The organism is Nocardioides rubriscoriae (assembly GCF_008087085.1).
Lineage (GTDB): Bacteria > Actinomycetota > Actinomycetes > Propionibacteriales > Nocardioidaceae > Nocardioides > Nocardioides rubriscoriae.
Map to the genome: position 1 here is coordinate 1 of NZ_VIYJ01000005.1, position 115,343 is coordinate 115,343.

A 115,343-nucleotide genomic window follows, 5' to 3' on the forward strand; every position below is an offset into this window, starting at 1 on the left:
CCCGCAGGGCCAGACCGGCGGCAGCGCTACCAGGCGGTGCGGGGCGGCGGCGCGAGGCCACCGGCCTCGGTCCGACCGCCGGGCGCCCGGGCCACCGACCGAGTCGACCCGACGGCGCACGTCGAGGGCGGTGGCCCACCGCGCCGGCCCGACCCCGCAGGGCCAGACCGGCGGCAGCGCTACCAGGCGGTGCGGGGCGGCGGCGCGAGGCCACCGGCCTCGGTCCGACCGCCGGGCGCCCGGGCCACCGACCGAGTCGACCCGACGGCGCACGTCGAGGGCGGTGGCCCGCCGCGCCGGCCCGACCCCGCAGGGCCAGACCGGCGGCAGCGCTACCAGGCGGTGCGGGGCGGCGGCGCGAGGCCACCGGCCTCGACCCGACGACTCAGTACGACGGCTGGGACGGGTCGACCTGGTTGACCCAGGCCACCACGCCACCGCCGACGTGGACGGCGTCGTCGTAGCCGGCACCCTTGACGATGGCCAGGGTCTCGGCGGAGCGGACGCCGGACTTGCAGTGCATGACGACCTGCGTGCCGGAGTCGACCGGCGGGAGCTTCTCGAGGGCGGAGCCGTTGAGGAAGTCGCCCTTGGGGATCAGCACCGAGCCGGGGATCCGGTTGATCTCGAACTCGTTGGGCTCGCGCACGTCGACCAGGACGAAGTCGCGGCTGCCCTCCTCGCGCTCCTTGAGCATGTGCTCGAGGGTCGTGACCGAGATCGTCGAGCCGGCGGCGGCGTCGGCGGCCTCCTCGGAGATCGCACCGCAGAAGGCGTCGTAGTCGATGAGCCCGGTGACGGTGGGGTGGTCGCCGCACAGCGCGCAGCCGGGGTCCTTGCGGACCTTGAGCTTGCGCCACTCCAGCTCGAGGGCGTCGTAGATGACGAGCTTGCCGACGGCGGGATCACCGATGCCGGTGAGGACCTTGATGGCCTCGTTGACCTGGATGGAGCCGATGCTGGCGCACAGCACGCCGAGCACGCCGCCCTCGGCGCAGCTGGGGACCATGCCCGGCGGCGGGGGCTCGGGGTACAGGCAGCGGTAGCACGGGGCCTCGGGTCCGGAGTGCGGCCAGAAGACCGACGCCTGGCCGTCGAAGCGGTAGATCGAGCCCCACACGTAGGGGATCTTCAGGAAGTACGCCGCGTCGTTGACCATGTAGCGGGTCGCGAAGTTGTCGGTGCCGTCGACGATGAGGTCGTAGCCCTCGAAGACCTGCATCACGTTGTCGTTGTCGAGGCGCTCCTCGTGCAGCACGACGGTGACGTAGGGGTTGGCCTCGAGGATGGACTCCTTGGCCGAGACCGCCTTGGACTTCCCGATGTCGGACTGCGTGTGGATGATCTGGCGCTGCAGGTTGGACTCGTCGACCTCGTCGAACTCGGCGATGCCGAGGGTGCCGACGCCGGCCGCCGCGAGGTAGAGCAGGGCGGGGCTGCCGAGGCCCCCGGCCCCGATCACCAGCACCTTGGCGTTCTTGAGCCGCTTCTGCCCGATCATCCCGACGTCGGGGATGATCAGGTGGCGGCTGTAGCGGCGTACCTCGTCGATGGTCAGCTCGGCGGCCGGCTCGACCAGCGCGGGAAGGCTCACGGGTGTACTCCTCTGATGGTGGTGCGGTCCTGACGGGTCAGCTGCTGGAACGCTCCTCGTGACCCTCATTGTTCCCACGTGGGCCCGGTGGGTGGCGTGGCACGTCCCGTCATCCGGACCCGCGGGTAAGGTTCCGACGTGGCCACGACACCCCCCGACCTCGACACCGCGCGTCCGCGCGGCGGTCGCCTCCCCCGCCGGGAGCGGCGGGCGCAGCTCCTGGAGTCGGCGCTCGAGGTGTTCGTCCACAACGGCTACCACGCCGCCGCCATGGACGACATCGCCGAGCGGGCCGGTGTCTCCAAGCCCGTGCTCTACCAGCACTTCCCCGGCAAGCTCGAGCTCTACCTCGCCCTGCTCGACAGCTCGTGCGACGCGGTCATCGAGAACTGCCGCATCGCCTTGAGCTCGACCCACGACAACAAGCAGCGCGTGGGCGCGGCCATGGAGGCGTTCTTCGACTACGTCGGCAGCGAGACCGGGGCGTTCCGGCTGGTCTTCGAGTCCGACCTGACCAACGAGCCCGCGGTCCGTGCTCACGTCGAGCGGGTCACGAGCGAGTGCGCCGCGATGATCGCCGACGTCATCCACGACGACACCGGCCTGCCCGCCCCGGCCTCGCGCCTGCTGGCGGTCTCCCTCGTGGGGATGTCCCAGGTCAGTGCGCGGTTCTGGTTGTCCGAGGCCGGCGGTCTCGACCGCGACCAGGCCGTGGCGCTCGTCTCGGGCCTGGCCTGGCGCGGCATCCGCGGCTACCCCCTCACCGACTAGCACCCTCCCCCACCCGCACCGCTCGAGCAGCACACCTGAAGGAGACCGGCCGTGGAGGTCAAGATCGGCATCCAGCACAGCCCCCGCGAGCTGGTCGTGGAGACCGGCGAGAGCGCCGAGTCGGTCGAGAAGCTCCTGGCCGACGCCGTCGCCGCCGGCGGGGTGCTCTCCCTCAGCGACACCAAGGGTCGGCGGGTCGTCGTCCCCGCCGCCAAGATCGCCTACCTCGAGATCGGCACCAACACCGTCGGGACCGTCGGCTTCCGCAGCTGAGCGTCGACCCGGCTGGTCCCGGGCCCCGGCGCGGGCCCGGCTCCGGACCCGGGCCACCGCGTGCGTCGCCGAGTACTGCTCGACTCCGGGCTCGGCAGCACCTGTCGCGTGTCCTGCCCCGCGCGCCCGGGTGACGCCGAGCCGTCGTCGGTCCGTCCCACCGTGCCGGCGGCCACCCCCTCACCACCCGGTGACCACCGCTGTGCCAACCTGCACAGACACCCCCCGCACACACGACCGCACGACAGAAGGAGTCCTCCCATGGAGGTCAAGATCGGTGTCCAGCACTCACCCCGTGAGCTCGTCGTCGACACCGACGACACGCCGGAGGCAGTCGAGAAGCTCGTCGCCGAGGCCGTCGCGGGCGAGGGCGTCGTCACGCTGACCGACACCAAGGGCCGCAAGGTCATCGTGCCGGCCGCCAAGATCGCCTACGTCGAGATCGGCGGCGGCGTCGTCGGCACGGTCGGCTTCCGCAGCTGATCCCGCGCGGCTCGAGCGGATGAGGCGCCCCGACCCCGCCTGGCCTGCCGCGGCCCTGAGGGACGCGACCGCGCCGCTGGCCGGGCGGGTGACGGCCCCGGTCACCTTCCACCGGGCGTGGGTCCACCGTGGACGGGTCGTGGTCCTCGACTACCTGGTCCACGGCGCCCCGGTGGCCTTCGACCTCGGCCCCGACGACGAACCCACCCGCTGGCGGGTCGAGCTCCTCAGCCGCTGCCAGGTCGACACCCCCGTCCTGGCCCGCCTGGGACTGGAACGGGTCGGTCCACGGCGCTTCCTGGTGGACTCCGTCGGCTCGGGCAGCTCCGATGAGCTCCCCCGAGCCCTCGTCGACACCTGCGTCGCGGTGCTCGACCGGCTGGCCGCGCTCGGACCGGTCGAGCAGACACGACGCCTGCTCGAATCACTCGCGCCGACCGAGCGGGCCGTGGTCGTCGACGTCGGCGCCAACCCCTTGGAGCTGCCCGCCTACACGCGCCTGCTCGGCCTCGACCAGTGCCGGGTGATCGGGTTCGAGCCGCAGCCCGAGGCGTACGCCGCCCTGCAGGGGCGTGACCCGGCCCGCGAGGTCTACCTCCCGCACGCCCTCGGCCGCCCCGGACCACGCGGGCTCCACGTGTTCCGCAGCAGCGGCTTCACGTCGACCTTCGCCATCGACGAGACGACGATCGACCTCGTCGGCGACCCGCAGTGGCGCGTGGGGACCGAGCTGCGCGAGACCCTCACCGTCGACCTCACTGCGCTCGACGACGTACCGGACCTGCCGGCGTTCGACCTGCTCAAGATCGACGTGCAGGGCGGTGAGCTCGACGTCTTCCGCCACGGCCGTCGCCGCCTCGCCACGGCGCTGTGCGTCGTCCCCGAGGTCAGCTTCTTCCCGCTCTACCGCGACGCACCCACCTTCGCCGACGTGCACCAGGAGCTGCTGGCGCAGGGCTTCCACCTGCACAAGTTCCTGTTCCAGAAGTCCGTGCACCTGCACGGCTCGCAGTCGACCACCACCGGGGTCCGCGCCCACCACAGCCAGCTCGTCGACGGCGATGCCGTCTACCTGCGCGACCTGCGCACGATGCCGTCGTGGCCGCTGGAGCAGGTCAAGACCCTGGTCCTGCTGGCGACCTACGTCTTCGACAGCCCCGACCTCGCGGTCCGGGCACTCGACGAGCTCGTGGCCCGCGGCGCCGTCGCCGACGACCTGCCCGCGTCGTACGCCGCGTCGAGCTACGTCTAGCGCTCGGCGACTAGCTGTCGAGTCCGAGCTCGGCCATCCGGGCCGCGTGCCGCTCGGTGAGCCGGGTGAACATCCGCCCCAGGGCCGCCAGGTCGAGTCCGGGACGGTCGACGCCACCGGTGAGCAGCGCGGTCAGCGAGTCGCGGTCGGCCGCGACCCGTTGGGCCTGGGTGAGGGCCTCGCCCATCAGCCGGCGACCCCACAGCGCCAGGCGCCCCCCGACCTTGGGGTCGGCAGCGATGACCGCGCGGACCCGGTCGACGACGAACACGGCGTGCCCGCCGTCCTCGTCCATCGACGTGACGACCAGGTCGCGGGTGACGGGGTCGAGGAAGGCTGCGATCTCGCGGTAGAAGTCGTCGGCGAGACCGTCGCCGACGAACGCCTTGACCAGGCCCTCGGGCCAGTCCGCGGGCGCGGTGTGACGGTGGAACTCGTCGATCGCGCGGCCGAACGGCGCCATGGCCTCGTAGGGGTCTCCGCCCAGCTCGACGATCCGCTGGTGCAGCGGCGCGACCTTGCCGAGCTCGGTGGCAGCCATCGTCGCCAGCGCCATCTTGTCCTGCATGGTGGGGGCGAGCTTGGCGTCCTCGGCGAGCCGCTCGAAGGCGGTGACCTCGCCGTACGAGATGACCCCGAGCAGGTCGATCACGGCCGCCAGGTAGCCGGGGTCCTCACCGGCGACACCCGGGTCGATCTCGCCAGATTCAGCCATGGTCGAACCCTACCGATAGACTCGGGCCACGAGCAGGGCGACGCACGCCGTCACCCGCTCCCGTATGTGCGCGGTTGACGCACCCTCTGCTCTCGTGAGTCGGCCGCACGATGCGCCTGCCTGCGCCGTCGCGCCGGGCTCCGACTCCCCGACCTCATCGAAAGCAGAACCCTGTGACCAGCGATACCAGCGAGACCAGCGAGACACCCCAGGCCCCCGAGCTCGACGACGAGACCGGTGCCAACGAGACCCGCGAGGCCCGCGAGGTCGTCAGCTTCCGCGACCTCGGCGTGCACGCCGAGATCTGCGACGCCCTCGAGCGTCACGGCATCGTCCACCCCTTCGCCATCCAGGAGATGACCCTGTCGGTCGCCCTGATGGGCACCGACCTCATCGGCCAGGCCCGCACCGGCACCGGCAAGACCCTCGCGTTCGGCATCCCCGTCCTGCAGCGCAGCGTGTCACCCAAGGACCCCGACTACGCCGACCTGCCCCAGGGCAAGCCGCAGGCCCTCATCGTCGCCCCGACCCGTGAGCTCGCGCTGCAGGTCTCCAGCGACCTCACCATCGCCAGTGCCGACCGCGGCCTGCGCGTGCTGACCGTCTACGGCGGCGTCGGCTACGACGGCCAGCTCGACGCGCTCGTCGAGGGCGTCGACATCGTCGTCGGCACGCCCGGTCGGCTCATCGACCTGGCCAACCGCAAGGCCCTCGACCTGTCGCACGTGCACGCCCTCGTGCTCGACGAGGCCGACGAGATGCTCGACCTGGGCTTCCTGCCCGACGTGGAGCGGATCCTGCGCATGACCCCCGAGACCCGGCAGACGATGCTGTTCTCGGCCACCATGCCGGCCGCCATCGTCGCGCTCGCACGCACCCACATGCGCCACCCGATGAACATCCGCGCCGAGTCGTCGTACGACACCACGATGGTGCCCGCGACCGCGCAGTTCATCTACCTGGCCCACGACCTCGACAAGCCCGAGATCATCGGTCGGGTCCTGCAGGCCGAGGACGCCGACAAGATCATCGTCTTCACCCGCACCAAGCGGCAGTCGCAGCGCATCGCCGACGACCTCGCCGAGCGTGGCTTCAGCGCCTCGCCGCTGCACGGTGACATGGCTCAGGTCGCGCGCGAGAAGGCGCTCACCAAGTTCCGCGAGAACAAGATCCGCGTGCTGGTCGCCACCGACGTCGCCGCCCGCGGCATCGACGTCGCCGGTGTCTCCCACGTCATCAACTACACCTGCCCCGAGGACGACAAGACCTACGTCCACCGCATCGGGCGCACCGGTCGCGCCGGGGCCACCGGCACCGCGATCACCTTCGTCGACTGGGCCGACGTGCACCGCTGGAAGATGATCAACAAGGCGCTCGACCTGCCGTTCGACGAGCCCCAGGAGACCTACTCGACCTCCGAGCACCTCTACCACGACCAAGGCATCGCCCCGGGCACCAAGGGCCGCATCGTCGACGCCGCGCCGGTCGAGCGCAAGCCGCGTGAGGACCGCGACGGCGGGCGTGGGGGCCGGGGCGGTCGTGACGGCGACCGCGACCGCAAGCCGCGCGAGCGTGGCGAGCGCAGCCGCACCCGGACGCGTGCCGGGTCGGGCGCGGGCTCGGGTGACGGCGAGGCCGTCGCCGCGGCCGCGACCACCGAGCCGGGCACCGCCGAGAAGCCGGCCGGCTCGGGCAACCGCAACCGCCGGCGTCGTCGCCGTTCGGGTGCTGGCGCCTCCGGTGGGGACGCCGCCGCCACGGCCCCGTCCCACGACGCCTGACCCCACCACTCTTCCGCAGGGACCGCGCCACGGCGCGGTCCCTGTGCTCGTACGCCGGCGCCGCGCTACTCGACGGTCAGGGCGGTGCACGCCGACGTCGCGCCGCACACGAGGTACTCGCCGGGTACCACGCCGTTCGGTACCTGCAGACGGATCGTCGGCGCCACGCCAGGCGGTCCGTACATCGGCTTCGGGTGCGGGGCGGGAAGGCCGTCGGTCACGTCTTCCCACCCTGCGGGATCGCCGCCGGCGTCGGTGTTGAGGTAGAGGACCCGACACTGCGCCGGGTCGGTGGAGACCAGGAAGCCGTCCAGCGGTCCCGTCGTCGAGTCACGGACGCTGAGGACGAAGGTGTCACCAGGACCCACGTCGGAGGGGTCGACCCTCAGAGACTCACTGCTGGATGTCGGGTAGCTGAACTCGTCGCAGGCCGTTGTCGCCTCGTCCTGACTGTCGCACCCCGTGACGAACGACGTCACGACGAGCAGCAGGGCGACCGTGTGGAGGGGGTGGTGCACGCGCGGTCACACCACGACGACGGTGGCGCCGAGCGGGGCGAAGGCCCACAGCGCCTTGGCGTCGGCCGTGGCCTGACGGATGCAGCCGTGGGACTGCGGGGTGCCGAGGTCGCTCTTGGACTGCACGCGCTCGCCGTCGTCGACGGGGATGGTGTGGAAGCCGATCGCGGCACCGGAGGGTCCCTGAGTGAAGCGGACGAACCACTTCATCGTCCCGGAGTCGTCGATGCCGATGGCGTCCTCGGACCGGGAGTAGACCTGGTAGGTGCCGGGGTCGAGGTTGTCGGTGAGGCTGCCCGAGACGAGGTAGGTGCGCTTGATCTTGCCGGCCTCGCCCACCAGCCAGACCCGTTGCAGGCTCTCGCTGAAGACGACGCGCTTGCCCTCACCCGAGTCGGCGGGAAGCGCCACGTCGGCCTGGTAGGCCTGCTCGGCCTCGTCGGCCGGCTCGACGCCCGTGTCGTCGGTGGGCGTCCGGGTGGGCTGCTCGGTGGGCGCCTCGGCGAGCGGGTCGCTCGACGCGCTCGACTCGCTCGACACAGAGGCGTCGGCACGGTCGACGACCTGGGAGAGGTCGGCAGCGACCACGGCGTCGGGGTCGTCGCGCACCTCGTCGGCGGCCGACGGCAGCACCCCGACACCACCGAGCAACGCCACGGCGGTGGTCACCAGGGAGACCCCGAGCACGGCCACCCGCCCGTAGCGGGTCTGGTAGGTGGGCGGCGGGGTCGCGCGGTGCCGGCTCATCGCAGGCTCACCGCGCCGCTCGGGTGACGAGGTTCTGGGCGACCTCGCGGTAGGCCGCGGCGCCCTTGCTGGCGCGGCTGGTGGCCAGGATCGAGCGTCCGGCCGCGGGGGCCTCGGCGAACTTGATCGTCTTGGGGATCGGCGGCTCGACGACCTCGAGGTCGTAGGTCTCCGAGATCGTCTCCAGCACCGTGCGGGCGTGGGTGGTGCGTCCGTCGTAGAGGGTCGGCAGCACGCCCCACACGGCGAGGTCGCGGTTGGTGAAGCGGCGTACGTCGTGGACGGTGTCGAGCAGCTGGCCGACACCACGGTGGGACAGCGTCTCGCACTGCAGCGGGATCAGGACGCCGTCGGCGGCGGTCAGCGCCGCCACGGTGAGCACGCCGAGCGAGGGCGGACAGTCGAGCAGGACCCAGTCGTAGTGGACGTCCTTGGCCGCGAGGTCCTCGAGCACCGAGCGCAGGACGTGCTCGCGCCCGGTGCGCGTCAGCAGGTCGGCCTCGGCGCGGGCCAGCTCGATCGTGGCGGGCAGCAGCGAGACACCGTCGTCGGTCTCGACGATGACCTCGGTCGGGTCGAGGCCCTTGGTGAGCACGTGGTGGACCGAGAGCTCGAGGTCCTCGGGGTCGATGCCGAGCGAGAAGGTGAGGCACGCCTGGGGGTCGAGGTCGACCAGGAGCACGGAGTGACCGAGCTCGGCCAGCGCCGCACCGATCGAGGCGACGCTGGTCGTCTTGGCCACGCCACCCTTCTGGTTGGCGATCGCGAGGGTCGTGCTCTTGGGGCTCATCGAGGGCCATTGTGCCCGACCGGCGTACGACGACCTCGTAGGGACACGGCAGGCGGGGCGGCGTGCTGCGGGATCGGGTGCTTGGATCGCTGCATGCCCACGTCCCTGGTCACCGGCGCCACCGCCGGCATCGGTCACTCCTTCGCCGTCCACCTGGCCCGCCGCGGCCACGACCTGGTGCTGGTCGCGCGCGACGGCGCCCGCCTCGAGGAGGTCGCCGCCACCCTGCGCGCCGACCACGGGGTCCAGGTCGAGACCCTGGTGGCCGACCTCGTCGAGAAGGACCAGGTCGCCCTGGTCGAGCAGCGGCTGCGCGACGCCGACCGGCCGATCGACCTGCTGGTCAACAACGCCGGGTTCGGCCTGAAAAAGCGGTTCCTCGACAACCCGGTCGAGGACGAGGTCGCGATGCTCGACGTCCTGGTCACCGCCGTGCTGCGGCTCAGCCACGCCGCCCTCGGCCCGATGACCGAGCGCGGCAGCGGCGGCGTCATCAACGTCTCCAGCGTCGCGGCCTTCCTCCCCCGCGGCACCTACGCCGCCGCCAAGGCCTGGGTCAACAGCTTCAGCGAGTGGGCGGCCAACGAGTACCGCGGGCAGGGCGTCACCGTCATGTCGTTGTGCCCGGGGTTCACCAAGACCGAGTTCCACGAGCGCATGGAGGTCACGCGCGGCGACAGCTTCATGTGGCTCGACGTCGACTTCCTCGTCGACAAGGCGCTCAAGGACTTCGACAAGGGGCGGGTCTTCTCGATCCCCGGCGCGCAGTACAAGGCGGTCGTCGGGCTGACCCGGCTCGTGCCGTCGCGGGCGCTGCAGAGGCTGCAGTCGCTCGGCCCCATTCACCCGCCCACCGATAGTCGTGGACGTTCTGCACGCGTGCAGAACGTCCACGACTATCGGGGTGGGGGATCTAGGTCAGCCCTCGCCGGCGATGAACGCACGGACGGCGTCGGCGACCAGCTGGACGGCGATCGCCGAGAGCAGCAGGCCGGCGATGCGGGTGACCAGCAGGACGCCGCTCTCGCGGATGACCTTGAGGATCGGCAGCGAGAAGCGCATGGCGGCCCACAGGCTGAGGTGCACCCCGACGATGCCGAGCGCCACGGCGACGAACGTGGCGGCGCTGTCGACGTCCTGGACGAACAGCATGGTCGCGACGATCGCACCGGGACCGGCCAGCAACGGGGTGCCGAGGGGCACGAGGGCGACGTTGGTGCCGGCGGCGGCGGTCGGCTCCTTCTCGTTGCCGGTCAGCAGCTCGAGGGCGACGAGCAGCAGCAGCAGGCCGCCCGCGCACTGCAGCGCGGGCAGCGAGATGTGCAGGTAGGACAGGATCTGCTGGCCGAAGAACGCGAAGACCGTGATCACCAGGAACGAGACCGCGACGGCCTGCCAGGCCGCGCGCCGGGCCGCGGCCGGCGAGCGTCCGCTGGTCAGCGACAAGAAGATCGGCACGGTGCCGACCGGGTCCATGATCACGAAGAGGGTCACGAACACCTCGACGAGCAGGACGGTGTCGAGCACCGAGCTCATGGCGCGACGACCTCGGGCGTGGTGCGGCCGGAGGCGGCCGCCGCCGCAGCGGCGCGGTCCAGGAGGCGCTCGTACTGGTCGACCGCGGTGGTGTTGACCCCCAGGCCGTGGTCGACCTTGCCGAGGCCGTGGTGGTCGCTGGAGCCGGTGGCGACCAGGTCGAGGTCGCGGGCGATGCCCCGCAGCTCGGACCGTGCGGCGTCGTCGTGGTCCTGGTGGTCGACCTCGATGCCGGCCAGGCCGAGCCGGGCCAGCCGCTCGAGCTCGGTGGCCGGCAGCGAGTCACGACGGCCGCGACCCCACGGGTGGGCGATGACCGCCACGCCGCCGGCCTGGCCGACCAGGGTGATCGCGGTGGCCAGCGGGGCGGCGTACCGGTCGACGTAGGCCGGGCGGCCGGGGTTGAGGTAGCGCGCGAAGGCCTCGTCGCGCGAGGCGACCACGCCCTTGCGCACGAGCGCGTCGGCGACGTGGGGGCGGCCGGGCACCTCGGCCGCGATGTCGTCGGGCGTGAGGTCGATGCCGAGGCGCTGCAGCGCGGCGATGATGGCGGGCGCGCGCGAGCCGCGGCCGTCGAGCACCTGCGCCAGCTCGGCGGCGAGCCCGGGGTGGGTCGGGTCGGGCAGGTAGGCCAGCAGGTGCACGCCGCGACCGCGCAGGCTGGTGCTGATCTCCATGCCCCGCACCAGCGTGACGCCGACCTCCTGCGCGGCGAGCGCGGCCTCGTCCCAGCCGCCGGCGGTGTCGTGGTCGGTCAGGGCGAGGACGTCGAGACCGGCCGCCCGTGCCGCGTGGACCAGCTCGGTCGGGGTCTGCGTGCCGTCGCTGACGACCGAGTGGGTGTGGAGGTCGATGCGCACCGACCAACTCTAGTGAGACCCCCGCCGCCCTTCCGATTCCGTGCTCCCGTGAGTGAGCGCACACTCACCCGTCGCGTCCACGCGACGGCTCGCTGAGATTTTTGGTCGACCCGTCGCGTCTACGCGACGGGTCACCAGGCGGGGGCCGGACCTCCGAAGGGGAGCTCGACGAGGTGGGGGCCGGACTGGGAGGCGTCGCGCAGGATCCAGTCGTCGCGCAGCAGCAGCATCGCCGAGGCCGGTCGCAGGACCAGCCACAGCCACCGGCCGGCCGCCTCGCCCACGACCACGGAGCGGTCCCACTCGTCGCAGGCCGCGCTGGTCGAGATCGGCCACAGGGGCACGACCTGGCGCTCGATGCGGACCCGCACGCTCGGTGGGCCGTCGCCGATGTCGGGCCCGGGGTCGCCGTGGACGGTGCCGGCCACCCGGGCCCCGAGACCGGTCCCGGCCTCCTCGGCGATCGCGATCACGTCGACCGGGCCGTCGAGCGCGCTCGGACCCGAGGTGCAGGTCATCGTGGCGCGGGCCCGCTCGGGGTCGGCGCCGACCGCCGCGAAGTCGCTGACGCTCCAGCCCGGGCTCAACGGCCACGGCAGGTAGGTCGGCATCGAGGCCGAGCGGCGCAGGTGGTCGGCGAAGGCCTCGTAGGTCACCTCCGCGGGTCGCCACAGGGGCTCGATCACCCCGTGCTCGACGCAGACCCAGCCGGCCTCGGTCTCGGCGACCGGCGCGGCGCAGCGGGGACATCCGACCCTGAGCGACATGACTCCTACCGTCGCGGTGGCACCGGGGTCCGTCAAGAGTTCCAGCGCAGGACGACCGGCCGCTCGCGCTCCGAGCCCAGCACCGACACGGTCGCGGTGTCGAGGCGGAACAGCCGCCCTTCCGAGACCGGGAGCCCGAGCCAGCGCGCGGCGAGCACGCGCAGGGAGTGACCGTGGGCGAAGGCGAGGACGGGGCCGTCGGCGCGGCGCGCCCGGTCGACCACGCGGTCCAGACGCTCCCCCACCTGCGCGGCGGTCTCACCGCCGGGGCACGGGTCGGTCCAGATGCTCCACCCGGGCACGCTCTCGCGGATCTCGTCGGTCGTGATGCCCTCGTAGTCGCCGTAGCCCCACTCGGTGAGGTCGTCGTCGACGATCGCGTCGGCAAACCCCGCCAGCTCCGCCGTACGACGGGCGCGCAGCCGCGGGCTGGTCAGCACCAGCACCGGGTCGAGGTCGGCGAGCCGGCCGGCGAGGGCGCGGGCGTCGTCCTCGCCCTCGGGCAGCAGCGGCAGGTCGGTGGCCGAGGTGTGGCGCCCGGAACGACTCCACTCCGTCGGGCCGTGGCGGACGATCCAGAGCTCGGCGGGTTGCTCAGACACCCTCAGCAGTCTGCCAGCACGACCACGCGGTCCCCCGCCCCCACGTCGAGCACGGTCGACTTGTCGGGGTTGACGACGACGTCCTGGCCGGTCTTGAAGCCGATCGCGGTCTCGCCGCGGCGGCTGGCCCCGGCGACGACCGTGGCCCAGACGACCTGGCCCGGGCGAACGTAGAGGTCGGCCGGTCGCAGGTAGACCTCGGCGCCCTCGTCGCCGAGGAGCTGGTCGAAGACCGCCTCGAGCCGCTGGTCCTCCGACAGCTGGGTGACGAGCAGGCTGATGATCTCGCCGCTGACGACGACGTCGTCGACGTGGGCGACCTGGGCGAGCACCCGGTTGCGGTCGTCGAGCATCTCGCTGACGACCGGGGTCGCGACGCCGAGCCGGCCGAGGATGTCGCGCACGTGCAGCAGGGTGACGAGGGTCTTGGCGTCGGCGGCCTGCTGCCCGAGGTGCTCGGAGTAGCACAGCACCATCACCTGGTCGAGGTCGGCCGTCACGTGGCGGTCGAGGGTGGCGCGGTCGGTGGTGGGCCCGGCCTCGACGGTGACGGCCAGGCGCTCGAGCCGCGGCAGCTCGGCGGCGACGTGGTCGTCGTAGGCCGTGAGCACGGTGAGCGTCGAGCCCGCCGGCGCGTACTTGTCGAGCTCGCGCAGCACGATCGGCGCCCGCTCGTTCCAGCCGATCAACAGGGCCTGGGTGGGCTCGGGCTCGACCTCGACCGCCGTGCCGAGCGCGCCGAGGTCGGGGCGGGCCGACGAGCGCGCGGCGCCGAGGCCCTCGTCGTCCTCGGCGACCAGCACCAGCGTGCGCGCTCCGACGAGCGTGTCGGGCGGCGGGTTGAGCACCGGACCGCCCGCACCGTCGGGGTCGACGAAGCCGATGACCGTCGCCTCCTCGAAGGCCAGCTGGGCCTGGGCGTAGGTCTGGTCGGCCAGGTCGTGCTCGTCGAGGAAGTAGATCTCGTCGCCGTCGTAGTCGAACAGCTCGATGTAGACCGCGGCGGCCCCCGACTGCCGCGACGTCTGCACGAGCAGCTTGGCCACGGTCTCGCGGATGTCGAGCAGAACCGTGCGGTCGGTGCCGACCAGGCGGGCGGCCTCGAGGTTGGAGGGATTGCGGATCTCGGCCACGATGCGCGGCCCCGCCCCCGCGTCGCCCTCGCCCTCGGTGTGGGTCAGGGCAAGCAGCGACTTGATGACCTCGCTGTCGGGGTCCTCGGAGTCGGGGGCCAGCAGGATGACCGAGCGGGCGGTGGTGTGGCTGCTCAGGCGCAGGTCGTCGATGTCCATCGGCGACCCGGAGCGGCAGATGACGCGGGTGCCGCGCAGGTCGGGCACCTTGGCGCGGATCTCGTCCTCCATCTCCACCTTGTCGCGCGGCGCGAGCACCACGACGACCGGCTTGCGCCGGCTCTCGTTGGCGATCGTCAGCTCGCTGATGATGGTGAAGATCGAGTCCGACCAGCCGAGGATGACGGTGTGGTCGGCCTCGATCACCACCGAGCGGCCGCGGCGCAGCTCGGCGAGCTTCTCGTCGATGCCGGCGGCGATCACACCGATCAGGGCGCTGACGATGAACAGGCCCGCCAGGGTGAGGACCAGCATCGTGAGCAGGAACTGCCAGGATCCCGTGTCGCCGCCGACGAAGCCGGCGTCGAGGGCGTGGTTGAGGCTGTAGAACAGTTCCTTCCAGAACCCCTGGTCGGCCCCCTTGCCGCGCAGCCCGGTGACGGTGGTGATCACCGCGAACACCACGATCAGCACGAGGGTGATCGCGCCCAGCCAGGCGACCAGCGCGGGCGTGCCGCGCGACATCGAGTTGTCGAAGCCGTAGCGCAGGCGGTCGCGCAGCCGGGACGACGGCCGGCTGGCCTGCTGACCCGGCTTGGCCTGGGCCGCGGCCCGGGTGGCGACTGCCTTGGTCGTGCGTTTCCTCAGCTCCTGCGCGGTTCGGGCCATGCGCGCATCGTCGCGGACTCGGACCGACCCCCGCCGGAGAACCCGGAAACTACGTCGCGGCCGGTCCAGGCCAGTTCTTGTCCGGCTGCGGCACCGGACGCCCGGGCTGCTCGCCACCACGCTGCTCGAGGTAGCTGTTCTTGGGCACCATCACCTTGCGGCGGAAGATGCACACGACCTTGCCGTCCTGGTTGTAGCCGATGGTCTCGACGTGGACGACGCCGCGGTCGTCCTTGCTCTTGCTCTCGGTCTTGTCGAGCACGGTCGTCTCGCCGTAGAGCGTGTCGCCGTGGAAGGTCGGCGCGACGTGGCGCAGCGACTCGACCTCGAGGTTGGCGATGGCCTTGCCCGAGATGTCGGCGACCGACATGCCCAGCAGGATCGAGTAGACGTAGTTGCCGACCACGACGTTCTTGCCGAACTGCGTGGTCTCCCCCGCGTAGTTGACGTCGAGGTGGAGCGGGTGGTGGTTCATCGTCAGCAGGCAGAAGAGGTGGTCGTCGTACTCGGTGACCGTCTTGCCGGGCCAGTGCTTGTAGGTCGCACCGACCTCGAACTCCTCGTAGCTACGACCGAACTGCACGACTGTCTCCTTCGTCTGGGGTACGACGCAGCAGTCTGGCAGGGGGGATCGACACCCGGCGCGGAGGTCCGGGGTCCGGTCGCGCTCCTCGTCAGGCCCCGCCGCCGCCCGCCTTGCGGCGGTGCACCTTGGGTCCGCCGGCGGCGACCTCGGAGCCGTGGGCCTTCTCGTGGACAGGACCGTCCTGGTGGACGCCCCTCTCCTTGCGGTTCTTGCGATCGAGCGCCTCGCGCATCTTGGCCTTCAGGTCCTCGTTCGAGTCGGTCATGTCGTCCACCATCGCAGCCGCAGGGCCCCACGTCGACCGGGTTGCGCTCCGGGTCGGGCTGCGGGTCGCGCTCCGGGTCAGGGAGCAGGCAGGGGTCAGGACGGCCCCGACCGCTTGCGCCTGCGCGGGCGCAGGACGCCCGGGCGCGACGTGCCGGGCGCCGCCTCGGCGCCCGCCCGGGCCCGGTCGCTGTCGCTGCTGCCGGTGACGGCGACCTTGGCCGCGACCTCCTCGAGCACGGTGGCCGCCCGACCGGCCGGGACCCCGGTCACCGACAGGGCGGCACGCAGGACGTCGTAGCCGCCCTCCGGGTGGTCGAGGTCGAGCGAGGTGCGCGGCTGGGTCGCGGCCGCCTCGAGCAGCGCGGAGAAGGCCGTGAGGTCGGCGGCGGGCGGGGTCTCGGGGACGTGACCACCGGCGTCCGGCCGGACCTCCCGCAACAGACCCAGGTCGTCGAGGGTGTCGAAGTCCTCCATGGTCGTCAGCTCGTAGACGCGGCGGAGGTAGCGGGCACGCACGGCGTCGTCGAGGTCCATCGCGGCCAGGGTCCGCAACGCGTTGACCACCGGGATCCGGCTCGTGCGGTAGACGGCGCGGGACCCCGAGCCCGCCAGGGTCATGAACTTGCGGACGAACTCCTCGGCCGTCGCCGAGTCGTAGTGCAGCACCGCGAGCCCGGGGGTGCGGACGGTCTTGGTGAAGGTGCCGTCGCCGCGCTTGACCGTGTGCAGGCCGATGCGGTGGTCGGTGCCGACGCGGACCCCGACCTTGCCCCGGACGTGACCGTGGAAGTAGGCCTTGTTGCTGGGCGACTCGACCAGCCCGAGCACCGAGAGCAGCACGAGCTCACGGCGCTCGAGGAGTCGCTTGAAGTGGGTGACCTCGCCCTCGGGCCAGGTCACGCGCGACACGGCCTCCAGCGGCTCCATCCGGAACGACGGCTGGTCGGCGGGCAGGGCGGAGACGATCGCGCGGTCGACGAGCGCGACCTCGTCACCGTCGACGTGCACCAGCCACTCGGCCCAGTCGAAGGGGGCCAGCAGGACCCGGGCCAGGTTGGCGTTGGCGCGCTGGCGGATGTTGAGGTCGCCGGGCCGCTCGGGCCACCACGTGCCACCGGTGCGCACGTGGGTCACGGCCGGGTGCTGGTCGAGCACGCCCTCGGCCTCGGGTCCGGTCTCCTCGGTGAACACCACCAGGTGGTCGATGCCGTTGGCCAGGTTGCGGGAGACGAAACGGCGGACGTTGTCCGCTGTGTCCTTGACGGTGCTGACCGCGACGATCATGGCCCTGACCCTACGCACCACCCGCGCGCCGGCGCGCCCGGCGTACCGCGTCCAGCGCGGCGTCGGCGGCCGCCAGGGCGTCGGGCACCACGACGTCGGGGTCGGCCCAGGCGGCGGGGTCGAGCGGGACCGTCGCGAGCTCGGCGAGGTCGCCGACGACGTCGATGCCGGACGCGCGCACCCAGGCGGTCCACCGCTCGGTCAGCGCACCGACCCACGGCTCGTGGCGGGGGTCCAGGCGCACCTTCGCCGAGGTCGTGGCGCTGCGCGGCGAGAGCCCGCGGCTGACGACGACGTCGCGGACCGCGGCGTGCAGCGGCCCACCGCGCCGCGCGGCCCCGCCCAGCCGCTCGTTGAGGGCGCGCAGGAACTGCGCCTCCGCCAAGCCGACCGAGTCGTTGGTCCGCACCGCCTCGAGCGGCGCCCACGCCGCGTCGACCCGCGCCACCGCGAGGAAGCGGGTCCACAGCAGCGTCCGGTCCCCGCCCTCGGGCGGCAGCGTGACGAGGTGGACCCTCGCCGGGTCGCCGACCGCGCCCGCCCAGCGCCCGAGCACCGTGTCGAGCGCGAAGCCGCGCAGGACCTTGAGCCCACCCGTGCGCGCCCGCTCGAGGAATTTGGCGAAGGGCTCGGACCCACCGTGCTTGAGGTTCTCGAGCCAGGCCGACACCAGCGCACGACCGAGGTCGCGTGCGGTGTAGACGACGTGCACCTCGGCCGCGCCGTCGCCGCCGAGCTCACGCACCGCGCGCGCGGCGGCGGCGTCGTCGGCGCGCACGAAGGCCTCGTCGCTGATCCAGGTCGTCCCCGGGTGGGCCCGGGTCGCCTCGACCAGGCGGTCCCACCGGCCGTCGGTGTAGGCACGACCGCGGTGCAGCCGGATGCCGGTGAGGTCGAGCGCCGCGCGGAACATCAAGGTGGCCGGGCCGTCCTCGCTGCTCCCCTGCGGCACCAGGACGCCGTGCGCGAGCAGGGTGTCGTGGTTGCGCTGCATCCGGCTCTGCACGTAGGTCGTGCCGGACTTGGGTGCGCCGACGTGCAGGACGACCCGCGGCAGCGCTGTCACCCGGCCGTCCCGTCGACCCAGTCGACCGGCACCCCGTGCCCGCGCGAGCGCGCCAGGAAGCGGGTCTCGCCGCCGGGCCACGTGCGCAGGACGAGCCAGAACGCGTGGTCGTCGTCGCGCCGGCGCCGGCGCGGCTCGAGGGACAGGTGGGCCAGGGGCGCCCCGGGCGTGGCCTGCGCGCCGACGTCGTCGAGGCGCGCGAGCACGCGCTCCTGCTCGTCGCGGTCGAGGTACTGCCACATCACGCTGTGCCACAGGACCGTGACGGTCCCCTCGACCGGCGCGAGGCCGTCGACCAGGTCGCCGGCGCCCTGGGTGCGCACGGTCACCGGGGTCTCGGCCGCGAGGCGCAGCGCACCGCGCAGGCGTTCGTGTCGCGCGGTCATGTCGGGCCAGACGTACGCCGTCAGCGCGAGCCGGCCCGCGGTCGTGGTGACGTCGACCGGCCTGACGTCGCTGCCGGTGCGCTCGACCACGGTCGGCCAGACGGCGGGCCGGCCGTCGGTGCCGTCGGTCCAGGGCCCGGGGCCGGTCCACGCACCGTCAAGACGCACCGGCGACGCCTCGTCACCGTGGACGCGGCCGTGCTCGTCGACGTAGCAGAAGCGGTCGGCGAGCAGGTTGAGCCCGCCCGACGAGCCGATCTCGACCAGGCGCACCGGCAGCCCGGTAGCGCGCGTGACCTCGAGGAGGCCCGCGGTCAGCGCCGCGGACCGGCCGACCTCGTTGGTCTGCGGTGGCCGGTCCAGCCACTCGCGCACAGCGTCGGGCTCGTCGGCCACGAGGCCGACGAACGCCGCCCAGCAGCCCTCGGGCTCCCAGGTGCCGCCCACGCTCGGGTAGTAGGCCGCCAGTGCCCCCGCCCGACGCTCCAGCACCAGCCGGTGCACCGAGCCCGCCAGCCGCAGCGCGAGCCCCGAGGGCCCCGACGCGTCCTCGTACCCGGCCAGCACCCGTGTGAACGGCGCTGCGGCCCTGCCACCGGCCGCGACGGCGTCGGCCACGCGACCCAGCAGGTCGGCGTACATCGGCGAGCCGAGGGCGGCGCAGGCCTGCGCCTGGGCACGCAAGGCTGCCTCCAGGTCCATGGGCCACACCCTGCCAGCAGGACCCTGCCGACCACACGTCGGTCGAGGAGGTTCTGCTGGCGCGAGCTCCTCGACCGACGTGTGGTGGCGTCAGGCGTCAGCCCTTGAGCTTGTAGTCCTTCAGGAGCGAGCGACCGATGATCATCTTCTGGATGTCGGCGGTGCCCTCACCGATGAGCATGAAGGCGGCCTCGCGGTAGAGGCGCTCGATCTCGTACTCCTTGGAGTAGCCGTAGCCACCGTGGATCCGGAAGGAGTCCTGGACGACCTCGTTGCAGTACTCGGCGGCGAGGAACTTGGCCATGCCGGCCTCGACGTCGTTGCGCTCGCCCTTGTCCTTGATGCGCGCGGACTTGACCATCATCGCGTGGGCGGCCTCGACCTTGGTGGCCATCTCGGCCAGGCGGAACAAGATGGCCTGGTGCTCGGCGATCGGCTTGCCGAAGGTCTCGCGGGTCTGGGCGTAGGCGATGGCGAGCTCGAAGGCGCGGTTGGCGATGCCGCAGGCGCGGGCCGCGACGTTGACGCGGCCGACCTCGACGCCGTCCATCATCTGGTAGAAGCCCTTGCCGGGCACCCCGCCCAGGACCTGGTCGGCCGAGACCCGGTGGCCCTCGAGGACCATCTCGGTGGTGTCGACGCCCTTGTAGCCCATCTTGTCGATCTTGCCCGGGATGGTCAGGCCGGGAGCGGTCTCGCCGAAGCCGGCCTCCTTCTCGAGCAGGAAGGTCGTCATGTTCTTGTAGACGCTGTCGGAGCCCTCGTCGGACTTGACCAGGCAGGCGACCAGAGTGGAGGAGCCACCGTTGGTCAGCCACATCTTCTGGCCGTCGATGACGTAGTCGTCGCCGTCCTTGACGGCCTTGGTCCTGATCGCCGCAACGTCGGAGCCCAGGCCGGGCTCGGACATCGAGAACGCGCCACGGACCTCGCCGGTGGCCATCCGGGGCAGGTATCTCTTCTTCTGCTCCTCGGTGCCGTGCTGCATGAGCATGTAGGCCACGATGAAGTGGGTGTTGATGACGCCCGAGACGCTCATCCAGCCGCGGGCGATCTCCTCGACGCACAGCGCGTAGGTGAGCAGCGACTCGCCCAGCCCGTCGTACTCCTCGGGGATCATCAGCCCGAAGATGCCGAGCTCCTTGAGGCCGTCGACGATCTCCTGGGGGTACTCGTCGGCGTGCTCGAGCTCCGTGGCGACCGGGAGGATCTTCTCCTCGGTGAACTGACGGACCGCCTTCAGGATCTGGATCTGGTCTTCGTTCAGGCCTTCGGTCTCGCAGAGGCGACCCATGATGAGTCCTTTCGAGTGGGGTACGGCGGGCTGTTACTGGTCGGTAAGTCTGAGGGATACGGTAGAGCGGCGGATCATCCCGACCGTGCGGGCGGACGGTGAGATACGTCACCGGTGATCGCGATACCGACGACGGTAGCGACCTTCGCGACCGCAGGGGTCACCCCGTCCGGCAGCGGATGGCGCAGCTCGGCGGGCAGGTCGAGCCCGAGGTCGTCGCACAGCGCCACCGCTCCGGCGTGCAGGGCGACCGCGGCGCGCATCACCTCCGCGGGCGGCGGCGCGAGCGCCGTGTCGCCCGGGTCGAGCGGCATCGCCGGGTCGACGGTGGTCGGCAGGTCGGAGGGCTCGCCGACCAGGGTCGCGACCCTGGCGACCGCCTCGAGCGTGCGGGCGTTGAGGTCGGCGGCGAACGCCGCGGTCGCCTCGTCGAGCCGAGGACGGGTCTGCTCACCGCGCAGCGGCAGCAGGTGGTCGTGGGTGAGCCGGCGCACGACCTTGCGGTAGGACCGCGGCGCGGCACGGTAGACGTCGGCGGCGTTGACCAGGCGCATCAGCTCGCAGGACCCGTAGCCGAGCTGCGGGTTGTCGAACGCGGCGGGCTCGGTCAGCGCGGCATCGAGGTCGAGGAGCGCGCAGAACCTCTCCCACAGCAGCGTCCGCGGGACGCCGGGACCACGGGGCACCGTGATGGCCCTCAGCGAGCCCGGGGTCGTGACGCCCGACCAGACCTCGAGCATCCGCGGCACGTCCTGGGTACGACGGAACGCCTTCGCCCCCGGTTGCCGGGGGCGCTCGCGGGCCGTGCGCGCCTGCCGGGCGAACTGCGGCCACGACAGCTGCGCACCGTTGCGGGTCAGGCTCTGCCACTGCGAGGGCAGCGCCGGGCCGGCGTCACGGACCGTCAGCACCACCTGCAGGTCGAGACCCTCGGCGCTGTGGCGCACGAGGTCGGCGCCGTGCGGCTCGGCGAAGCTCAGGAACTCCATCGACACCACCACGCCGCGGGAGGCGCCGGCCGCCGCGCGGCGCCGTGCCTCGTCGAGCAGCTCCTGCCACAGCGGGGCGTCCGCGAGGGTGCCGACCGGGCGCCGGGACGACCCCACCGCCGCGCCACCGACCCCCATCAGCTGGCGGGTCGCCTGGACGACGCGGCGCTGGTCGGGGACCCACCACCCGGCGTCCTGGAGCATCCGGCGGTGGTCGTGCACCAGGTTCTGGACGTAGGTCGTCCCCGTCTTCATCGCGCCGACGTGCAACAGCAGCTGGGGCCGCGCCTTCGTGTCCATCGGCGTCCACTCAACCACGTCGTGCGCCGTACCGGCACGGCTGGTTGGCCTTACCCTGACGAGGTGGACGGCCCCGGAGCACAGGAGCGACCCCACGCGGTCACGGCGACGACGGGGGTCCTGGTGGCCCTGCTGATCCTGGTCGTCGTGGTGCTGGCGGTGATGGGTGACGTCTCGGGCTCCCCGTCGGCGGGCCTTCAGCCCACCGGCGTCCCGCCGGGCACGACTCCCCCGGCGGTCCCCGACCAGCAGCCGCCGATCGCGCCCGCCCCGGCGGCCGGCGGGGGTCAGGCCCCCGCACCCGGACCCGGGTCGACCCCGGTGTGCGTGTCCGACCAGGACGAGGCCCGCCTGCGGGTCCTGGTCTTCAACATCAAGGCCGGGCAGCTGGCCGGCGGCATGGCACCGATCGCCCGGCTCGTCGCGTCGTCGGGGGCCGACGTCGCGCTGCTGCAGGAGGTGGACCGGGGCACCGCACGCACGGGTCGCGTCGACCAGCCGAGCGTCCTGGGCGACCAGCTGCAGATGGCCTGGGGCTTCGGTCGCAACATCGGGCTCGCCGGCGGGTCCTACGGCACCGCGATCCTGTCGCGCTACCCGCTGAAGGACCTGACCAACGTCGCCCTGCCCAACATCGCGGGGCAGGAGCAGCGCGGCCTGCTCCACGCGACGATCGTGGTCGACGGCATCCCGGTCAGCCTCTACAACACCCACCTCGAGGCCGGTCGGGTGCCCGGGCTGCGCCAGGCACAGGTGCGCCGGATCACCGCGATCGTCAGGGCCGACCCGAGAGCCGTGATCCTGGGTGGCGACTTCAACGCCGGCCCGACGACGCCCGAGATCGGCACCGTCCGCTCCGTGCTGACCGACACCTGGGCCGAGGTGGGGTCCGGCCCGGGCGACACCGTGCCCGCAGGTGCTCCACGCAACCGGATCGACTACGCGTTCCACAGCTCGGGCACGGTCGTCGCGGTCAGCTCGACGGTGCTGCAGGCCCGTCTGTCGGACCACCGGGCGGTGCTGTCGGACTACGTCCTGCGAAGCGACGCGACGAGGACCTGCGTCGACCTCCCGCCGCCGCTGACGACGCCCTGACCGGGTCCGGACCGCCGCCCTCCTCGTCGTCGTCGCTGCGACCACGCAGGAGGTGCAGGGCACCCAGCGCGAGAGCCCCGAGGAGCCCCAGCACCAGCAGCCCCCCGCCGGCCTTCGAGCCGGGGGTGGCGTAGGACAGCTCGAGCACACCGGACCTGCCCCGGGGCAGCTCCATGCTGAGGAGCCCGGTCTGGGTGCGGCGTACGGGGATCTCGCGACCGTCGAGCCGGGCCGACCAGCCCTCCCAGCCGAGCATGGCGAACACGACCGTGCCTCCGGAGCCCGTGCTGGTGAAGTCGACCCGCTCGGCGGTCAGGCCGGTGGTCTCGGCCGAGGCGACCTCGGCGGAGCCGGGCACCACGCTGAGCCGTGAGTCGGGCCAGGGCAGCTCCGCGTCGCGGGTGTAGACCAGGACGTCGGCGTTTTCGACCGCGGTGGTCCAGCCCGCGGGCGGCACGATGCCCTGGGCCAGGCGCGGCTGGACGACGACGGTCTGCAGCTTCATCTGGTCGGCCAGCGACGGCAGGCCGTTGTTGCGGGCGGGCCACACCTGCTGGTAGCCGCAGCGACGGCTCAGCCCGTCGTACTCCATGCAGAAGCGGTTGCCGAAGTCGCGCAGGCCCAGGCCGGTGTAGTTGTTGACCGCCTCGACGCCGGCGACCTGGTACATCGAGCCGGGCAGGTAGAACTGCCACAGCCGCTCGAGCTCGTCGACGCGTCCGGCGTTCTGCAGCGGCTTGAGGTCGGCGAACTGCATCACCCGGCCCTCGTAGCCGGCGAACTGCGACTGCAGGGCCGACACGTCGCTGGGGACGTGCCACACCCTCGAGCTCTGGTTCTCGCCGAAGGAGACGTTCTGCAGGCCCAGCGTGGCGCCCGTGCCCGCGACCAGGACCAGCGCCAGCACGGTCATCGAGGCCCGGCGCGCCAGGTGCAGCGCGAGCACCACCGCGGTCCCTCCCCCCACGAGCGCGAGACCCCCGACGAGACGCACGAGCGACTCGGGGTTCTGGGCCCAGGTGAGGAAACCGGTGAACAGCACCAGCGCACCGCTGGCGAGGAGGCGACGGCGCGCGTGGGTGCGCTCGAGCCCCTGGCTGAGCACGACGGCCAGGCCCAGGAGCAGCCCGAGCCAGCCGTACTCGATCAGGCGCAACGGCCAACGGAACAGCCACACCTTGGAGGGGCCGATGGTCGCCAGGAGGTAGCCGCCCGTGACCACGCCGATCGCTGCGAGCTCACGGGCCCGGCGCCGCAGGACACCCCAGCGCAGCCACGGCAGCAACGGCAGCACGAACCAGGCCAGGTAGGTGGCCGGCACCTTCATCGGCCCGGTGATCGCCGCCACGCCCGGCACGTAGCCCGGCGAGGACAGCCCGAACAGGTCGCCGAGCTCGGGGCGCATCTTGCCGCTGTTGAAGATGAAGTCGCCGCTGGAGCGCACGGCGAGGTCGGAGTTGGCCAGCAGCGGCAGGAAGACCAGCGGGACCACGGCCCCGATGCACAGGCCGGTCAGCACCAGGCGGCGTACGTCGACGCGCGAGCGGCTCAGCACGCCCTCGACCACCAGCGCGAACCCGACGACGACGACCGCCAGCGTGCCGTAGGGGTTGCCGGCCGTGACGGCGAGCGCGCCGACCACGAAGGCCCACAGCGGGTTGGAGGCCCCACGCAGCACGCGACGCAGCATCAGCCACACCCACGGCGTGTAGGCGAGCGCCATCAGTCCCGACGGCCACGACCCGGCGTCCCAGTAGAGGGTGAAGCCGGAGAACGGCAGGGCGGTGGCCACGACCGCGGCGGCCCACGGCTCGGCGGCGTACTCGCGGGCCAGGGCGTAGGTCCCGAGGGCGAGGGCCACCATCAGGGTCAGCTTGACCAGCATGGTGGCGACCAGCAGGTCGGGAGCCATCGACACGAACAGCCAGACCACGACGTTGAGCGGGTTGTAGACACCGTGCAGGCCCTCGGCCGCGTAGTTGCCGCCCTGCCAGGCGTCGGGGTCGAGCACCGGCGGGTAGGCGCCGTCGCGGACCATCTGGCCCAGGTGGTACCAGGTGGGCGCGAACTGCGCGGCGGTGTCACCGCGTTGGTAGAACTGGTGGTGCAGCACGAAGGGCACCAGGCCGTAGAGCGCCGTCACCCCCGCCACCAGTGCGGGCCAGCGCCACGACGCGCGCTCGACGGGGGCCTCGGCGCGCCGGGGGGCGGCCGCGCGGGCCTCGGGGACGGTCGTGGTCACGCGTGGTCCTTGCGCTCGGCGCCGGCCGGCGCGTGGAGCAGGTCGCGCGGCAGCCGCGAGACCTGGCCGATCGGCAACGTCACCGGCGTCGCCGCCGGGCCCGCGCTGCTCTCGCGCAGCAGGAAGAGCGGACGCCGCTTGGTCTCGGCGTAGATCCGGCCGAGGTACTCGCCGATCACGCCGAGCAGGATCATCTGCAGGCCGCCGAACCCCGTGATCGCGCAGATCAACGTGACGTAGCCCGGGGAGTCGACGCCCCCGACCGCGGCCTGGACGAGCACCGTCAGGGCGTAGCCGAACGCGACCACGGTGACGAGGATGCCGATCCACAGCGAGATCCGCAGCGGGCGGTAGTTGAACGACACCACGCCGTCGATGCCGTAGTTGAACAGCGCGCGCATGCTCCACTTGGTGGCGCCCGCCTCGCGCGAGACGTTCTCGTAGTCGATGATCGCCGTCGGGAACCCGATCCAGGCAAACAGGCCCTTGGAGAACCGGTTGGTCTCGCCGAGGGTCAGCAGGGCGTCGACGGCGGGGCGGCTGAGCACGCGGAAGTCGCCGACGCCGTCCTCGAGCTCGATCTCGATCATCCGGTTGATGAGCTTGTAGTAGAGGCGCGACAACGCGGTGCGGACGACGGGGTCGTCGGTGCGGGTGCGGCGGGCGATCACCTGGTGGTAGCCCTCGTCGAGCTTGGGCATCATCTCGGCCAGCAGGTGGGGCGGGTGCTGCAGGTCGGCGTCGAGGATGGCGACCCGGTCGCCGTCGGCCCAGCTGAGACCGGCCAGCATGGCCGACTCCTTGCCGAAGTTGCGGCTCAGCGACAGGTAGCGGAACCGCGGGTCGCCCGCGGAGATCTCGCGCAGCATCTCGAGGGTGCGGTCGCGGCTGCCGTCGTCGACCAGGATCACCTCCCAGGTCGTGCCGAGGTCGGCGAGCTCGGCCCGCAGCACCTCGACCAGGCGGGGCAGCGACTCCTCCTCGTTGAAGCAGGGGACCACGACCGACAGCTGAGGCACGACGCCCGCCCACGACCGCTGGGAGCCTGGTTCAGGCGTCGTCACCGGCGTCTCCTTCCAGGCTCTCCAGCAAGGGCACCAGGCTAGCCTCGAGGGCGGCGACCTGGGCCTGCAGACCCACGGCGAGCCGGGTGTTCTCGTGCACGGCGACCTCGAGCAGGTCGACGGCGTGCTCGTCGGCGGCCACGAGCCTGAGCTCGGTGCGCCCGCTCAGCCGCCGGGCGGCCTCGACCACCGACGCGTCGAGCAGTCGGTCGGGCACGCGGATCCTCGGCCTCACAGCGCGTCTCGCCGGTAGCGCCGCAGCGCACGCCCCGTCACCTGTCCACCGCGGTGGCGCGGCAGCACCAGCTCGGTCACGACGTCCTGCAGGGCCGCGACGCGCAGGTGCAGCTCGCGCCCGGCGGCGACCTCGGCCTCCAGGGCCGTGATGCGCTGGCGCAGGGCGGCGTCGCGGCGCTGGACCCGCGCGCCCACCGCGCGACGCGCGAGGGTGCCGGCGGTGCGGCGTACGCCGGAGGCGTCGTCGTCGGCGGGGTGGTCGGCGGTGCCGCTGACCGCACGCTCGCGCAGCTGCGCCAGCAGCGCTGCGATCACCTCGACGGACACGTCGAGCAGCTCGGCGTCGGCGACGTCGCCGGGCAGGCGCGTGCCGCGCGAGGAGGCGACCAGGTCGTCGAGGTCGCCGTGGACGGCCCAGCCCGCGGCCCGGATCTGCTCGCGGGCGCGGTCGGCCACCTCGCCCGCCTGCTCCAGCTGCGCCGGTGGCGTGCCGATCTGCTCGTCGCCGAGGCCGGCCAGGATGCCGTGGGCGAGCGTGTCGCGCAACCACACGGCCTGCTCGCGGTTGTCGCTGCGCAGCGGCTCGGGCAGCCGGCCGTTGACGCGCCGCAGCAGCTCGGACTCGACGACACCGAGGGACTCGTTGCTGCGCCCGACCGACAGCTCGACCGCCAGGTCGTCGAGGGCGCACGCCTCGGCGAACCGGTGCCACAGCTCGGCCGGGTCGCCGCCGGCGCGCGGGACCGTGACGACGTGGACCTGCGCGGGCGGCAGGGTCGACCCCCAGCGCCGGGCGACGCCGGCGGGGTCCATGGTGCGCCAGCCCCACTCGCTTCGCTGGTGCGACTCGGGGGGCGGGGTCCAGGCCTCGAGGCGCTTGCGCAGGCCGAACTTGAGGCGTTCCTGCCAGGCCGAGGGGACCGCCAGCCCCAGGTCACGGCTGGTGACCACGACGTGCACCTCGAGCCCCTCGATGGCGGCGAGGTCGGCAAGGGCCTTCTCCGCCTGGGGACGCGAGGCCGCCGAGAAGAGCTCGTAGCTGAGCACCGCCGACTCCCCCGGCCACGACCGCACCTGGTCGACCAGCCGCTGCCAGGCCTGGCGGCGGCGGGCCGGGAGCCGCTCGAGCCGCGGGTCGTCGCGCACGACCATCGCCGCGTGGATGCGGTCGACCTGGCTGCCGCCGACGACCAGGACGCCGGCGTCGGCGAGGAGCCCACGGTTGACCTCGAGGACACGCTGGAGGTAGGTCGTGCCCGACTTGGGCGACCCCACGTGCAGGTAGAGGCGGCGGGTCATGCGGCGCTCCCGTCGTTGAGGGCACTGAGGCCGTGGGGGTGGTCGTCGGTGTCGTCGCGGTCGTCGGTGTCGTCGATGTCGGTCCCGTCGTCGGCGCTGGCCCGCGCCGGGAAGTCGATCACGAATCGCCACCGCGCGGGCGGACCGCCACGCGCGGCCCGTCGTCCCTCTGCGACGCCCTCACGGTGCACGACGCGCGCGCCCAGACGGCGTACCTCGTCGAGGACCCGGTCGGGGTCGAAGGACCGGACCGGACCGGAGTCTCGCTGGGGCCAGGCGGCGGCGTCCTCGCGCGACCAGCTGACGCCCTCGACGAACAGCAACCCTCCGCGGTCGAGGCTCAACCTCAGCAGCAGCCAGAGGTGCTCGACGCCGTCGGGGTCGAGGGCCTCGAACACGTCGCGCACGCACACGGCGTCGAGACGGTGGCCACGCGCCAGGAGCGCCCCGCGCGTGATGACGTCGCGCAGGTCGTAGAGGTTGAGGTCACCCGCGGCGGCGCCGGCGGCGCGCGCCCGACGGCGGGCCGCGACGGGCGTGGCGTAGTCGAGGCCGCGGCACCGGTGCCCGGACTCGGCCCAGAAGGCCAGGTCGGCCGCGCTGCCCATCCCGATCTCGACCAGGCTGCTGCCGGGTCGCAGCCGCTCGTGGACGAAGCGGGCGAAGTCCGACGGGGCGTCGCCGGCCTCGGCCCGCAGCGCCGCCGTACGACGCCACTCACGGCGTCCGCGCATCAGCTGCCCGAACCAGCCGTCGAACCGGCGGGCGACCTCGCGGCCGGGGCGGTGCTCGAACGACGGGTCGGGCACCCGCCACGACGGACCGTAGGACACCGCGAGGATGGCGGCCACGTCGGCCGGAGCCGGGAACTCGCGCCCCTCGAAGGTGATGGTGCCCAGGGGCAGGACGGCCGAACGCGGGACCTCGGTGCGGACCGTGGCCGTCTCGTGCAGGAGCCCGTCGAGGAAGAACGCCGTGTAGAGGTCGATGCTCGCGGTACCGCCGTCGGGGGCGTCGATGACGACGGTGATGAACGAGGCCGACTTGATGTCGACCACCATGCCGGCCCGGCGCAGCGTGCGCGCGATCTGCCACATCTCCTGCGCCATGAGGGCGGGGGTCGGCTGCTCGCTGAGGTAGCACAGGTCGATGTCGGAGTCGTGGCCGATGGCCCGGCCCTCACGGGCGGCGCCCAGGAGGGTGCCGAAGGCCAGCCAGGCGGGGACGCCGCAGTCGTCGCGCAGCACCTCGAGGATGCGCGCGGTCTGGTCGACCATGAGCTCGACCACGCCCGAGGCGCGGCGGTTCTCGAGCGGGCGCTGCACGAGGCCCCACTTGTCGATGACGATCTTGTTGCCGTGCTTGTCGGTCAGGTCGAGCGGCTCGGTGCTGCCGCCGAAGACGACGTCGTCGTCGACGAGGACCGCGCCGGACTCGTCGACCACCTGCACCCGGGCGGTGCCGACCAGTCGGCGACGCAGCGCACGCGGGAACGCCAGGGTGGTCTCGACGGCGTCGCCGGGGCGCCCGCCGGCGCCCGGCACGCAGGACCAGATCCGGTCACCGGCGATGAGGAGGTCGACGGGCCCGTCGGGGTAGGTCACGAGATGGATGCCGACATCGTCGACCCGGGCCCCCGGGGTAGTCATCGCCTCGTCGTCCCTCCCTGGTTCGCGTCGCAGGCCGTGGGCGGCGTGCCTGCCGGCGCCCACGGGGCGGTCGTCGAGCACCGCCCACGAACCCTGGAACGCTACCCCATGGTGAACGACACGACCGACACCGAGTGGTCGGTGGTGCGCTGCACCATCGCACCCTGCTCGATGCGCAGTCCGGAGAACCGTCCGCGCGACCCGAAGATCTGGTCGACCCGGATGCCGCGCGGCGGGACGCACCGGTCGGGGCTGGTGCTCGGACCGAGCGCGGCCACGAGGTCGGTCTGTCCGACGACCTTGCAGTAGAGCTCCTCGTGCTCGTTGAAGTCGCCGGTCAGCAGCACCGGGATCTGGTCCTTCGACAGCTCCTTGACCGCCATGATCAGGATCTTGGTCCCACGGTCGCGGTCGGCCTCGAGCCCGCCCGGCGAGAGGTGCACGTTGACCAGGTAGATCTCCTTGCCCGACGCGTTGTTGCGCAGGCGCACGATCGGCTGGGGACGCCGGCCGTCCATGAACGGGACCGAGATCGTGTCCTTCCAGCGCAGGCTCCAGGTGTCCTTGCGCCACATCACCGACTGCGGCGCACCGCTGTAGCCGAGCTCGTTGCCCGGGTAGAACCCGAACTTCCCGCCCGTGGCCAGGTCGAGCGACCCGATCTGGTCGGGCTGGCTCTCCTGGAGCCCGAGGAGATCGGCGTCGCGCGCCCGGATCAGCTCGCCGGCCCACTCCGCACGGATCCGCCCCGGCGCCCAGTCGGGCCGGTCGCCGCCGGGCGCGGTGTGCTGGGTGCCGAGCACGTTGAAGGTCATCAGCCGCGAGGTGACCGCAGCGGAGCGAGCCATGCCGCCGGGCGTGGCGCCGGTCGCGGCGCGGGCCGAGACCGCGGGCCGCGGCCGGCTCCCGATCGCGCGCTCGACGACCTCGGCGGGACTGACCTCGGGGTCGCTCTCGATACCGGGGCGCGCGTCGTAGCCACCGGCCGTCGTACGACCAGAGGCACCGGCACCGCCGGAGGCGGCCTGACCGACCTCGTTGGACCCCCAGCACGTGACGACCTGGTCGGTCCGGGCCGCGCAGGCGTGGAGCCAGCCGGCGGTCACCGACGAGACGCCCGTCGGGGCGGCGCGACGGACCGGGCGCAGGACCGGGGCCGTGGACGCCGTCGGGGAGACCAGTCCGTAGCGGTTGTCGCCCCAGCACCACACGGCGCCGCCGCCGGCCACCGCGCACGTGCTGCCGTCGGCCACGGCGACCGAGGTCCAGGCGCCGCCGCCCAGCACGGCGGTGGGGCGGGTGCGGAGGGTCTGGGTGCCGTCGCCCAGCTGGCCGCGGTCGTTGAGCCCCCAGCACCACAGGGTGCCGTCGGCGCGGACACCGCAGGTGTGGCCGTAGCCGGTGCTGAGCTGGAGCCAGTTGTCGGTCTCGGCGCCCACGCGGCGCGGCGAGACCTGACGGTCGACGTTGCCGAGGCCGAGCTGGCCCAGCTGGTTGTCGCCCCAGCACCAGGCCGAGCCGTCGGTGCGGATGCCGCACGAGTGCCATCCGCCGGTGGCGACCGAGCGCCACGTCGCGGCGTCGACCCGACGCGGCTGGTCGGCGGACCGGCTGGTCCGCCCCAGCCCCAGGGAGCCGCGCAGGTTCTGGCCCCAGCACCACAGCGAGGAGTCGGTCATCACGCCGCAGGCGTGGTGCCAGGCGAGCGAGACGTCGCTCCAGGTGCCGGTGCCGACGACGCGCGGCTTGAGGACCGGCCGGCTCTGCCCGGTGCCGACCTGGCCGTAGTTGTTCAGGCCCCAGCAGGAGAGGCGTCCGGTGCTCTTGATGCCGCAGGACGCCGCACCACCCGTCACGACCTGCGCCCAGTCGCCGCCCAGGACCTTGGTCGGGGCGAGGCGACGCGTCGTGGTGCCGTCGCCGATCTGGCCGTAGTCGTTGCGTCCCCAGCAGTACGCCGTGCCGTCGGCTCGGGTCTGGCACGAGGTCTGCCCGCCTGCACCCAGCCCGGCGACACCGGCGGCGGGGGCGGCGACGACGATCGAGAGCACCCCGGACCTCGAGCCGGTGGCCGGGGCGGTCCCGCGCACCGTGTAGGTCATCGAGTAGGAGCCGCTGTCGCTCGGCGTACCGGTGAGCAGGCCCGTGGGCGACAGGGTCAACCCGGGGACCTCGCTCGTGGCCGTCCAGGTGACCCCGGGACGCGCCGAGGAGGCGACGTCGACGGTGAGCTGGTGGCTCAGCGGCTCTCCGGCCGTGCCGCTGGCGAGCTGGGTGGCCGGCGCTGGGACTGGCTGCAACCGGGTACGGGTGGCCAGGGACGCCGTCTCACGCCTGATCGCTGCTCCCCCGCCCTTGGTCGTGGCGTAGCCGCGGGCGACGGCGAACGCGCGTCGCACGGAGGTCGCGCCCGGGTCGCACACCAGGTCGCCGAAGGTGCAGACCGTGCCCACGCCGAAGGTGGCGGTGGCACCCGGGACGTCGTCGGGGGGCGGGGAGAACCGGTGGACGATGATGCCCGTGCTGGCGCGCACGGCCGACGGGGCCCCGGTCAGGTGGGACCTGGTCTGGTAGCGGCGGTCGGGGTCGGAGACCAGCACCGCGCCGGCGACCCGGCCGAGCCGGCCGGCCGAGGCCTCGCGGTCCAGCAGCCGGTGCACGACCGAGGCGCCCTGGGCGTAGCCGACCAGGGCGAGCTGCTCGTCGGGGCAGGTGGCGGCACGCTCGGCGATCAGCCGGGCCGCCGCCTGCACCTGGGTGCCGATCGGACCCTGCCAGGAGCGCAGCGCCTTGCGGCGTACCGCGTCACCGGCGTCGCGTCGGCGACGGTCGTACCCGTCGACCATGACGCTCAGGGCCGCCGTGCTGACGGGCACCCGCAGGCGCAGCACCGAGCGCGACCCGAGGGAGGCGGCGTAGGCACTGACGGTCCGCGACACCGTCGGACCGAAGGTCGCACCACTGGCCGGGCGCTCGCCGTTGCCATCGATCCCCACGACCACCACGTCGCGACAGGGCGCCGACCGCTGGGCCGTCGCCAGTGCCGTGGTCCGGACCGTGGCCTGGGCGGCCCGCTGGGCCGAGCCGACCGAGGCGGCCTGGCCGGGGGCGGCCATGGCCGAGACCGTCACCAGCACTGCCAGGAGCGCCGCCACGACCAGTCGGGCGCTCGACGAGGAGCGGATGGTACGACACGAAGATCGGATCACGAGTCACGAGAGTACGCGTGTTTCACTTCTTTCACACCCGTTGCGCCAGATCGGGCCGTGGGAGTCGGTTCCCAGGGCCCGATCCGGTGCTCAGGTCGTGCTGGTCGGGCGGGTCCCGCTCAGCCCTCGGCCTTGATCATGGCGTAGGGATCGACACCGCGGGCCCGGGCGATGGCGAGGGTGCGGGCGTCGACCTGCGCGGGGGTCAGCGCGACCCCGCGACGCTCGGCGGTGCCCTGCGTGTCGGTGGTCCACGACGCGGGCCGGCTGACGTAGAGGCGGTCGATCCAGCGCAGGTAGGCGCGCGCCACGGCCGGACGGCGGATCTCGCCGACCTCCTCGTCACTCTCCAGCGCGGTCTGCGTCCAGTTGGCCGAGCCGTTCCAGACGATCTCGGCGCTGGTGTCGCGGCCGTAGACACCACTGATGGCCATGGCCTTCATGTGGATGTAGCGGTCGTAGACGCCGTCGTCGTTGGCGTCGTAGGCGAGGTGGGTCATGCCGATGCCGGCGTTGCGCATCATCTTGACGACGTCGCCGCCGAACATCGCGTAGACGAACTTGATGTCGCAGCCGCGCTTGCGCATGGTGATCAGGCGCCTGGCGATGAGCTTGCCACGGTCGCCGAACATGCCGGTCTGGCCGATGCGGATCTTGGTGCGGCCGTTGGTGCCGGTGCCGTCGGTCGCCCCCTGGCAGCGGATCTTGTTGAGGATGCGCAGGGTGGGGTCGCCCTGCTTCTCGGCCTGGGGCCCGGCGTAGGGGTAGTAGGTCATCGAGAACTTGGGCCCGTAGCTGTACTGGCGCAGAGGCGGACGCACCCACTCGTCGCGCGCCATCTGGTTGAAGACGCCGATCCAGTCGTCGTAGAAGTTGGCCCAGCCCTTGACGGTGTAGACGTCGTTCCACTGGATGGTCGCCGCCAGCACCGTGGCGTTGTTGGAGCCGTAGATGACGACGTCCTTGGACTTCCGGCCGACCTTGCTGAAGGCGTAGAACTTCGTGTGCGCGATCCCGAGCGGGAACCGGCACGAGCCCTGGCACTTGCGCAGCCAGCTGCGCATCTCGGGCGTGCGCTTCTTGTTGCCCTCGCGCAGCGCGCGCTGGACGTAGTCGGCGTCGCTGTTGGGGTTGCCGGCGGTCGCGTTGAGCGAGTCCATGATCACGCGAACCGAGACACCGCGGCGGTGCGCGCTGACGAGGGCCGCCGCGATCTTCTTACTGCGCAGGTTCCAGGCGGCGATCCGGATCTTCTCCCCGCGCGGCACGCCGTCGATGCTGGCCACGATGTGGCGGAAGATGCGGTAGCGCGCCTCGTCGCCGCCGTAGGGGTCGTTGAACATGACGCCGGGCTGCGGATTGTAGGGCCTGGCGCGGTTGCGGGCGGTGGCGGTCGCGCCGCCGGTGCTCTTGACGCCCCTGGTGAGCTCGGGGGCCCTCGAGGCGGACGCGGTGCGGCCCTTGCCGCGGCCACCGTCACCGGACCGGGCGACGGTCGCGGGACCGGCCACCGACGCGGCGGACACCGCGGGCGCTCCGGCGTCGGCCGCACCGACGAACGCCGGCGCCACCGTCAGGGACGTCGCCACGAGGACGGTGAGGAGAGGGGCCGTCAACCGCTGGGTGAAGCGATGGGAAACAGGACTCACTTGGTGGTTCCACTCTGCTGGATGGGAGCACATCACGGGGGCTGACCGACACTGTAAGGCCCGGACGTGAACCGGACCGACTCCGCGTCGGTCGGCGTGTGGCGGAACCTCTCAGGCCGCGCAGGCCCGGATCGCGCGGCGGTAGCCGGGGTCGCGGACCGCCGGTCCGTCGGTGTCGTTGATGACCCGCCCCCCGAGAGCGTAGTGGTCGCGGTAGACCACCAGGGTCGCGCCTGTCGAGCAGGTGAACGCCATGGCCTCGACCACCGCGTCGCCCTCCAGGCAGCCGAGGTAGCGGCGCGGCAGGGTCTCCTGCGACCAGACCTCGTCACAGGCCGGCAGGCGCGGCGCGGACGGCCGCGTGGGCTGCGGGGGCTGCGTGGGCTGCGTCGGAACGGCGGTGGAGGTCGCGGGCATCGTGCTGGCGGGAGCCGTCGAGGCGGTGTCGGCGGCGCTCGCGTCACCGCCCGCGTCGGTGGCACCGCACCCGCCGGCCACGACGACCACGACCGCCGCGAGGGCGAGCGGTCGCAGGGCCCGCCCGGGGGTGGAGAGCCGGCTGGACAGCGGGCTGGAGAGCGGGAGGCGAAGCTGGATGGTCCTCATGAGGCCGCCTCGATGACGTCGGGGTCCGGGGGGACCCCGATCGTCGCATCCGCGTGGAGGAAGTAGTGGTCGCTGGCACCGGTGGAGATGGAGGCACCGTCCTGGACGTAGCCGGAGAACGAGGCCCGGGCGCCCATGATCCAGTCGACGCGCAGCGGGCCCGGGGGCAGGGAGCAACCGTTGGCGCCGCTGCCGCCGTTGGCGGCCACCATCCCCGTGGCGGGCGCGACCCGGCAGAAGAACTCGGTGTGCTCGTTCATGTCGCCGACGATGAAGACCGGGAGGCCGGTCGCGCGCAGGCGGTTGATCAGGTTGATCTCGATCGTGGTCGCCGAGTCGCGCTCGCCCTCGAGGTCGCGCGCCGAGTTGTGCGTGTTGATGAGGTAGAGCTCGGCGCCGGTGTCGCGGTGGCGCAGCAGCACCCAGGGCATCGGGATCCGCATGCTGGTGAAGGTGTAGTCGACCGAGCCGCCCTCGACGAACTCGAACATCGAGCTGCGCCAGGCGACCTGGTGGCGGTAGCCCTGGGGGCCCAGGGCGTCTCGGGGCCAGAAGGAGTAGCCGGGCATGTTCGACTCGAAGACGCCCTGCTGGTCGCGCTGCACCTCCTGCAGGCCGATCAGGTCGACGCCCCGGCTGGTGATCAGGCCGGCCGAGGTGGCCGCGCGGGCCTGGCCACGGGGCACGTGGTTGCTGCCGAGGATGTTGTAGGTGCCGATCCGGAAGGTCACGGTCGCGTCGCGCATGGCGCGCGCCCGGGCACGGGCCCGGGCCTTCTCGACGTCGAGCTCGCGGCGGACCTGCTCCTTGAACCGCACCATCGCAGCGAGCCTGCGTCGCTGAGCCGGCGCCGCGGACACGGGAACCGTCGTCGGGGCCGCGGAGGTGGCAGGCGCGGTGGGCGCCGGCGCGGAGGTCGACTGCGGGGCCGGGGTCACGGGAGCCGTGGCCACGGTCGGGGCGAGCCGGCCGGCCGCCTCCCCCGCGCTCGCGCCGGGGACGCTGCTCCCGAAGCCGGTGACCAGGGCCGCTGCTGCGGCGACGGCACCCACGACGCCGACCAGCGTGATCACCACCGCGAGCGCCGTCGGGAGTCCGTGACGTCGCACTGACGGGGTGCGGTGTAAGGGCACGCGTTGCTCCTGGCTCCACTGCGAGAAGGGACGAAACGCCCTGGGTCGTCCCCCGATGGTACGGCAACGCGACGACGCGCGGAGCGACTCGTGACGGCCCGCCCGTCGAGCCGCTGCCCGATCGTCGGCATCGCCTGATTCACTGTCCACAGACCTACAGCACCGGGTCCGCGACGACGTGCCCCGACCGTCCTCGGCCTGCGACGACCTCGAGACCCCGGTGCCCGACGCGAAAGGAGATCACGGTGAGCAGCACGCCGACCCGGGTGTACGCCGCCCGCATGGTCGGCCTCCCGATCTTCGACCCCCAGGGTGACCAGGTCGGCAAGGTCCGCGACCTCGTCGTCACCATGCGGTCCGAGGCCAGCCAGCCCCGGGTGCTCGGCCTGGTGGCCGAGGTCTTCGGTCGCCGACGGATCTTCGTGCCGATGACCCGGGTGACCAACGTCGACAGCGGCCAGGTCTACACGACCGGGCTGCTCAACATGCGCCGCTTCGAGCAGCGTTCCACCGAGACGCTGGTGATCGGCCAGATGCTCGACCGCCAGGTCACGATCCCCGGTCCGGGTGACCGCCGGATCACCGGGACCGTCTACGACGTCGGCATGGAGCAGGGCCGCACCCGCGACTGGGTGCTGAGCCGGGTCGCGGTCCAGGAGCCGGCCAAGGCGCTGCGGCGGCGCGGGCAGACCCATGTCGTGGAGTGGCGCGACGTGCAGGGCCTGGCCAAGCCCGGCGGTGACGCCCAGGGCGCGACGGCGCTGCTGCACGCGCTCAACGAGATGCGGCCGGCCGACGCGGCGACGATGATCCACGACCTGCCGCTCGAGCGGCGTACGGCGGTCGTCGCCGCCCTCGACGACGAGCGGCTGGCCGACGTGCTGGAGGAGCTGCCCGAGGAGGACCAGGTCGCCATCCTCGAGCGCCTCGACTCCGAGCGGGCCGCCGACGTCCTCGAGGAGATGTCGGCCGACGACGCCGCCGACCTCATCGCCGACCTGCCGCCCGAGACCGCCGAGATCCTGCTGGGGCTGATGGAGCCCGAGGAGGCCGAGGACGTCCGGCGCCTGATGTCCTACGTCGAGAACACGGCCGGCGCGATGATGACCCCCGAGCCCGTGGTCCTCGGCCCCGACGCCACCGTCGCCGACGCGCTGGCCCACGTGCGCAACCCCGACCTCACGCCCGCGCTGGCCGCCCTGGTCTACGTGTGCCGGCCGCCGCTGGAGACCCCGACCGGTCGCCTCATCGGCATCGCCCACATCCAGCGGCTGCTGCGCGAGCCCCCCTCGACACTGGTGGCCGGGGCCCTCGACGACTCCCTGGAGAGCCTGCGTCCCGAGGCCACCATCGACCAGGTGGCCGCCCACCTGGCGACCTACAACCTGGTCTGCGCCCCCGTGGTCGACGAGAACGGTCACCTGCTGGGCGCGGTCACCGTCGACGACCTGCTCGACCACATGCTGCCGGTCGGCTGGCGCGACCAGGCCCTGAGCAGCCACGAGGGCCGTGGCCGTGGCTGAGCGCTCCGAGCGGTCCGAGGCCCGCGAGCGGCGCGAGCGTCGCGAGCGGCTCGAGCGGCTCGACACCCCGCGCGACAACCGGCGCCAGATCGTGCGGCGCCCGTCCTACGACTCCGACGCGTTCGGGATCTTCGCCGAGCAGTTCGCGCGCTTCATGGGCACCGCGACCTTCCTGGCCTACATGACCCTGTTCGTCATCGTCTGGGTCGCCGGCAACGTGCTGCTGCCCGGTGGCGACCGGTGGGACGCCTACCCGTTCATCTTCCTGACCCTGGTGCTCAGCCTGCAGGCGTCGTACGCCGCGCCGCTGATCCTGCTGGCCCAGAACCGCCAGGAGCAGCGCGACAAGGTCATCAACGAGCAGGACCGTCAGGCCAACACGCGCGCCCACGCCGACATGGAGTTCCTCGCCCGCGAGGTCGCCTCGCTGCGGATGGCCGTGGGTGAGGTGGCGACCCGCGACTACGTGCGCTCCGAGCTCCGCTCGTTGCTCGCCGAGCTCGACGACCGGGTCGCGGAGGCGGCCGACCGCATCTTCGACGGGCGTGGGGCGTCTCACCACCCCGTCGACGAACGGCCGGCACCACCGACCTCCTAGACTCGGGTCATCATGAGCGCACCCACCCGCGAGCAGGTCGACGCCGCCCTGGCGACCGTGCAGGACCCCGAGATCAAGCGTCCGATCACCGAGCTCGGCATGGTCGACACCGTCGAGATCACCGACGAGGGCCTCGTCCGGCTGACCGTCCTGCTGACCGTCGCCGGCTGCCCCCTCAAGGACACCATCACGCGCGACGTCAACGGCGCCCTGCGCACGGTCGACGGCGTCACCGACGTCGACCTCACGCTGGGCGTGATGACCGCCGAGCAGCGCTCGGGCCTCAAGGAGGTCCTGCAGGGCGGCAAGGCCCAGCGCGAGATCCCGTTCTCCCAGCCCGGCAACCTGACCAAGGTCTACGCGGTCGCCAGCGGCAAGGGCGGCGTCGGCAAGTCGTCGGTCACCGTCAACCTCGCCCTGGCCCTGGCCAAGCAGGGCCTGAAGGTCGGGTTGGTCGACGCCGACATCTACGGCCACTCCGTGCCCGCGATGCTCGGGGTCGCCGACGCGCGACCCACCCAGGTCGACGACCTGATCATGCCGGTGCCCACGGCGTCCGGCGTGTCGGTCATCTCGATCGGGATGCTCAAGCCCCGCCGTGACCAGGTCGTCGCGTGGCGCGGGCCGATGCTCGACCGTGCGCTCGTCCAGATGCTCTCCGACGTGTTCTGGGGCGACCTCGACGTGCTGCTGCTCGACCTGCCGCCCGGCACCGGCGACGTCGCGATCTCGCTGGGCCAGCACCTGCCCGGCGCCGAGGTCATCGTCGTGACGACCCCGCAGGAGGCGGCCGCCGAGGTCGCCGAGCGGGCCGGCACGATGGCCTCGATGATGCACCAGCGCGTCGTCGGCGTCATCGAGAACATGAGCTACCTGCCCTGCCCGCACTGCACCCCCGAGGGCCCCGACCACGCCGACCACCGCATCGAGATCTTCGGCTCCGGCGGTGGCGACCGGGTGGCCGCCACACTCGGCGAGCGCTTCGGCTACGACGTCCCGGTGCTCGGCCGGATCCCGATCGACATCTCGCTGCGCGAGGGCGGTGACGCCGGCAAGCCGATCGTCGAGTCCGACCCGACCGCCCCGGCCGCCCGGGTGCTGACCTCCGTCGCCGAGACCCTGTCGGGTCGCAGCCGTGGCCTGGCCGGCATGCAGCTCGGCCTCACCCCCAGCAGCAGGTTCTGACCCATGGCCGCCCTGTCGCCCCTGCTCATCGGCGACATCGGCTTCGGTGAGCTGATCGTGATCGCCCTCGTGGCGGTCCTGGTCTTCGGGCCCGACAAGCTGCCCGAGCTCGCCAAGCAGGCCGGCCAGCTGATGCGCAAGGCCCGCGACTTCGCCAACACCGCCCGCGACGACCTGCGCGAGGAGCTCGGACCCGAGTTCGCCGACCTCGAGCTGCGCGACCTCGACCCCCGCGCGATCGTGCGCAAGCACATCGTGGAGGCGATGGAGGACGCCGGCGAGGAGGCCTCACGACCCAAGAAGCGCGGTCAGCGGCCGCTCTTCGAGGGCGAGCTCCCGCCGTACGACGCCGAGTCGACCTGACACAGACGTGCCGTCGGGCCCCGGCGGCCCCTGTGGCCTCGGCGGAGCGCCACCGTCACACCTCGCGGCTCTGCACGGCGGCGACGGCGGCGAACGCGACCAGCACCACCCGGGGCGGCTCGCCCTCGAGCACCTCGGCGAAGTCCTGACCTACGCGACGCACCGTGCCGTCGTGACGACCGCCGTCGAGGCGGTGCACGACGCACCGCTCCCCCGCGTCGGCGAGGCGGCGTAGCGCCGAGCCGAGGCCCAGCCGCGTGACGGGCGACCACGCCACCTCGGGCACCGCGCGGTCCGACGCACCGTCGACGGCGGCGACCGCCTCCAGCCGCACGACCCAGTCCTGGACGGGTCCGGCCACCAGGCACCAGCCCTGTGCGACCCGCTCCAGCCGGCCGGTGACGGCCCCGACCCCGGTGACGTGCACCGTGACCTGCCGCTCGAGCGAGGCCATCAGCCGCGCCACGAGTGGCACCTGCTGGTACTCCGCTCGCTCGCGGTCGGCCAGCTCGGGGGCCCGGTCGGCGTCGAAGAGGGCCCCGGCCTGCTGCTCGAGGTCGTCGAGGAATGCGAACAGGTCCTCCTCCCACGCCATGGCGCGAGCCTAGACGTCGCTCGAGCTGGGCTGTGGACAAACGGTTGACGAACTCCTTGAACAGGCGTTGAGTGACGCAAACACACGCAAACGCAAGGCAAGGACCAATCTCGGGATGATCACGCGGTGCCGCTGTCTGCTGGTCTGGACGGCCGCCACGGCCGCCGCCCTCGCGACGGCCCGCTGGGCGCTGGCCGCCGTCGGGCCCGCCGCGCGCTTCGACCAGCTCGTCGCCTCGGTCGCCGGCGTCGCGCTGACGGCCTGTGCGGTGTGGGCGTGGACGGTGTGCACCGTGGTCGTGGCGCAGGCCGCGCACCGCCCCGGGCGGGCCCCGCGACGCACCGTTGGTGTCCCCGCGTGGGCGTCGCGGGCGGTGCTGGCGGCCTGTGGGCTGGCCGTGCTGTCGGCGGGCCCGGCCGCCCACGCGTCGTACGACGTCCACCACCACCCGGACCGGGTGCCGGCCGCCTCGCTCGACGGACTGCCCTTCCCCGACCGGGCGACCGGCCCGGCCCACGCGGCGCACCCGGCCCACCCGGTGCCGGCGCGCGCGAGCGCGGCGGCGCGCACCGTCGAGGTGGTGCCCGGCGACAACCTCTGGAGCATCGCCGCCTCGCTGCTCCCGCCGGGCGCCCCCGACACCGAGGTCGCCGCCGTCACCGCGGCCCTGGTCGACCTCAACCGCGACGCGGTCGGCCCCGACCCCGACCTGATCCACCCCGGGCTGCGCCTTCGCACGCCCGGGTCCTGAAGGCCCACCGAGAGGAGACCCCGATGTCTGCGAGCACCCGCTCCCCCAGCACTCCGCTGTTCCACCCGCACGTCGTGCCCCTGCGGCTGCCGGTGCCGGTGGCCCTCACCCAGGGCACGTTGGCCCTCGACCTCCACCCCCGGCTGGAGCCACCCGCGCCTGCTGCCGGCGACCTGCGACGCCGGCGCGAGGTCGACGACTGGGCCCACCGCTTCGTGCAGGCGGCCGTGGAGATCGTCGGGGGCGACCGCCCCAGCAGCCAGCTGGTGCGGCACACCTCGCGCGACGTCTACGCCGACCTCGACCGGCGCACCCAGCTGGTCGCCCGGGCCGGCGGGCACGTCCCGGGCGTCGCCCGGGTGCAGCCCGTGCGGCCGCGCGTGGTCTCGGTGCGCAGCTGCTTCGCCTCGGCCGACGTCGTCGAGTCCAGCGCGCACGTGCGCTACGGCGAGCGCTCACGAGCCGTCGCGGCCCGCTTCGAGCGCCGCGCGGGGCGCTGGCTCTGCACGGCCCTGGAGTTCGCCTGACTCACGCTCCGCGACGAAGGAGCGGAGGGTGGACGTCAGGCGGGTCGAGGGAGCGTGCGGCCGAGGAACGAGGCCGCAACCGCGGCTCGAGACCACCGCAGCCGGGAGAACCGCCCGGGCGCCAGTCAGGTGGCCGTGAGGCTGCGGAGGTCTCGAGGCTCGGCGGCAGGCGGCCTCGCACCTCGACCACCGTGGGGCCTCGTCGCCAGGGCTCCTCGCACCTCGACCACCGTAGGGGGTCGAGGTGCGAGGTCAGGCCAGGTCAGCCGATGCGCGCGGTGACGCCCGTGGGGCCGCCGGGGGCGCCGTGGCACTGCTTGAACTTCTTGCCCGAGCCGCAGGGGCACTTGGCGTTGCGGCCGACCCCGGCGTACTCGTCGCCGGCGTTGGTGACGGTGCCGCTGGACTCCTCGACCTCGTTGTCGCCGTCGATGCTGGGGGCGGAGGTGCGCAGGTTGGTGGGCAGCGTCTGCTTCTCCAGGCCCTTGGCCTTGATCTGCGGCACGTGCTTGGTCAGCACCGGGCCGGGCTGGGCGGCGGGCTGGTCGGCCGGCTGGGGCTCGGAGGGCAGCTCGCGCATCAGCGGCTCCTCGACCGGGGTCCCACCGTCGACGAGGCCGAACGGGTCGTAGGTGCCCTCGGGCTCCTCGTCCTCGACCTGCACCTCGAGGTTGAACAGGAAGCCGACCGCCTCCTCCTTGATGCCGTCCATCATGGCCGCGAACATGTCGAAGCCCTCGCGCTGGTACTCGACGAGCGGGTCGCGCTGGCTGTAGGCCCGCAGGTAGATGCCCTCGCGCAGGTAGTCCATCTCGTAGAGGTGCTCGCGCCACTTGCGGTCGAGCACCGAGAGCAGCACGCGCCGCTCGAGCTCTCGCATCACCTCGGCACCCACCTCGGCCTCGCGGGCGTCGTAGGCGGCCTGGGCGTCCTTCTGCAGGACCTCGATCAGCTCGTCCTTCGTCAGGCTCGCCTGGTCGCCACCGTGGTCGGCGAGCAGCTCCTCGCGCGTGATCGACACCGGCCAGAACTGCTTGAGGTCGGTCCACAGCTGCTCGAGGTCCCACTCCTCGGCGAAGTCCTCGAGCGTGCCGCGGACGGTGCCCTCGACGACGTCGTCGACGAAGGTACGGACCTGCTCCTCGATGTCGGCGCCCTCGAGCACCTCGCGGCGCTCGCTGTAGATGACCTTGCGCTGGCGGTCCATCACGTCGTCGTACTTCAAGACGTTCTTGCGCGACTCGAAGTTCTGCGACTCGACCTGGCCCTGGGCGTTGGCGATCGCGCTGGTGACGCGCTTGTTCTCGATCGGGACGTCGTCGGGGATCTTGAGCATCGTCAGGACCCGGTCGACCCACTCGGACTTGAACAGGCGCATCAGCTCGTCCTCGAGCGAGAGGTAGAACCGGGACTCGCCCGGGTCGCCCTGTCGACCGGAGCGACCGCGCAGCTGGTTGTCGATGCGGCGCGACTCGTGGCGCTCGGTGCCGACGACGTAGAGACCACCGAGGTCGCGGACCTCGTCGTGCTCGGCGCTGACCTGCTCCTTGATCCTGGCGACCATCGCGGGCCACGCGGCCTCGTACTCGGCCGCGGTCTCGCCGGACGGCTCGAGGCCCTGCTTGCGCAGCTCGGCGTCGGCGAGGAACTCCACGGAGCCACCGAGCATGATGTCGGTACCGCGCCCGGCCATGTTGGTGGCCACGGTGACCGCGCCCTTGTGACCGGCCATCGCGACGATCTTGGCCTCGTCGGCGTGGACCTTGGCGTTGAGCACCGAGTGCGGGATGCCCTTGGCCTTGAGCTTGTCGGACAGGTGCTGGGACTTCTCGACCGACACGGTGCCGACCAGGATCGGCTGGCCCTTCTGGTGGCGCTCGGCGATGTCCTCGACGACCGCGTCGTACTTGGCCTCCTCGGTGCGGTAGACGAGGTCGGCCTGGTCCTTGCGGACCATCTCGCGGTTGGTCGGGATCGGGACCACGCCGAGGCCGTAGATCTTGTCGAACTCCGAGGCCTCGGTCATGGCCGTGCCGGTCATGCCGGAGAGCTTCTCGTAGAGGCGGAAGTAGTTCTGCAGGGTGATCGTGGCAAGGGTCTGGTACTCCTCGCGGACGGTCACGCCCTCCTTGGCCTCGATGGCCTGGTGCAGGCCGTCGTTGTAGCGACGACCGGCCAGCATGCGGCCGGTGTGCTCGTCGACGATGAGCACCTCGCCGTTCATGACGACGTACTCCTTGTCGTTGCGGAACAGCGCCTTGGCCTTGATGGAGTTGTTGAGGAACGAGATGAGCGGGGTGTTGACCGACTCGTAGAGGTTGTCGATGCCGAGGTGGTCCTCGACCTTGGTGATGCCGGGCTCGAGGACCGAGATGGTGCGCTTCTTCTCGTCGACCTCGTAGTCGACGTCCTCGACCAGCGTGGCGGCGATCTTGGCGAACTCGGCGTACCACTTGACCTCGTCCTGGGTCGGACCGCTGATGATCAGCGGTGTCCGCGCCTCGTCGATGAGGATCGAGTCGACCTCGTCGACGACGGCGAAGAAGTGGCCGCGCTGCACGCACTCCTCGATCGAGCCGGCCATGTTGTCGCGCAGGTAGTCGAAGCCGAGCTCGTTGTTGGTGCCGTAGGTGATGTCGCAGCTGTAGGCCTCGCGCCGCTCGGCCGGGCGCATCGACGGCAGGATCACGCCGACGCTGAGGCCCAGGAAGTGGTGGATGCGACCCATCTGCTCGGACTGGAACTTCGCGAGGTAGTCGTTGACCGTCACGACGTGGACGCCCTTGCCCGCGAGGGCGTTGAGGTAGGACGGCAGGGTGGCGACCAGGGTCTTGCCCTCACCGGTCTTCATCTCGGCGATGTTGCCGAGGTGGAGCGCCGCCCCGCCCATGACCTGGACGTCGAAGGGGCGCATGCCGGTGACGCGACGCGACGCCTCGCGGACGGTCGCGAACGCCTCGGGCATGATGTCGTCGAGCGTGGCGCCGTTGGCCAGCCGCTCCTTGAACTCCCCCGTCATCGCCTGGAGCTCGGCGTCGCTCATCTGCTTGAACTCGTCCTCGATGGCGTTGACGGCCTTCGAGATGGACTCGAGCTGGCGCAGGATCTTGCCTTCGCCGATGCGGAGAAGCTTGTCGATGATGGCGGGCACGTCGGTGAACTCCTGGAGTCGGGGTGCGGACCCGGGCACGGGCCGCGCCCATCCTAACGAGCGGTCCAGCCCAGGCGTTCCTCGGCGGCGCCCCGGGCGTCAACTCGCGGCAACCGCGGCCTGCAGGGCGCCCGCCAGGTCGCCGCGGCCCTCGACCACGACCTCGGCCATCTGGACCCACCGCGCCATCCGGTGCAGCTCGACGGCCAGCTCGACGGCGGTGTCGGCGGGCGCCCCGTCCTCGGCGTAGGCACCCTTGACCAGCAGCCGGCCGGTCGCCCGGTCGGCCTTGAGGTCGACGCGCGCGACGATCTCGTCGCGCAGCAGGAACGGCAGGACGTAGTAGCCGTGCACGCGCTGGTCTGGCGGGGTGTAGATCTCGATGCGGTAGTGGAAGTCGAAGAGCCGCTCGGCGCGCTCACGCTCCCAGACCACCGGGTCGAACGGGCTGAGCAGCGCGCGGGCCGCGACCGCGCGGGGGCGGCGCGCGTCCCGGTGGAGGTACGCCGGGCGGGTCCACCCCTCGACCGCGACCGGCTCGAGCTCGCCGGCTCCCACCAGGGTGGCCACCGCGCGGGACGTGTCGGCGGTCGACATCCGGTAGTAGTCGGCCAGGCAGCGCACGGTCGCGATCCCGTGGGACAGGGCGGCGCGGCGGACGAGGGCGAGGTGCTGCTCCTCGACGGTCATGTCGGGGGCTGCGAGGACGGCGTCGGGCAGGACCTGCTCGGGCAGCGCGTAGCGGATCTCGAACTGGCTGGTGCGCCCGGCGATGGCGACCTCGCCGGCGGTGTAGAGGTAGTCGAGCAGCCGGCGGGTGCGCGACCAGTTCCAGCCCCAGTGCTCCTTGCTGCGCGGCGCCCCGCCGCCCAGGACGAGCTCGGCCTCGCGCGAGGTCGACGGGCCCCGGTCGGCCAGCAGCCCGAGCAGGCGCGCCTCCTGGGCGTCGTCCTCGGCCACGAACGACCACTTGCCGCGCCGCGACCGGTGGTGCTCGCGGCGGTGGGCCATGGCGGGCCAGAGCTCGACCGGCATGAAGGCCTGCACGTGTGCCCAGTACTCGACCAGGCGCCGCTGCTGACGGCCCGTCGACGCCCGCTCCAGCAGACCCGTGTCGTAGGGACCCATCCGGGAGTAGAGCGGCACCTGGTGGGCGCGCGCGAGCACGTTGACCGAGTCGACCTGCAGGACCCCGGTCCGCTCCACGGTGCGGGCCAGGGTGCGCAGGGTCGGCACCTCGTGGGGCTTGTCGAGGAAACCCTGCGCCGCCAGCGCGATGCGGCGGGCCTGGGGCCGCGACAGGGTCTGGGTGCGGGGTGCCACGCCGACGTCAGGAGCCGGGCAGCTCGAGGAGGTTCTCGCGCACGGCGTACATGACGGCCTCCATGCGGGAGTGCAGCTGGAGCTTCTCGAGCATGTTGCGGACGTGGTTCTTGACGGTGTTCTCGCTGATGAACAGCCGGGCCGCGATCTCCTTGTTGCTGTGGCCCTGGGCCACGAGCCGCAGCACGTCGAGCTCGCGCTCGGTCAGGCGCAGCGCGGGGCCGCTCTCGCGCTCGGGTCGCGACATCTGCTTGAACTCGTCGATGAGCTTGATCGCCATCGACGGGCTGATCAGCGACTGGCCGTCGGCCACGACGCGGATCGCCTGGGCCACCTCCTCGATGGAGGAGTCCTTGAGGAGGTAGCCCGAGGCGCCGCTCTTGACCGCCTCGTAGAGGTCGGCCTCCTCGTCGGAGACCGTCAGCATGATGATCTTGGCCGAGGGGACGCTCTGCTTGATCGCCAGGCACGCCTCGATGCCCGACTTCTTGGGCATCCGTACGTCGAGCAGCACGACGTCGGGGGCGGCGGTCTCGGCCAGGGCGGTGCCCTCGACGCCGTCGCCGGCCTCGCCCACCACCTCGAGGCCGGGCTCGACGGCCAGCAGCATCGTCAGGCCGCGCCGGAAGAGCTGCTGGTCGTCGACCACCAGCACCCGGATCGGCTCGCGCTCGTCCTGTCCCCGCCCTGCTGTCTCAGACACGGGGCGATCATGTCACGCCACCCGCTGCGGGCGTGGCGGCTCAGCCCGGCTGGTCGTGGGAGACGTCGAGCGAGATCACGCCGTAGTCGTAGCCGCGACGGCGGTAGACGACCGACGGCTTCTCGCTCTCCTTGTCGACGAACAGGTAGAAGTCGTGCCCGACCAGCTCCATCTCGTACATCGCCTGGTCGAGGGTCATCGGGGTGGCGGGGTGGGTCTTCTCGCGCACCACCAGGGGCCCGTCGCCGGTGACGTCGATCGGCCCGACCTCGCGGTGCAGCGACGCGTCGTCGGGCTCGACCTCGAGGTCCCGGGGGGACTCGACGTCGGCGAGGGCCTGCCCGACGGAGACCGGGGCCCGGCGGCCGTGGTGGACCCGACGGCGGTCGGCGGCGCGGCGCATCTGGGCCGCCATCTTGTCGACGGCCAGGTCGAGGGCCCCCATCTGGTGGTCGGCCGCCGCCTCGGCGCGGATCACGGGGCCCTTGGAGAACGCGGTCAGCTCGAGGTGGATGGACTTGTCCTGCTGGCGCGGGTTGGGTTCGCAGTCGACCTCGACGTGGACTCGCTGGATCCGGTGGTCGTGCTTCTCGAGCCGAGCGAGCTTCTCTGAGCAGTGGGTGCGGAACGAGTCCGTGATCTCGCAGTGACGCCCGGTGACGACAACATCCATGGTGACCTCCAGCTAGCGATGGTGTGCTCGGTCGACCGGTGGGACCGGCCGACCGCACCCGTGGGGTGGGTGTGGAGGAGTCCGTCCGGCCGACCTGGTCTTCGACCCCACAACCGCCTGCTGAGGCTCTCGCGGCTCAGTGCCACTACTGGCCTTCTCCCGACACCCCGAGGGGCAGGCCGCATCTGACGGCCGGGACGGGGCAGGACTTACTACTAAGCCGCACCGTGATCCCCGCGCAGAACGCGGGTTACGTGGACCGCTTTGCCTGCGACTGGCATCGGCTTGCCGGCCCGGGCGAGTACCCGGGACGACGCAACCACGGACCCGGACGGACTCCATGACATGACGTTAGTGGGTGGCAGGGGGTGACGGAACCTCTGCGCCTGAGGAAACGCCGTGAACCCCGAGGTGGGACTCCCCCGCCGGTGAGCGGCGGGCGGTGGCCGCCACCACCGCCACCGCGAGCGCCTCGACCCCGACGGCCGCCAGGGCCCGCTGCGCCTCGCGGGCCGTGCTGCCGGTCGTGAGGACGTCGTCGCACACGACCACGTGGGCCGCGGTGCCGCGGCGTGCCCACCTGCGCAGCTCTCGCGGGCGCACCGCCATCGACCCGGCGAGGTTGGCCCGGCGCTGGACGACGTCGAGGCCGGCCTGGTCGACGACCCCGGGTCGCGAGCGCAGCAGCGGGGCGACCGACACCCCGGCGCCCAGCACCCTGGCGGCCGACCGGGTCATCGCGAGCGTCGGGTCGTGCCCGCGGGCGCGGACCGTCGAGGGACGCGACGGCACCGGCACGAGCAGCACCGGGCCGACGGGGCCGCCCGGCGACACCAGGCCGGCGAACGCCGCGGCGACCGAGCGGGCCAGCAGCCGGCCCAGGACCGGGGTCAGCGCCAGCATCCGGTGCTCCTTGTGGCTGAGCACCAGCGACCGGGCCAGACCCTCGTACGCCGTCACCGCGAACGGCGTCACCAGGCCGGGTGGGGGCGGGCTCGGCCAGCGCGGCGTCGCGTCGGACGGCAGCGCGGCGCGGCAGGCCGGGCAGACCAGGCGCCCCGGGACGGAACAGCCCAGGCAGCTGCCGCCGAGCAGCAGGTCGACGGCCGCGTCACGCACGCCGCCCGTCTCGCGTCCGGTCACCACGAGACGATCGCACCAGGAAACGCCGCGGCCCGCCAGCGCTCCGACCCGGCCTGTGGACGAGCGCCGCGGGCCGGGCTCAGCCGGCGTAGGTGATGCTGGTGGCCGCCTCGCCGACGAAGCCGTAGGAACCGCCGTTGGTGACGTCGACGATGTTGTCGGGGGTCACGACGTAGAGCGGCAGGTCCTCGACCGGGGAGCCGGCCAGGCCGGTGACGGGTCCTGGCACCGGCGTCGGCAGCGACTCGGCGTTGCTCGCCGAGCCGTCGACGCCGATGGTGCGCACGGCGTAGAGCTTGCCGGCCTCGACGGGCGTGAGCAGGGCCAGGGTGGTCGGGGAGGTCCAGGCGATGTCGTCGATGCGCAGGGTCGGGCTGGCGTCGACCTCGACGAGCTCGGTGCTGCGCACGCGGACGACGGCGCCGAGCCCGTCGACCTCGACGCGCCCGACGCGCAGCTCGTCGCCGGTCCGGTCGCGGACGACCGCGACGAAGCGGGTGCCGTCACGTGAGACCAGGAAGGAGCGGACGTCGGACCCGCTCACGCCCGACACCGCGACCACCCGGTCGACCCCGTCGACCACGACGTGGACCGACGCACCGGACGGGGTGCGGTCGACGACCCAGATCCGGTCGGCGAAGTCCCAGGCCGGGGGCAGCAGGTCGGTGCCGCGGAGCACCACGTCGGCGCGGGCCCCGGCGGCGGTGCTCCCACGGGCCGCGTTGAGGTCGCCGACGAGCAGCCTGCGGCCCTCCACGCCGACCCCGGCGACCAGGGTGCCGTCGAGGTTGGGCGTGGCGGCGCGCACCGGGGCCGCACCGGTGCCGAAGACCCCGCTCACCGGTTGCAGCTCGTTGCCCTCGCGGACGGCGAGCCGCCGGTCGCGCACCGCGAAGAGCTGCTGGGTGGGGTCGGGCCCGTTGGGCCCGTAACGGGCGGCCTCCTCGACGGCGTACAGCTGGTCGCCGTCGGGCCCGAGCACCGGCGCGCCACCGAGGGTGACCCGCACGGCACGGATCTCGGGCTGCTGGCGCAGGGTCCAGGCGAGCTGGGCCAGCAGCCGTTCCGCAGCGGGGCTGCTGATCGAGCTGGCCTCACCGCCCAGGTCGATGTCGGCGACGCCGTCGGGCGAGATGGCCACCGAGGGCCGGGGGTCCAGGCCCGTCGGGACGTAGGACCTCGTGAGCATCGACAGGTAGCCGCCGGGTCCCTCGATCAGCCGGCTGACCAGCGTGGCCGGCAGCTCCTTGCCCCGGGGCACGTAGACCGGCTGCGGCACCAGGATCCGACCGCTGGGGTCGAAGTAGAACAGCGAGGCGGGCCGGAACCGCTGGGTGAACCACTTGCGCGGCACGACCAGGGCGTCGGGCGGGTTGGTGATGCGGTACTCGTTGTCCTGGACCGTCAGGTCGAAGCGCAGCACGTCGCTGCCGTTGCCGAGCCGGCCGACGTAGCCGCCGGAGCGGTCGAGCCGCTCGGCGTCGACCAGCTGCACCGACACGCGCAGCCGGTCGTCGCGGGGCTGGCGGGCATCGGCGTAGGTGATGGTGCCGTCGCCGGGCTCCCACTCGGACGCCGCCGGCGTCGAGAGGAAGAGCTTGGCGACGTCGAGGCGGATCGGGGACGCGGTCATGGCGTCGAGGAACCCGCCCACGACCGCGCTCGGGCTCATCCCCGGGACCGGCGGGGCCGGGTTGATGTCGCTGGCGCGCTCGTCGTCGACCGAGGACCGCGCGCCCGCGTCGACCACCGGCCCCGACTCGGGCAGGCTCGTGCAGCCGGCCAGCACCACCCCCAGCAGGAGCAGCACGGGCACGGCCTGGCCCCGTCGTCGCGTCGACCTCATCGCCGCACCTGCGGGCCGCCGGGCCGGGCGTCGGGCGCCGCGGGGACGGCCGGCCCGGCCGACCCGGCCGGGGTGGGGACGACGGGGGCCACGGGGGCCTTTGCGGCGCCGGGGGCCTCGGAGGCCGGGTCGCGCGCGACGGTGGGAGAGGCGGCCGCGGGATAGCTGCCGAGGACGGCGGCGTCCTCGGGCTGCAGCGGCAGCGGGCTGCGCCGCAGCGCGAAGCCGGCACGACGCGGCAGCGTCAACCGGAACTGGGCGCCGCCGCCGGGGCGGCCCCACGCCTGCAGCCACCCCCCGTGCAGGTGGGTGTCCTCGAGGGCGATCGACAACCCGAGACCGGTGCCCCCGCTGGTGCGGGCCCGGGCCGGGTCGGCGCGCCAGAACCGGTTGAACACCATCGCCGACTCCCCCGGCTCCAGACCGATGCCGTAGTCGCGGACCGCGACCGCCGAGGCGTCGTCGTCGACGCCGAGCCGCACCACGATGCCGGGCTCGCGGCCACCGACGGCGGCGTGGTCGATGGCGTTGGTGACCAGGTTGCGCACGATCCGCTCGACCCGTCGGGCGTCGGCCTCGGCGAGGCAGGGCCGGTCGGCGTCCTCGACGAAGACCCGGACCCCGCGCTGCTCGGCCAGGGCCCGGGTCGAGTCGACCACCCGGCGTACGACGTCGCCGAGGTTGACGTCCTCGAGGTCGAGCACCGCCGCGCCGGCGTCGAAGCGGCTGATCTCGAGCAGGTCGGCGAGCAGGGTCTCGAAGCGGTCGAGCTCGGTCTGCAGGAGCTCGGCGGCGCGGGCGGTGCCGGGGTCGAAGTCGCCGCGGGCGTCGTGGAGCACGTCGCCGGCCATCCGGACGGTCGTGAGCGGCGTGCGCAGCTCGTGGGACACGTCGGAGACGAACCGGCGCTGCACACGGCTGAGCTCCTCGAGCTGGCGGATCTGGCGCTGCAGGTTGCTGGCCATCTGGTTGAACGAGATCGCCAGGCGCGCGACGTCGTCCTCGCCCTTGACCTGCAGCCGCTCCTGCAGCCGTCCGGCGGCCAGCCGCTCGGCGACCTGGCGGGCCAGCCGCACCGGGGTGACGACCTGGCGGGTCACCAACCAGGTCAGCCCGGCGACCAGCACGAGCAGCAGGACGGCGGCCGTGAGCAGCGCCTGGGTGACCAGGTCGAGGGTCTCCTGCTCCTCGTCGAGGGGGTAGAGCAGGTAGATCGCGTAGGTCCGCCCGTCGGCCGGCAGCCGGACCTGGGAGCCGACGGCGATCGCGGGGCGGCCCGTCGTGACGCCGTCGACCTCGGTGACGATCCGGGTGTAGGTCCACGCCGGGGTGGCGCCCACGGTCGACAGACGGCGCTGCAGGGAGCTGGGGACGCTGGCCGACAGGTCGAGTCCCGAGCTGAAGCTCGCGACACCCTCGCCGACCGGGACGCCCTGGTCGACCGGCCCGGCGACGGCGACGCTGTAGCCGCGGGTCTCGGCGCGCTTGATGATCTCGTCGGCGAGCGCCCGTAGCTGCGCCGTGGCGTCCGGGTCGCGGCCCGACACGGTCTCGAGGCGGGCCTCGGCCTCCGTGGTCTCGTTGGAGGCCTCCGCGAGCACGGTGGCGACCCGGCTGTCGAGCAGGCCGTCGCGGGTCTCGCGCAGCAGGTACCAGCCCACGGCGCTGATGACGACGGCCGACAGCACCAGGGTGCTCGCGACGACCCGCGCCTGGGTGGACCGGCGCCAGAACGTGAGCGCACGGCGTACGCCGGACGGCAGGCGCGTCCTGCGCCGCGGCCGGTCCACGACCTAGGCCTTGCCGGCCTTGTAGCCGACCCCGCGCACGGTCACGACGATCTCGGGGTGCTCCGGGTCGTGCTCGACCTTGGACCGCAGCCGCTGGACGTGGACGTTGACCAGCCGGGTGTCGGCGGCGTGGCGGTAGCCCCACACCGTCTCGAGGAGCATCTCGCGGGTGAAGACCTGCCACGGCTTGCGCGCCAGGCACAGCAGCAGGTCGAACTCGAGGGGCGTCAGGCTGATCGACGCGCCGTCGCGCGTGACCGAGTGGCCGTCGACGTCGATCTCGAGGTCGCCGATCGTCAGCGTCTCCTGCTGGCCCGGGTCGCCCTGCTCGTTGCGCCGCACCCGGGCGCGGATCCGGGCGACGAGCTCCTTGGGCTTGAACGGCTTGACGACGTAGTCGTCGGCGCCGGACTCGAGGCCAACCACGATGTCGACGGTGTCGCCCTTGGCGGTGAGCATGACGATGGGGACCCCGGACTCGGCCCGGATCTCCTTGCACACGTCGATCCCGTCGCGCCCCGGGAGCATCAGGTCGAGCAGCACCACGTCGGGGCGGTAGTCGCGGAACGCCGCGAGCGCCTGGTCGCCGCGCGCGACGGTCTGGGAGTCGAAGCCCTCCTGGCGCAGCACGATGGACAACATCTCGGACAGCGCGGCGTCGTCGTCGACGACGAGCACGCGACCGTTGGTCGCCAGGGCGCTCGCCGGTTCACTCATGCCGTCCATTGTGTCAGCCGCCTCACGAACGCGAGAACGCCACCACGGTGACCGTGGTGGCGTTCTCGTCCTACGCGGTGATCGTCCTACTCCGACACGGCGGGTGCCCCGTCCGGTCACCCGGCGCCCCTACCCGTGCGGGAGGTGACCACACGGCGCACGGAGCGACCAATCGACTCAGTAGCGGTAGGTCTCGGGCTTGTAGGGCCCGGCCGCGTCCAGGCCGAGGTAGCCGGCCTGGGTGTCGCTGAGGGTGGTCAGCTTGACGCCGAGGGCGTCGAGGTGGAGGCGGGCGACCTCCTCGTCGAGGTGCTTGGGCAGCACGTAGACGCCGACCGGGTACTGCTCGGTCTTGGTGAAGATCTCGATCTGCGCCAGCACCTGGTTGGTGAAGGACGTCGACATCACGAACGACGGGTGGCCCGTGGCGTTGCCGAGGTTCATGAGGCGACCCTCGGACAGCACGATGATGGCCTTGCCGTCGTCGAACGTCCACAGGTCGACCTGCGGCTTGACGGTCTTGCGCACGGCGACACCCTCGGCCTCGAGGCCGGCCATGTCGATCTCGTTGTCGAAGTGACCGATGTTGGCGACGATCGCGTTGTGCTTCATCGCGCGCATGTGGTCGACGGTGACGACGTCGCGGTTGCCGGTGGCGGTGACGATGATGTCGGCGGTCGGCAGGGCCTCCTCGAGCGTGGTGACCTGGTAGCCGTCCATCGCCGCCTGGAGCGCGCAGATCGGGTCGATCTCGGTGACGATGACGCGGGCGCCCTGGCCGCGCAGGGACTCCGCGGAGCCCTTGCCGACGTCGCCGTAGCCGCAGACGACCGCGACCTTGCCGCCGATGAGGACGTCGGTGGCGCGGTTGATGCCGTCGATGAGCGAGTGGCGGCAGCCGTACTTGTTGTCGAACTTCGACTTGGTGACCGAGTCGTTGACGTTGATGGCGGGGAAGAGGAGCGACCCCTCCTTCATCATCTCGTAGAGACGGTGGACACCGGTGGTGGTCTCCTCGGTGACGCCCTTGATCGAGTTGGCGATCGGGCCCCAGTAGTCCTTCTTCTCGGCCAGCACGCTGTTGAGGACCTCGAAGATGATCCGCTGCTCGGTGCTCTGGGCGGTGGCCGGGTCGGGCGCCGCGCCGGTCTTCTCGGCCTGGACACCGAGGTGCACCAGCAAGGTGGCGTCGCCACCGTCGTCGAGGATCATGTTGGGCAGCTCGTCGCCCCAGTCGAGGATCTGCTGGGTGCACCACCAGTACTCCTCCAGCGTCTCGCCCTTCCAGGCGAAGACGGGGGTGCCGGTGGGGTTGTCGACGGAGCCCTCGGGGCCGACGACGACCGCGGCGGCGGCGTGGTCCTGGGTCGAGAAGATGTTGCACGAGGCCCAGCGGCACTCAGCACCGAGCGCGGTCAGCGTCTCGATGAGGACGGCGGTCTGGATCGTCATGTGGATCGAGCCGACGATGCGGGCGCCGGCGAGGGGCTTGGAGTCGCCGAAGCGCTCACGCATCGCCATGAGGCCGGGCATCTCGTGCTCGGCGAGCTTGATCTCGGTGCGACCGAAGTCGGCAAGGGAAAGGTCTGCGACCTTGTAGTCCATCAGGTGTCTCCTCAGGAGAGTGCTGAGCTGGCGTCTGCGTCGCGCATCTGCGCGTTCGTCGGGATCTCCCACGCGACGGTCTCAGAGTAGGACAGCGCCAGGGTCAGTGGGGAATCCCCGGAAGGGTTGTGCCTCAGTGGGCGCCGGGGTCGTCGACCGACGACGCCGCACCGGTCGGGAGCACGTGCATCACGGCGACGACGACGGCACCGACGACCAGCCCGACCACGGCCGACAGCGCGGTGTTGACCAGCCACCCGACCACGCCGCCGACCGACTCGAGCGCGTGCGCGGCCTCCTCCTCGAGGTGGTGCACGACGTCGTAGGGCCCGTCGAGGCCTAGCTCGTGGAGCTGGACGACGAGGATGTGGCCGCCCACCCAGAGCATCGCGGCCGTGCCGACGACCGAGATCACGGCCAGCAGCCCTGGCATGGCGCGCACGAGCGCGAGCCCCACCCGTCGGGCGGCGGCCGACGGGCGCTGGGCCAGGGACAGGCCCACGTCGTCCATCTTCACGATCAGGGCGACGACGCCGTAGACCAGCACCGTGATGCCGAGGGCCACGACCGCGAGGATCACGGCGCGCGAGACGAACGGCTCGTCGATCACCTCGTTGAGGGCGATCACCATGATCTCGGCGGAGAGGATGAAGTCGGTGCGGATCGCTCCGGCCACTATGGTCCTCTCCTGCTCCGGCGTGATCTCGGCCGACCCGCCGCCGGCCTCCGGGGGGTGCCCGCTGACGCGCTCCCAGATCTTCTCGGCGCCCTCGTAGGCCAGGAACGTGCCGCCGCACACGAGGATCAGCGGCAGCACCCAGTCGGGGGCGAACTGGCTGAGCAGCAGCGCCGCGGGGAGGATGAGCACGAGCTTGTTGCGCAGGGAGCCGACGGCGATCTTCTTGATGATCGGCAGCTCACGCTGCGCGGCGACGCCCTGGACGTACTGCGGGGTCACGGCCGTGTCGTCGACGACGACCCCGGCGGCCTTGGCGCTGGCGCGGCCGGCGGCCGCCGCGATGTCGTCGGTCGAGGCGGCGGCCAGGCGCGCGAGCGCGGCGATGTCGTCGAGGAGTCCGAACAGCCCAGCGCTCACCCGCCTCAGCCTAGACGAGTCGTCGCGAGCTCCTGCGGCCCCCGTGACCCCTCGGACGTCGGCACTGCGACGCCACGGGACGTCGCCCGCCACCAGCCGACCGGGTCGACGCACGGCCCGAGCACCCGGACGGCCGGACGCGAAGCCAGCGCGAGGGCGAGCACGACCGCCGCGGCCACGACCACCGGCCGGCCCGCACCGGGGTGCGCGGTCGTCCAGCCGAACAGCCCGGCGGCGTCGACGCCGCGCACCACGAAGCCGTGCACCAGGTAGACGACCATCGTGGCCGACCCCATGCGGGCGAAGCGGCCACCGGTGCGCGGCACCAGCGACAGGAAACCAAGCGCGCAGCCCAGGGCGAGCACCAGCAGCGTGCCGCGCACCGCGGCGCCCTCGCCGAGGCCGGCGCCCAGCACGTCGTAGGGCCGGAAGTAGAGCCACCACCAGGTGCCCGCCCACGAGTCGAGGCCGCGCGCGAGCAGGAGCGTCAGCAGCAGGAACCCGAGCCCGGCCTGCCGGGCGGCGCCGGACCGCAGGCGCTCGACGTGCTCGGGGGTGGCCACCAAGCCCAGGACGAAGAACGGCAGCATCCCCAGGACCCGCGACAGGCTGAGGTAGGGCACGTCGACCAGCCCACCGAGCACGCTGGTCGCGACGGACGCGCCGATCGCCACGCCGGCCGGGACCGCGAGGAAGGCCGGGGCCGCGAGCCGCCAGGCGACCAGGGCCACGAGGTACCACAGCGGCCACAACGGCTCGAGGAACGGGTGCTCGGGTGCCGACCAGCCGATGCCGACCTGGAACCACGCCAGCGCCGCCTGGTAGAGCACGAACGGGACGACGAGCGTGGTGAGCGTGGCCCGCAGCCGGCGCGACGACCAGTCGAAGGAGCGCGAGAAGTAGCCGCTGACCAGGATGAAGGCCGGCATGTGCCACACGTAGAGGAAGTCGTAGAGCCAGCTGTCGGTCGTCGAGTCCGGCAGCAGCAGGCTCCACGCGTGGCCCACGACGGCGAGGGTCACCAGGGCCATCTTGGCGTTGTCGAACCAGGGGTCCCGAGAAGGCATCTGCCGCACGCTAACCAGCGCCAGCGGACCCGGCCAATCGTCCGGTTGTCCGACGACGGGCCCGCGAGCGGCGTCGCCCGACCGGTCAGTCGTCGACCAGGCCCAGGCGGAGGTACTCCGCCGCGTAGGTGCCGGTGAGCAGCAGCGAGGCGTAGCGGGCGACCTCACCGGCGGCGTCGGAGGTCACCGTCTCGACCCGGACGCCGCGTGCGGCGGCCGCGGCCTGCAGGCGACCGCGGTGCTCACGCACGACCGGGTCGTCGGCGCCGTCGTCGAGGACCACGAGCACCGGGCGCAGGTCGCCCGACCCCCCGCTCTCGGCGAACGGGTCGTCGAAGACGTCACGCTGCCGGGTCGCCTCGATGACCGGCAGCAGGTGCTCGGCGTCGCCCGCGAGCGCGGTGCGCCCGCTCGAGCGCCGGATCGACTCCGCGACCCGGCGCGCCGCGCGGGCGGCCAGGACCGACCCGCCCCACACGAGCGGGTTGGCGTCGGCCAGGCAGATCGCGAGCATCTTGGCCGGGTTGATCGAGATGTCACGGTGCGGCGAGCACGCCAGGGCGACCGCGTCGAGCGCCTCGGCGACGGTGTCGGCCTCGGCCTCGGGGCCGAGCCCGACCTGGTGGAGGTAGGACAGCATCACGACGGCGGTCGCGAGCTGGTCGTCGGTGACCGTGGGCAGCACGGTGGTCCAGCGGCCCTGGGCGTGCTCGGCGACCATCGAGGTCGGCGGGCAGGCCACGACGACCTGGCACCCGCGGCGTACGGCCTCGGCGACGGCGGAGGCGGCGCCGGAGTCGGAGCCGACCGGGGCCAGCACGACGACCAGGTCGAGGCTGCCGGCCCAGCCGGGCAGCGCGGGTCCGGGCCAGGCCACGAACGGCACCGGGCAGAAGGGCTCGAGGACCGCGCGCAGCAGCCGGGAGTCGGGACCCGCGGCGATCACGGCCCGCGGCCGCGCCTCCTGGGCCCGGGTGACGCCGATCGCGGTCGCCTCGGCCGCTCCCCCGGCCTCGCGGCGCACGCGGGCCCCGGACTCGGCGAGCGTGCGCAGCCGCAGGTCGGCCGCCCCGAGGGCGACCTCGTCGTCGAGACGGGACTCGTCGAACCAGCTCAAGGCTTGCGAGCCTCGTCGACGAGCAGGACCGGGATGTCGTCGCGCACCGGGTAGGCCAGTCCGCACGACTGGCACACCAGCTCGCCGGCCCCGTCGTGCTCGACGAGCGCGAGCTCGCCACGGCAGTCGGGGCACACGATGATCTCGAGCAGTGCGGGATCGATTCCGGACATCAACTTCCTCCACGGATCAGGGCGAGCACGTCGTCGCGCACCGCCGTCATGGTCGCCTCGTCCTGGCCCTCCACGTTGAGGCGCAGCAGCGGCTCGGTGTTGGACGAGCGTACGTTGAACTGCCAGTCCGCGTGGCTGACGGTGAGCCCGTCGAGGTGGTCGGTGGTGACGCCCTCACGCGTGCCGTACGCCGCCTCGATGGCGGCGGTGGTCGCCGCCGCGTCGGACACCGTGCTGTTGATCTCGCCCGACAGCGGGTAGCGCTCGTAACGCGCGAGCAGGTCGCTGAGCGAGCCGTCGTGGCCCGACAGCGCCGCGAGCGCGTGCAGCGCGGCGAGCATGCCCGAGTCGGCGCGCCAGAAGTCGCGGAAGTAGAAGTGGCCGCTGTGCTCGCCGCCGAAGATCGCGTCGGTCTCGGCCATCGTGGCCTTGATGAAGGAGTGCCCCACGCGAGTGCGGACCGGGGTGCCGCCGAGCTCGGTCACGAGCTCGGGCACGGCCCGGCTGGTGATGAGGTTGTGGATCACGGTCGCGCCGGGGTCCTTGGCGAGCTCGCGCTCGGCGATCAGCGCGGTGAGGGTCGAGGGCGACACGGCGCGTCCGCGCTCGTCGACGAGGAAGCACCGGTCGGCGTCGCCGTCGAACGCGAGCCCGATGTCGGCGCCCTCCTCGAGCACCTTGGCCTGCAGGTCGACGAGGTTGTCGGGCTCGATCGGGTTGGCCTCGTGGTTCGGGAAGCTGCCGTCGAGCTCGAAGTAGAGGGGCACCAGCTCGACGTGGTCGCCCAGGCGGCCGAAGACCGCGGGGGCGGTGTAGCCGGCCATGCCGTTGCCGGCGTCGGCGACGACCTTCAGCCGGCGACCGCCGACCGGGGCGAGCGAGACGAGGTGGGCGGCGTACGCCTCGAGCACGTCGTGCTCGGTGATGGAGCCGCTGCGGGTGGGCGCCGCGAAGTCGCCGGACAGCACCAGGTCGCGGATGTCGGCCAGACCGGTCTCGAGCCCGATCGGGGTGGCGAGTGCACGGCACATCTTGATGCCGTTGTACTGCGCCGGGTTGTGGCTGGCGGTGAACATCGCGCCGGGCATCGCGAGGTGGCCGGAGGCGAAGTAGAGCTGGTCGGTCGAGGCGAGCCCGATCATCGTGACGTCGGCCCCGGCCTGGGTGGCCCCGTCGGCGAAGGCACCGGCCATGCCCGGCGAGCTTGGGCGCATGTCGTAGCCGACGACCACCTCGGCCGCGCCGACGACCTCGACGAACGCCCGCCCGGTCGCGCGGGCGAGCTCCTCGTCGAGCTGGTCGGGCACCGTGCCCCGGACGTCGTAGGCCTTGAAGATGGCGCGGACGGTGGCGGGATCGAGAGCCATGACGACGACCCTAGTGGGCCCGGGCCCGGAGCCGGTGGTCAGCCGGTGGTCGGCCGGTGGTCAGGTGGGCGGTTAGTCGGTCGTCAGCACGCGCAGGTGGCCGCGGCGGGAGGTCTCGCGCCCGGTCTCGTCGGCCGGGGCAGGCCGGGGCGCGGCGAGCGGACGGCCGGCCTCGCGGACGGCGTCGGCGAGCGCGAGCAGGTCGTCGTGGTTGGGGCCGCGGTCGTGCAGGTCGGTCGCCAGGCGCAGCACCTCCCACCCGCGCGGGGCCGAGAGCCGTTCGCTGTGGACGGCGCACAGGTCGTAGGCGTGGGGCTCGGCGTAGGTCGCGAGCGGGCCCAGCACCGCGGTCTGGTCGGCGTAGACGTAGGTGAGGGTCTGCACCGCGGGGCGGCCGCAGGGGGTGCGCGAACAACGGCGGAGACTCACGAGGGTGACCGTACCCGTCTGCGGCCCCCGCGGCGCCTAGGCTCGCGGTCGTGGTGCAGCACGAGGAACCCGGCCGGCGTCGTCGTCGTACCCGCGACCGGCGCGACCGGGGCATGCGGGGGCCCGCGGTGGTCCCCCGCGACCCGCGCACCCCCGAGCTGCGGACGGCGCGCGACCGCTTCGACGACCTGGTCCTCTCGGTGGTCGCCGACATCGAGGAGCGCTGGCAGGAGCACCTCGGCCTGGTGGAGTACGCCGTCGAGGACACCCCGCAGGTCCCCGACGACTGGGACGCAGGCACGGTGCCGTTGTCGTCGCTGGTGCGCGGCTCGGGGGCCCGGCCGTCGCGGCTGGTGGTCTTCCGCCGGCCGATCGAGCACCGGTGCTCCTCGCGCAGCGACCTCGAGGCGATGGTGCTCACGGTGGTCGTCGAGCAGGTCGCCGAGCTGCTCGGGGTCGCCCCCGAGGTCGTCGACCCGCGGGTGGCCGACGACGAGGACTGACCCCGCTGCCCCCGCTGCCCCCGCCAGCCCCGCCGGCCCTCGGTAGCCTGCTGCGGTGACGCACCCCCAGGTCCAGCACCCCCCGGTCGACCCGCCCAAGGTGGTGAGCCGCGCCGCCGTGATGCGACAGCTCTGCCGGCTCTACCCGCAGGCGCGCTACCTCGAGGTCGGGGTGTGGCGCGGGGTCACCTTCGACAAGGTGCCCGCGGCCCGCAAGGTCGCCGTCGACCCGGTCTTCAAGCTGGACCCGCCGCACCACGAGCGCGACGAGCCCGGCACGGAGTTCCACGAGGTCACCAGCGACGACTACTTCGCCCGGGTCGTCGGGCGCGACGAGCAGTTCGACGTGGTGTTCCTCGACGGCCTGCACGTCTACGAGCAGACGCTGCGCGACCTGATGAACACCCTCGACCACCTGGCCCCCCGTGGGGTCGTCGTCGTCGACGACACGCACCCCCCGACCCACCTGGCCGCGCTGCCCGACCGCGCGGAGCACTTCGCGGTGCGCGACTACCTCGGCGAGACCGACAAGCGCTGGATGGGCGACATCTACAAGCTGGTGTGGTTCGTGCAGACGTTCTGCCCGCACCTGACCTACCGCACGATCGCCGACAACCACGGGCAGACGGTCCTGTGGCGCAAGTCCCGCACCGACGTCCCCGAGCGCTCGTTGCGCGAGGTCGCCGACCTGGGCTTCGAGCAGATGGTGGTGGCCGAGGACGTGCTGCAGCTGCGGCCGTGGCACGAGATCCGTCGCGAGCTGCGTCGCGACCTGGGCCTGTGACCGGCGGCCACGAGGTGCGACCCGGTCCGGGCTGGGCCCTGCCGACCTTCCCGCACGACCCGGTCGAGGGTCCGCCGGAGCTGACCGAGGTCCCCGGCGCGATCCTCACCCGGGTCCGGCGCGGCGACCTGCGCACCATCGTCGAGCCCACCCGGTGGATCCGCGGTGCCGTCCACGACGCCGAGGGGCGACTGGTGGTCTCGTCGCAGAAGATCGGCGGCCTGGTGGGGGCGCAGGTCGCCCAGGCCGACCCGGCGCGGGTGCCGCCGCGCCAGCAGGCAGGCGCCCGGCGTCTCGAGGGCACCTGGCTCTACGGCGGCCACTGGACCCAGCACTTCGGCCACTTCTTCGCCGAGACCCTCACGACGCTGTGGCCCGAGGGCCCCCAGGTCGCCGGCGTCTCGGGCATCGTCTTCCACAACTTCATGAGCCGCTTGCGCGGTGTCTCGGACTGGCAGACCGAGCTGCTCGACCTGGCCGGCTGGGGCGGTGTGCCATTCGAGGTGATCGAGGACGAGAACCTCGTGGCCGAGCGGTTGCTCGTGCCCGGACGCGGCATCGTCGTCAACGGCTGGGCGTGGGAGCAGGCCCGCACGGTCTGGCGCCGCATGGCCGCGGCCGCCGGCGGACGCCTCGACCTCGACCCCGACGGGGACCGGGTCTTCGTGACCCGCACCGCGTTCAACCGCGCTCGTCGCGCCGAAGGCCGGCCCACCCGCACCGACGAGGCCCACGACCTCGCCCTGGACTCGGCCTTCGCCGGCGCCGGCTTCCGGGTCGTGGCGCCCGAGTCGCTCGGGGTCGCCGAGCAGCTCCGGCTCGCCGCCGGCGCGTCGGTGTTGGCCGGGTGCGCCGGCTCGGCGCTGCACCTGTCGGCGTTCGCCCCGGCCGGGGCGCGGGTCGTCGAGCTCGGCGACTCGCGCTCACCCGACGTCCAGGTCCCGACGCAGCGCGTCATCGACCGCGTCTGCGAGCACCCCTCGGCGTTCGTCCCCTACGACGTGCCGACCGCGGCCCTGCCGGGGGTGCTGGCCGACCTCGGCCTGTGAGGAGCCCCGCTGCTGCCGCTAGGGCGGGCCGACGCGCACGTCGGGCACCAGGCCGGTGGTGACGGGCGCGCGCAGCCGCACGACGGTGGCCCCGCCGTCGGAGACGACGAGCACGACCGCGGCCACGGACGTGCGTGCGGGGGTGACCGTGACCAGACGCGTTCCGTCGGGCAGGGCCACGGTGTCGGCGCGCCCGGGTGCCACCTCGACGCGCTTGTCCTGCAGCACGGTGCCGTCGGCCTTGCGGGCCACGACGGTGACCACGCCGGGGGCGTCGGCGTCACCGAGGAGCAGGCCCTTGCCGCCGTCGGGCAGCACGGCGGTGCCGGCACCGGCCAGCGGGGCGACCGGGACCGCCGTGGCGAGGTCGCCCTTGACGAACATGGACAGGCTCGCGGTGGTGGCGACGGTGGAGTCGACCTGCAGCCCGACCGCCTGGCCGTCGCCGGTGCCGGCGGCGCGCAGCACCTCCGCGACCGGGACGACGACCACGCTCTGCGGCGGTAGGTCGACGGCGTCGAGCCCGCGGGGCTCGAACACCGCGTCGCGCGTCACCAGGGAGACCGTGGCGCGTCCCTGGGACGTGGTGGGGTTGGCCAGCACGAGCGTGCGTGGACCCGAGCCGCTGGGGATGCCGAGCACCAGGTTGCTCGTCGCGGGCGCGGCCTGCGAGGCCAGCCCGTCGTCGCCGGTACGGCCGCCACCCAGGCCCCGGACGGTGTCGCGCACGCTGGCGGCGATGCGGCCGCGGACCACGGTCACGTGGAGCGCGAGCTCGTCGCGCCGGGGCAGGATCTCGGCGAGGGGCAGCGAGCGCGACGCCCCGCCCTCGACGGTCACCCCGAGCAGCTGCGGGGCGTCGACGACGCCGTCGGCCCCCAGGACGGTGACGTCGACGACGGCGCGCCCCTCGTCGGGGTTGACCAGCTGCAGGATCGAGCGGTGCTTGGCCCCGGCGCCGACCCCGGTGAACCACTGGTCGAACACGGGGGGTCGGCAGTCGAAGCTGGCCAGCGGCGCTGAGAAGCGGCCCGCGACCAGTCCAGGGGCCAGGGCACCCTCGCCGGTGACCACGACGGCGCGCTGGTCGACCGGGACCGTGGTGGTGGCCCCGGGGGCGACGTCGACGGCCTCGGGGTCACTGCCGCCGGCGCGGACGTCGACCTGGCCCGAGACCCCCGACGTCGAGGTCACGAGCACGTCGCTGCCCCCGGCCGGGCACACGACGCTCGCCCGGGTCAGCGGCGTCTCCTCGGGCGGGGCGCCCTCGCGGGCCCGGGTGGTGCCGGTGTCGACGAGCAACGCGGCGAGGAGCGCGAGCAGCGGGATGACGACCGCCGCGACGGTGGTGACGTCGAGACGGGCGCGCTTGACGCGCGCGGTGCGGGACGAGCTCACGGTTGCCTCCGCGATCGCAGGGTCGGCGCCGCGAGCACGAGGACGACGAGGAGCACGAGACCCTGGACGAGCAGCAGGACGACGCGCAGCCACGAGGTGCCGTCACCGGCGACGGCGTCGGGGTCGAGCGGCCGGTCGACCTGCCAGGCGCGGCTGCCGGGACTCGAGCTGGCCTGGACGAGACCGGACGCGGCGTCGAGGGCGGCCGCGACCGCGCCGTCGGCCGGCGACGGCAGCAGCACGTACTCGACACCGAGGTCGCCGAGGCGGTCGACCACCTCGGGGGTGGGCCGCGCGACCAGGGCGCGGATGGTCGCGGTCACGTCGGGGTCGGCGTCGGTGAGAGCGACCACCTCGTCCTCGCCGACGGTCAGGCCGTCGCCGCGACGCACGGTGTAGGTGATCGAGTCGATGACGCTGCCGCGCACGACCAGGACGCCGTGCTCGGGGCCGGTCACGGAGCGCTGCACCATGTAGGCGGGCACGAGGCCCTCGCCGGCGGAGGTCAGCTGGTCGTCGGCCGTGGCCCACCACACCGCGCCCGCGACGGGGACGACGAGGGCCGCGACGGCGCCGACCGCGGCCAGGACGCGCACGGGAGCCGACACGCGGTTGCGCACCGCCCCCTGGGCGCCGAGGACCACGGCGGTGACCAGGGCGGCCTGGGCGACGAGCAAGGGCGCCCCCAGCCCGGCGGGCGTGTCGGTGCCGGCCAGCGCGGTCGTGAGGGGGGCCAGCGCCGCGGCGACCACCGTCGCGACCAGCACGACGAGCCAGCACAAGGTGACCGGGATCCGGCTGGCCCGCGGCAGGAGCGCGAGCAGGGCGAGCACCAGGAGCACGGCCCCGATCCAGGAGGGCGCGCCGAGGTCGCCCAGGCGCCCCAGGACCAGGTCGAGGCGACCGCCGTCGGGCGAGGGCAGTCGACCGGTCTCGAGGACGAGCGCAGCGGCGTGACCCCCGGTGACGGCCGGGACCCACCACGGCGCGTGGAGGACGACGGGCACGGCGAGCGCGGCCGCCGGAGGACCCCACACCCCGGTCGACACGACGGCGGCGCGGGCGACCACGAGTCCGCCGACCAGCACCACGACGACCAGGGCCAGCGCGACCAGCCAGGCCACGGGTGCGAAGGCCGCGACGAGCGCGAGCAGCAGCCCGACCCGCCAGGCGGCGCGCCAGCGCCGATCGGCCTCGGGGTCGACGAAGCCCAGGCAGGCATGGGCCAGCCACGGCAGCAGCGCCCCGGCGACGACCAGGCCCAACCGGCCCTCGCCCCAGGCGCCCGACGTCACCGGGACCAGGGCGTAGGTGGTCGCGCCGCCGACCAGCAGCCAGCGCGGCGCGCCGCGCGGGCTGACCAGGCGGCCGGCGACCCGCAGGAAGCGGAAGGCACCCCACAGCGCGAAGGGCACCGCGAGCACGAGCAGGGCGCTGACGGTCGCCGACGGCCCCAGCACGGTGGCGGCCAGCGCGAGCACGACGACGTACGGCGGGGCCGGCACGTCGGTGCCGAAGGCCAGCGGGTGCCAGGTCTGGTAGTGCAGCGACCACCAGGCGCCGGCGTCGGCCGGCGCCGGCGAGAGCGCGCCGCCGCTGACCTGGCCCAGCGCGGTGCGCGCGGCGACGAGCATGCCGACCACGAGGAGCACGACGACCAGGGCGACGGGGTTGGTGACGAAGCGCGCCACGGCGCCGGTGTCGGCCAGGACGTCCTCGTCCTCGCGGGCCATCCGCTCGGCGCGCAGGCGCGCCGCCGCCTGCGAGGAGGGGTCGAGCTCGGCCGCGGCGACCCGGCGCCGCTCGGCGACGTCGGAAGCCTGGTTGCTGACGGCCGAGACCACGTCGCCGACGAAGTCGAGCCCGTGGCGGTAGGGCAGCCACGCCGGCGGCAGCAGCCGGCCTACGCGCTCGGTGTCGGGGGGTGTCGCCGACGCCGCCTGCCGCTCGCGGCGCTCGCGGCGCCCGGCCAGCACCGCACCGGGCCGGAAGACCACGGTCACCAGCGCCGCGAGGTCGTCGAGGGCCTCGCCCGGTGACCGGACGAGCAGGAAGCCGAGCATCCGCACCAGCGTGCCGAGGCTCAGCCGCAGCACCCGCCAGGGCAGGGACGCGGTGCTGCCGTTGACCAGCAGCGTGTAGAGCGCGGAGCGGCGCTCCTGGTAGTGGGTGTGGCGACCGGTCAGCGGCGTACGCCGCGTGCCCCGGTGGGCGGCCTCGGCGTGGAAGACCACGGCCTGCGGGACCACGAGGCTGGTGTGGCCCGCGGCCGCGGCGCGCCAGCCGAGGTCGAGGTCGTTGCCGAACAGGGGCAGCCGCGGGTCGAAGCCCCCGAGCTCCTCGAGCACCCGACGGCGTACGAGCAGGCCGGCCGAGCTGACCGCGAGGACCTCGCGCTCCTCGTCGTGCTGGCCCTGGTCGTACTCGCCGCGCTCCAGCCCGGTCTCGCGGCGCCCGGTGCCGGAGATCGTGACGCCGACCTCGACCAGACGGCGCAGCGAGGGCCACTCACGGATCTTGGGGCCGAGCAGGTCGACGTCGCGACGCCGCTCGGCGGCCGCGAGCAGGGTGACCAGCGCACCGGGCGCCGGGCGCGCGTCGTCGTGCAGCAGCCACACCCACTCGGCGTCGGGGTGCGCGGCTGCGATCTGCTCCAGGCCCAGCGCGACCGCCGCCGGGAACGCCGTGGCCGAGGTCGCCTCGACCAGGTCGTAGTGGGCCGGCAGCAGGTCGCGGCTGTCGTCCTTGCTGCCGGTGTCGACCGCGACGACCGCGCCCACCGCGGAGCCCTGCTCGGCGATGCCCTCGACCACCCCGGGCAGCCAGCGCGCACCGTCGTGGGTCACGAGCAGCACGACGACGCTCGACTCACCGGGGGCAGACACGGTCGACGACACTATCGGGGCGGTGCGGAGCGGGCCGATTCGTGGCCCGCGGTCGGCGGCAAAAACACGAGGACCCCGACCGTCGTCGGTCGGGGCTCCCTCGTGCTGTGGTGCGGCTGGGTCAGACGACCCTCTTCTTCAGCTTGCGGCGCTCCCGCTCCGACAGCCCGCCCCAGATGCCGAAGCGCTCGTCGTTCATCAGCGCCGACTCGAGGCACTCGTCGCGCACCTCGCACGTGAGGCAGACCTTCTTGGCCTCGCGCGTCGATCCGCCCTTCTCAGGGAAGAACGCCTCGGGGTCGGTCTGCGCGCACAACGCGCGCTCCTGCCACCCTGCTTCGTCTTCGTCTCCTGGGGCTTCCAGGAGGAACAGCTCCCTCATGATGTGACCTCTCGACCCGTCATCGTCCCCCAAACAACATTGTCAGAATTACATGCCTGTCATACCCGGAAGTCAAGCGGAACTCTGATATGCACCACAGATCGCCTCCCCCGGTCCGGACCAGTGGGGACGACCCGGCAGAGTAGGCCTATGTCGATCTCCCAGATCACCGTGCTCTCCGGCGGCATGGGCGGCGCCCGTTTCCTGCAGGGGCTGCTCCACGGCATCGCCTCCGGCTCCCTCCCCGGGGTCGCTCCCGACGCCCGGGTCACGGTCGTCGCCAACACCGCCGACGACCTGTGGATGCACGGCCTCAAGATCTGTCCCGACCTCGACACCGTGATGTACACCCTCGGCGACGGCATCGACCTCGACCGGGGCTGGGGACGTCGTGACGAGAGCTGGAGCGTCAAGGACGAGCTGGCGGCCTACGGCGTCGAGCCGACCTGGTTCGGGCTCGGCGACCGCGACATCGCGACCCACGTGGTGCGCACCCAGATGCTCGACGCGGGCTACTCGCTGTCGGACGTGACGACGGCGCTGTGCAACCGCTGGCTGGCCCCCCGCTACGGCGAGGGCGTGCGCCTGCTGCCGATGACCGACGACCGGGTCGAGACCCACGTCGCGATCGCCGACGAGACGACGCCGAGCGGACGTCGGGTCGTGCACTTCCAGGAGTACTGGGTGCGCCTGCGTGCCGCGGTGCCGGCCGAGGCCGTCGTCGTGGTGGGCCTCGAGTCCAGCACCCCCGCGCCCGGGGTCGTCGACGCGATCACCGACGCCGACCTGGTCGTGCTGCCGCCGTCCAACCCCGTGGTGTCGGTCGGCACCATCCTCGGCGTCCCCCGCGTCCGCGAGGCGCTGCGGGCGACCCGCGCGCCGGTGGTCGGCCTGTCCCCCATCGTGGGCGGCACCCACGTGCGCGGCATGGCCCACCAGATGCTGACGTCGATCGGGGTCGAGGTCAGCGCCGGGGCGGTCGGCCTCCACTACGGGTCCCGCTCGACCGGCGACGACGGCGTCCTCGACGGCTGGCTGGTCGACGATCGCGACGCCGACCAGGTCGACCGGGTGCGCGCCGGCGGCCTGGCGTGCGCCGCCGTGCCGCTGATGATGAGCGACGTCGACGCGACGGCCGCCATGGCGGCGGCCGCCATCACCCTCGTGACGGGTGCCGGCGCGGGCGGCGACGAGTGACGGTCAGCGCGACGGCACCCGACGGGGTGCCGGAGATCGGGCCGGAGGACGACCTCGTCGCAGCCCTGCTGCCCCTGGTCGACCTCGCCGACGGCGACGTGGTCGTGGTCACGAGCAAGGTCGTCAGCAAGTCCGAGGGCCGCGTGGTCAACGGCGCCCGCGAGGACCACCTCGCCGCCGAGACCGCGCGGGTGGTCGCCCGCCGGGGCCCCACGACCATCGTGCGCACCCGCCACGGGCTCACCCTGGCCGCGGCCGGCATCGACGCCTCCAACGTCGCCCTGGGCTCGGCCGTGCTGCTCCCCCTCGACCCCGACGCCTCGGCACGCCGCCTGCGCGAGGACCTGCTGGCCCGCACCGGGCGCAACGTCGGCGTCGTGGTCACCGACACCGCCGGCCGCGCCTGGCGCGAGGGCCAGACCGACATCGCCATCGGTGCGGCCGGGCTGCTGGTGGCCGAGGACTTCGCGGGTCGCGTCGACGCCCACGGCAACGAGCTCGCGGTGACCGCACCCGCCGTGGCCGACGAGATCGCGGGCCTGGCCGAGCTGGCGCAGGGCAAGCTCGGCGCCCGCCCGTTCGCGGTCGTGCGCGGACGCGCCGACCTGGTGCTCCCCCCGGGGGAGCACGGACCCGGCGCCGTCGCGCTGGTCCGGCCCGAGGGCGGCGACCTGTTCGGGTACGGCGCCCGCGAGGCCGTCGTCCGCGCGATCGGTGCCGCACCCGACGACGCGCTCCCGTTCGGCTCCCCGGTCACCGCCGCCGAGCTGGTCGAGGTCGTCGAGCGCGTGCTGCAGGTCCGGCTGGTCGTGGTCGACGACGACACGGTCGCCGCGCCCGGCGACACCGACCCCCGGGTCGCGGTGCTCGCCTTCGCCCACGGCTGGCTGCCGGCGCCGCACCCCCACGGCGACCAGTGCGGCGACCACCGCGACGATCTGCGCTTTGCCAGGTCCACTCCGTAGACTCTGTCCGTTCCCCGAACCCCCGGAAGAGGTAAGCCGAGCGTGGCCAAGCCGTCCAAGACCGTCAAGACCGAGCGTCAGCGGCTGATCGACGAGACCCTGAAGAAGCAGAAGTCGGCCGAGAAGCGCCGTGGCAACCTGATCGTCGCGGTCTCCGTCGTGCTGGCCCTCGGCATCATCGCGATCCCCGTGGTGCCGATCGTCAACGGCTGGTTCCACGAGGAGTCCTACGCAGACACCCCGATCGACGAGATCGGCGCGGCCGCCTCGGTCTGCCAGGACCCGGTCACCAAGGCCGGCAAGGACGTCGGCACGCACGTCGACCAGTCCCAGACCGTCGACTACGACACCGCTCCCCCGGCGTTCGGCGCCCACTGGAACGTCCTGGGCCTGGCCCCGGCGACCTTCACCGACAAGTTCTACGACGCCAGCGACCGCCCGCCGCTCGAGGCGCTGGTCCACAACCTCGAGCACGGCTACACGATCCTGTGGTACGACGAGACGATCGCCGACAGCTCCACCCAGCTCGCCCAGGTCAAGGCGATCGCCCGCAAGTTCAAGGAGTCCGGCGACAACCTGAACTTCCGCAACAAGTTCATCGCGGCCCCCTGGACCAGCGACGACGAGGGCGGCAAGAAGTTCCCCAGTGGTCAGCACGTCGCCTTCACCCACTGGATGGGTAACACCACCACCTCCACCGGTGTCTGGCAGTACTGCTCGGACGTGTCCGGCGGGGCCCTGGTCGCCTTCCTCGACAAGTACCCCTACACCGACGCCCCCGAGGCGAACGCCCTTTAAGGGATCGGGGTCGGGCTCGGGTCACGTCAGGTCGGCGCGCCCGGACTGCTTGAGGGCCGCGACGATCGCCTTGACGTCCTGGGCGCGAGCGCGGGTGGTCACCAGCAGCGCGTCGGGGGTGTCGACCACGACCACGTCGTCGAGGCCGACCACCGCCACCACCTTGCCACCGGCCGGCACTACCAGGCCGGTCGCCGCGAGCGCCTGCACGAGCGAGTCGTCGCCCAGCACGGTGACCGAGGCCCGGTCGGGGTCGTCGAGCAGCGTGGCCAGCGAGTCGAAGTCACCGATGTCGTCCCACCCGAACGCCGCCGGTACGACGACCACCTGGCCGGCTGCCGCCGCCGGCTCGGCGACGGCGTGGTCGAGGGCGATGCGGGGCAGCCGGCCCCACGCCTCCTCCAGGGTCTCGGGGGCCGCGGCGATCGCGCGCAGCGCCGCCGCGAAGGCCGGGTCGCCCTCGGCGAGCAGGTCGAGCAGGACGGTGGGCCGCACCACGAACATGCCGGCGTTCCAGCGGTAGCGTCCGGTGGCGAGGTAGCCGTCGGCGACGTCGACCGACGGCTTCTCCACGAACTCCACGACCGACCGGGCGCCCGGGTGGCCCTCGAGGTCGTCGCCGAGGTGGATGTAGCCGAAGGCCGAGGACGCGAAGGTCGGCTCGATGCCGATCGTCACCAGCCACCCGTCGCGGGCGGCCCCGACGGCGGTCCGGACGCAGTCACCGAAGGCGGCCGGGTCGGCGATCACGTGGTCGGCTGCGAAGGAGCCCATCACGGCGTCGGGGTCGCGGCGCTCGAGCATCGCGGCGGCCAGGCCGATCGCGGCCATCGAGTCGCGGGCCGACGGCTCGGCGACGATCGCCGCCTCGTCGACCTCGGGCAGCTGTGCGGCCACGGCGTCGCGGTGCGCGCGTCCGGTGACCACCAGGAAGCGGTCCTCGACCAGCGGGGCGAGCCGGTCGTGGGTGCCCTGAAGCAGCGAGCGGCCGCTCCCGGTCAGGTCGCGCAGGAACTTCGGGGACGACGAGCGCGACAGCGGCCACAGGCGGGTGCCGGCGCCCCCGGCGGGCACCACCGCCCACAGCCCGTCGATGGGGTCAGGGACCGAGGAGGGAGCGCTCATGCCGGGAGCGTAGTGACTGGCGGCGCCGCCCCGACACCGGTCCGGAAGACCGGGCCGCCAGACTGGACCGGTGACCACCTTCAGCGCCGTCCTGACCGACCTGCTGCGCGCCGACGCGGGCCGCCCGCTGGTGACCTTCTACGACGGCCGGACCGACGAGCGGGTGGAGCTGTCGGTGACGACGTACGGCAACTGGGTGGCCAAGGCCGCCTCCCTGCTGGTCGACGAGCTCGACCTCGAGAAGGGCCAGAGCCTGCGGGTCGACCTGCCGACGCACTGGCTGGGGCCGGTGTTCCTCGGCGCGGCCTGGACGGCGGGGCTGGTCGTGACGCGGTCCGAGACGCCCGACGCGGTGGTCTGCGGGCCCGACACCCTCGACCACTGGGCCGCGCGGTCCGACGACGTCGTGGTGCTGGCCTGCGCCCTCACGCCGATGGGCGTGCGGTTCACCGACGGCGTGCCGCCGGGGGTCCACGACGTCGGCGTCGAGATCTGGTCGCAGCCCGACGCCTTCACCGCGTGGGACCCGCCCACGGGCGACGACGTCGCCCACGACCTGGACGGCTCCCCCGTCACCCACGAGGTGCTGTGGACGGCGGCCGCCGCCGGGACTCTCGTCACCGACGGCGGCCGCCTCCTCTCGGAGGCGAACCCGGCTTCCCCACCGGGGATCGCCTCCTTCACCGAGCCGCTGCTACGCAGGGGCTCGCTGGTCCTGGTCACCCGGGCCGCGCGGGAGCGTCTCGAGGCGACCTACGCCGCCGAGCGCGCTACCGCCCGCTTCCCTGCCTGAGTGACCAGACGTCATCGCCGGCCCGATCAGCCGAAGAGGTCGAAGTACTGGTAGCCCCCGCCGACGACGACCGGCGTGCCGAAGCCGGTCGCCGTGCCGGGGATCACCACGAGCTTGCCGGTCGCGCGCACCCGGGCCAGCAGGTCCGGGTGGCCCGTGAGGTCCATGTCGCTGACCCCGATGACCTGGTCGTACGGCGACAGGTCGAGGCTCAGCACGCGCCCGCCGGTCAGCCCACCGGGACCGTTGCCCGGGTAGAGCGTGAGCTTGGAGCCGGTGCGGAACATGCTGTCCGGGGCCCCGTCGCCGTCCCACAGCCCGACCGGGATCTGCTGCGAGGCCTTGAGCGCGCTGAACGCGACGTAGCTCGCCCCGAGGCCCTTGGTGCCGCGGCCCGGATAGATGCGCATGTCGCCACCGGCGGGCTGCCCCATGAGGTCGGGCCAGCCGTCGCCGGTCATGTCGCCGACCGCGGCCAGCAGGCCCACCTTGCCGAAGTCACGGGCCAGCTCGACGGCCGGTCCGAAGCGTCCGTTGCCGAGGCCGGGGCGGAAGTAGAGGGTGCCGTTCGAGGCACGTCGCGTGATCAGGTCGGACGTGCCGTCGCGGTCCCAGTCGCCGGCGTTGAAGATGCGGTCCTGGGTCGACAGGTCGAGGTCCATCGGCCGGGGCACGCCGCGGGCGTAGCCGGTGGCGGTCTTGCGCAACGGGATCACGAAGCCCTGGCCGTCGGAGGCGCGTCGTACGACGAGGTCGGGCTGGTCGACCCCGGCGAGGTTGGACTCCAGCTGCCGGCCCGCGAACGTCGCCTGAGCCCGCTTGGCCAGGATCCGGATCTGCGGGATCTTGGCGTAGAGGTACTTGCCGGGGCAGGCGGTCGACGCCGCGTCGCGGTGGCCGTTGATGGCCTGGAAGGTGCGGGAGGTGACGAACTGCTTGGTCGAGGAGGCGTCGACGCCGTGCAGCGAGAGCTTCCAGCCGAACAGTGCGCCGTAGGCCTCGACCATCGCGTTGCTCGGCTTGGCCTCCTCGAAGTTGCCGATCGCCGACATCGCGAACGAGTCGTCGTTGTAGCCGAGCGTGTGGGCCCCGACCACGGGGCGGTCGACGCCACCGGCGCGTCCCTCCCAGATCCGCCCGAACCGGTCGACGAGGTAGTTGTAGCCGACGTCGGACCACCCGCGCGACTGCGTGTGGTAGGCGTAGATGCCGCGCAGGATCGCCGGGACGTCCTCGGGCGCGTAGTCGTTGGCGTTGACCGTGTGGTGCACGAAGCCGGCGTGCACCTCGTAGTAGTGCAGCGAGCCCTTGTCGCGCAGCCGCTCGTCGGCGCCCCACTGGGCACGCGAGTAGATCACCGGCTTGGGGGTGTACGCCGCGGCCGCGAGCCGGACGTCGCCGGCCGAGGTCTGCTGGACCGGCGCGACCGCCGGGACGGCGTCGTGGCCGGAGTCGAGCGTCGCGGTGTCGATCGCGGGCAGCTGCCTGGCCGACGTGCTCGGCGTGCCGGGGTCGATCACGGCGAGCTTCATGTCCGGCGGGGCCGCCCGGGTGGTGACCACCTTGACCTGCACCTCGTCGACGTCGCCGACGAGCAGCTCGTCGGTACCGGGACGCGCGTGGCGCCCCTCCTCGCTGTCGGGGTCGGGGCCGTGCTCGTCGCTGTAGGACATCCGCGTCCAGCCCGACCAGCGCCCGGCGTCCTTCATCCGGACCTTGACCTTGATGTCGGCGGTCCGCAGCACGTCGCCGTGCTGCCAGGTGAGCCCGACCGCGCCGTACCCGGTCACGCGCTGCGGGTCGCTGACCAGCCGCTGGACGCCGCGCGGTGACACCTTCGAGCTGGCGGTCGCCAGCGCGCCGGGCAGCATCCGGGCCCCGGCGGGAGCCGTGAGGCTCACCTCCGTGACCTTCGGGTCGACCACGCTGGTCGGCACCAGCGAGGGCACCTTCTGCGCCTCGACGTAGGCCGCCATCGAGGCCGGCGGCAGCGCGGCGGGCGCCGTGCCGACCCTGGACGGCGCCGGGGCGGCCTGGCCGTCGGGCGAGGCGAAGTCGATCGACACGATCCGCGAGGCCGGCGTCAGCGCCGCCAGGATGACGCCGAGGCCCAGCAGCTGCTGGCAGGTCGTCACGAACCGCGGACGCACGTCACGACGGCGCGGGGCCCTGTCGGAGGGCGTGTGGGCAGGGGGGAAGAAAGGCATTCGAAGTCAGCTCCAGTGCGAGGGGAAGATTCACACGAGAAGCAACTTTCACATCAGTCACACGGCCTGGGAAGAGGAACTGAGTAACTACAAACCTGTAATTTCCAGCCGACACGCCGATGTCTGTGGAAATTCTTGTAGAGGAACGCCGACCCGTCGCGTCGACGCGACGGGTCGGCGACAAAACACGTCGACCCGTCGCGTTTTCGCGACGGGTCGGCGGTGAGGGTCGGCTGCGGAGGTCAGATGTCGGCGCCGATGTCGTTCTCGTCGAGGTCGATCGGGTTCTCGGTCTCGTCCTCGTCGTAGCCGAGGTAGGTGATGCCCTTGGCCGGCTTGCCGTCGAAGACCAGCCGACCCTTGTCGAGGATCAGCACGCGTGTGCACATGCGGCGCACCGTGGCCGCCGAGTGCGAGACGTAGAACAGGGTGCGCCCGGAGTCGCGGATCTCGAGCATGCGCTCCATGCACTTGGCCCGGAACGGCTTGTCGCCCACCGCCAGGACCTCGTCGGCCAGGAAGATGTCGGAGTCGACGTGGATGGCGATGGCGAAGCCGAGCCGTGCGCTCTCGCCGGAGGAGTAGTGACCGACCTGGCCGTCCAGCTTGTCCTCGAGGCCGGCGAAGTCGACGATCGCGTCGAACTTGCGCTTGGTCTCCTTCTCGCTCATCCCGAGGATGGCGGCGTTGAGGACGAGGTTGTCGCGCCCGCTGAGCTGGGGGTGGAACCCCGCACCGGTCGCGATCAGCCCGGAGATGGTCCCCCGCGTCAGGATCGAGCCGGTGTCGGGGCGCATCACGCCGTTGATCATCTTCAGCAACGTGCTCTTGCCCGAGCCGTTGAGACCCATCAGGCCGATCGACTCGCCCTGCTCGATGGTGAAGGAGACGTCGTCGATGGCGTTGAACTCGTCGAGGGTCTTCTGCCCCCGGGTCTTGGCGACCGTGATCTGCTTGAGCGTGCGCTGGTAGCGCCTGGTGAAGGTCTTGGTGACGTTCTCCACCCGGATCGAATCAACCATCAGCAGGTCACAGCCTCTCGGGGATCTTGCCCTCGAGCCGGCTGAAGATGACCTGTCCGATGCCGAGGACGACGATGCTGACGCCCACCATCGAGACCCCCCAGCCCAGCAGGTGCTCGGGCATGACCGGCTGCTGGGGGTTGCTCGGGTCGACGGTGCCGACCCAGAACGCCCGCTGGAACAGCAGCACCGCGTCGGCGATGGGGTTGTAGAGGTAGTACTGGGCGAACGACCCGAAGCGGGTCTGCACCATCTCGTAGCTGTAGATCATCGGCACGCCGAAGCGGATGAGGTTCATGAAGATGTTGACGGCGCTGCCGACGTCGCGGAAGAACACGTTGGCCGCGCTGAGCAGCAGCGCGAAGCCCGTGCCGAGCAGCATGATGATCGCGATCCCGACCACCAGCGACGCCATGCCGTAGGCGTCGGGCACCCACCCGCTCAGCCCGCAGGCGACGACGAGGATCACCAGCTGGGGCCCGACGTGGTAGAGGGAGGTGAGCATGGTCGCGACCGGGAACATCTCGCGCGGCATGGCCATCTTCTGCACGATCTGCCGGTTGCGGACGATCGAGCGGGTGCCGGCGCCCATGGTCTCGGTGAAGAAGTGCACGATGACGATCGCCGAGAAGATGTGGATGGCGAAGTTGGGGATGCTCTTGTGGAGGTTGAAGATCACCCCCATCACGAAGAAGTAGATGCAGAACTGCGACAGCGGGTTGATGTAGGACCACATCAGGCCCAGCACCGAGCCCTGGTAGCGCGCGCTGATCTCGCGACGCACCAGGAGCTTGAGCAGGTAGCGCCGCTGGACGACGGCCTTGAGGCCGGTCCTCGAGGACGGCGCCACCAGCGGCGGCAGGTCGGCCTCGTCGACGGGCGCCTGCGACACCGGGTCGGCTGCGAGGTCGGTCATCGGGCGTCCTGCCCCTCGGGGGCGCTGCTCTCGGCGTCGGCCTCGGTCCAGGGCCGGAAGGTCTGCTCCCAGGCCTCGGGCGAGGTGATGTCGCCGAGCGCGGCGCGGTACTCCTCGGCCAGCCGCGGCCACTCGCGGCGCAGCCGCTCGTGGACCTCGAAGGTCTTGGCGACCAGCTCGCGGAACTTGGCCGGGTCGCGCTGGTAGAGCGCGGCCGACGTGCCGTCGTTCATCGAGACCAGGGCCGAGTCGAGCCGGCCCAGGCGGTACCACTTGGCGTCGATCGCGCGGACCTCGGCCTCGGGGTGCTGGCGCGAGAGCGGGCGCGGCGGCATCAGCTGGCGCAGCGGCTGCAGCAGGGCGGTACGACGCAGCTGGTGCCCGGTCGGCACCTCCGTGCCGTCGCGGCCCTTCTTGGGCGGCTTGGTACGCCGTACGGGCGGGAACGCGTCGGGGTCGGCCTCGAGCCGGGCGTCGGTGAACTGCTTGCGGAAGGCGTTGACCTCGGCCAGCTTGGTCGGCAGCACCTCGTGGAGGCGGTGCGGACCGGCGAGCACGTCGAGCAGCGCCTGGTGGCGGATCTCGACGGTGGAGTACTGCATCGCGACCAGGTGGGCGATCTGGTGGTTGCGGCTCTCGCGGATGATCCGACCGCCCTTGGGGTACTGCGAGTGCAGCAGCGCGGCGACGAAGCGGTTGCGGACGTGGAAGTAGGCCTGCCAGTCGAGCGCGTCGTTCTTGTCCGACCACGGGATGTGCCACACCGCGGCCCCCGGGAAGGTGACGGTCGGGTAGCCGGCCGCCTTGGCGCGCAGGCCGTACTCGGAGTCGTCCCACTTGATGAACAGCGGCAGCGACAGGCCGATCTCCTCCAGGACGACGCGCGGGATGGCGCACATGAACCAGCCGTTGAAGTCGACGTCGACGCGCTGGTGCAGCCAGCGGGTCGAGCGCAGGTTGCGCGCCGCGAAGTCCCAGTCGACGAACACGTTGGGCGCCGACTGCCACCAGAAGCGCCAGGGCTGGATGATCTCGCCGAAGCTGTGCATCCGCGAGCGGGCGTAGAGGTTGAACATGTGGCCACCGACGATGGTGGGCCGGCGGCACAGGTCGCCGAAGGTGACGGCCCGCACGATGCCCTCGGGCTCGCACACGACGTCGTCGTCCATCATGATCGCGTAGGTCGCGGTGCCCTTGCGGACCGACTCGAGCTGGCCGCGGGCGTAGCCGCCGGAGCCGCCGAGGTTGCCCTGCTCGATCATGCGCAGCTTGTCGCCGAGCACCTTCTCGGCGTAGGGGAACTCCTCGGAGTCGACGACCTTCTGGGTGCCCTGCTCCATCACGAAGACGGTGTCGAGGTAGGGCTTGAGCGCCTCGCGCTCACCGACCTGGGCGAGCAGCTTGGCGCAGAAGTCGGGCCGGTTCATCGTCGTGATGCACAGGTCGACCGTGCCGTGCTCGGCGCGGTCGGCCGGCACCTCGGCGGTCCACTCCCCGCTCTCGACCAGGACGTCGCCGTCACCGGCGACGACGTCGTACCAGTACCAGCCGCCGTCGACGAACGGCTTGAGGCTGAGGTCGAAGGTGAAGGTCTCGGGCTGGTCGCCGGAGGTCGACACCGAGTCGACGCGCTGGCTGTTGCCGCGCGCCATCGACTTGTAGACGATGACGGTGGCCCCGGCCCCGCGCACCGTGACGGCCAGCCGGACCTCCGAGACGACGGTCCAGCGGCGCCAGTAGCTGGCGGGGAACCCGTTGAAGTAGGTGCCGAACGACAGCTTCTCGCCCGAGGCGACCCGCAGCGCGGTGCGCGACTCGATCTGGTCGGGGTGGATCGCGGCGCCGGTGGTCAGGCCCTTGCGCATGGTCGCGGCGTTGAGCTCGCGCGCGTTCTTGTTGCTGCCGATCTCGTACTTGTCGGCGTCGAGCACGGCCGGCTCGGGGTCGACGTAGAGCGCCAGGACGTCGAAGTCGCGGTCGGTCGGCATGATCTGGCGCTGCAGGAGCCGCCGGGCCGTGGGGGCGGCCTGGTCCACGGTCTCGCTCACCGTCGTGGTGGTGCTCATTCGTCCACTCCTCCGCTGGTCAGCGGCGCGCCCTCAGCGAAGTGCGGACGCAGCTTGTTGTCGTACATCGACAGCGCCGACCCGATCGCCATGTGCATGTCGAGGTACTTGTAGGTGCCCAGTCTGCCGCCGAAGAGCACCATCGGCTCCTTCTTCGCCAGCTCGCGGTACTTCAGGAGCTTGGCGCGGTCCTCGGCGGTGTTGATCGGGTAGTAGGGCTCGTCGTCGTCCTCGGCGAAGCGGGAGTACTCGTGGACGACGATCGTCTTGCCCGGCAGGTAGGTGCGCTCGGGGTGCAGGTGCTTGAACTCGAGCACGCGGGTGAAGGGGACGTCCTGGTCGTTGGCGTTGACGACGCCGGTGCCCTGGTAGTCGTCGACGTCGAGGGTCTCGCGCTCGAGGTCGACCGTGCGCCACGACAGCCGCCCCTCGGAGTTGCCGAAGTACTCGTCGACGGGGCCGGTGTAGACGACCGGGACCTTGCCCTTGTAGTGGTCGGCGACGTCGAACCAGTCGGTGTCGAGCTGGACGGTGATGAGGGGGTGCTCGGCCATCCGCTCGAGCCAGGCCGTGTAGCCGTCGGTCGGCAGCCCCTCGTAGGTGTCGTTGAACCAGCCGTCCTCGAACGTGTAGCGCACCGGGAGCCGCGTGATGATGTCGGCGCTCAGCTTGGTCGGGTCGGTCTGCCACTGCTTGGCGGTGTAGCCCTTGATGAACGCCTCGTAGAGGGGACGCCCGATCAGGCTGATCGCCTTCTCCTCGAGGTTGGTGGCGTCCTCGGTCGCGATCTCGCTGGACTGCTCGGCGATGAGGGCGCGGGCCTCGGCGGGGGTGTGGCTCCTGCCGAAGAACTGGTTGATCAGGCCCAGGTTCATCGGCAGCGAGTAGACCTGCCCCTGGTACTTGCCGAAGACCCGGTGGCGGTAGCTGGTGAAGGTGGTGAACCGGTTGACGTAGTCCCACACCCGCTGGTTGGAGGTGTGGAAGAGGTGCGTGCCGTACTTGTGCACCTCGATGCCCGTCTCGGGGTCGATCTCGGAGTAGGCGTTGCCGCCGAGGTGGTAGCGCCGCTCGATGACGAGGACCTTCAGTCCCAGGTCGGCGGCGCAGCGTTCGGCGATGGTCAGCCCGAAGAATCCCGAGCCGACGACCACCAGGTCGGGCAGGGAGTCGGGGACGCCGGGCACGGCGCTGGGGGTGGCAGCAGACACAAAGGGTGATTCTACGGATCCTCGGGCGTCCTACCCGAAACCGCCGCGCCCCGATCGCATCACACTCCCCCGATCCCGGCTTTGCGAATACGGGAAAGACATCTGCTCGTTCTAGGCTTGGTGGTATGGAGGACCTTCGACCGCACCACGGCCTGCGCGGCGCGCTGGAGCGCAACTTCGGCTACGCCTGGGCCGCGGGCATCGCGATGGCCGTCGCGACCGTCGTCCTCTCGGTCGTCGCCGAGCTCCCGATCCGTGACCCCGACAGCCTGATCCCGGGCTACGTCCGCTTCCCCGCGATCGTGTTCGGCGCCGTCCTGCTCGACGTGCTGCCCCGCCTGGTCCTCCGCGCGCGCGGCCGGCTGTCGACCTACGGCGAGACCTTCCGCGCGATCATGCGCGAGCGCTGGACCCGCGCCCACTGCCTGTTCGCGCTGGGCGGCGTCGGGGCCTGGTACCTCACCTACGCGACCTTCCGCAACCTCAAGAGCTTCGTCCCGTTCGTCAACAGCAACAACTGGGACGACGAGCTGCGCCGGCTCGACCGCACGCTGTGGTTCGGCCACGACCCCGCCGTCGTGCTGCACGACCTGTTCGGCACCGGCTGGGCCGCCCACTTCTTCTCCGGCGTCTACTTCGTGTGGATCGGGCTGGTCCCGATCAGCATCGCCATCGCACTGGTCTGGACCCGCCGCACCACCGCCGGCTCCTGGTACGTCACCGCGGTCGCCTTCGACTGGATGCTCGGCGCGGTGGTCTACCTGCTGGTGCCGTCGACGGGCCCGGTCTACACCGTCGCCCAGCGCGCCGAGTTCGCCGACCTGCCCCGCACCTACAACACCATCCTCGCCGACTCGCTGTGGGACGACCGGGTCAAGGTGCTCGGCGACGTCTTCGGGTCCGGCACGCTGCAGACGATCGCGGCCTTCCCGTCGCTGCACGTCGGGATCATGGTCACGATCTGCCTGATCGTCCAGTACGTCGGCCTGGCCCGCTGGATCCGGGTCGTCTCGTGGGTCTTCCTCGGGCTGACCGTGCTGGCGACGATCTACCTCGGCTGGCACTACTTCGTCGACGTGCTCGCCGGTGCGGCCGTCGGGTCGGTCACCGTGTGGGCCGCGGCGCTGGCCACCGGCAACCGGGTCGGCCTGCGGCCGCAGCTGCGGCGCGAGGCCGACGAGCTCGTCACCGCCTGAGCGGACGGGCCTCGGGCGAGAGCACCGCGAGCGCGCGAGCGTCGCGCGCCGCGCGCACGACGTTGCCGGCCTCGCCCCGGCCCCCGCGCACGGGGCTGAGCAGCACCACCACGAGCGCGATCAGCCACGGCTTGAGGCGCACGAGGGCGTTGGCGCCGTAGCGCCGGTGCACCACGAAGAGGTTGCGGTACATGTAGTAGCCCTTCCACCCCGCCAGGTCGTGCTGCTGGTCGAAGGCGAGCTGGCGCACGAGCACCGCGTCGCGCACCGCCCAGATCCGGTAGCCAGCCCGGCGGGCCCGGATGGCGTAGTCGGCGTCGTCGTAGAAGATGAAGAAGGCCGGGTCGGGCAGACCGATGCGGGTGACGACCTCGCGGCGCACCAGGAAGCCCTCGAACGCGACGTTCTCGACCTCGACCCGCTCGGGCATCGCCGCCCGGGTGCCGTAGTCGGTCTCGACCATGCCGGTCTTGGGCTTGATGGCCAGCGGGTTGTCGAGGTCGAACCGGGTGGCGGCCTTCTCGACCAGTGCCCCGGACAGGTCCTCGCGCACCGAGGTCAGGCACGCCTCGTCCTGCGCCATCAGCACCGCCAGGCAGTCGGGCGCCGGCACGACGTCGTCGTCGATGAGCCAGATCCGGTCGAGGCCCCGCTCGTAGGCCGTGCGCGTCCCGACGTGGAAGCCGCCGGCTCCCCCGGTGTTGTCGTCGAGGTGGACCCGCTCGAGCGCCAGGCCGGCCGGGGCCGCGTCGAGGACGTCGCGGGTGTGGTCGGTGCTGGCGTTGTCGACGACCACGACGAGGTCGGGCACCCGGGTCTGGGCGGCCAGGCCTGCCAGCACTCGGGCCAGAAGGTCGGCGCGGTTGAAGGTCACGACGACGACGGCGACGGTCTCCGGCGTCACGAGAGGTACCTGCGGTGGCCGGTGAAGTCGCCGCGCAGCCCCGCCGCCGCCGCCCGCGCGCTCGTCGCGACGCGGCCGGGCTGGCGGCGGGTCAGCAGGTAGAACCACACGGTCTTGACCCAGAACATCAGCACGTGGGGCCAGCCGCGGTAGGTGCGCAGGTTGACGGTGTTGTTGCGGGCCATGCAGTAGTGCTTGAGGTCGCTGGCCGTGTGGTTGTAGGTCGTGCGCCCGCGCATCATCGGCGTGCCGAGGTCGTCGGTGGCCGGGTGCCGGAAGTGCGCGTCGACCACGGTGGCGATGCGGGCCCCCGCCCGCTCGGCGCGCCAGAGGTACTCGACGTCGTCGCCCCAGATGAAGAACTCGGCGCGGGGCACGCCGATCCGCTCGACCAGGTCGCGGGTGACCAGCACCCCGTTGAACGGGATGACGACGCCGGCCACCAGGCCGTCGCGCGCGGCCGCCTCGACCTCCGACATCCGGTGCACGACGGTGGTGCCGCCGGGGAGCCGGATCGGGAAGCACAGGCGGGAGGGGTCCTGCTCGGCGAGGACCGCCGGGCCCCAGAAGTCGAGCTCGCCGTCGCGCTCGAGGAGCCGGGCCAGGCAGTCGGGGTCGGGCAGGCCGTCGTCGTCCATCATCCAGACGAGGTCGGCGCCGCGCCCCATCGCCCAGGCGAGCCCGTCGGCGAAGCCACCGGCACCGCCGCTGTTGTCGGCCAGGGTGCGCGACAGCACACGGTCGACGCCGTCCTGCGTGCGCAGCCACGCACCGGTGCCGTCGGTCGAGGCGTTGTCGACGACGAGGACCTCACCGACCTCGGGCACCTCGCGCAGCCGGGACACCAGGCGCTGCAGCAGGGCCAGGCGGTCGAACGTCACCACCACTGCCGTCACCCGCGCCACACCGCAACCCTAGTGTGGTCACGTGGACACCGACGCCATCACCGCCCTGCTGCAGGACGTGGCGGCCGAGGTCATCACGCCTCGCTTCCGTGCCCTGCTGTCGCACGAGATCAGCGAGAAGAACCCCGGCGACCTCGTCACGGTCGCCGACCACGAGGCCGAGGTGCTCATCACCGAGGCGCTGGTGGCGGCTCACCCCGGGGCCGTGGTCCTCGGCGAGGAGGCGTGCGCCGCGGACCCGTCGGTCCTCGACCGCTACGCCACGGCCGAGCACTCCTTCACCGTCGACCCGGTCGACGGCACCAAGAACTTCGTGCACGGCTCCCCCGACCACGCCGTCATGGCCTCCGAGCTGCGCGCAGGCCAGGTCGTGCGCGCCTGGATCTGGCAGCCCCAGCACGAGCTGATGTACGTCGCCGAGCGCGGCGCCGGCAGCTGGCGCAACGGCGAGCGGCTCACCACTACCCCGCCCACCGGGGCGCCGGACACCTTCGACGTGCGGACCTCACGGCGGTCGTGGGTCGGCCGCCAGCACGCCGCGGTCGGCGAGCTGCGGCTGAGCTGGGTGTCGTGCGGCATCGACTACCCGCGACTCGTGGAGGGCGCGTGTGACGCGGTGCTCTACAAGTCGACCAAGCCCTGGGACCACGCACCCGGCCAGCTGCTGCTCACCGAGGCCGGCGGCGTGCTGCGCCACCACGGCGGACCCGACTACGACCCCCGCCGCACCGCCACCGACTGGCTGGTCGCGGCTGCCGACCAGGCGACGTACGACGTGGTCGAGGGCAGCTGGGACGTCACCTGACGAGTGAGGACGGCACCACGGTGACCGGGAACGGCCGGTCGGCGGTCAGCACCTCGTCGCCGGTGGCGCGCCCGGTCTCGACGTACTGCCCGTCGTGCAGCTGCCAGCAGACGACCGACGGCACCGCCGGGTCCACGACCCAGTAGGACGCGCAGGCCGCGGCCTCGTAGCGGCTGCGCTTGAGGCCCAGGTCGAGGTGGCGGGTGCTCGGCGAGAGGACCTCGACCGTCAGCAGCGGGACTCCGACGTGGTCGAGCCCGGCGACCTGCGCGGCCGTGGTCACCAGCACGTCGGGCTGCACGACCGTCTGTTCCGAGAGCGTGACGTCCAACGGCGCCACGAACACCCGCAGGTCCTCGGGGCACGCGGCGAGGAGAAGGGCGTAGAGGTGCCCGACAGTGGCCTGGTGCGGGACCTTGGGCGACGGGGTCACGATGATCGCGCCGTCGACGAGCTCGTAGCGGTTGCCGTCGTCGGGCATCGCGGCGAGGTCGTCGCGCGTGAACTCACGTCCCCGCGGCAGCGTCGTCATGTCGACCATGGTGCCCCCTCCTCGTCATGCCGACCAGGATGCACGCGCGAACGCCACCGTGCCGGCGTCCTCCACAGGCTGCGGCGTGCTCGCGACGACGGGTCAGCAGGAGGCGGCGAGGTCCTCGGCCTGGTTGGCGGCGTACCCGTCCTTGAGCGTGCCGACCGAGCCGCCGGTCACGGCGGTGGTGTCGACGGCGGTGTCGGGATGCTTCTTCCTCGTCGCCGGTGCCGGCGCGTCGCCCTCGGAGCGGTCGATCGCCTCGGCCACCTTGCGGTGGATGAGCTTGATGTCGGGGTGCGCGGTGACGATCATCGGCGGCACCAGCGACAGGGTCGCGACCTTCTGGTTCTTGGCCTTGAGGGCCAGGTCGAGGAAGGTGTCGACCTCGGAGGCCGGCACGTCGGTCTGCACCATGTCGGAGGTCGCCTTGGCGATGTCCTCGAAGTTGCGCAGGGCCGAGGCCGGGCTGACCTGCTGCAGCATCGCGTTCATCACGCACTTCTGCCGCGCCATGCGCGAGTAGTCGTCGGAGCCCTCGCGGGCCCGGGCGTACCAGAGGGTCTCGAAGCCGTCGAGCTTGCGGGTGCCGGGCTCGACGGTGCCGGTGACCTTGTCGCCGGGCAGCCCGATCGGGATGGGCTGGCGCACGTTGAGGGTGACCCCGCCGACGGCGTCGACGAGGCTCTTGAAGCCTTCGAGGTTGACCATCGCCCAGTAGTTGATCCTCAGGCCCGTGATGCCCTCGATCGCCATGATCGTGGCGTCGATGCCGGGCTGGTCGGAGCCGGGGAACAGCTCGGTGTTGTCCTGGGCCCACGTGCTGACGCCGTTGAGCATGCAGCCGTCGCAGTCGAAGCCGTCGGGGAACTGCTCGGCCATGACCGAGCCCTTCTTGAACGGGAAGTTCGCCATGTTGCGCGGGAGCCCGATCAGCACGGTCTTGCCGGTCACCTCGTCGATCGAGGCCACGGTCATCGAGTCGGTGCGCAGGCCCCAGCGCCCGGCGCCGGAGTCGCCGCCCATGAGCAGCACGTTGTAGCGACCGTGGTGGGCGTCGGAGGCCGCGCCGTCGCCGAAGGTGGCGAGGATGAAGTCGCGCTGGACCGCGACGACGTGGGCGGTGAAGAGCAGGATGCCGGCCACCCCGAGCGCGAGCATCCCGTTGACCCCGATCGCCAGGCGGCGGTGGCCCATCGAGTAGCTCAGCGGCTGCCCGATCCGCCAGGCGTCGAAGAACAGCGCCGCCCAGCCGACGGCCGCGGCCACCAGGACCAGGTTGAGCCAGAACAGCAGCGTGGTGTTGACCGCCATCCCGAGGACCAGGCCGTGGTCGAACGCCACGACCACGACCACCGCCAGGCCCAGCGCCCACAGGCCGAGGTAGACCCGGAAGGCCACCAGACCGACCTTGCGGTTGCCGGCGACGAGCTGGGCGGTCCCGGGGGCGACGAGGGTCATCGCCATCAGCGAGAGCGCGCGGCGGAACCGCACCTGGGCGGCCCGCTCGGCGAGCGGGGTCGCGGACGGGGCGGTGAGGGTGGACGGGGCAGACAGGACGGACATGGCACAGCTCTCTGCTGGGGAAGGAAGCAGACCGTCAGTATCACCAGTCACATGCGCCACACCCGTGATGACGCGCCGGGGCGACCCACGATTGGTCGCGCCGAGCACGGGTCCCCGGGATCCGACCGCACGACCGGTAGCGTCTGCGCCCATGAGCGAACGTCCGGGTGGCAGCCCCGGGGAGGGGCCCGAGTTCGGCTGGCTGTACGGCCGGCCGCCGGGCGCCGACGAGCCCCAGGCGCCCGAGGCGACCCGTCGGATCCCCGTCCAGCCGCGGCCCGGCCCGTCGAGCCAGTCCGGCCAGTCCGGCCCGTCGAGCCAGTCCGGCCCACCGACGCAGAAGATGCCCCGTCCGGGGCCGCCGGCCGCCGCTGCGCAGGGCACGGGTCCGCGACCTCCGGCCCCGGCTCCCGCGCCGTACGCCCCCGGCCCGGTCCCGCCCGCTCCCCCGCCGGGGCGCACCGGCGGCGGGTCCTGGGCCCGGCGGCTGCGTCGGCCCCGCTTCTGGGTGCGCACGGTGCTCGTGCTGCTCCTGCTCTGGGCGGTCTTCATCGTCGCGGTCCCGTTCGTCACCTGGCAGAACGCCACGCAGGTCGCCTTCGAGCCCGACGGCGACCGGCCCGGCGACCAGGACGGGACGACGTACCTCCTGGTCGGCAGCGACTCCCGGCGCGACCTGACCGCTGCCGAGCGCAAGGAGCTCAGCACCGGCAACCCCAAGTCCGAGCTCACCGACACCATGCTGATCCTGCACACCGGCAGCGGCCCGAGCGTGCTGCTCTCGGTGCCGCGCGACACCTACGTCGACCGCCCCTTCTTCACCGGCAAGATCAACGGGGCCTACGGCCGCGGGGGCGCGCCGCTGCTGACGCGGGTGATCGAGACCGAGACCGGCATCCGGATCGACAAGTACGTCGAGATCGGGCTGGGCGGGGTCGCCGACGTCGTCGACGCCGTCGGCGGCATCCGGGTCTGCCCGGTCGAGCGTCTCAAGGACCCCCTGGCCGGGCTCGACATCAAGAAGGGCTGCCAAGACGTCGACGGTCCGACCGCGCTGGCCTACTCCCGCTCACGCAAGCAGTCGACGTTCGGCGACCTCGAGCGCGTGCGTCGCCAGCGCGAGGTCATCGGCGCGATCGGCGACAAGGTGCTCTCGCCGTGGTCGGTGCTCAACCCGGTGCGCTGGTGGCGGCTCAACCACGCGGTGCCGTCGTTCTTCGCCTTCGGCGAGGGCATGAGCTCGATCGACGCCAGCCGGTGGGCGCTGGCGATGACCAGGACCGGCAGCGGCGACAACCTCACCTGCACGATGCCGGTCACCGACCTGAGCGCGAGCACGTGGGACCGCGACCGCGCCGACCCGCTGTTCAAGGCCATCATCGACGACGACACCAGCGCGATCACCAAGCAGCAGTGCACCCCCAACGGGATCGTGCGCTGACCCGCCGGTGAGACTGGGCCCATGACGACCTCGTACGAGACCCTCGACTGGTCCGTCGACGCCGACGGCGTCGCGACCCTCACCCTGAGTCGCCCCGACGCGCTCAACGCCTTCGACCTCACGATGGCGCGCGAGTTGCTCGCGGTCTTCACGACCGAGGCGCTCGACGACGCCGTGCGCGCCGTCGTGGTCACCGGCGCGGGCCGGGCGTTCTGCGCCGGCATGGACCTGTCGGCCCCGGGCAACGTCTTCGGGCTCGACGAGACCCTCGAGGTCACGCCCGAGCTGCTGCGCGAGCGCTTCGACGACCCGGCGTACGCCGACGGGGTGCGCGACACCGGGGGGCGCGTCACCCTGGCGATCCACGCCCTGCCCAAGCCCGTGATCGCCGCGATCAACGGCCCCGCCGTCGGCATCGGCGCGACCATGACCCTGGCGATGGACCTGCGACTGGCCTCGACCAAGGCCCGGATCGGCTTCGTCTTCGGCCGTCTCGGCATCGTGCCCGAGGCCGCGTCGACGTGGTTCCTGCCCCGCATCGTCGGGGTGCAGCAGGCGCTCGAGTGGGTCTACGCCGCCGACATCCTGACGGCCGAGCAGGCGCTCGCCGGCCGGCTGCTGCGCTCGGTGCACGAGCCCGACGACCTGCTGCCGGCCGCCCTCGAGCTGGCCCGCTCCTTCGTCGTCGACCGCTCCCCCGTCGCCCTGGCCCTGGCCAAGCAGCTCGTCTACGGCAACGGCGCGGCGGCCCACCCGCTCGACGCGCACCTGTCCGACTCGGTCGCCATGTGGCACACGTCGGTCGGCGACGGCAAGGAGGGCGTGGCCGCGTTCCTGGCCAAGCGCACCCCCCACTTCACCGGCACGGCCTCCGAGCTGCCCCGGATCTTCCCCGAGGCCTGACCGGACCCGGCCCTAGGCGGCCAGGGAGGCGCGCAGCTTGCGCAGGATGGCCGACAGCAGGCGCGAGACCTGCTCCTGGCTGACGCCCACCTCGGCGCCGATCTGGGCCTGGGTGCGGTTCTCGAAGTAGCGCAGCTCGAGGATGCGGCGCTCGCGGGGCGGCAGCGACTCCATCAGCGGACGCAGGGCCAGTCGGGCCTCGGCACTGGCGAAGGCGGGGTCGACGTCACCCATCCGGTCCAGTGGGGACTCGGCGCTCTCGGCGTCGGGCCGCGGCGCGTCGAGCGAGACGGGGTTGAAGCAGCCACTGGCCGACAGGGCGTCGATGACCAGGGTGAGGGGCTCGTCGAGGTGGACGGCGATCTCGGCCGGGCGGGGGCTGCGGCCCAGCCGCTGGGTGAGGTCGGCATCGGCCTGCGTCACGCGGGCCTGGACCTCCTGGACCGAGCGCGGTGGCCGCACCGTCCAGCCGGAGTCACGGAAGTAGCGGCGGATCTCGCCGCGCAGCGTCGGCACGGCGTAGCTCAGGAAGTCGTCGCCCACGGTGGGGTCGAAGCCGCGCACGGCCTTGACCAGACCGAGGTAGGCGACCTGGTCGATGTCCTCGGCCGGGATCCCGCGGCCGTGGTAGCGACGGGCGACCTCGCCGGCCACCGCCATGTTGGCGCGGATGACCTCGTCCTCGTAACGGGCTCGTGCCTCGCCCCGGCTCGCGCGGGCCCGCGAGAGCAGCAGGGCCGTCTGGACGCGACGGCGCGCATCGGTGACGGTGCGACTCGACCCCATGTACGAGCTACCTCCCGGTTCGAGGCCCGGGTGGGCCTCGATGGTGCTGCTGGTGGCGCTGTGCGAGAGGCACACAGGCCTCTGTGACCGATGTTGTCACAGCAGGTGGCACGGGGGCACCGGTTCGCCGAATGTTCACCCGAAAGGGGCCGGGGCCGCCGGGTGGGGGGATCCCGGCGGCCTCGGCGCTCGTGCGGGGAGGCGTACCCCTGCGCACCGCTCGTATGCACGGGTTCGATCGCCTAGCGTGGCCCCATGACCTCCCCCGCCGCTCCCGGCACGCCCGACTGGCAGGACCTGGCGGCGGTGGCGCTGATGCTCGACGAGTGCACCACCTGGGCGGTCGTCGGCCTGACCGCCAACACCGACCGCACGGCGTACTCCATCGCCTCGCTGCTGCAGGAGCGTGGCAAGCGGGTCGTGCCGATCAACCCCGGCGCCGTGACGGTGCTGGGCGAGACCGGCTACGCGAGCCTGGCCGACGTGCCGTTCCCGGTCGAGGTCGTCGACGTCTTCCGCCGCTCCGAGGCGGCCGGCGAGTTCGCCGACCAGGCCGTCGCGATCGGCGCCCGCGGCGTGTGGTTCCAGCTCGGGGTCGTCGACGAGGCGGCGTTCGAGCGCACCCGAGCGGCGGGCGTGGCGATGGTCATGGACACCTGCCCGGCGATCGAGTGGCGCAGGAGAGGGTGAAGGGTGGCCGGTCCCGGTGACGACCTCGAGGTCCGGCCGGGCGTCACGATCCCGGCCGTCGAGCTGGTCGAGCGGTTCAGCAGGTCGTCGGGCCCGGGCGGACAGTCGGTCAACACCACCGACAGCCGCGTCGAGCTCGAGTACGACGTGATGACCTCGACCGCGCTCAGCGACGCGCAGCGGGCGCGCGTGGTCGGCCGGGTCGGCTCGCCGGTCGTGGTGGTCGCCTCCGAGCACCGCTCCCAGCACCGCAACCGGGTCGCGGCGCGCGAGCGCCTGGCCGCGCGCCTGCGCGACGCGCTGCTGCCACCCCCGCCGCCGCGCCGGGCCACCAAGCCGACCAAGGGCTCGCAGCGGCGTCGGCTCGAAGCGAAGAAGCAGCGCGGCTCGACCAAGGCGCTGCGCGGTCGCGTGCGCGACGAGTAGGGGACGAGGAGGAGGTGCCGGGCGCCGGTACCTCAGGACAGCCGACCGGCACCCACGACCGATGCCGCGACCCGTCGCGGGTTCCTAGCGTCGTCCCCGTGACCACCCAGACCCTCGCCGGTGACCCGTCCGGCACCCCGACCAGCACCCCGACCAGCAACCCGACCAGCAACCCGACCAGCACCCCGACCAGCACCCCGACCCCAGCGATCCTCCTGTGCGACCCGCGCGTCGCGGCCGTCGCGGTCCGCGAGTCGGGCGAGCCGCTGGTGCGACTCCTACGACACCTGTCCCCCACCCGCGAGCGCGTGCGCCGCGGCCTGGCCGACCGGCTCGCGCTGGCCGCGACCCGCCTGCCGGCCGGGATCGGGCTGCGGGTCGTCGAGGGACACCGCTCCCTGGTCGACCAGGCGGCCGTCGTAGCGTCGTACTCGGCGCAGCTGCGCGCGCTGCACCCCGACCTCGACGAGGTGGCGCTGCGGGTGCTGACGAGCCGGTTCGTGTCGCCGGTCGAGGTCGCCCCGCACGTCGCCGGCGCCGCGGTCGATCTGACGCTGGTCGACGCCTGCGGCGACGACCTCGACCTCGGCACCCCCATCGACGCCACCCCGGAGCAGAGCGACGGACGGTGCTTCACCGCGGCCGACGGCATCGGCGCGGACGCCCGCGCCCACCGCGACCTGATGGCGCACGCGCTCGGCGGGGCCGGCCTGGTCAACTACCCCACGGAGTGGTGGCACTGGTCCTACGGCGACCGCTACTGGGCGTTGCTCACCGGGGCCGCGTCGGCGCCGTACGGGCCGGTCCGATGACCGCCGTCCTCGCCGCCCGTGCCGCTGTGGGGCCCCGTCTCGAGGTCGACCTCGACGCGGTCGCCGCCAACACGCGGCTGCTCGCGGCCCTCACGCCCGGGGCGCTGATGGCGGTCGTCAAGGCCGACGGGTTCGGCCACGGCGCCACCGGCGTCGCGCGCACCGCCCTGGCCCACGGGGCGTCGTGGCTCGGGGTCACCAGCATCGCCGAGGCGCTCGCGCTGCGCGCCGCCGACCTGCGGGCGCCCCTGCTCAGCTGGCTCAACCCGGTCGACGCCGACTACGTCACGGCCGTCGGGTCGCACGTCGACCTCGCGGTGCCGAGCCTGGCCCACCTCGACGCCCTGACCCGGTCGGTCACCGGCGCCCGGGTGCACCTGCACCTCGACACCGGCATGGCCCGCGACGGGGCCGCGCCCGAGGAGTGGCCCGCGCTGTGCCGCGCGGCGGGGCGCGCCGAGCGGGCGGGGGCGCTGCGGGTGGTCGGCGTGATGGGGCACCTCGGCTGCGCCGACGTGCCCGACGACCCGGCCAACGCCGCCGGGCGCGCCGTCTTCACCTGGGGCGTCGAGGTGGCCCGGGCGGCCGGGCTCCGCCCGCCCCTGCGCCACCTCGCCGCCACGGCCGCGACCCTCACCGACCCGGCCTCGCGGCACACGATGAGCCGCGTCGGGGCCGGCCTGGTCGGCATCGACCCCAGCGGCACCACGCGCCTGTCCCCCGCCCTGACGCTCACCGCACCGGTCGTCAGCACCCGCCGGGTGCCGACCGGAGCGTCGGTCGGCTACGGCCACGCGTGGTACGCCGACCGGCCCACCACGCTGGCCCTGCTCCCCCTCGGGTACGCCGACGGCCTGCCCCGCTCGACCGCCGGGCACGCCCAGGTGTGGCTGGCCGGTCGCCGCCGTCGCGTCGTCGGGCGCGTGTCGATGGACCAGGTCGTCGTCGACCTCGGTGACGACGCCGTCCTGCCGGGCACCGTCGCCACCGTCTTCGGCCCCGGCCACCAGGGCGAGCCGACGGTCGCCGAGTGGGCCGGGTGGGCCGACACGATCGAGCACGAGATCGTCACCGGCATCGGCGCGCGGGTGGCCCGGTCGTGAGCGGCGACCGGCGGACCCGGGTGGCCGTGATCGGCGGTGGCGCCAGCTGCGAGCACGAGGTGTCCCTGGCCAGCGCCGCGTGCGTCGCCGCAGCCCTCGACCCCGCGCGCCACGAGGTCGTGCGGCTGACGATCGACCCCCACGGCACCTGGCTCGACGGCGGCGGCCGCCCGGTCGGCCTGACCGGCGCGCTGTGCCTGCTGCGGCGCTGCGACGTGGTGCTGCCGGTCGTGCACGGTCCGCACGGCGAGGACGGCACCCTGGCCGCGCTGTGCGACCTCGCCGGGCTGCCCTTCGTCGGCTCCGGCCTGCGGGCGGGGGCGCTGGCGATGGACAAGTGGGCCACCAAGCTCGTGGCCGGCGCGCTGGGCATCGCCACCGCACCCGGTGTCCTGCTGACGCCCGCCACCCGGTCGGCGTACGCCTGGACCCACCCGGTGGTGGTCAAGCCCGTCGCGGCCGGCTCGAGCCACGGCGTCACCCTGGTCGCCACGGCCGGAGCGCTCGACGAGGCCCTGGCCGCGGCCTTCGCCCTCGACGACCGGGTGCTCGTCGAGGACGTCGTGGTCGGGCGCGAGGTCGACGTCGCCGTGCTCGCGCGCCCCGACGGGCGGCGCGTGGTCGCCCCGACGCTGGAGGTCGTGGTCGACGGCGTGTTCGGCTTCGAGGACAAGTACGGCGGTCACGCCGACCTCCGCATCCCGGCGGAACTCGACACGACCGCCACCACGACGCTCGAGGACGCCGCGGTCGCGGTGTTCGACGCCCTGGGGTGCGCCGGCGTCGCACGGGTCGACTTCTTCTGGACGCAGGACGGCCCGGTGCTCAACGAGGTCAACACGATGCCCGGCTTCACCGAGCAGTCCCAGGTGCCGCGGATGTTCGCGGCCGCCGGGCTGGCGTACGCCGACCTCCTCGACGTGTTGGTGCGCGACGCCGTCGCCACCGCTCGGTAGGGTCGCGCCGGTGGAGGACCGGCTGCGGGCATGGGTGCCGTCGGTCGCGCTGGGGCTGGCGGTGCTGGTCCTCGGCGTGGTCGAGCTGGTCAACACCGACGCCGTCAACGGCAGCACCGGCAGCCGGGGCCTCGCGGTGCTCGTGCTGGCCACGGCCGTCGCGGCCACGCTCTCCCGGCGCGCGCCGGCCGGCGCGCTGGCCCTGTCGGGAGCGATCGGGATCGCGCAGGTCGCGACCGACACCCAGGTCATGCTGGTGGAGGCCGCGTTCTTCGTGGTCGTCTTCTGCAGCGCACGCTGGGGCAGCGTCGCGACGGTCGTCGGCGCCGCGCTCTCGGTGCCGGTCGCCGCAGCGACGGCCGTCTACCTGGTCGCCGCGCAGGAGTACGTCCCGCTCCTCTCGGTCGTCGACCTCAGGACGCTGCTCGACACCGCCTACCGCTTCGGCGACACGTGGCGCGTGGGGGCGTCCGTCGTCACGATGCTGGTCCTGGCCGCCCCCTGGCTCGCGGGCCTGGCCCTGCGGTTCAGCGACCGGGCCCGACGCTCCCAGGCCTCGCAGGAGCGCGCCGAGGAGCAGGCGGCCGTCGCGGTCCGCCAGACCGAGCAGGCGCGCGAGATCGCGCGGCTGCGCGACGAGCAGGCCCGGCTGGCGCGCGACGTGCACGACGTCGTCGGCCACTCCCTGGCCGTCATTCTGGCCCAGGCCGAGTCGGCGCAGTACCTGCCCGACGACGACCCCGAGCGGCTCAAGCAGACGATGGCCACCATCGCGAGCTCGGCGCGCTCGTCGTTGCAGGACGTCCGCCACGTGCTGTCGGCACCCGACGCACCCGCCACCACCCGCCCGCTCGACACCCTGGTCGACGGGGTCCGCGCCGGCGGCCACGAGGTCGTGCTGCGCGAGCTCGGCACCGCCCGCCCGCTGCCCCCCGAGCTCGAGACGACGGCCTACCGGGTACTGCAGGAGATGCTCACCAACGCCGTCAAGCACGGACGCCGCGACGCGCCCGTGCTCGTGGAGCGGCACTGGCCCGACGACTCGCTGTCCGACGAGCTGCGCGTCGAGGTGCGCAACACCGTCGACGCGCAGGGCGCGGTCGCCCCCGGCACCCGCGACACCCGCGGCTCCGGCCTCGACGGGATGCGGCAGCGCCTCGAGGCGGTCGGCGGCCGCATCGACGTACGCCGCCGCGAGGAGGACGACGCCACGACCACCTTCACGGTCACCGCGTGGATACCGTTGGGCTCGCGATGACCCACGTGCCCGCTGCTCCCGCCGACATCCGGGTCGTGCTCGTCGACGACCAGGACCTCTTCCGCGAGGGCGTGCGCGTCATCGTCGACGCGCAGGAGGGGATGAGCGTCGTCGGCACCGCCGGGGACGGCGTGCAGGCCGTCCGGCTGGTCGACGAGCTGACCCCCGACGTGGTGCTCATGGACATCCGGATGCCCGAGCTCGACGGGGTCGAGGCCACGCGGCAGATCTTCGCGCCCGACCGGGTGGCGCGCCGTGCCGCCGCAGGCGCGTCGCCGGTGCGGGTGGTCGTGCTCACGACCTTCAACCTCGACGACCGGGCGGCGACCGCGATCCGCCACGGCGCCAGCGGGTTCCTGCTCAAGGACACGACGCCGGTCCAGCTGCGCGACGCGATCCGGACGGTCCACGCCGGCAACGCCGTCCTCGCCCCGGGCGACCTGACGGCCCTCATGGCCGGCAGCTTCGTCGCCCCGGCGCCGACGCCGGCGGCGTACCTCGGGCTGACCGACAAGGAGCGCGAGGTCTTCGCGGCCGTCGCGCGCGGGCTCTCCAACACCGAGGTCGGTGCTCTCGTCTTCGCCTCGGAGTCGACGGTCAAGACCCACGTCGGCGCCATCCTGCGCAAGCTCAGCCTGCGCGACCGGGTGCAGATCGTGGTCTACGCGCACGAGCACGGGCTGGTGGCGTAGCACCGTTCAGCCGGCGCGGCCCCGGATCCGGTCGGGCAGACAGCCGACGACCTGCTCGAGCGGCCCGCGACGGCGCAGGGCGGCGTAGACGCTGCCGACCCACAGCACGACGACGACGTGCCAGACGTAGGACGAGGCCACCTCGTCGGGCCAGACCAGGTCGGTGCGCATCACCAGGTGCAGCGTGTAGAGGGTCAGCGTCATCGCGCCGGCGCCGAACGCCACCTGCACCGAGCGCTCGCCGAGGGCCGACAGGTCACCGGCCCACCCGACGAGCAGCAGGCACAGCCCGATCACGAGCGCGGCACTGCCGGCGGTCTGGAGGAGGTCGAACGGGGTCGTGGAGTGCGGCGCGACGACGGTCAGCCACCGCCACCCCGCCCCCGGTCCCTCGACCGGGGTCTGGCCGTAGAGCCCGCCGGCGATGTCGTCGAGCTCGGCCGGCGTGAAGCGGGTCCGGGTCAGGGCGCGTGAGCCGACGGTGGCGCCCACGGCGACCGCAAGCCCGCCCACGGCCAGCCGGGCCGCGACCCGGCGCGACCCGAGGTCGAGCCGCCCGATCGCCAGGCCCAGTAGCAGGTAGGTCAGCCACGGCAGCGCCGGGTAGTAGCCGGTGAGCAGCAGCTCCGAGAGCAGCCGGCCCGGGTGCTCGAGCTGGTCGGGCTGGGGGCTCTCGAACTGGCGCTCGGGCAGTCGCGGCACGAGCAGCCGGCTCACCACCGGGACCACGACGGCCCAGCCGACCGCCAGCGCCAGCAGCGGGCGCCAGGTCAGGCCGAGGAACGGCAGCCCCAGCACGAAGAGCACCGCGTAGTAGGTCAGGATCACCGCGATGCCGGTGCCGAGCCCGCCGAGCAGCAGCCCCAGGACGCCGACCGCGAGGGCCCGCGCCAGCAGGGCCAGGGTCGTGCGCAGGCGCTCCCCGCCGCGCACCGGCGTACGACGCCCGGAGACGAGCGCCATCGCGACCCCGGCGAGCACCGCGAAGAGGGCGGAGGCCCGGCCACCGGCGAGCGCGTGCAGCGTCGTCAGGTCACCGTCGGGGGTGCGCGTGTCGAGGACGTGCGTGGCCATCATGCCCAGCAGGGCCAGGCAGCGCGCGACGTCGAGCCCGACCAGCCGGCCGCGCGTGGAGGCGGAGCTAGAAGCCGAGCCGGCGGGCACCGGTGTCCCTGCGCACGGCCTCGCCCTTGCTCTGCGCCGAGGTCTTGAGGTCGGCCTGGAACGCGGTCATCGCCTCACGCAGGGAGAGGTCGTAGGCCGCCAGGATGCGCACGGCGAGCAGGCCGGCGTTGCGGGCGCCACCGATCGCGACGGTCGCGACCGGGACCCCCGCGGGCATCTGCACGATCGAGAGCAGGGAGTCCATGCCGTCGAGGGTCTTCAGCGGCACCGGCACGCCGATGACCGGCAGCGGGGTCACGGCGGCCAGCATGCCGGGCAGGTGCGCTGCTCCCCCGGCGCCGGCGATGATCACCGACAGCCCTCGGCCGGCGGCGTCCTTGCCGTAGGCCAGCATCTCCTCCGGCATCCGGTGCGCCGAGACGACGTCGGCCTCGTGCGCGACCCCGAACTCCGTGAGCGCGGCCGCGGCCTCCTTCATCACGGGCCAGTCGGAGTCGGAGCCCATCACGATGCCCACGCGGGGCCCTGCGGAGTCGGTCATCACTCACTCGCTCTCATTGCCGAGGTCGCCGCGGAACCACGCGGCGGCGTGCCGCGCGCGCTCGAGGCAGTCGTCGAGGTCGTCGCCGTAGGCGTTGACGTGGCCGACCTTGCGGCCCGGCCGCAGGTCCTTGCCGTAGAGGTGGACCCGCAGGTGCGGGTCGCGGGCCATGGCGTGCGGGTAGCCGTCGTAGAGGCGCCCGACCTGCCCCGACTGCTCAGCGGGGCCACCGAGGATGTTGACCATCACCGTCCACGGCGCGCGCGCCGCCGGTGAGCCGAGCGGCAGGTCGAGGACGGCGCGCAGGTGGTTCTCGAACTGCGAGGTGACGGCACCGTCCTGGGTCCAGTGGCCGGTGTTGTGGGGCCGCATCGCCAGCTCGTTGACCAGGATCCGGCCGTCGGTGGTCTCGAACATCTCCACGGCCAGGACGCCGGTGACGTCGAGCTCGCCGGCGATCGTGAGCGCGACCTGCTGGGCCTGGGCGGCCAGCTCGGGGTCGAGGTCGGGCGCGGGGGCCACCACCTCGAGGCAGATGCCGTCGACCTGGGTCGAGGCGACGACCGGGTACGCCGCCGCCTGGCCGCTGGGCGAGCGGGCCACCAGGGCCGAGAGCTCGCGACGGAAGTCGACGAGCTCCTCGGCCAGCAGCCGCACGCCCTTCTCGTGCGCGACCCGCAGCGGCTCGGCCACGTCGTCGACCGAGCGGACGAACCAGACCCCCTTGCCGTCGTAGCCGCCACGGGTGGTCTTGAGGACGCACGGCAGGCCGAAGGCCTCGACGTCGTCGACGGAGGCGACGATCGCGTTGCGCGGGCACGGCACGCCGAGCGCGGCCAGCCGCTCGCGCATCACGCCCTTGTCCTGGGCGTGCACCAGCGCACCCGGCCCCGGGCGCACGGCGACGCCGTCGCCCTCGAGGGCGTGCAGGTGCTCGGTGGGGACGTGCTCGTGGTCGAAGGTCACGACGTGGGCGCCGGCGGTCACGGCCCGCAGGTCGTCGAGGTCGGTGTGGTCGCCGACGAGCTGGTCGACGATCACCTGGGCCGCCGAGACACCCTCGGCCTCGGCCAGCAGGCGCAGCGGGACGCCGAGCGCCGCGGCCGGCTCCGCCATCATCCGGGCCAGCTGGCCGCCACCGACGACAGCGACGAGAGGGGCGAAGGACACGGGTCGAGGATAGTGAGCCCTCACGGGCTGCGGACGGGGGCCTCGGTCTCGAAGCGCAGGCCGCGACCCCGCAACGTCGTGATGAGGTGGGGGCTGCGGCTGTCGTCCTGCAGCTTGCGGCGGATCCAGCCGAGGTGCACGTCGATCGTCTTCGACGACGTCCAGAAGGTCGTGTTCCACACCTCGCGCATGAGGTCGTCGCGCGAGACGACCTCGCCGGCCCGCGAGATCAGGGCGTGCAGGAGGTCGAACTCCTTGCGTGAGAACGCGACCTCGGTGCCGTCGAGCCACACACGGCGGTCGACGGGGTCCACGCGGACACCTTGCACCTCGAGCACGAGCCCAACGTAGGAAGGCCCATGCACCAGCACACCCGGAAGGAGGAAAATGCGGGGGGTGCTCTAGACCGGTCGGACCGGTCGCGGTCAGTGCCGGCGGACGGCGACCGGCCCGACCAAACCGAAGCCCCGCACCGGCCGCTCGGGCAGCAGCCGGGTCTCGAACTGGTCGGGCGGCAGCAGGGCCGCCGTCGCCGCGTCGATGATGATCCGGTTGCGGCGCGCGACGGCGGTCAGCCGGGCCGCGAGGTTGACCGGCGGCCCGAACACGTCGCCCAGCCGCATCACGACGTTGCCGCTGGCCAGACCGAGCCGGACGTCGGGCATCCGGCTGTCGCGGCCGATGACGGTGATGATGCCCTCGGCGGTGTCGTAGGCGCGGATCGGGTCGTCGTTGACGAACAGGATCGAGTCGCCGATGCTCTTGATCACCCGGCCGCGCTGGGCCGCGACCACGTCGGCGCAGCGCGACTCGAAGAGCTCGACGAGGTCGCCGATGCGTTCGCGGGAGATCTCGTTGCTCAGCGCGGTGAAGCTGACGATGTCGGCGAACCCGACCGTCAGCCGCGTGGTGTTGAGGTTGTCGACCTCGCCGAGCGCGACGATGCGCGACACCGCGGCGGCGAGGTGGCGGCGCCAGGCGTAGACCATCGTGGCCTCGAACCCGTCGCTGAGGTCGTCGAGCAGGCGCATCGCGGTGGCGGTCCGGTCGACCGGGGCCCCGGTCGCTTCGTCGGGTGCGGCGGCCTGCAGCTCCTCGACCCGGTGGACCAGGGCCGCGACCTCCCAGTCGGCCAGCCGCGCCATCGTCTGGCCCAGGGCCCGGGTGATGGTGACCGCGAGGTCGAAGTCGAGCAGCCCGCTCCCGATCGCGCCGCTGAGCGTGCGGATGGCCTCGACGTCCGACGACGTGTAGACCGCCGCCCCCTCCGCCTCGGGGAACCCGAGGGCCCGCCACAACCGGCGGGCCTCGCCCAGGGTGATGCCGGCCTGGCTCGCGACCTCGTCCGCGGAGTACGACGGCGACTCGCGCAGGATCGCCTCGACGATCCCGCTGGGGTCACCCCACTGGTCGTCGATCAGTGCCCCTCGGCGCTTCGCGTCTCGCCGCCGTGGAGCTGGTGCAACAGCTGGTTGAGGTCGCGCTGGGTCTCCTCGACGCGCGGGATGTCGTAGATCAGCACCTGACCGTTGGTGCTGGCGTCGCTGATGACCAGGGTGCCGCAGCCGAGCATCCGGTCGATCAGGTCGCGCTCGTAGGCGACGTCGCTGATGCGGCTCAGCGGGATGTCGTGACCGCGACGGGTCAAGATGCCGTTGCGCGTGATCAGGCGCCGGTTGGTGATCGTGTAGGACGCCGTCAGCCAGTCGAGGGACGGCCACACGACCCGCCACAGCACGAGCACGGCGACGATCCCCCACACGACCAGCGTCGCGGTGTCGTTGTCGATGTAGACCTGGGCGACCACGCCCACCGCCAGCAGGACGACCAGCGTCAGCAGCGGCAGCAGCAGCGCCTTCGCGTGCGTGCGCGTGCTGACGATGATTTCCTCGCCGGGGTTGAGCAGCTTCTGGGAGATGACCACGGGCGGATCATTCCACTTCTCGGGGGCGGTGACGATGACCCGGGCTAGCCATGTCGGCGTCCAGGTCGCGCCTCAGACCGCCCGTACGTGCACGACGTCGCCGGCCGAGACGGGCGTGCGGACCCCGTCGGACTCGACGACGAGCTGCCCGGCGGGGTCGATGGCCACGGCGCGGCCCTCGAGGACGGAGCCGTCGGGCAGGTCGACGCGGACGTCGCGGCCCACCGTCACGCAGGCCGCGGCGTAGGACTCGTGCAGGCGCATGCCGCTGGGGTCGCCGCCCATCTCCCACGCGTCGACGGCCTCGCGGACGGCGGTGAGGACCTCGACCAGGACATCGGTGCGGTCGACCGGGCGGCCGAGCTCGATCTCGATCGAGGTGGCCGTGTCGACGGGCAGCTCGTCGGGAGTGAGGCCGACGTTGATGCCGACTCCGACCACGGCGGCCGGGCCCTCGGGGGTCTCGACGCGCTCGACGAGGATGCCCGCGACCTTCTTGTCACCGACCAGCACGTCGTTGGGCCACTTGACGCCGGCCTCGAGCCCGGCGGCCTGGAGGGCCTTGTCGACGGCGTACCCGGTGAGCAGCGGCAACCACGGCCAGGCGCGGGTGGGCGTGTGGGGGCGCAGCAGGATCGAGAAGGTGACCGAGGTGCCGGCCGGGGACTCCCAGGTGCGGTCGAGGCGGCCGCGACCAGCGGTCTGGTGGTCGGCGACGACCACCAGCCCGTCGGGGGCGCCCTCCTGGGCGCGTCGGGCGACCTCGGCGTTGGTCGACTCCAGGGTGTCGACCACCTCGACGGTGAGGTCGGGCATCAGCTCCGGGTTGTCGCTGCCGAGGCGGGCCTTGTCGAGGGGTGGGCGCACGGCCGAGTCCGGAGTCACGAGGTCTAGCCTGTCCTACCGACCAGCCAAGTCCAAGCACCCCCGGGTGCGAGAACGTCCAGGAGAACCGTGAGCGCGCAGCCAGGCGAAGGCACCGAGGTGCCGTCAGCCGACACCGGCATCGACCTCCACACCACGGCCGGCAAGCTCGCCGACCTGGGGCGACGCCTCGACGAGGCCGTGCACGCCGGGTCCGAGAAGGCCGTCGAGAAGCAGCACGCCAAGGGCCGTCAGACCGCCCGCGAGCGCATCGAGATGCTTTTCGACGAAGGCTCCTTCGTCGAGCTCGACGAGCTGGCCCGACACCGGTCCACCGCCTTCGGCCTCGAGAAGACCCGCCCCTACGGCGACGGCGTCATCACCGGCTACGGCACCATCGACGGCCGCCAGGCGTGCGTGTTCAGCCAGGACTTCACCGTCTTCGGCGGCTCGCTCGGCGAGGTCTACGGCGAGAAGATCGTCAAGGTCATGGATCTCGCGATGAAGGTCGGTTGCCCGATCATCGGCATCAACGAGGGCGCCGGTGCGCGCATCCAGGAGGGCGTCGTCTCCCTCGGCCTGTACGGCGAGATCTTCCGCCGCAACGTGCACGCCTCGGGCGTCATCCCGCAGATCTCGATGATCATGGGCAACTGCGCGGGCGGCCACGTCTACTCCCCCGCGGTCACCGACTTCACCGTCATGGTCGACCAGACCTCGGCGATGTTCATCACCGGCCCCGACGTCATCAAGACCGTCACCGGCGAGGACGTCACGATGGAGGAGCTCGGCGGCGCCCGCACCCACAACACCAGGTCGGGCAACGCCCACTACATGGCCGCCGACGAGTCCGACGCGATCGACTACGTCAAGGCGCTGCTGTCCTACCTGCCGCAGAACAACCTCGACGAGGGCGTCGTCTACGACGAGGAGGCGGACCTCGAGGTCACCGACCTCGACCGCAGCCTCGACGTGCTCATCCCCGACAGCCCCAACCAGCCCTACGACATGCACGACGTCATCACCGCGGTGCTCGACGACGAGGAGTTCCTCGAGGTCATGGAGCTCTTCGCTCCCAACCTCATCATCGGCTACGGCCGGGTCGAGGGCCGCCCGGTCGGCGTGGTCGCCAACCAGCCCATGCAGTTCGCCGGCACCCTCGACATCGACGCCTCCGAGAAGGCCGCACGCTTCGTGCGCACCTGCGACGCCTTCAACATCCCGGTGCTGACCTTCGTCGACGTGCCCGGCTTCCTGCCCGGCACCGACCAGGAGTGGAACGGCATCATCCGTCGCGGCGCCAAGCTGATCTACGCCTACTCCGAGGCGACCGTCCCGCTGGTCACCGTGATCACCCGCAAGGCCTACGGCGGCGCCTACGACGTGATGGGGTCCAAGCACCTCGGTGCCGACATCAACGTGGCGTGGCCGACCGCGCAGATCGCCGTGATGGGCGCGCAGGGCGCGGCCAACATCGTGCACCGCAAGACGCTGGCCAAGGTGGAGAAGTCCGGCGGCGACGTCGAGGCCGAGCGCGCACGCCTGGTCGACGAGTACGAGACGACGCTCGCCAACCCCTACATCGCGGCCGAGCGCGGCTACATCGACGCCGTCATCTCCCCCCACGAGACCCGCATCGAGATCATCCGCGCCCTGCGGCTGCTGCGCTCCAAGCGCGCGACGCTGCCGCCCAAGAAGCACGGGAACATCCCGCTGTGACGGCCGACGAGCCCACGCACGAGCCCGCCAGGCCTATGCTGCGCATCGTCGACGGCAACGCGACCCCCGAGGAGGTCGCGGCGATCGTCGCGGTGCTCGCCTCGCTCGACGGTGGCGACGCCCCGGCGGCGCCGCGGCGGCGGCCCCAGTGGGGTGCTCCGCACCGCGCCGTACGCCGCCCGGTCGCGCACGGTCCCGGCGGTTGGCGCGCCAGCTCGCTCCCGTGAGCGTCCTGGTCCTCGCGTCCGCGTCGCCCGCGCGGCTCAAGACCCTGCGCAGCGCCGGGCTCGACCCGGTGGTGCTGGTCTCGGGCGTCGACGAGTCGCAGGTCACCGGGGTCCCGCCGGCCGAGCTCGCGCTGGCCCTCGCGGGGCTCAAGTGCGCCGCGGTCGCCGACGGCGACCGACGTCCCGACCCCGCGCTGGTGCTGGGCTGCGACTCCGTCCTCGAGCTCGACGGAGCCGCGTTCGGCAAGCCCGCCGACGCCGCCGACGCGACGGCCCGGTGGCAGGCGATGCGCGGACGCTCCGGGGTCCTGCACACCGGGCACGCCCTGCGCGACACCGCGACCGGCCGGACGGCGCAGGCCACCGCCTCGACCACGGTCCACTTCGCCGACGTCTCCGACGCCGAGATCGCGGCGTACGTCGCGACCGGTGAGCCGCTGCACGTCGCGGGCGCCTTCACCGTCGACGGGCTGGGCGGTGCGTTCGTCACCGCCATCGAGGGCGACTTCCACAACGTGGTGGGTGTCTCGCTCCCGTTGCTGCGCGGGCTCGTCGCCGACCTGGGCCACGCCTGGACCGATCTCTGGGCCGCCCGGACCTGACCCCCCGGACGGCGGACGTCAGCCCGGTCTAGACAGGTCGACGCGGACTTCGGGGTTCGCCTCCCGACGACCGCCGCACCCGAGGAAGATCGCCCTCAGGGAGACGAACGACCTGCGGCGACGCGGGTCTCGTGGAGGGACGGGTGGTCGTGGCGCGCGGGAAGGACGACCGGGACGACGAGCAGCACACCGCAGGAGCGCTGCGCCGAGCAGCCATCGGTGCGGCCGTGATCGGGCTGGTGCTGCTGGGCTCCGGACTGACGTGGGCCAGCGCCGTGTCCCGCCAGACCGACGGTCTCGCCGGGCGGACGCTCGACACGCGCGCCGCCGCTGTCGGTGACGCGACCGAGGCGGAGTACCAGCGCTACGCCGACGCGCTCGGTCTGGTGGCGGCGGCCCTCGGGGCCGCACCCCGCATCGACGCGACCACCTTCGACCTCTCGACCGCGCCGCTGGGGTCGATGGACCTGGCCGGTGCGACCTCCCTGGCCTTCATCGCACCGCCCGTCGACACCGAGGGGCTCGCTTCCTTCGAGTCGACCTGGCGGTCACGCGGCTCGACCGACCTCACGTTGGCCCCCGCCGAGGACCAGCGCCGCCACGTCTTCTCGGTCTTCAGCAAACCCCTGGACGGCAGCAGCCAGCGACGTACCGGTATCGACGTGAGCGGTGCTCTCGCGCCGTACGCCGCCCTGATGGAGGCATGGCGCTCGGGCGGGGTGGCGGTCTCCGAGGCCTACCAGCTGATCATCGACCAGGACCTGCCGGAGGACCAGCGCCAGACCTCCTTCACGGTGGCCGCACCGGTGATGCAGGGCGAGCGCCTGGCCGGCTGGGTCCTGATGGGCCTGCGCGGCCAGGACTTCCTGGGCACGGTCCTCGAGCGCGCCGCCGAGAACCGGGTCGACGTCGCCCTGTGGGCCGACGACCCCGCCGGCAACGACCTCACGGTCGCCTCGCTGTCCTCCCGCGCAGGCGGCACGGCGCTCCACGACCAGCAGACACGGTCACTGACCCTCCCCATCGCCCAGCGCACCTGGACCCTCGACGTCTCCTCCGACACCGCGGCGCTCATCGGCAACATCCGCTACCGCACCCTGGCGATCCAGGTCATCTCGGTGATCATCAGCCTCCTCGCCGCCGGGCTCTGGTGGGCGGTCGTGTCGAGCCACGCCCGGGCGCGCGCCGACGTACGGACCGCGACCCGTGACCTCGCCGTCGCCGAGGCAGCGGCCCGCAGGCACGCGACGCTGCTCGACGCGACGATGGAGGCGGTCGACGAGATCGGGGTCACGGTCGTCGACGCCGACGGCACGGTCCTGGTGCACTCGCCGACGGCGCGGCGGGTCCTCGGGGCGCGCGGTCTCGGCGACGTCGACGACGACCTCGAGGTCGCGACGCCGCAGCCCGACGACCACGGCGTGTTCACGCTCGACGGCGAACCGTTTCCCCGGGGCGACATGCCGCTGCTGCGGGCCCTCGCCGGCGAGCCGACCGAGGACGTCGAGATGGTCGTGCGCAACGCGGTCTACCCCGACGGTGTGACGATCGCCGTCTCCGGGCGCCCGTTCGTCCTGGACGGCCGTCGCTCCGGGGCCCTCACGGTGTTTCGTGACGTGACCGAGGAGCGCCGCCAGCAGGCCGAGCAGGCGGCGTTCGCCGGGATGGTCGCCCACGACCTGAAGAACCCGCTCTCGCTCGTGCGCGGGTGCCTGGAGATCGTCACCGACGACCTCCCCCGGCTGACGGGCCCGCCCGACGCGATGGACGCCACCTCGACCTACCTCGTCAAGGCCTTCACCGCCGCCGACCGGATGGCGACCCTGATCGACGACCTGCTCGACTACACCTCGGCCGGCGACGCCGCCCTCGAGGTCACCGACGTCGACCTCGGCGCCCTGGTCCGCGACACGATCACCGAGGTCGTGGCCGGCCACCTCGCCGGGCGCCGTCCCGACGGGACCAGCCGGCCCGCCCCGCTGGTGCACGTCGCCGACCTGCCCGTGGCCCGGTGCGACCCCGATCGCATGCGACAGGTGTTCGGCAACCTGGTCGGCAACGCACTGAAGTACGTCCACCCCGACGATCGGCCCGTCATCGACGTGGCGGCGGACCGGGGCCCGGACGGGCGCGGGGTGCGCCTGTACGTCGCCGACCGGGGCATCGGCGTCCCAGCGCACCTGCGCGGCGACGTCCTCAAGCCGTTCGTGCGGACGCCCGCGACCGCCGGTGACCCGGCGAGCTATCCCGGGACCGGGCTGGGTCTGGCGATCTGCCGCCGGGTCGTCGAGCGGCACGGCGGGACCCTGCGGCTGCAGCCCAACCCCGGCGGCGGCACGGTCGCCGTCGTCGACCTGCCGGACGCTGGTCCGAACCGGGACCCGGGCCCCGGTCAGCCGAACAGCGCGGACGCCTTGCGGATGGTCTCGACGAGGCCGTAGGCCACCGGGACGCCGACGAGCGTCCACGCGACGAGCAGACGGGCGGTCATACCTTGATCCTTTCTTGGTCGGGGTCGGTGTCGGAGACGGGCTCGTGGAAGCGCTCGGCGACGGGACGGACCAGCAGGTTGGCCACCAGGCCGACCGCGAGGACGCCCACCATCGTGAGCAGTGCCGGACGGTAGGCGTCGGCGGTCAGCGAGCCGGGCTCGCCCTGGGAGTCGAGGAAACCGTTGACGATGAACGGACCGACCACCCCGGCCGCCGACCAGGCGGTCAGCAACCGACCGTGGATCGCACCGACCTGGAAGGTGCCGAAGAGGTCACGAAGGTAGGCCGGGATGGTGGCGAACCCGCCGCCGTAGAAGCTGATGATGACCGCGGCCAGCAGGACGAACAGGGCCGTCGAGGACGACCCGACGGTCGCCAGCAGGAAGTAGAGCACCAGGCCCACGCCCAGGTAGACGACGTAGACCGGCTTGCGGCCCACCACGTCGGAGGTCGAGGACCACAGGAACCGGCCGGCCATGTTGGCGATCGACAGCAGGCCCACGAAGCCGCCCGCGGCCGCCGCGGTCACCGTCGAGGTGTCGCCCTCGCGGAAGAAGTCCTGGATCATCGGCGAGGCCTGCTCGAGGATGCCGATGCCGGCCGTGACGTTGCAGAAGAGCAGCACCCACAGCAGCCAGAACTGCGGGGTGCGGATCGCGTTGCGCGCCGAGACGCTGGCCGTGGTCACCAACGCCCGGCTCCGGACGCTGGCCGGGTCGAAGCCGTCGGGGCTCCAGCCGTCGGCGGGGACCCGCACCGTGAGGGCGCCGAAGAGCATGAAGACGGCGTAGCCGGCCGCGAGGACGACGAACATCAGCGTCAGGGCGTGGGCGTCGGCCCCGGAGCTGCTCGCCTTGGAGGGGTCGAAGCCGTCGTCGAACAACGACAGCAGCCGCCCCTCGAGCGGGCTCGCCACGAGGGCGCCGCCGCCGAAGCCCATGATCGCCATGCCGGTCGCGAGTCCCGGACGGTCGGGGAACCACTTGATCAGGGTCGAGACCGGCGAGATGTAGCCGATGCCGAGCCCGATGCCGCCGATCACGCCGTAGCCCAGGTAGACCAGCCACAGCTGTCCGCTGCTGACGCCCACCGCGGCGACGAGCAGCCCGGTCACCCAGAAGACCGCGGCCGCGGACATGGCCGCCCGCGGGCCACTGCGGTCGACCCAGGTGCCGGCGACCATCGACGACAGGCCGAGCATCACGATCGCCAGCGAGAAGATGAAGCCGATCGTGGTCTGGCTGGCGTCGAAGCGCTCGGTCAGGGAGAACTTGTAGACGCTCGTGGCGTAGACCTGGCCGATGCACAGGTGGACGGCGAGCGCGGCCGGTGGGATCAGCCAGCGGTTGAAACCGGGACCGGCGACGATCCGGTCGCGAGCAAGGAATGACGGCAGCATGCAGGGGACCTCCCGAGACGGAAGACCCCAGCGTCACGTCACCAGGTGACGGTCACCACACCCTTGAAGGCGTGTCAGGACGGGGCCACGACCGGCACCGGGGGCTCGGCAGGACGCCGGAAGACGAAGCGCTTGAAGAGGTAGAACCGTGCGACGAAGGCGAGCACCAGCCCGACGCCGTTGGCCGACAGGTTGTCGGCCAGGGCGGAGTCCATGGCCAGCACGTGCCGGGTCAGGAACAGGCAGCCCACGGGCAGCACCATGGCGAGCAGGTTGATGACGACGTAGGCCGTCCAGCCGCCGTCGGCCTGCTGCGGGGGGCGGTGCGGGAAGACCCAGCCGCGCGCGCCGTGGTAGCTGATGACCATGCCGACGCTGTTGGCCAGGACGTAGGCACCGATGGGCTGGTCGGCCATCAGGGTGCGGCCGACGAGCCAGCCGTGGGCGAGCACGTTGAACAGGACGAACGACACCCAGGTGGCCAGCTGCGCCACGGCGAAGAACCGCCACACCTCACCCAGGAGGCGCTGCCAGCGATCGGACACCCCACGATCCTAGACGGAGACAGGCTCCGTTCGTGGGATTGGGCGGTGTCTCGTGCGTTACTCGACCGGCAGGCCGAGGCTGCGGGCGATCAGCATCCGCTGCACCTCGGAGGTGCCCTCGCCGATCTCGAGCACCTTCGCGTCGCGGTAGAAGCGCGCCACGGGGTACTCCTCCATGAAGCCGTAGCCGCCGAAGACCTGCGTGGCGATGCGGGTCGCGGAGACCGCCGACTCGGTCGAGTAGAGCTTGGCGACCGACGCCGCGCGCTTGATCTCCTGGTGGGGGGCGCCGGCGTCCTTGAGCGCCGCGGCCTTGTAGGTCAGCAGCCGGCTGGCCTGGAGCATGACCTCGAGGTCGGCGATCTGGAAGGCGACGCCCTGCTTGCGTCCGATCGGGCCGCCGAAGGTCTGCCGCTCCCCGGCGTACTGGACGGCCATGTCGAGGCAGGCCTGGATGCAACCCACCGACAGCGCCGAGATGGCGATACGACCGTCGTCGAGCGTGGCGAGGAACTGCGCGTAGCCGCGACCCCGGTCGCCGAGCAGGTGGTCGGCCGGCACGTGGACGTCCTCGAAGCTCAGCGGGTGGGTGTCGGAGGCGTGCCAGCCGAGCTTGTCGTAGGCCTTCTCGGCGGTGAAACCGGGCGTGCCCGCGGGCACCATGATCGCGCTGATCTCGGGCTTGCCGCCCTCGCGGGTGCCGGTGCGCGCGGTGACGGTGACCAGGCTGGTGATGTCGGAGCCCGAGTTGGTGATGAACTGCTTGGCGCCGTTGACGACCCACTCGTCGCCGACGAGCTCGGCCTTGGTGCGCGTCGCGCCCGCGTCGGACCCGGCGCCGGGCTCGGTCAGGCCGAAGCCGGCGAGCGCCTCGCCCGCGACGAGCGCGGGCAGCCAGCGCTCCTTCTGCTCGTCGGTGCCGTAGGCCAGCAGGGGGTTGATGCCCAGGCCGACCCCGGCCTGCAGGGTGATGCCCATCGACTGGTCGACGCGGCCGAGCTCCTCGATCGCGACGCAGAGGCTGGTGAAGTCGCCGTCGTCGCCCGCCCCGCCGTACTGCTCGGGGGCGGTGAGGCCGAACAGCCCCAGCTTGCCCATCTGCTGCACGACGTCGACCGGGAAGTGGTGGTCGCGGTCCCACTGCGCCGCGTGGGGCGCGATCTGGGCCTCCGCGAACTCGCGGACACTCTGGCGGAACTCCTCGTGCTCACGGCTCAGCTCGAACGTCATGGCACCGATGGTAGCCCCGGCGGTTAGCGTTTGTTAACCACCCGGCGGAGGTCTCTCGCCACCGTCTCGCCTCCCTCTCGCCGACGTCAGGTGCGCAGGTGCCGGACCGCCTGCCAGGCGGGGTCGTGGGTGCGCGTGACCTCGACCGTCCCCTGGTCCCAGCCGGCGACGACGCCCTCGACGACGCCGGAGGTCGGGCGCGCCGAGTCGACGTAGTAGTGGAGGGTCCGGCGGCCACGGCCGGTCTCGTGAGCGACCAGGCGGCCGGCCTCGCCGAGGCGCTCGGTGACGTGGTCCTCGAGCCCGCGCAGGTCGTCGAGCGCACCGGCCGCGGGCAGTCCCTCGGCCGTGGCGTCGGCGAACGGGACGTCGACGGCCAGGTGGTCGTCGAGGTGGGGCGCCCAGCTCGGCGCCAGCGGCACCTGCGCGAGCGCCATCAGCGGCGCGCCGTCGTCCTGGCGGCCCTGCAGCATCACCCAGGTGGGCCGACCGTCGTCGTCGAGCGCGTCGGCACGCACCTGTGCCACGAGGTCGCGCAGGCCCGCGAGGTCGACGGTCTCCGCGGGCTCCTCGAGCGCCGCCTCGACGTTGCCGACCCACGTCTCGCACTCGCTCTCGCCCAGGGCGTGGTCGAGGCAGATGAAGACGACCGAGCCGCGGGCCTGCTCGGGCAGCGTGCGCAGCAGGGGGTGGTGGACGACCACGTCGACGTGGTGGGCCACGACCGTGGCGGCGACCCGGATCGAGGCGAAGTCGACCTGGGCGTCACCCACCGTGATGGCGCCGGAGCCGGGGTCGGGCGAGGCGGGGCGGGCGTCGGCGTACTCCCAGGTCGCGGTGGGCGCCGGCGCGGCGCGCAACCATCGCCGGGCGGTGGCGCGGGCCTCGGGGTTGCCCTCGGGGCTGACGACGAGCGCGTGCTGGGCCCGCTCCCCTGGGCCGAGCTCCCACGCGAGGTCGGGCGACAGGGCGTGCACCCGGGCGTTGAGGTCGTCGACGAGCGACGCGACGGTGCCGTCGGCGATCCCGGCCTCGCAGGCGGCCGCACCCTCGGAGGTCCACCAGGTCCAGAAGGCGTCGTGGTCGGGCAACGCGCCGGGGTCAGCCATGCGCCGAGCCTAGGAGGACCTCCCCACGGTGGTGGAGGAGACCGCCCGCGGCCGTCACGAAACCACGGACCGCAAGCAGCGAACCCTCGCGACGGTCGCCAGGGCGACCTCCTCGACCACCGTGGGGTGGGGTCGAGAAGGAGGCCGACCAGCCAGAAGGCGCCCGGGCCCCAGACCCGGGCCCACCACAGGGCGCACGGAGCCGCAGGATGGTCCGGCTTCTCGGCGGCCGCCACCCAGACCGGCGGCAGCGGTGCCAGGCCCGGGCGGCCAGCGAGAAGCAGACCACCTGGAGGCGACCAGAAGACCTAGTCGCAGTTGTCGCAGAGGCCGGTGGCGGGGATGGCCATGAAGCAGCGCGGGCAGATGGTGACGGGCCTGTCGGTCGCCGCGACCCGCTTGGGGGCGGCGACCTTGGGCTCCTTGGGCGTCCGCGGCGTCCGCGGGGTGCCCAGAGAGGCCGAGGCTGCGCGCGGGGCCCGGCGGGTGGTCATGACGACCTCGGCGGGAAGGCCGCCGTCCTCGGGGGCCGACCCGGCCCACTGGTAGCACTCGAGGCGGGCCCGGGCCGCGTGGCGCTCGCGCTGGGCGGCGTCGGTGATCGGCAGCTCGTCGTGGGCGCGCAGGAGGTCGTCGTAGCGCTCGCCGACCCAGCCGCGCTCGTCGACGACCAGGGCCGTGAGCGGCGGGTAGCCGTCGCGGTGGTGCAGGTGGGCCAGCGGGGCCAGCACCTTGCCGAGCCAGCGGTCGTGCGGGCGGGCGGTGTTGATGCCCGACTCGGCCTTGAGCCGCTCGGCGAGGACGGACTCGGTGATCACCGCGTGGTAGCCCTGGGCGGTCTCCTCCAGGATCGGGTGAGCCACTCGCGCCCAGGTCTCGAGGGCGATCGCCTCGGACGTGCCGCGACCCTCGGGTTCGTACCAGAACCCCTTGCGCTCCTGTTGGTACTCGGACACGTCGACGAGCATAGGTCCGACTCCCGGTAGCCTGCCCGGCGGGACGGACCGAGAGGGCCCGACCCACCGCGAGAGCAAGACCCACAATCCGCAAGCCCCACACCCATGAGCGCAGGAGCACAGGTGCCCGACGTCAAGCCGTTGCAGAAGGTCCTGATCGCCAATCGTGGCGAGATCGCCGTCCGGGTCATCCGGGCGTGCAAGGACGCCGGGATCGGCAGCGTGGCGGTCTACGCCGACCCCGACCGCGACGCCCAGTTCGTGCGGCTCGCCGACGAGGCCCACTCGCTGGGCGGGGCGACCCCGGCCGACTCCTACCTGGACATCGCCAAGATCATCGCCGTCGCCGAGAAGTCCGGCGCCGACTCGGTCCACCCCGGATACGGCTTCCTCGCCGAGAACGCCGACTTCGCCCAGGCCGTGATCGACGCCGGCCTGGTCTGGATCGGTCCGCCCCCTGCGGCGATCGAGGCCCTCGGTGACAAGGCCAAGGCCAAGCACATCGCCGAGCGGGCCAACGCCCCGCTGGCCCCCGGCACCAAGGACCCCGTCAAGGACGCCGACGAGGTCGTCGCGTTCGCCGAGCAGGCCGGTCTGCCGGTCGCCATCAAGGCCGTCTTCGGTGGTGGTGGTCGTGGCCTCAAGGTCGCCCGCACGCTGGAGGAGATCCCCGACGCCTACGAGTCCGCGGTCCGCGAGGCCATCAGCGCGTTCGGTCGCGGCGAGTGCCTGGTCGAGAAGTTCCTCGACAAGCCGCGCCACGTCGAGACCCAGTGCCTGGCCGACCAGCACGGCAACGTCGTCGTGGTCTCCACGCGCGACTGCTCGCTGCAGCGGCGCAACCAGAAGCTGGTCGAGGAGGCGCCCGCGCCGTTCCTGACCGACGCGCAGGTCACCGAGCTCTACGAGTCGTCCAAGGCGATCCTGCGCGAGGCGAAGTACGTCGGCGCCGGCACCTGCGAGTTCCTGGTGGCCGCCGACGGCACGATCTCCTTCCTCGAGGTCAACACCCGTCTGCAGGTCGAGCACTGCGTGTCCGAGGAGGTCACCGGCATCGACCTGGTGCGCGAGATGTTCCGCATCGCCGCCGGTGAGGAGCTGGGCTACGACGACCCGGTCGTGACCGGCCACGCCATCGAGTACCGCATCAACGCCGAGGACGGCGGGGCCAACTTCATGCCCGCGCCCGGCACCCTGTCGGCGTGGAACCCGCCGTCCGGGCCCGGCGTACGCCTCGACGGGGGCTACGAGAACGGCGAGACGATCCCCGGCTCGTTCGACTCCCTCATCGCCAAGCTCGTCGTGAAGGGTCGCGACCGCACCCAGGCGCTGGAGCGCTCGAGGCGCGCCCTCGACGAGTTCGTCGTCGACGGGATGCCGACGGTGATCCCGTTCCACCGCGCCGTCACGCGCGACCCGGCGTTCATCGGCGACGGCGAGACCTTCACCGTCTACACGCAGTGGATCGAGACCGATTTCGACAACCAGATCACGCCGTACGGCGGTGAGCACGCCCAGGCCGACGAGCCCGAGGAGCGCCAGACCGTCGTCGTCGAGGTCGGCGGCAAGCGCCTCGAGGTCGTCATCCCCTCCGGTCTCGGCGGGCTGTCGTCCGGCGGTGGCGGTGGCGGCGGCGCCAAGAAGCCGAAGCGCGCGGCCGGCAAGAAGGCCGGCGCGGCCGCCTCGGGCGACTCGGTGACCAGCCCGATGCAGGGCACCATCGTCAAGGTCGTGGTGGCCGACGGCCAGGAGGTCGCCGAGGGCGACACCATCGTGGTCATCGAGGCGATGAAGATGGAGCAGCCCCTCAAGGCCCACAAGGCCGGCACCGTGACGGGGCTGGCCACCGAGGTCGGCGCGACCGTGACCAGCGGCGAGACCATCTGCGACCTCAAGGGCTGACCTGAGCACGGCGGGCACGACCGAGCCGGGTGACCCGGTTCCCGGCGACGTCGGCGACATCGTCGCGGCACTGCGGGGCGACCACGTCCTGCTCAGCGCGATGATGGGCAACGGCGCCACCGCCGAGGTCGACGCTGCCCTGCACGCCAGGCTCGAGTCGGCCTCGATGCCGGTGTTCGTGGTGGTGACCCGCACCCCGCCGGGGTTCGGCGGCTACTCGGTCGACGACGAGCTGGCCAGCCTGATCCACGCTGGACTGGGCCTCGACGGCATCTACTACGTGCACACCTCGCTCGGGGAGGGCCACCTGGCGACCTACGGCGACGTCGACCCCGGGGCGACCAACGACGACACCCTGGTCGCGCTGGCGCGCTACACCGCCCTGGAGCAGGTGCAGAAGGCGGTCGCGGCTGTGAGCCCGGACCTCGAGGTCCCCGCGGTGGCCGAGGCCGCGATCGTGCTCGACATCGCGGCCCGTCCCGGCATCCCCGACTACGAGCAGCCGGTGCTCACCGATGCGCAGGTGGCCGGTTACACGGCCCGGCCGTGGGTCGCGGAGGGCTACGTGTCTGAGGACGACCCCACCTCCCCGCCCAGCGTCGGGCTCAGTGCCGTCGTCGGCGTCACCGTTGCGCTCGTGGTCGCGATCACCTCCTACCGCCTGCTGAACGCGTCCTCCACGGCACGCGGGCGACGCACGGCCCGGGCCGCGGCGGAGCGCGAGCAGGTCGCCACCGCGCGCCGCGACGCGCAGGACGCGGTGGAGGCCCTCGAGCTCGCCCTGGAGCGAAGCGTGTCCGGTCGCGGCGACCTCGAGCGCCGCGAGCGCGCGTCTCGGTGCGCCGACGCCGCCCGCGGACTGCTGAGGTCGACCGACCTGCTGGACCTCGTCGGCGCCGCCGTCCTCGCGCGGACCGGCACCCAGACGCTGCGGTCCGCTACGGATCCCTACCGCTGCTGCTTCATCGATCCCCGCCACGGCCGGGCACTGCACGACGCCGACCTCGTCGGCGGACTCTCGGTCCCGGTGTGTCGCCCGTGCCAGCGTGACCTCCGCGCCGGGCGCAAGCCGGCGCCGCTGTACGACGGCAGCCGGCCCTACTACGAGGGCGACTCGGTGTGGGCCCGCATCGGCTACGGCACCCTGTCCGACGTGCTGTGTGTCGACGTGCGGCGCAGGAGCGCGCGGTGGTGACGCGGCTCGGCACCGGGGCCTCCCACCTGGTCGTGGCCGGCATCCTGGGCCTCGGCACCGGGGCGGCCGCCGTCACCGTCCTGCATCTCCATCCTGCCGACGTGGTCGCCCGGGCCCAGCCGCCGGCCGGGGCGAGCGACCGTCTCGACGAGGCGTTGGCGGCCTTGCGAGCGGACGGCGTCTACGTCGCCCCCGACGGCCGGTCGATGGTCGATGCCGATGGCGAGCAGGCGATCGTCGACGCTGTCGCGGCCAACCCCGTCCCGGTGTACGTGGTCGTCTGGTCACCGGACTACGAGATCGGCCTGAACCGTTACACCGTCGAGGACGTCCTCCAACGCGAGCTCGGAGACGACGACGGTTTCGCCTTCGTCTGGGAGGGCGCTGGGCAGGGCGCGGTCCTCGCCCTCGGTCCCCGCGGCGGGAGCCCCGACTACAGCACGGCCAGTGACTTCGTGGGCGACCCGGCGACGTCCCTGGTCGACGCGGTGTCGTCGGTCAGCGCCGACGACTTCTACACCTACGACGACGACACCGACGGCGACTACTGGGGCGGGCCGGTCGGGGGGTCGCTGGCCGGGCTCCTCCTGGCGTCGGCCATCGTGGGCGGCGTGCTGCTCCTGTCGCGGATCCTCGCCTTCGCCCTCGGGCGACGCCGGTTGCTGCCCGGCGGCTGGACCACACGGGGGGACACGTCGTGAGCCGCACGGACGACGTGGACTCGATCCTTGCCACGATCCACGCAGGCCTGGCCGACGACGGTGTCTACGTCGACCCCAGCCTCGCCCCGGGCGTCTCGGCCGACCAGCTCGAGGCGATCACCGCCCACCTCGCTGCCAACCCGACACCGACCTTCGTCGTCCTCTACCCTCTCGCCGACGGCGACGCGTTCAGCGCCAACCCCCAGGACCTGCTCGCCCGTCTGCATGACGCATACCCCGAGCCGGGTCAGTACCTCTCGACCAGCGAGTACCTCCAGTACGGCGACAGCGGCGGCACCCAGCTCGACGGCCGCGCCTACGGCGTGCCGGGCACGAGCGACGGGCCGATGTACGGCGACGCGTTCCAGGTCGTCTCCGCCGAACAACCTCCGAGCATCGGGGCCGCGGCGGAGCGGCTGACCGCGTTGCTCGCCGCGCCTTCGCAGGATGTCACCCAGGCCCTGTGCGACGCCGACCCCGCGTCATACCAGTGCTCCACGCAGTCGCCCTCGTCGGACGTCGAGGGCCCGGGCGGCTCCGGCGGCGGGGCGGGCACCACCGGGATCGTCGTGGCGCTGGTCGTAGCCGCGGTGCTCGCAGCCGCCGTCGCGGCGGGCGCACGCCGCCGCCGTCGCGCCGACCCGTCGACGTTCGCGCTGCCCGCCTCGGCGGTGGACCGGATCCGCGAGGCGCACGACCGTCACCTCGAGCAGCAGGCCCGCGACGAGCTGCTGGCCCTCGGGGAGCGGATCGACTCGACCGAGATCGGGGGGAAGCACGACCGCGCGGCTTGGCAGGCCGCCCTCGACCACTACGACGCCGCCGGGCGTGCGCTCGAGCTGAGTGAACCTCCCGAGGTGCTCGACGTCGTCGGGGCCATGGTGCTGGCCCGACGCGGTTCTGCCGCGCTTGACGCGGCGGTACGCGGTCGCACCTGGCTGCCGCCCACCACCTGCTACCTCGACCCGATGCACGGCAGCGCCAGCAGCCGGGCGCGGCTGCGGTCGGACGACGGCGGGCAAGGGCCGTACACGGTGCCGGTGTGCACCGCCTGTCAGCGTGACCTGCGGGCCGACACGACCCCGGACGTGCTCGACGTCTTCTACCGGGGCAGGCCCTGTCACTACTTCGAGACCGATGTCGAGCCGTGGGCCTCGACCGGCTTCGGCTCCCTCGACCCGGACCTCGTGTCGGCGTTCCAGCGGACCCGCCGATGACGCAGGCGACGGTGCATCCGGCACCGACGCAGGCCGTGCTGGCCGGGGTGGTGACGTCGGTGGTCGGGTTCACCTCGTCGTTCGCCGTCGTCCTCACCGGTCTCACCGCCGTCGGCGCGTCGCCCGCGGAGTCGGCCTCGGGGCTTCTCGTGCTGACCATGACCATGGGCCTGGGCTCGCTGCTCTTCTCGTGGCGCACCCGGCTGCCCGTCGTCTTCGCGTGGTCGACCCCGGGTGCGGCTCTGCTCGCGGCCGCGACGGTGCCCGACGGCGGGTACGCCGACGCCGTCGGCGCCTTCGTGGTGGCCGGCGTGCTCTACGCGCTGACCGGGCTGGTCAGCCCGCTGGGCGACCTGGTCGCCCGAATCCCGATGCCGCTGGCCAACGCGATGCTCGCCGGGGTGCTGCTGCTGCTGTGCGTCGAGCCGTTCCTGGCGCTGGCCGACCAGCCGGCCGCCATCGCTCCGGTGCTGGCGACCTGGCTGGTGCTGGTGCGAGTGGCGCGGCGCTGGGCCGTGCCGGGCGCCTTCGCGGCCGCGGTGGTGGTGATCGTCGCGAGCGGCTCGCTGGGCGACGTACGCGCCGGTGACCTGGCGCCGACCCTGGCGTGGACGACGCCGTCGATCGACCCGCTGACCGTGCTGGCGATCGGCCTGCCCCTCTACCTAGTGACGATGACGAGCCAGAACATCCCCGGCGT

106 protein-coding genes and 2 pseudogenes (1 of these 108 running past the window's edge) are annotated in these 115,343 nt (G+C 72.7%); 40 read left to right on the forward strand and 68 right to left on the reverse strand.

The window, feature by feature from the left end:
• Positions 1-385: 385 nt before the first annotated feature.
• Entirely contained in the window at positions 386-1,594 is a 1,209-nt protein-coding gene (moeZ, locus tag FZC61_RS09695; protein WP_148613977.1) for an adenylyltransferase/sulfurtransferase MoeZ, read from the reverse strand.
• A 138-nt stretch (positions 1,595-1,732) separates the two neighbouring features.
• Here moeZ and FZC61_RS09700 point away from each other — a divergent pair, with 138 nt between their 5' ends.
• The 4 genes from FZC61_RS09700 (at position 1,733) to FZC61_RS09715 (ending at position 4,373) form a co-directional block, all read left to right on the forward strand.
• On the forward strand, positions 1,733-2,365 hold the full coding sequence (locus FZC61_RS09700) for a TetR/AcrR family transcriptional regulator (RefSeq protein ID WP_148613978.1): 633 nt from the start codon (positions 1,733-1,735) through the stop codon (positions 2,363-2,365).
• 51 nt (positions 2,366-2,416) lie between these two features.
• A complete protein-coding gene (locus FZC61_RS09705) occupies positions 2,417-2,638 on the forward strand; it encodes a DUF3107 domain-containing protein (protein WP_148613979.1) in 222 nt (73 codons plus the stop codon).
• A 261-nt stretch (positions 2,639-2,899) separates the two neighbouring features.
• Entirely contained in the window at positions 2,900-3,121 is a 222-nt protein-coding gene (locus FZC61_RS09710) for a DUF3107 domain-containing protein (RefSeq protein ID WP_148613980.1), read from the forward strand.
• Between the two features lie 19 nt (positions 3,122-3,140).
• On the forward strand, positions 3,141-4,373 hold the full coding sequence (locus FZC61_RS09715) for an FkbM family methyltransferase (protein ID WP_148613981.1): 1,233 nt from the start codon (positions 3,141-3,143) through the stop codon (positions 4,371-4,373).
• A gap of 10 nt (positions 4,374-4,383) precedes the next feature.
• Here the strand turns inward: FZC61_RS09715 and FZC61_RS09720 are convergent, their stop codons facing one another.
• Positions 4,384-5,088 carry a ferritin-like fold-containing protein gene (locus tag FZC61_RS09720; protein ID WP_148613982.1) on the reverse strand — a complete coding sequence of 235 codons (705 nt, stop codon included), beginning with the start codon at positions 5,086-5,088 and terminating at the stop codon, positions 4,384-4,386.
• Between the two features lie 173 nt (positions 5,089-5,261).
• Between FZC61_RS09720 and FZC61_RS09725 the strand changes: the two genes are divergently transcribed.
• Positions 5,262-6,869: a DEAD/DEAH box helicase gene (locus FZC61_RS09725; protein ID WP_425465815.1), complete on the forward strand. Its 1,608-nt coding sequence runs from the start codon at positions 5,262-5,264 to the stop codon at positions 6,867-6,869.
• A 65-nt stretch (positions 6,870-6,934) separates the two neighbouring features.
• On the opposite strand, the gene FZC61_RS09730 is transcribed toward FZC61_RS09725, so the two are convergent.
• Genes FZC61_RS09730 through FZC61_RS09740 form a run of 3 tightly spaced genes read right to left on the reverse strand, consistent with a single transcriptional unit; the run spans position 6,935 to position 8,924 of the window.
• Positions 6,935-7,348: a hypothetical protein gene (locus tag FZC61_RS09730; protein WP_148613983.1), complete on the reverse strand. Its 414-nt coding sequence runs from the start codon at positions 7,346-7,348 to the stop codon at positions 6,935-6,937.
• A gap of 45 nt (positions 7,349-7,393) precedes the next feature.
• The gene (locus FZC61_RS09735) at positions 7,394-8,134 is read right to left on the reverse strand and encodes a L,D-transpeptidase (protein WP_148613984.1); all 741 of its coding nucleotides are present in this window, start codon (positions 8,132-8,134) and stop codon (positions 7,394-7,396) included.
• 7 nt (positions 8,135-8,141) lie between these two features.
• Positions 8,142-8,924 (reverse strand): ParA family protein, encoded by a 783-nt coding sequence (locus FZC61_RS09740; protein ID WP_148614402.1) that lies wholly within the window; start codon positions 8,922-8,924, stop codon positions 8,142-8,144.
• Positions 8,925-9,017: 93 nt separating this feature from the next.
• Here FZC61_RS09740 and FZC61_RS09745 point away from each other — a divergent pair.
• A pseudogene (locus tag FZC61_RS09745) lies at positions 9,018-9,524 on the forward strand (SDR family NAD(P)-dependent oxidoreductase); the annotation flags it as partial.
• Positions 9,525-9,842: 318 nt separating this feature from the next.
• Here the strand turns inward: FZC61_RS09745 and FZC61_RS09750 are convergent.
• From FZC61_RS09750 to FZC61_RS09800, 12 genes are all read right to left on the reverse strand, one after another.
• Positions 9,843-10,460 carry a MarC family protein gene (locus FZC61_RS09750; RefSeq protein ID WP_148613985.1) on the reverse strand — a complete coding sequence of 206 codons (618 nt, stop codon included), beginning with the start codon at positions 10,458-10,460 and terminating at the stop codon, positions 9,843-9,845.
• A complete protein-coding gene (locus FZC61_RS09755; RefSeq protein ID WP_148613986.1) occupies positions 10,457-11,320 on the reverse strand; it encodes a PHP domain-containing protein in 864 nt (287 codons plus the stop codon). The genes FZC61_RS09750 and FZC61_RS09755 overlap by 4 nt, the downstream gene beginning before the upstream one ends.
• 131 nt (positions 11,321-11,451) lie before the next feature.
• The gene (locus FZC61_RS09760; RefSeq protein ID WP_148613987.1) at positions 11,452-12,087 is read right to left on the reverse strand and encodes a DUF6758 family protein; all 636 of its coding nucleotides are present in this window, start codon (positions 12,085-12,087) and stop codon (positions 11,452-11,454) included.
• Positions 12,088-12,119: 32 nt separating this feature from the next.
• Complete coding sequence (locus tag FZC61_RS09765; RefSeq protein WP_148613988.1) at positions 12,120-12,689, reverse strand: histidine phosphatase family protein; 570 nt, start codon at positions 12,687-12,689, stop codon at positions 12,120-12,122.
• Positions 12,690-12,691: 2 nt separating this feature from the next.
• Positions 12,692-14,650: a CASTOR/POLLUX-related putative ion channel gene (locus FZC61_RS09770; RefSeq protein ID WP_148613989.1), complete on the reverse strand. Its 1,959-nt coding sequence runs from the start codon at positions 14,648-14,650 to the stop codon at positions 12,692-12,694.
• Between the two features lie 49 nt (positions 14,651-14,699).
• Positions 14,700-15,233 (reverse strand): MaoC family dehydratase, encoded by a 534-nt coding sequence (locus FZC61_RS09775; RefSeq protein WP_148613990.1) that lies wholly within the window; start codon positions 15,231-15,233, stop codon positions 14,700-14,702.
• 91 nt (positions 15,234-15,324) lie between these two features.
• The gene (locus FZC61_RS23045; protein ID WP_170286053.1) at positions 15,325-15,501 is read right to left on the reverse strand and encodes a DUF5302 domain-containing protein; all 177 of its coding nucleotides are present in this window, start codon (positions 15,499-15,501) and stop codon (positions 15,325-15,327) included.
• A 95-nt stretch (positions 15,502-15,596) separates the two neighbouring features.
• On the reverse strand, positions 15,597-16,787 hold the full coding sequence (locus FZC61_RS09780; RefSeq protein WP_148613991.1) for a glycosyltransferase family 2 protein: 1,191 nt from the start codon (positions 16,785-16,787) through the stop codon (positions 15,597-15,599).
• Between the two features lie 10 nt (positions 16,788-16,797).
• Positions 16,798-17,853 carry a hypothetical protein gene (locus FZC61_RS09785; protein ID WP_148613992.1) on the reverse strand — a complete coding sequence of 352 codons (1,056 nt, stop codon included), beginning with the start codon at positions 17,851-17,853 and terminating at the stop codon, positions 16,798-16,800.
• Entirely contained in the window at positions 17,850-18,941 is a 1,092-nt protein-coding gene (locus FZC61_RS09790) for a DUF2332 domain-containing protein (RefSeq protein ID WP_148613993.1), read from the reverse strand. The genes FZC61_RS09785 and FZC61_RS09790 overlap by 4 nt, the downstream gene beginning before the upstream one ends.
• Before the next feature lie 97 nt (positions 18,942-19,038).
• Positions 19,039-20,235: an acyl-CoA dehydrogenase family protein gene (locus tag FZC61_RS09795; protein ID WP_148613994.1), complete on the reverse strand. Its 1,197-nt coding sequence runs from the start codon at positions 20,233-20,235 to the stop codon at positions 19,039-19,041.
• 74 nt (positions 20,236-20,309) lie between these two features.
• On the reverse strand, positions 20,310-21,524 hold the full coding sequence (locus FZC61_RS09800; protein ID WP_148613995.1) for a hypothetical protein: 1,215 nt from the start codon (positions 21,522-21,524) through the stop codon (positions 20,310-20,312).
• A 63-nt stretch (positions 21,525-21,587) separates the two neighbouring features.
• Here FZC61_RS09800 and FZC61_RS09805 point away from each other — a divergent pair, with 63 nt between their 5' ends.
• Complete coding sequence (locus FZC61_RS09805; protein ID WP_148613996.1) at positions 21,588-22,619, forward strand: endonuclease/exonuclease/phosphatase family protein; 1,032 nt, start codon at positions 21,588-21,590, stop codon at positions 22,617-22,619.
• A gap of 2,238 nt (positions 22,620-24,857) precedes the next feature.
• On the opposite strand, the gene FZC61_RS09810 is transcribed toward FZC61_RS09805, so the two are convergent.
• The 8 genes from FZC61_RS09810 to FZC61_RS09845 all read right to left on the reverse strand — a co-directional run bounded on the left by FZC61_RS09810 (position 24,858) and on the right by FZC61_RS09845 (position 35,707).
• The gene (locus tag FZC61_RS09810) at positions 24,858-25,880 is read right to left on the reverse strand and encodes a glycosyltransferase family 2 protein (protein ID WP_148613997.1); all 1,023 of its coding nucleotides are present in this window, start codon (positions 25,878-25,880) and stop codon (positions 24,858-24,860) included.
• A 31-nt stretch (positions 25,881-25,911) separates the two neighbouring features.
• The gene (locus FZC61_RS09815; RefSeq protein WP_170286054.1) at positions 25,912-26,142 is read right to left on the reverse strand and encodes a hypothetical protein; all 231 of its coding nucleotides are present in this window, start codon (positions 26,140-26,142) and stop codon (positions 25,912-25,914) included.
• A 14-nt stretch (positions 26,143-26,156) separates the two neighbouring features.
• Complete coding sequence (locus FZC61_RS09820) at positions 26,157-27,461, reverse strand: DUF6752 domain-containing protein (RefSeq protein ID WP_148613999.1); 1,305 nt, start codon at positions 27,459-27,461, stop codon at positions 26,157-26,159.
• The gene (locus FZC61_RS23050; RefSeq protein WP_170286055.1) at positions 27,458-29,110 is read right to left on the reverse strand and encodes a hypothetical protein; all 1,653 of its coding nucleotides are present in this window, start codon (positions 29,108-29,110) and stop codon (positions 27,458-27,460) included. The genes FZC61_RS09820 and FZC61_RS23050 overlap by 4 nt, the downstream gene beginning before the upstream one ends.
• Before the next feature lie 101 nt (positions 29,111-29,211).
• Positions 29,212-32,319 (reverse strand): endonuclease/exonuclease/phosphatase family protein, encoded by a 3,108-nt coding sequence (locus FZC61_RS09830; protein WP_148614000.1) that lies wholly within the window; start codon positions 32,317-32,319, stop codon positions 29,212-29,214.
• Between the two features lie 119 nt (positions 32,320-32,438).
• Positions 32,439-33,935 carry a phospholipase D-like domain-containing protein gene (locus FZC61_RS09835; protein WP_170286056.1) on the reverse strand — a complete coding sequence of 499 codons (1,497 nt, stop codon included), beginning with the start codon at positions 33,933-33,935 and terminating at the stop codon, positions 32,439-32,441.
• 144 nt (positions 33,936-34,079) lie between these two features.
• Positions 34,080-34,574, reverse strand: coding sequence for a hypothetical protein (locus FZC61_RS09840; protein ID WP_148614002.1), 495 nt, complete (start codon positions 34,572-34,574; stop codon positions 34,080-34,082).
• On the reverse strand, positions 34,571-35,707 hold the full coding sequence (locus FZC61_RS09845) for an endonuclease/exonuclease/phosphatase family protein (RefSeq protein ID WP_148614003.1): 1,137 nt from the start codon (positions 35,705-35,707) through the stop codon (positions 34,571-34,573). The genes FZC61_RS09840 and FZC61_RS09845 overlap by 4 nt, the downstream gene beginning before the upstream one ends.
• 245 nt (positions 35,708-35,952) lie before the next feature.
• Between FZC61_RS09845 and FZC61_RS09850 the strand changes: the two genes are divergently transcribed.
• From FZC61_RS09850 to FZC61_RS09865, 4 genes are read left to right on the forward strand one after another with little or no spacing between them, the layout of a single operon-like run.
• Complete coding sequence (locus FZC61_RS09850; protein WP_148614004.1) at positions 35,953-37,230, forward strand: magnesium transporter MgtE N-terminal domain-containing protein; 1,278 nt, start codon at positions 35,953-35,955, stop codon at positions 37,228-37,230.
• Positions 37,223-37,828, forward strand: coding sequence for a DUF1003 domain-containing protein (locus FZC61_RS09855; protein ID WP_211357196.1), 606 nt, complete (start codon positions 37,223-37,225; stop codon positions 37,826-37,828). The genes FZC61_RS09850 and FZC61_RS09855 overlap by 8 nt, the downstream gene beginning before the upstream one ends.
• Positions 37,829-37,840: 12 nt before the next feature.
• Entirely contained in the window at positions 37,841-39,013 is a 1,173-nt protein-coding gene (locus FZC61_RS09860; RefSeq protein WP_148614006.1) for an Mrp/NBP35 family ATP-binding protein, read from the forward strand.
• 3 nt (positions 39,014-39,016) lie between these two features.
• On the forward strand, positions 39,017-39,376 hold the full coding sequence (locus tag FZC61_RS09865) for a sec-independent translocase (RefSeq protein WP_148614007.1): 360 nt from the start codon (positions 39,017-39,019) through the stop codon (positions 39,374-39,376).
• Between the two features lie 55 nt (positions 39,377-39,431).
• Here the strand turns inward: FZC61_RS09865 and FZC61_RS09870 are convergent, their stop codons facing one another.
• On the reverse strand, positions 39,432-39,971 hold the full coding sequence (locus tag FZC61_RS09870; RefSeq protein WP_148614008.1) for a hypothetical protein: 540 nt from the start codon (positions 39,969-39,971) through the stop codon (positions 39,432-39,434).
• 115 nt (positions 39,972-40,086) lie between these two features.
• Here FZC61_RS09870 and FZC61_RS09875 point away from each other — a divergent pair, with 115 nt between their 5' ends.
• Together FZC61_RS09875 and FZC61_RS09880 are read left to right on the forward strand one after the other, a co-directional pair.
• Positions 40,087-40,722: a LysM peptidoglycan-binding domain-containing protein gene (locus FZC61_RS09875; RefSeq protein WP_148614009.1), complete on the forward strand. Its 636-nt coding sequence runs from the start codon at positions 40,087-40,089 to the stop codon at positions 40,720-40,722.
• A gap of 23 nt (positions 40,723-40,745) precedes the next feature.
• Positions 40,746-41,249 (forward strand): Rv3235 family protein, encoded by a 504-nt coding sequence (locus tag FZC61_RS09880; RefSeq protein ID WP_148614010.1) that lies wholly within the window; start codon positions 40,746-40,748, stop codon positions 41,247-41,249.
• Between the two features lie 262 nt (positions 41,250-41,511).
• Here FZC61_RS09880 and secA read toward each other — a convergent pair whose 3' ends face one another.
• The 15 genes from secA to FZC61_RS09955 form a co-directional block, all read right to left on the reverse strand.
• The gene (gene secA, locus FZC61_RS09885) at positions 41,512-44,400 is read right to left on the reverse strand and encodes a preprotein translocase subunit SecA (RefSeq protein ID WP_148614403.1); all 2,889 of its coding nucleotides are present in this window, start codon (positions 44,398-44,400) and stop codon (positions 41,512-41,514) included.
• A gap of 99 nt (positions 44,401-44,499) precedes the next feature.
• Positions 44,500-45,723 (reverse strand): winged helix-turn-helix domain-containing protein, encoded by a 1,224-nt coding sequence (locus tag FZC61_RS09890; RefSeq protein ID WP_148614011.1) that lies wholly within the window; start codon positions 45,721-45,723, stop codon positions 44,500-44,502.
• 7 nt (positions 45,724-45,730) lie between these two features.
• A complete protein-coding gene (locus FZC61_RS09895; RefSeq protein ID WP_148614012.1) occupies positions 45,731-46,426 on the reverse strand; it encodes a response regulator in 696 nt (231 codons plus the stop codon).
• A 40-nt stretch (positions 46,427-46,466) separates the two neighbouring features.
• Positions 46,467-47,099 (reverse strand): ribosome hibernation-promoting factor, HPF/YfiA family, encoded by a 633-nt coding sequence (hpf, locus tag FZC61_RS09900; RefSeq protein ID WP_148614013.1) that lies wholly within the window; start codon positions 47,097-47,099, stop codon positions 46,467-46,469.
• A 351-nt stretch (positions 47,100-47,450) separates the two neighbouring features.
• Entirely contained in the window at positions 47,451-48,242 is a 792-nt protein-coding gene (locus FZC61_RS09905; protein WP_148614014.1) for a ComF family protein, read from the reverse strand.
• 79 nt (positions 48,243-48,321) lie between these two features.
• The gene (locus FZC61_RS09910; RefSeq protein WP_148614015.1) at positions 48,322-50,088 is read right to left on the reverse strand and encodes an LpqB family beta-propeller domain-containing protein; all 1,767 of its coding nucleotides are present in this window, start codon (positions 50,086-50,088) and stop codon (positions 48,322-48,324) included.
• Entirely contained in the window at positions 50,085-51,878 is a 1,794-nt protein-coding gene (gene mtrB / locus FZC61_RS09915) for an MtrAB system histidine kinase MtrB (RefSeq protein ID WP_246142619.1), read from the reverse strand. The genes FZC61_RS09910 and mtrB overlap by 4 nt, the downstream gene beginning before the upstream one ends.
• A gap of 3 nt (positions 51,879-51,881) precedes the next feature.
• Entirely contained in the window at positions 51,882-52,604 is a 723-nt protein-coding gene (mtrA, locus tag FZC61_RS09920) for an MtrAB system response regulator MtrA (protein ID WP_425465816.1), read from the reverse strand.
• A 168-nt stretch (positions 52,605-52,772) separates the two neighbouring features.
• The gene (ahcY, locus tag FZC61_RS09925; RefSeq protein WP_148614017.1) at positions 52,773-54,200 is read right to left on the reverse strand and encodes an adenosylhomocysteinase; all 1,428 of its coding nucleotides are present in this window, start codon (positions 54,198-54,200) and stop codon (positions 52,773-52,775) included.
• Between the two features lie 133 nt (positions 54,201-54,333).
• Positions 54,334-55,296, reverse strand: coding sequence for a DUF808 domain-containing protein (locus FZC61_RS09930; RefSeq protein ID WP_148614018.1), 963 nt, complete (start codon positions 55,294-55,296; stop codon positions 54,334-54,336).
• Between the two features lie 5 nt (positions 55,297-55,301).
• On the reverse strand, positions 55,302-56,363 hold the full coding sequence (locus FZC61_RS09935; protein WP_148614019.1) for an acyltransferase family protein: 1,062 nt from the start codon (positions 56,361-56,363) through the stop codon (positions 55,302-55,304).
• Positions 56,364-56,448: 85 nt separating this feature from the next.
• The gene (locus tag FZC61_RS09940) at positions 56,449-57,480 is read right to left on the reverse strand and encodes an SIS domain-containing protein (RefSeq protein WP_148614020.1); all 1,032 of its coding nucleotides are present in this window, start codon (positions 57,478-57,480) and stop codon (positions 56,449-56,451) included.
• On the reverse strand, positions 57,477-57,653 hold the full coding sequence (locus FZC61_RS09945) for a Trm112 family protein (protein ID WP_211357197.1): 177 nt from the start codon (positions 57,651-57,653) through the stop codon (positions 57,477-57,479). Before FZC61_RS09945 ends, FZC61_RS09940 begins: the two co-directional genes overlap by 4 nt.
• The gene (locus FZC61_RS09950; RefSeq protein ID WP_148614022.1) at positions 57,653-59,020 is read right to left on the reverse strand and encodes a phosphomannomutase/phosphoglucomutase; all 1,368 of its coding nucleotides are present in this window, start codon (positions 59,018-59,020) and stop codon (positions 57,653-57,655) included. The genes FZC61_RS09945 and FZC61_RS09950 overlap by 1 nt, the downstream gene beginning before the upstream one ends.
• A gap of 72 nt (positions 59,021-59,092) precedes the next feature.
• Positions 59,093-59,449: a DUF3499 domain-containing protein gene (locus FZC61_RS09955; protein ID WP_148614023.1), complete on the reverse strand. Its 357-nt coding sequence runs from the start codon at positions 59,447-59,449 to the stop codon at positions 59,093-59,095.
• A gap of 50 nt (positions 59,450-59,499) precedes the next feature.
• Between FZC61_RS09955 and FZC61_RS09960 the strand changes: the two genes are divergently transcribed.
• Genes FZC61_RS09960 through FZC61_RS09970 form a run of 3 tightly spaced genes read left to right on the forward strand, consistent with a single transcriptional unit; the run spans position 59,500 to position 61,785 of the window.
• Entirely contained in the window at positions 59,500-59,952 is a 453-nt protein-coding gene (locus tag FZC61_RS09960) for a metallopeptidase family protein (protein WP_246142620.1), read from the forward strand.
• A 55-nt stretch (positions 59,953-60,007) separates the two neighbouring features.
• Complete coding sequence (locus FZC61_RS09965; protein WP_148614024.1) at positions 60,008-60,736, forward strand: class I SAM-dependent methyltransferase; 729 nt, start codon at positions 60,008-60,010, stop codon at positions 60,734-60,736.
• Positions 60,733-61,785 (forward strand): glycosyltransferase family 61 protein, encoded by a 1,053-nt coding sequence (locus tag FZC61_RS09970; RefSeq protein ID WP_170286057.1) that lies wholly within the window; start codon positions 60,733-60,735, stop codon positions 61,783-61,785. Before FZC61_RS09965 ends, FZC61_RS09970 begins: the two co-directional genes overlap by 4 nt.
• A gap of 18 nt (positions 61,786-61,803) precedes the next feature.
• Here FZC61_RS09970 and FZC61_RS09975 read toward each other — a convergent pair whose 3' ends face one another.
• From FZC61_RS09975 to FZC61_RS09985, 3 genes are all read right to left on the reverse strand, one after another.
• Positions 61,804-63,183 carry a DUF5719 family protein gene (locus FZC61_RS09975; protein WP_148614025.1) on the reverse strand — a complete coding sequence of 460 codons (1,380 nt, stop codon included), beginning with the start codon at positions 63,181-63,183 and terminating at the stop codon, positions 61,804-61,806.
• Positions 63,180-66,068, reverse strand: a complete 2,889-nt coding sequence (locus tag FZC61_RS09980; protein WP_148614026.1) for a glycosyltransferase family 2 protein — start codon at positions 66,066-66,068, stop codon at positions 63,180-63,182. The genes FZC61_RS09975 and FZC61_RS09980 overlap by 4 nt, the downstream gene beginning before the upstream one ends.
• A 121-nt stretch (positions 66,069-66,189) precedes the next feature.
• A complete protein-coding gene (locus FZC61_RS09985) occupies positions 66,190-66,450 on the reverse strand; it encodes a WhiB family transcriptional regulator (protein ID WP_148614027.1) in 261 nt (86 codons plus the stop codon).
• Positions 66,451-66,600: 150 nt separating this feature from the next.
• Here FZC61_RS09985 and cofD point away from each other — a divergent pair, with 150 nt between their 5' ends.
• Genes cofD through FZC61_RS10000 form a run of 3 tightly spaced genes read left to right on the forward strand, consistent with a single transcriptional unit; the run spans position 66,601 to position 69,410 of the window.
• On the forward strand, positions 66,601-67,647 hold the full coding sequence (cofD, locus tag FZC61_RS09990) for a 2-phospho-L-lactate transferase (RefSeq protein WP_148614028.1): 1,047 nt from the start codon (positions 66,601-66,603) through the stop codon (positions 67,645-67,647).
• Positions 67,644-68,612, forward strand: a complete 969-nt coding sequence (gene cofE, locus FZC61_RS09995) for a coenzyme F420-0:L-glutamate ligase (RefSeq protein ID WP_148614029.1) — start codon at positions 67,644-67,646, stop codon at positions 68,610-68,612. Before cofD ends, cofE begins: the two co-directional genes overlap by 4 nt.
• Positions 68,613-68,654: 42 nt before the next feature.
• The gene (locus FZC61_RS10000) at positions 68,655-69,410 is read left to right on the forward strand and encodes a DUF3105 domain-containing protein (protein WP_148614030.1); all 756 of its coding nucleotides are present in this window, start codon (positions 68,655-68,657) and stop codon (positions 69,408-69,410) included.
• A 21-nt stretch (positions 69,411-69,431) separates the two neighbouring features.
• Here FZC61_RS10000 and FZC61_RS10005 read toward each other — a convergent pair whose 3' ends face one another.
• Positions 69,432-70,535, reverse strand: coding sequence for a mannose-1-phosphate guanylyltransferase (locus FZC61_RS10005; RefSeq protein ID WP_148614031.1), 1,104 nt, complete (start codon positions 70,533-70,535; stop codon positions 69,432-69,434).
• 70 nt (positions 70,536-70,605) lie between these two features.
• On the opposite strand from FZC61_RS10005, the gene FZC61_RS10010 reads away from it, so the two are divergent.
• Entirely contained in the window at positions 70,606-71,328 is a 723-nt protein-coding gene (locus FZC61_RS10010) for a TIGR03089 family protein (RefSeq protein WP_148614032.1), read from the forward strand.
• A 26-nt stretch (positions 71,329-71,354) separates the two neighbouring features.
• On the opposite strand, the gene FZC61_RS10015 is transcribed toward FZC61_RS10010, so the two are convergent.
• From FZC61_RS10015 to glf, 5 genes are all read right to left on the reverse strand, one after another.
• A complete protein-coding gene (locus FZC61_RS10015) occupies positions 71,355-73,478 on the reverse strand; it encodes an N-acetylmuramoyl-L-alanine amidase (protein WP_148614033.1) in 2,124 nt (707 codons plus the stop codon).
• Between the two features lie 299 nt (positions 73,479-73,777).
• The gene (locus tag FZC61_RS10020) at positions 73,778-74,557 is read right to left on the reverse strand and encodes an ABC transporter ATP-binding protein (RefSeq protein WP_148614034.1); all 780 of its coding nucleotides are present in this window, start codon (positions 74,555-74,557) and stop codon (positions 73,778-73,780) included.
• Positions 74,558-74,564: 7 nt separating this feature from the next.
• Positions 74,565-75,473, reverse strand: a complete 909-nt coding sequence (locus tag FZC61_RS10025; RefSeq protein WP_148614035.1) for an ABC transporter permease — start codon at positions 75,471-75,473, stop codon at positions 74,565-74,567.
• Positions 75,470-77,539, reverse strand: coding sequence for a glycosyltransferase (locus FZC61_RS10030; protein ID WP_148614036.1), 2,070 nt, complete (start codon positions 77,537-77,539; stop codon positions 75,470-75,472). The genes FZC61_RS10025 and FZC61_RS10030 overlap by 4 nt, the downstream gene beginning before the upstream one ends.
• Positions 77,536-78,750, reverse strand: a complete 1,215-nt coding sequence (gene glf / locus FZC61_RS10035; RefSeq protein ID WP_148614037.1) for a UDP-galactopyranose mutase — start codon at positions 78,748-78,750, stop codon at positions 77,536-77,538. Before glf ends, FZC61_RS10030 begins: the two co-directional genes overlap by 4 nt.
• A gap of 125 nt (positions 78,751-78,875) precedes the next feature.
• Between glf and FZC61_RS10040 the strand changes: the two genes are divergently transcribed.
• Entirely contained in the window at positions 78,876-79,946 is a 1,071-nt protein-coding gene (locus FZC61_RS10040) for a phosphatase PAP2 family protein (RefSeq protein ID WP_148614038.1), read from the forward strand.
• Here the strand turns inward: FZC61_RS10040 and FZC61_RS10045 are convergent.
• Complete coding sequence (locus FZC61_RS10045) at positions 79,936-80,850, reverse strand: glycosyltransferase family 2 protein (protein ID WP_148614039.1); 915 nt, start codon at positions 80,848-80,850, stop codon at positions 79,936-79,938. The genes FZC61_RS10040 and FZC61_RS10045 overlap by 11 nt on opposite strands.
• Positions 80,847-81,755 (reverse strand): glycosyltransferase family 2 protein, encoded by a 909-nt coding sequence (locus FZC61_RS10050; protein ID WP_148614040.1) that lies wholly within the window; start codon positions 81,753-81,755, stop codon positions 80,847-80,849. Before FZC61_RS10050 ends, FZC61_RS10045 begins: the two co-directional genes overlap by 4 nt.
• A gap of 22 nt (positions 81,756-81,777) precedes the next feature.
• Between FZC61_RS10050 and FZC61_RS10055 the strand changes: the two genes are divergently transcribed.
• Complete coding sequence (locus FZC61_RS10055) at positions 81,778-82,560, forward strand: inositol monophosphatase family protein (protein ID WP_148614041.1); 783 nt, start codon at positions 81,778-81,780, stop codon at positions 82,558-82,560.
• Here FZC61_RS10055 and FZC61_RS10060 read toward each other — a convergent pair.
• A complete protein-coding gene (locus tag FZC61_RS10060; RefSeq protein ID WP_246142621.1) occupies positions 82,553-83,092 on the reverse strand; it encodes a Uma2 family endonuclease in 540 nt (179 codons plus the stop codon). The genes FZC61_RS10055 and FZC61_RS10060 overlap by 8 nt on opposite strands.
• A 102-nt stretch (positions 83,093-83,194) precedes the next feature.
• A complete protein-coding gene (locus FZC61_RS10065) occupies positions 83,195-84,658 on the reverse strand; it encodes an LCP family protein (RefSeq protein ID WP_148614043.1) in 1,464 nt (487 codons plus the stop codon).
• 151 nt (positions 84,659-84,809) lie between these two features.
• Here FZC61_RS10065 and FZC61_RS10070 point away from each other — a divergent pair, with 151 nt between their 5' ends.
• Together FZC61_RS10070 and FZC61_RS10075 are read left to right on the forward strand one after the other, a co-directional pair.
• Positions 84,810-86,099, forward strand: coding sequence for an LCP family protein (locus FZC61_RS10070; RefSeq protein WP_148614044.1), 1,290 nt, complete (start codon positions 84,810-84,812; stop codon positions 86,097-86,099).
• 21 nt (positions 86,100-86,120) lie between these two features.
• The gene (locus FZC61_RS10075; protein WP_148614045.1) at positions 86,121-87,002 is read left to right on the forward strand and encodes a crotonase/enoyl-CoA hydratase family protein; all 882 of its coding nucleotides are present in this window, start codon (positions 86,121-86,123) and stop codon (positions 87,000-87,002) included.
• Between the two features lie 12 nt (positions 87,003-87,014).
• Here the strand turns inward: FZC61_RS10075 and FZC61_RS10080 are convergent, their stop codons facing one another.
• Positions 87,015-87,788 (reverse strand): sigma-70 family RNA polymerase sigma factor, encoded by a 774-nt coding sequence (locus tag FZC61_RS10080; protein ID WP_148614046.1) that lies wholly within the window; start codon positions 87,786-87,788, stop codon positions 87,015-87,017.
• Between the two features lie 255 nt (positions 87,789-88,043).
• Here FZC61_RS10080 and FZC61_RS10085 point away from each other — a divergent pair, with 255 nt between their 5' ends.
• From FZC61_RS10085 to FZC61_RS10115, 7 genes are all read left to right on the forward strand, one after another.
• Positions 88,044-88,478, forward strand: a complete 435-nt coding sequence (locus FZC61_RS10085) for a CoA-binding protein (protein ID WP_148614047.1) — start codon at positions 88,044-88,046, stop codon at positions 88,476-88,478.
• Between the two features lie 3 nt (positions 88,479-88,481).
• Positions 88,482-88,904: an alternative ribosome rescue aminoacyl-tRNA hydrolase ArfB gene (gene arfB, locus FZC61_RS10090; RefSeq protein WP_148614048.1), complete on the forward strand. Its 423-nt coding sequence runs from the start codon at positions 88,482-88,484 to the stop codon at positions 88,902-88,904.
• 98 nt (positions 88,905-89,002) lie between these two features.
• Positions 89,003-89,716 (forward strand): M15 family metallopeptidase, encoded by a 714-nt coding sequence (locus tag FZC61_RS10095; protein ID WP_246142622.1) that lies wholly within the window; start codon positions 89,003-89,005, stop codon positions 89,714-89,716.
• A complete protein-coding gene (gene alr, locus FZC61_RS10100) occupies positions 89,713-90,819 on the forward strand; it encodes an alanine racemase (protein WP_148614049.1) in 1,107 nt (368 codons plus the stop codon). Before FZC61_RS10095 ends, alr begins: the two co-directional genes overlap by 4 nt.
• Entirely contained in the window at positions 90,816-91,775 is a 960-nt protein-coding gene (locus FZC61_RS10105) for a D-alanine--D-alanine ligase family protein (protein WP_148614050.1), read from the forward strand. The genes alr and FZC61_RS10105 overlap by 4 nt, the downstream gene beginning before the upstream one ends.
• Positions 91,776-91,785: 10 nt before the next feature.
• Entirely contained in the window at positions 91,786-93,033 is a 1,248-nt protein-coding gene (locus FZC61_RS10110) for a sensor histidine kinase (protein ID WP_148614051.1), read from the forward strand.
• Positions 93,030-93,725 carry a response regulator gene (locus FZC61_RS10115; protein WP_148614052.1) on the forward strand — a complete coding sequence of 232 codons (696 nt, stop codon included), beginning with the start codon at positions 93,030-93,032 and terminating at the stop codon, positions 93,723-93,725. Before FZC61_RS10110 ends, FZC61_RS10115 begins: the two co-directional genes overlap by 4 nt.
• 6 nt (positions 93,726-93,731) lie before the next feature.
• Here FZC61_RS10115 and FZC61_RS10120 read toward each other — a convergent pair whose 3' ends face one another.
• The 7 genes from FZC61_RS10120 to FZC61_RS10150 form a co-directional block, all read right to left on the reverse strand.
• On the reverse strand, positions 93,732-94,889 hold the full coding sequence (locus FZC61_RS10120; protein ID WP_148614053.1) for a heparan-alpha-glucosaminide N-acetyltransferase domain-containing protein: 1,158 nt from the start codon (positions 94,887-94,889) through the stop codon (positions 93,732-93,734).
• Complete coding sequence (gene purE, locus FZC61_RS10125; protein WP_148614054.1) at positions 94,867-95,391, reverse strand: 5-(carboxyamino)imidazole ribonucleotide mutase; 525 nt, start codon at positions 95,389-95,391, stop codon at positions 94,867-94,869. Before purE ends, FZC61_RS10120 begins: the two co-directional genes overlap by 23 nt.
• Before the next feature lie 3 nt (positions 95,392-95,394).
• Positions 95,395-96,510, reverse strand: a complete 1,116-nt coding sequence (locus FZC61_RS10130) for a 5-(carboxyamino)imidazole ribonucleotide synthase (protein WP_246142650.1) — start codon at positions 96,508-96,510, stop codon at positions 95,395-95,397.
• A gap of 71 nt (positions 96,511-96,581) precedes the next feature.
• Entirely contained in the window at positions 96,582-96,875 is a 294-nt protein-coding gene (locus tag FZC61_RS10135) for a winged helix-turn-helix domain-containing protein (protein ID WP_246142623.1), read from the reverse strand.
• A gap of 111 nt (positions 96,876-96,986) precedes the next feature.
• Complete coding sequence (locus tag FZC61_RS10140) at positions 96,987-97,859, reverse strand: adenylate/guanylate cyclase domain-containing protein (protein WP_246142624.1); 873 nt, start codon at positions 97,857-97,859, stop codon at positions 96,987-96,989.
• A gap of 119 nt (positions 97,860-97,978) precedes the next feature.
• The gene (locus FZC61_RS10145) at positions 97,979-98,485 is read right to left on the reverse strand and encodes a PH domain-containing protein (protein ID WP_148614057.1); all 507 of its coding nucleotides are present in this window, start codon (positions 98,483-98,485) and stop codon (positions 97,979-97,981) included.
• Positions 98,486-98,557: 72 nt separating this feature from the next.
• On the reverse strand, positions 98,558-99,370 hold the full coding sequence (locus FZC61_RS10150; protein WP_246142625.1) for a biotin--[acetyl-CoA-carboxylase] ligase: 813 nt from the start codon (positions 99,368-99,370) through the stop codon (positions 98,558-98,560).
• A gap of 120 nt (positions 99,371-99,490) precedes the next feature.
• Between FZC61_RS10150 and FZC61_RS10155 the strand changes: the two genes are divergently transcribed.
• The 4 genes and pseudogenes from FZC61_RS10155 to FZC61_RS10170 all read left to right on the forward strand — a co-directional run.
• Complete coding sequence (locus FZC61_RS10155; RefSeq protein WP_211357221.1) at positions 99,491-101,068, forward strand: acyl-CoA carboxylase subunit beta; 1,578 nt, start codon at positions 99,491-99,493, stop codon at positions 101,066-101,068.
• Positions 101,065-101,295 carry an acyl-CoA carboxylase subunit epsilon gene (locus FZC61_RS10160; RefSeq protein ID WP_148614058.1) on the forward strand — a complete coding sequence of 77 codons (231 nt, stop codon included), beginning with the start codon at positions 101,065-101,067 and terminating at the stop codon, positions 101,293-101,295. Before FZC61_RS10155 ends, FZC61_RS10160 begins: the two co-directional genes overlap by 4 nt.
• Positions 101,292-101,897 (forward strand): Maf family protein, encoded by a 606-nt coding sequence (locus FZC61_RS10165; RefSeq protein WP_148614059.1) that lies wholly within the window; start codon positions 101,292-101,294, stop codon positions 101,895-101,897. The genes FZC61_RS10160 and FZC61_RS10165 overlap by 4 nt, the downstream gene beginning before the upstream one ends.
• 386 nt (positions 101,898-102,283) lie before the next feature.
• Positions 102,284-104,248: pseudogene (locus FZC61_RS10170) on the forward strand (ATP-binding protein); the annotation flags it as partial.
• A 41-nt stretch (positions 104,249-104,289) separates the two neighbouring features.
• Here FZC61_RS10170 and FZC61_RS24070 read toward each other — a convergent pair.
• The 6 genes from FZC61_RS24070 to FZC61_RS10195 form a co-directional block, all read right to left on the reverse strand.
• Positions 104,290-104,388 (reverse strand): MFS transporter small subunit, encoded by a 99-nt coding sequence (locus FZC61_RS24070; protein WP_425465817.1) that lies wholly within the window; start codon positions 104,386-104,388, stop codon positions 104,290-104,292.
• Entirely contained in the window at positions 104,385-105,788 is a 1,404-nt protein-coding gene (locus FZC61_RS10175) for an OFA family MFS transporter (RefSeq protein ID WP_148614061.1), read from the reverse strand. Before FZC61_RS10175 ends, FZC61_RS24070 begins: the two co-directional genes overlap by 4 nt.
• A gap of 74 nt (positions 105,789-105,862) precedes the next feature.
• The gene (locus FZC61_RS10180) at positions 105,863-106,333 is read right to left on the reverse strand and encodes a GtrA family protein (protein ID WP_148614062.1); all 471 of its coding nucleotides are present in this window, start codon (positions 106,331-106,333) and stop codon (positions 105,863-105,865) included.
• A 57-nt stretch (positions 106,334-106,390) separates the two neighbouring features.
• Positions 106,391-107,563, reverse strand: a complete 1,173-nt coding sequence (locus FZC61_RS10185; RefSeq protein WP_148614063.1) for an acyl-CoA dehydrogenase family protein — start codon at positions 107,561-107,563, stop codon at positions 106,391-106,393.
• An 86-nt stretch (positions 107,564-107,649) separates the two neighbouring features.
• Complete coding sequence (locus FZC61_RS10190) at positions 107,650-108,672, reverse strand: DUF695 domain-containing protein (RefSeq protein WP_148614064.1); 1,023 nt, start codon at positions 108,670-108,672, stop codon at positions 107,650-107,652.
• 308 nt (positions 108,673-108,980) lie between these two features.
• Positions 108,981-109,628 carry a hypothetical protein gene (locus tag FZC61_RS10195; protein ID WP_148614065.1) on the reverse strand — a complete coding sequence of 216 codons (648 nt, stop codon included), beginning with the start codon at positions 109,626-109,628 and terminating at the stop codon, positions 108,981-108,983.
• Positions 109,629-109,733: 105 nt separating this feature from the next.
• On the opposite strand from FZC61_RS10195, the gene FZC61_RS10200 reads away from it, so the two are divergent.
• The 5 genes from FZC61_RS10200 to FZC61_RS10220 all read left to right on the forward strand — a co-directional run.
• A complete protein-coding gene (locus FZC61_RS10200; protein ID WP_170286058.1) occupies positions 109,734-111,530 on the forward strand; it encodes an acetyl/propionyl/methylcrotonyl-CoA carboxylase subunit alpha in 1,797 nt (598 codons plus the stop codon).
• A gap of 100 nt (positions 111,531-111,630) precedes the next feature.
• The gene (locus tag FZC61_RS23055) at positions 111,631-112,725 is read left to right on the forward strand and encodes a hypothetical protein (protein ID WP_170286059.1); all 1,095 of its coding nucleotides are present in this window, start codon (positions 111,631-111,633) and stop codon (positions 112,723-112,725) included.
• Positions 112,719-113,426: a hypothetical protein gene (locus FZC61_RS10210; RefSeq protein WP_148614066.1), complete on the forward strand. Its 708-nt coding sequence runs from the start codon at positions 112,719-112,721 to the stop codon at positions 113,424-113,426. Before FZC61_RS23055 ends, FZC61_RS10210 begins: the two co-directional genes overlap by 7 nt.
• A complete protein-coding gene (locus tag FZC61_RS10215) occupies positions 113,423-114,643 on the forward strand; it encodes a hypothetical protein (RefSeq protein WP_148614067.1) in 1,221 nt (406 codons plus the stop codon). Before FZC61_RS10210 ends, FZC61_RS10215 begins: the two co-directional genes overlap by 4 nt.
• On the forward strand, positions 114,640-115,343 hold the 5' portion of the coding sequence (locus FZC61_RS10220) for a benzoate/H(+) symporter BenE family transporter (RefSeq protein ID WP_148614068.1). Its footprint extends 484 nt past the window's final position; 704 of the gene's 1,188 nt are visible here — the first part of the coding sequence; the start codon lies at positions 114,640-114,642; its stop codon lies beyond the right edge, outside the window. Before FZC61_RS10215 ends, FZC61_RS10220 begins: the two co-directional genes overlap by 4 nt.

Coding starts and splice junctions, on each gene's coding strand:
- alr (WP_148614049.1), top strand. CDS start 89,713: ATGACCGCCGTCCTCGCCGCCCGTGCCGCTGTGGGGCCCCGTCTCGAG.
- FZC61_RS09945 (WP_211357197.1), bottom strand. CDS start 57,653: ATGTCCGGAATCGATCCCGCACTGCTCGAGATCATCGTGTGCCCCGAC.
- FZC61_RS10075 (WP_148614045.1), top strand. CDS start 86,121: ATGACGACCTCGTACGAGACCCTCGACTGGTCCGTCGACGCCGACGGC.
- FZC61_RS09770 (WP_148613989.1), bottom strand. CDS start 14,650: ATGGCCCGAACCGCGCAGGAGCTGAGGAAACGCACGACCAAGGCAGTC.
- FZC61_RS09720 (WP_148613982.1), bottom strand. CDS start 5,088: ATGGCTGAATCTGGCGAGATCGACCCGGGTGTCGCCGGTGAGGACCCC.
- purE (WP_148614054.1), bottom strand. CDS start 95,391: ATGACCGACTCCGCAGGGCCCCGCGTGGGCATCGTGATGGGCTCCGAC.
- FZC61_RS09985 (WP_148614027.1), bottom strand. CDS start 66,450: ATGAGGGAGCTGTTCCTCCTGGAAGCCCCAGGAGACGAAGACGAAGCA.
- FZC61_RS09875 (WP_148614009.1), top strand. CDS start 40,087: ATGATCACGCGGTGCCGCTGTCTGCTGGTCTGGACGGCCGCCACGGCC.
- FZC61_RS10175 (WP_148614061.1), bottom strand. CDS start 105,788: ATGCTGCCGTCATTCCTTGCTCGCGACCGGATCGTCGCCGGTCCCGGT.
- FZC61_RS09760 (WP_148613987.1), bottom strand. CDS start 12,087: ATGTCGCTCAGGGTCGGATGTCCCCGCTGCGCCGCGCCGGTCGCCGAG.
- FZC61_RS09840 (WP_148614002.1), bottom strand. CDS start 34,574: ATGAGGACCATCCAGCTTCGCCTCCCGCTCTCCAGCCCGCTGTCCAGC.
- FZC61_RS10115 (WP_148614052.1), top strand. CDS start 93,030: ATGACCCACGTGCCCGCTGCTCCCGCCGACATCCGGGTCGTGCTCGTC.
- FZC61_RS10085 (WP_148614047.1), top strand. CDS start 88,044: ATGACCTCCCCCGCCGCTCCCGGCACGCCCGACTGGCAGGACCTGGCG.
- FZC61_RS10020 (WP_148614034.1), bottom strand. CDS start 74,557: ATGGTTGATTCGATCCGGGTGGAGAACGTCACCAAGACCTTCACCAGG.
- FZC61_RS09800 (WP_148613995.1), bottom strand. CDS start 21,524: ATGGACACGAAGGCGCGGCCCCAGCTGCTGTTGCACGTCGGCGCGATG.
- FZC61_RS09735 (WP_148613984.1), bottom strand. CDS start 8,134: ATGAGCCGGCACCGCGCGACCCCGCCGCCCACCTACCAGACCCGCTAC.
- FZC61_RS10190 (WP_148614064.1), bottom strand. CDS start 108,672: ATGGCTGACCCCGGCGCGTTGCCCGACCACGACGCCTTCTGGACCTGG.
- FZC61_RS23045 (WP_170286053.1), bottom strand. CDS start 15,501: ATGACCGACTCGAACGAGGACCTGAAGGCCAAGATGCGCGAGGCGCTC.
- FZC61_RS10030 (WP_148614036.1), bottom strand. CDS start 77,539: ATGAGCACCACCACGACGGTGAGCGAGACCGTGGACCAGGCCGCCCCC.
- FZC61_RS09710 (WP_148613980.1), top strand. CDS start 2,900: ATGGAGGTCAAGATCGGTGTCCAGCACTCACCCCGTGAGCTCGTCGTC.
- FZC61_RS10005 (WP_148614031.1), bottom strand. CDS start 70,535: ATGAGCGCTCCCTCCTCGGTCCCTGACCCCATCGACGGGCTGTGGGCG.
- FZC61_RS09910 (WP_148614015.1), bottom strand. CDS start 50,088: ATGAGGTCGACGCGACGACGGGGCCAGGCCGTGCCCGTGCTGCTCCTG.
- FZC61_RS09860 (WP_148614006.1), top strand. CDS start 37,841: ATGAGCGCACCCACCCGCGAGCAGGTCGACGCCGCCCTGGCGACCGTG.
- FZC61_RS09870 (WP_148614008.1), bottom strand. CDS start 39,971: ATGGCGTGGGAGGAGGACCTGTTCGCATTCCTCGACGACCTCGAGCAG.
- FZC61_RS10200 (WP_170286058.1), top strand. CDS start 109,734: ATGAGCGCAGGAGCACAGGTGCCCGACGTCAAGCCGTTGCAGAAGGTC.
- FZC61_RS10080 (WP_148614046.1), bottom strand. CDS start 87,788: ATGGGGTCGAGTCGCACCGTCACCGATGCGCGCCGTCGCGTCCAGACG.
- FZC61_RS09795 (WP_148613994.1), bottom strand. CDS start 20,235: ATGGGTCGCCTCTGCGAGACCGAAGGCCTGAACGAAGACCAGATCCAG.
- FZC61_RS10060 (WP_246142621.1), bottom strand. CDS start 83,092: ATGACGACGCTGCCGCGGGGACGTGAGTTCACGCGCGACGACCTCGCC.
- FZC61_RS23050 (WP_170286055.1), bottom strand. CDS start 29,110: ATGACTACCCCGGGGGCCCGGGTCGACGATGTCGGCATCCATCTCGTG.
- FZC61_RS10130 (WP_246142650.1), bottom strand. CDS start 96,510: ATGATGGCGGAGCCGGCCGCGGCGCTCGGCGTCCCGCTGCGCCTGCTG.
- FZC61_RS09780 (WP_148613991.1), bottom strand. CDS start 16,787: ATGATCGTCGCGGTCAGCACCGTCAAGGACACAGCGGACAACGTCCGC.
- FZC61_RS09935 (WP_148614019.1), bottom strand. CDS start 56,363: ATGCCTTCTCGGGACCCCTGGTTCGACAACGCCAAGATGGCCCTGGTG.
- FZC61_RS09750 (WP_148613985.1), bottom strand. CDS start 10,460: ATGAGCTCGGTGCTCGACACCGTCCTGCTCGTCGAGGTGTTCGTGACC.
- FZC61_RS10040 (WP_148614038.1), top strand. CDS start 78,876: ATGGAGGACCTTCGACCGCACCACGGCCTGCGCGGCGCGCTGGAGCGC.
- hpf (WP_148614013.1), bottom strand. CDS start 47,099: ATGGATGTTGTCGTCACCGGGCGTCACTGCGAGATCACGGACTCGTTC.
- FZC61_RS09865 (WP_148614007.1), top strand. CDS start 39,017: ATGGCCGCCCTGTCGCCCCTGCTCATCGGCGACATCGGCTTCGGTGAG.
- FZC61_RS10185 (WP_148614063.1), bottom strand. CDS start 107,563: ATGACGTTCGAGCTGAGCCGTGAGCACGAGGAGTTCCGCCAGAGTGTC.
- FZC61_RS09740 (WP_148614402.1), bottom strand. CDS start 8,924: ATGAGCCCCAAGAGCACGACCCTCGCGATCGCCAACCAGAAGGGTGGC.
- cofD (WP_148614028.1), top strand. CDS start 66,601: ATGTCGATCTCCCAGATCACCGTGCTCTCCGGCGGCATGGGCGGCGCC.
- FZC61_RS10070 (WP_148614044.1), top strand. CDS start 84,810: ATGAGCGAACGTCCGGGTGGCAGCCCCGGGGAGGGGCCCGAGTTCGGC.
- FZC61_RS10065 (WP_148614043.1), bottom strand. CDS start 84,658: ATGTCCGTCCTGTCTGCCCCGTCCACCCTCACCGCCCCGTCCGCGACC.
- FZC61_RS09820 (WP_148613999.1), bottom strand. CDS start 27,461: ATGACCCGCCGCCTCTACCTGCACGTGGGGTCGCCCAAGTCGGGCACG.
- mtrA (WP_425465816.1), bottom strand. CDS start 52,604: ATGGACGGCATGAGTGAACCGGCGAGCGCCCTGGCGACCAACGGTCGC.
- FZC61_RS09950 (WP_148614022.1), bottom strand. CDS start 59,020: ATGGCTCTCGATCCCGCCACCGTCCGCGCCATCTTCAAGGCCTACGAC.
- FZC61_RS23055 (WP_170286059.1), top strand. CDS start 111,631: ATGATGGGCAACGGCGCCACCGCCGAGGTCGACGCTGCCCTGCACGCC.
- FZC61_RS10025 (WP_148614035.1), bottom strand. CDS start 75,473: ATGACCGACCTCGCAGCCGACCCGGTGTCGCAGGCGCCCGTCGACGAG.
- ahcY (WP_148614017.1), bottom strand. CDS start 54,200: ATGGACTACAAGGTCGCAGACCTTTCCCTTGCCGACTTCGGTCGCACC.
- FZC61_RS24070 (WP_425465817.1), bottom strand. CDS start 104,388: ATGACCGCCCGTCTGCTCGTCGCGTGGACGCTCGTCGGCGTCCCGGTG.
- FZC61_RS09715 (WP_148613981.1), top strand. CDS start 3,141: ATGAGGCGCCCCGACCCCGCCTGGCCTGCCGCGGCCCTGAGGGACGCG.
- FZC61_RS09790 (WP_148613993.1), bottom strand. CDS start 18,941: ATGGACCTGGAGGCAGCCTTGCGTGCCCAGGCGCAGGCCTGCGCCGCC.
- FZC61_RS09880 (WP_148614010.1), top strand. CDS start 40,746: ATGTCTGCGAGCACCCGCTCCCCCAGCACTCCGCTGTTCCACCCGCAC.